Origin of the sequence: Crossiella sp. CA198, assembly GCF_052078295.1 — a bacterium.
Classification (GTDB): domain Bacteria; phylum Actinomycetota; class Actinomycetes; order Mycobacteriales; family Pseudonocardiaceae; genus Crossiella.
On sequence record NZ_JBQJIM010000007.1, the window covers coordinates 110,717 to 226,059 of the forward strand.

Below are 115,343 nucleotides of genomic sequence, written 5' to 3' on the forward strand. Positions count from 1 at the left end.
GAGTTGCTGATCTCCCGGGTGGTAGTGCCCAAGCCGTCCTGGTTCGAGGAATTCTGGTGGCTGTGCGTGCTGCTGGCCGCCGGACTAGTGGCGCTGGTGGCCGGATTCCTGCGGCGGCAACGGAAACAGCGGGCCGGGCGGGATGTGCTCGGAGTGTCGGTGGAGCTGACTCGCCATGGCCAGAGCCTGGACACCCTGCGGGCCCAGATCGCCGGTGAGCGGTTCGGCTTCGTGCTGCGGGACGAACCCGGAATCGGCATGAGCCTGGGCCACAACGGATCCGGCGACCGGTACACCGTGCGCCGCGGCCCGGGTGGACTCACCCTGACCGGCCCGGCCGGTGATCAGCTGGACCTCGGCCCCGGCGGCAGGCACGAGCTGCGGGACGGCCTCGAACTCGTGCTGCACGACCGCTCGGCCGCCCGCACCGAGCCGCTGCCACCGAGCACCACGCAGCACGACTACTACTCCTGAACCCAGTCACGCGAAACCCAGGTGAGGAAAAGGAATGGCTCTCGATCGAGCAATGCTGCTGGTCGGCATCGGCGGCACCGGCCTGAGCACCGGCCAGGAACTGGAACGGGTGCTACGCAACCAGTTCTGCGGTCCGGACGGCACCGATCTGATCAGCCGGATGCGTGGCCACGACTACCGGCCCTACCAGCTGCCGTCCTGCGTGCAGTTCGCCTACATCGACCTCAACATGACCGAGTTGAGCAAGGTGCTGCCCAACGTGGTGCCCAGCGCCGAGCACCACGCCGCGGCCCAGTCCACCACCAACCTCATCGCGAACCTGGTGCCGCCCAACCATCACAACAGCGCGCAGGTGCAACGATCGCTGCGGATCAGCACCGAGCCGGAGGTGATCCACTGGCTGCCCAGCCCGGAATCCGACCCCAGGGTCGCGCCGCTGGACGCCGGCGCCGGTCAGTTGCCGACGGTGGCGCGGGCGGCCTTGTTCGAGACGATGCGCCAGGGCGGCGGCCCGAACACGGTGCTGCACGGGGTGACCACCGCCCTGCAACGGATCGGAGCCTCCGGCCCGGTATTGCGGGAACTCGGTGGGACCCTGGACAACACCCTGGACGTGTTCGTGGTCTTCTCGGTGGCCGGGGGCACCGGCTGCGGACTGTTCCTGGACTACCTCTACCTGATCGGCGATCTGGTGCGGCAGAACGGTGTGCAGCCCAGGATCTACCCGTTGGTGCTGCTGCCGTCCGCGTTCCCGGAGGGCATGGGCGGCGGCAGGCCCGCGGTGCTCAACGCGGCCTCCGCGCTGGTCGACCTGTTCCGGCTGATCGACGACCAGAACGCGCAGGGCGTCGAGGACGCGCTGCGGGACGGGCGGCAGACCGGTGGGCGGAGCACGATCCGGGTGCCCGGTGAGCCGAATCCGATCGGCCTGCAACCGGCCACCGTGCAGACCGCGTTCCTCTTCGGCCGCCCGGACAACGGGATCGGCCGGGCGGACCTGATCCGGTCCATGGTCTCGTTGATCATGGCGCTGGTCAGCGCCGGTTCCGAGGGTGGCGTCCCGTTCGCCGATCGGTTCGTCAACGACAACACCGCGCGCGCGGCGCTGGCCGACAGCGGGGTCGGGCGATGCGGGCTGTCCACCGCCTCGGTCGCCTCGCTGAGCATCCCGCTCGGTGAGCTGGCCGACCTGGTCGGCTCCCGGCTGCTGGCCGAGGCGGTGCGGGACATGCGGGCCACCCCGTCCAGTCCCGGGGTGCAGAACCGTCCGCACATCGAGCGGTTCGACACCGACTGCGGGCTGGACGGTTTCCGGGCCTGCGCGCCGCTGGAGGGTTTCGCCGAGGTGGAGGACGCCCCGGTCGGCTACGACGCCATCCTGCGCGCGCTCAACACCCGGATCCGGAGCATGCAGGACTCGTTGGAGCGCAACGCGAAACTGCTCGACCCACGGATCGGCGGACTGGCCAAGGACTTCACCCCGGTGCGGGCGGCCGAGGAGCTGTTGCGCGCGATCGACCCGTTCCACCTGCGCCGGGTGCTGCAGGGCGATCCCGGCTACACCGAAGGACTGGACAAGGGCGGCTTCGAGCGGATCCTCAAGAGCCGGATGGAATCCGCCAAGGTCCCGCCCGGCTACGACTTCGGGTTGCAGGCGCCCCAGCCGGAGGCACTGCACCGGCGGGCCGTGCTGCGCAGGCCGCGCTGGGGCGATGACACCGTGCAGAACGTGGTCAAGGAGCAGAACGCCTGGTACCACTGGCGATTGCGGCGGCAGTGGCATGAGGCGTGGGCCCGCTGTCACCGGATCTGGGAACCGCGCTGGTTGGACTTCTGCGGGCAGGTGGCCGCGATGACCGGGGAACTGACCGACTACCTCGCCACCGAGGAACGCCAGTTCACCCAGCGCTCGGCCGAGCTGTACGAGCGGCGGCTGGGCGTGTCCTACCTGCTGCCGCCCGACGACGGCCAGATGCAGGCGTTCTACCAGCGGGTGAAGGTCAACCTGATCAACCGCTACCGGGATCGCCTGCCTGCCAACACTTCCGCCGCCGACCTGGTCTCGGTGATCCTGGGCACGGACGGCTGGCGGGAGGCCTACCGGGCCGGGCGGGAACGGCCAGGAGTGGCCGTGCACCGGGTGCGGCAACGGATCCGGCGGGCGGTGTCGGAATGCCTGCGGCCCGGTGGCGGCGAGCGGGCGATCATCCCGGCCATGCGGGAGCTGCTGACCGCGGCGGCGGGCAGGCCCAGCAGCCTGCTCGACGACGCGGACGTGGCGCACTTCCGCAACCAGCTGGCCGGCATGGTGCCCAGCGGCTACGCCCCCTCCGGCGAGGGCACGCTGAAGGTGCTCATCTCCTACCCGGCCGGCGCGCCTGATCTTGAGGTGGAGGCCTGCCTGGGGCGGGAGCTGCTGCGGACGCTGCAGGTGGAACAGCAGGCGGTGGAGTTCCGCCCCAACGACTCCGACTCGCTGGTGGTGGTGCTCTTCCGCAGTTCGATGAGCATCACCCAGGTGCCGGAGGTGCGTGAGGCGATCCGGTTGCGCAGTGCGGCGCAACGGCACGAACGGCCGGGGGACCGGCTGTCCTGGCGGCAGCGGCTGGGCACGGAACAGGGCTACCCGGTCTCCACCCCCGCTGACCGGGCGCTGATCCTGCAGTCCTTCCTCAACGCGATGTGGAACGGCTGGGTGCAGGTCGAGGCGCCGGGGCAGGACCGCAGTCCCACCAGGGTGCGGGTGCGGGCCGGCCGGGCCGAGGCCACGCCGCTGGTGCTGGAGCTGACCCCGTTCGGCGGACTGTCCTCCTGGGCGAGCCTGTTGCAGGCCTATGAGGAGTGGGCGCTCAGCGACGGCAGCGGGGCCCGCAGCAGCCTGGCCGCTCAGCTGATCGCCGCGGTGCCGCTGGACATCGACCGGAACCCGGCCGCGCCCGCGCCGCTGTTCAGCACGCTGTACGAGCTGCCTGCCAAGGAACTCCGGCTGGTGGACGAGTTGCGGGCCCGGCCGGGACTGGACGCCGCCCGGCAGATCGACCTGATCGAGGAGTTCTGGCAGGAGACGCTGCCCGCCGCGCTGGACCTGCCCTTCCGCGGCGTGCAGGCGCCCTTCCCCAACCTGCGCGGCATGACCGAGTACTTCGCCTGCCAGTCCCCGGCGGTGGACCGGTGAGCGCGCCAACCGAACGGTCGGTAGTCGTGCTGGATCTGCGCGCCGGCGAAGCCGAGGTGGACCGGATCGAGGGATCGGTGCTGGTCATCGACGGGGCAGGCACCGCGGCCGAGCACGATGAGCTGTACCAGGAGCTGCTGGGCAGTCCGCTGGTGTCCGGGGTGATCTGCCTGGCCGTCGGAGACGGCGCGGCCAGGGACGAGGTGCGGATCCGGCCCGCGCCCGCACTCGGCCCGGTGGACCGGGCGGCCACGCTGTGGGTCAGCGACGAGCACGGGGTGCACTGGCGGCCCGCCGATCACCTGGTGCGCGGGGTGCGGCCGAGCGCGCCGTCCAATCTGGACCAGCTGATCGCCGCGCTGTCCGAGCCGGTGGTCTTCGACGCGGTGGTGCACGCGGTGAGCACGCTGCCCTACAGCACCGCCAGCGTCGGGCTCGCGCTGGAGCGGACCAGCCTGCACGAGGCCGAGCGGCGGCGGGTGCAGGAGGAGGCGATCAGCCTGTTCACCGACCCGGACGCCGGTGGGGTGAGCGCGCCGGAACCACCCAGGGCCGAGTTCCGGGCGGCCATCGGCCGGTACACCGAGGCCGGGGAGACCGAACCGGTGCTGGTGGCCGGAGGTCCACTGGAGCGGGCTCGCGCCGCCGCCAACCGAGCGGTCGGGGACGCCGCACTCGAACTCAACCGCCTGGATCACCCGCTGTCGATCTTGACGACGCAGCGGCCAGGCTCCGCGGTGGGGGCGGCGGCGCGGCAGGCCGTCGACAGCGCACACGCCTACCACCGGGAGGCCGAGCGACAGCTCAAGCACGTCAACGACAGCCTGCTGGGGCAGCAGATCGGCGACCTGGCCGTGGCCGAACGCGGGTTGCGCGGCCCGGAACAGAGCAGTCGGCGGCAGGCGCGGGATGAGGTGCGCGAGCTGGTGGAGACCTGGTTGCGGCGGTATCGCTCAATCGGCAGGCTGCTGCCCGACCTGAACGCGGTCAAGATCGAACGCGAGCCGCAGGGCTGTCTAGGTGCACTGGACACCCTGGGCGCGCTCACCCCACGTCGGTTCCTGCCCGACTTCGAGACTGAGCCACCACCTGGTGCCGCGGCCGTCCTGGCCATGACGGCCGGTGTGTTCGCCGCGATCGGGTGGCTGCCCTGGCTCTTTGTGCCGCTGCTCGCGATCGCCTGGTTCGGCAGCGGCTTGCTGCTGCACGCCCGGCGACCCACGGAGACCGGCGAACTGGGGGTCCGGCGTGCGTTGCTGCCTGCGGCGTTGTTCTGGGGTGGTCCGGTGCTGGTCAGTTGGGCGGCGATGGCGATCGTGGGTCTGCGGCCGTTGCCCTGGGGCGGCGGCATGACGGCCATGGGCTGGCTCGTGCTGCTCGTGGTGGTGACCACGAGCTGGAAGCTGAGTGTCCGGCAGTGGCGGACCTGCCTGAACCTGGCGGAGCTGTCCGCGCAGGTCGAGCAGATCGACCGGCTGGTGCACCGGGTGGCGCGGGCGGACTGGCGGCCCTCGACCCGGCGGGCGCTGTTCGCCGACGGGCTCGGTCAGGCCGTGCTGGGCCTGACCGCCATCCAGGCCGCGCTCGCAGCCCGCACCGAGGACCTGTTCACCCCGTTGCCCGGCAAGGAGATCGCCCTGGCCACCGACGGCGAACCGGAGCCGCCACCGGACCGGGACGTCTACGAGGAGGTGCGCGAGGTGGTGCTGACCGACCTGGTGGACCTGACCCTGGCCGCGCTGCGCCCGTGCTGGGCCGGGATCGAGGCGGGCAGGCCGGTCGACCCGGCCGAGTACACCACATCCTGCGATCGGCTGCTGGCGAGCTACCACGAGCATGTGCGGCGGCACGGCCTGCTGCCCGCGCCGCCGTTCGCCTTCAACGGCGACCGCGCGCACCGGGACACCCTGGCCACCAAACTGTGGGCGGCCTCCCGGGTCACCGAGGCGCTGTCCCGCACCGCGGGGGACGAGATGACCCAGCTCTGCCACCACCGGCACCTCGGCGTGGTCAGCGCACTGGCCGCGGGCGCCGAACTGGTGCGCTTCGCCTCCACCGCGGTGCGCGAACTGACCAGGGAGAGCGGCGGACCGGGCCGCGAGGTGGCCTGGACCGGCGACTCGGAACTGGCCGGGTCGATGCGTTTCGTCCCGCTGCGGCAAGGGGTTTTCGAATGAACCAGGTTCGCTGCCGGGCCGTGGACGGCACCGTGCACACACTCACCCTGCGCCCGCTCGCGGAGATGGCGAATGGTCAGTCGCCCGCCCGGCCACTCGCGCCCGCGGAGCACGGTCCGTTGCCGTCCAGGCTGGTCGCGGTCAACGGGATCACCTTGCTGCACAAGCAGGTGCCGCGCGATCCCGCGGGCGCGCCTGGGCCCCTGGCAGCCCTGGACCGGGAGATCCGGGCCACCCACCGCTTCGCCCAGCTCTTCCCGGCCGAGGCGTATCCGCCGGAGCTGCCGCGACTGCGGTACTACGACGTGGACAGCGAAGATCCGTTCGTCCTGCTGGAGCCCGCCAGGGGAGTGCCCGCGGCCGAAGCGCTGCCGCGGTTGTCCGCCCAGGACCGGCACCGGTTCCAGGCCGGTCTGCTGCGGGCCCTGCACCTGGCCGAGGTGGCCGGGCTCACCCACGGCGGCGTGGACCTGGACGCGCTGCGCTGGGACCCGACCACCCGGTCGGTTCAGCTGCTCGACTTCCATCGCGCCGCGCCCGGCGACATCCGGGCGGACATCTGGGACGCCGGACTGGTCATCTGGCGCGCCGCCTACCCCGGCCACCTCGGCCGGTCCGCACCGGATCTGCACGCCAACGGCGGCGCGTTGCGGGTGCTGCTCGACGGCGTGTTCACCGACCCGCCCACCGCCCGCCCCGGCCCGGCCGAACTACTGGACAGACTCCGGGAATCGTTGCGGCCCAAGGTGATCGACCTCGGCGCGCGGCTGGCACCCGGTCAGCACGCCTTCGACCTGGCGCTGCGCCGCAAACGCGATCGCGCCGCGGCGGAACAGGACCAGGACGGACAGCTCTGGCCCAGGCTCAGGGAAATATGGCGCCGGATCCGGACCACCGACGACGAACTGCCGCCGCTGGTGCGCTGTCCGGTGTGCCTGGACCGCTATCCACCGCCGGAGAACGGGTTGTGGCGGCGCGATCCGGACGGCGCCTACCACGAGCTGACGGTGCACGGCCGGGATCCGGTGAAGGGCGGGATGAACCTGGTCAACACCTATCGCCGCTGCCCCAACCCCTCCGGCGACACCGGCGAGCACTACCTGCCCGCCACCTACTTCGCGCACGAGCCGCCGTTGGTGGTGGCCATGATCGGCAGGCCGACCGCGGGCAAGTCCCACCTGCTGGCCGCACTGGTCCGCGAATTGGTGGAGCGGGACGGCCTCGCCCCGTACGGGCTGACCGTGGTGCCACTGGACCTGCACCGGCACGACGAGTACCGCAGCGCCGTGCTGGAACCGGCTGGTCGCGGCGCCCGGCTGCCCCGGACACCCAAGCAGGTCACCGGCCCGGCCGAGATCCTGCTGATCCGCGGGCCACACCGGACCCGGCCGCTGGTGCTCTTCGACGTGGCGGGGGAGGACCTGGAAGCGGTGGGGGACAACGAATCCGCCCGGTTCCTGATCGGCGTCGACGCGGTGCTGTTCGTGCACGGCCTGGAGCCGACGCCGGAACGCGGCGGGAATCAGGCCCTCGAAATGTCCCTGGCCCGCTTCCAGGCAGTGCCCGAGCTGGAGCGGTTGCCCGCCGCGATCGTGGCGACAAAAGCAGATCGGCTGCGTTACCAGCCGCCGGTGAGCCACTGGCTGCGCGAGGGCAGCCAGCGACTGACCACAGTGGACCCCGAGCTGATCTGGCGGGAGAGTCGGGACGTGTACGCGTTCCTGCACCAGCGCCAGGAATTCGGCGCGCTGGCCCCGTTCGGCGTGTTCGACCGCTGCACCCTGCACTTCGTCTCGGCCACCGGCACTGAGGCCGCGCCGGAGGAACCCGTGTTCCCACGCGGGTTCGCGCCGTCGCGGGTGTTGCAGCCGCTGGTGTCGATCCTGGCCATGGCCGGTGTGTTCGGCGGAGAGCGGGGTGCGGTCGGGATGTGAGATCAGCGGGCCAACCGGGATCAGCGGGCCAGTGCCGCCGCGAGCCGGTCCAGCCAGGACCGGGCCTCGCCTTCGGCGCCGGGCTGCTCGTCGCGGAAGTTGGCCCAGTCCACCTCCAGGTCGAGCACCGAGTCCGGGGTGAAGGCCGCGGCCTCCCGGCCCAGTTCCGGGCGCAGCAGCTCGCGGATCAGGTCCAGGGGCACGGTGGTGTGCTCGGCGAGCAGCACCGCGTCGTAGAGGTCCTTGCCCTGCGGGTAGCGATCGGTCATCAGCCACTGCACCTTCCAGGCCAGCGACAGGCTCGCGGAGGCGGTGCGCATCGGCGTGCCCAGCGGCGGGATCGCCACCGTGACCGGGGGTTCGGGCAACGGCTCGTTGAAGACCAGGTCGAGCTGGATCGCGCCCTGCGGCAGGCCGTCGACGTCGAATGGGAACACCAGTCGTCGGCCGGGCACCCGTTCGTAGGTCCAGATGTGTTCGGAGCGCACCTGATCCGCACGCAGACCGGGGCCGGGGTCGGTGGCCAGAGCGGCGATCAGACCGTCCAGCATGGCCTTGGCCTGCGGGCCGTCAAAGGCGAAACCGGGCGGAACCACCACGAAGTCCAGGTCCCCTGGTTCGCGCGCGGCCGCGCCGAGCCAGGCCCGCAACACGATACTGCCGCGCAGCACCAGATTCTCCGCCCACGGCGAGGCGGCGACCACGGCGAGCACGTGCGCCATGGCCGCGCGCCGGGCGGCCAGCCAGCGCTGTCCCTCGGCCGGGTCGCCGAACACCGGTTCGCCCGGCCGGTAGGCGTTCTCGAACTGTTTGACGGCCGGGTCGAACGCGGCCCGCTGCCGGATGTCCTGCCCTGGCCGTACCGTGAGGGGCTGGTAGGTGGAGGGGAAGCCCTCGATGCCCGCGGGCGCGGTGCGCAGCCTATTCTCCCGCGGGTTGATCCGTTCCGTTGCCGGATCCGGCTCCAGCCAACCCGTGTCGATCCCGAGCGCGTCGTCGTGCACGACGTACTCTTCCTCGACCTCCAGCACGGTGTGCCCGTTGTCGCGCAACGCGGTCAGCAGCGCGTCCAGCCGGGCGCGGGCGGTGCCGCGGCCGACGCCGTGGCAGCGCTGGGTGACGAAGCGCTCCTCGCCGTCGGTGTGCTCGCGGCGGGCGTTGCGGGAGAGCCGGGCGTCGTGCTCGTGGATCACCTTGTCCACCGCGCTGATCGTGCTGTACTGGTCGTCGGGCAGCAGCAGTTTCACGTGGTGCTCGAAGTACAGGTCAGGGTGAGCGTCCACATCGGACTGTGGCACGCCTTGATTCCATGGCGCGGCCTCGATTTTCACCCGCAGCACGTGCAGCTCGGCCGCGATCAGCTCGGCCCGCCAGTGGTTGGCCAGCTCGTGCAGCCCGGCCAGGGTGCCGCTGCCGGAGACGGTCAGCATCGGCTGCAACGGCGTCGCGCCGCGGTCGAGCTTGATATCGCTGAACTTGACGCCATGCTGCCGCGCGAACGCCGCCAGCCGGTCCGCCTCCCATTCGGAGCCGGTCAGGTGCACCTCGAAGTCGCCGGAGAACATGTCGCCGATCCTGTCACAGCGACGGTCGGCTCAGCGCGCCAATAGTGAATTCATCATCGAAAGCCTTGTCGCCCAGGGTGTTCCGTGTCACGTCGAGAACGTGGTCCAGATCGGCGCGGTCGGCCAGGGGAACGCCGGTGATCGACCGCAGCGCGTGTGCCGCGCCGAGCAGGCGGGCGGATTCCGTTGCGGCGTCAGGGAGCTGGGTTGACGCCAGGCCCTCCAGGGCGGCGGCCTCGGCGTGTGAGTTGCCCAGGCGGCGGGCGAAGGCCAGCGCTTCCCCGTGATGCAGCCGGGCCTGGGCCGGGTTGTCCTGGAGCTGGGCGAGGTGGCCGAGTTCGGTGTGCACGAGCGCGTAGCCGGGGGCGCGGCCGGTGCGGCGGTACCAGTCGGCGGCCTCGGTGAGGCAGGCCGTGGCGGTGGCCAGATCGCCGGTGCGGCGGGCGAGCTGGCCCAGGGTGATGGTGGCGTGTATCTCGCCCGGCTTGAACCCGCGTTCGGCGGCCAGTTCCCGTGCCCGCACAAGGTGATCGTGCGCGGTGGCGTGCTCGCCGCGGAGCAGTGCGATCCGGCCGAGTCCGCACAACCGGTCGGCGGCCTCGGCCCACATGCCCAGTTCCTCGGCCAGTGCGAGGCCGTCCCGGTGTAGCTGTTCGGCCCGGTCGTGGTCGCCGTGCAGTTCGGCCAGGGTCGCGCGCGGGTAGGTGGTGAGCAGTTCGCCGCCTGGGTCGCCGAGGGAGCGGAACAACGTCACGGCGGCTTCGGCGTGGGTGTGCGCGGTGTCCAGGTCGCCGTGGGTGAGCGCGTGGTTGGCCTGCACGCAGGTGGTCACCGCCAGGCCCCACGGGTGGGCCAGCGCGCGGAAGGCCCTGGCCGCGTGCGCGGCGAGTTCCTCGCTGGTGTCCAGATCGCCCGCGTGCAACAGGACGTAGGCCAGGAACCAGTGCGCCATGGCCGCGCCGAGCGGGTCGTCGAGCCCGTCGAAGCCGGTCAACGCCGCGCGGGCGCTGGCGGCCGCGGCCGGATCCGGATCGGCCACGATCGCGATCCCGGCCGCCCAGCAGCGCACCCGGGCAGCCATGATTCCGGGCTCGGCGCTGGCGAGCGCGTGCCTGGCCCAGCGCTGGGCCTGGCGGACCCGGCCGCGCAGCATCCAGTACCAGGCAAGGGAATCCACCAGCCGCACCGCGTCCTCGGGGACCGCGTGCTCCAGGGCGCGCTGGAAGTTGCCGTGTTCCTCGTCCAATTCGGACAGTGCCGCGTGCTGACGAGGGCCGTGCAGGTCGGGTGCGGTGGTCTCGGCCAGGGCCAGGTAGTAGCGGGACTGCCTGGGGCGCAATGCTTCCGTCTCGCCGGACTCGGCCAGCCGGTCGCGGGCGTAGGCGGCCACAGTCTCCAGCAGCCGGTACCGCCGGTGTCCCGGCAGTACGGTCACCATCGACCGGTCCACCAGCCGTGCCAGCACCTCGGCCACCGGAAGCTCCGGGTCACCGCAGATCGCCTCGATCGCCGCGAGACTGCCCCCGTCTAGTACCGCTAGACGGCGCAGCACCACCCGTTCGGGTTCGGTGAGCAGCTCCCAACTCCAGTCCAGCAGTGCGTGCAGGGTGCGCTGCCGGGCGGGCGCGCCCCGGTTGCCCGCGGACAGCAGGCGGAACCGGTCGTCCAGGCGGTTGGCGAGTTCCCGCACGCCCAGCGCGCGCACCCGGGCGGCGGCCAGTTCCAGTGCCAGCGGCAATCCGTCCAGGCCGCGGACCAGCGCGGTCACCGCCGCCGCGTTGTCGGCGGTGAGCGCGAAACCGGGGTCGGCGTCGCGGGCTCGGGCGCAGAACAGCCGGACCGCGCCCGAGCCGTGCGGATCGGCCGGGTCCGCTGGCAGGTCCAGGGGTGGCACCGGGTGCACGGATTCGCCTGGGGTGGACAGCGGTTCGCGGCTGGTGCTCAGGATCCGCAGCCCCGGCACGGCGGAGAGCAGGGCCACGGCCAGGGTGGTCACCTCGGTGACGATGTGCTCGCAGTTGTCCAGCACCAGCAACAGTTGCTTGCCGGAGAGGTAGGCGATCAGCCGGTCGCGGTGGCCGAGCGCGCCACTGGCCGGGATCGGGCCGAGCATCGCGTTCTCCCGGATGCCCAGCACCGTCATCACCGCCTCGGCCAGCGCGTCCGCGGCGTGCGGCCCACCCAGTCCGGCCAGCTCGACCAGCCACGCCCCGTCCGCGAAGCCCTCGGTGAGTTGCGTCGCGGCGGCGATGGCCAGCCGGGTCTTGCCCACCCCGCCCGGCCCGGTCAACGTGACCAGTCGCGCCGCGGCCAGGGCCTTCCCGGTTTCGGCCAGCTCGGTGTCCCGGCCGATCAACTCGGTGACCGGGGCCGGCAGGTTGCCGGGCCGGCGCGCGGGGGTGGCGTCCAGGGCGGGGTCGCGGGTCAGGATCGCCTGGTGCAGGGCAGCGATCCCCGGCCCCGGATCCAGGCCCTGCTCGGCTGCCAGGTGCGCCCGGAACTCGGCGTAGGCGGACAGGGCTTCGGGCTGTCGCCCGGCCTGGTAGAGAGCCTGGAGCTGCGCCGCGCGCAGACGTTCCTGCCCGGGAAAACGGTGTACCCACTCGGCCAGTTCCGCCAGCACGGTGCCGGGTTCGCCCAGGGCCAGCCGGGCCTCGGCCAGTTCGGCCACCGCGGTCAGCCGCAGTTCCTGCCAGCGCCGGATCACCGGCTGGGCAAAGGTTTCCGCGCCGAACTCGGCCAACGCGGGCCCCCGCCACAACCCGAGCGCCTCGGACAGCAGCGAAACCCGTGGCCACGGGTCCACAGTGGACCGAGCCCGCCGCAACAACCCTTGGAAGAGCACGGCATCGGAGTCCCCGCGCAGCCGGTAGGCATTCGCCCGGTACTCCACCAGCTCCCGCTCACCCAGGGCCCGCCGCAACCGGGACACCCGGATCTGCAACGCGTTACCCGGATTCGCGGGCAGCCGCTCCGGCCACAACTCGCCGATCAGCGTCTGCACCGGCACCCAGGCGCCCTCGTGGGTCAGGAGTACGGCCAGCAACGCGCGGACCTCGGGACCGGGCACCGGGATCGGCGCGTCCTCGGCGTTGCACACCACGAGTGGACCCAGCACCCCGAACCGCACCGGGCCCACAGTACCGCCGGACAGCGCACGGACAGCGCTCGGCAAGTGGGCGCGCCGAGGGTGAGCGGGCAAGCACCGCCGGAGAAGGACGTGAGGACTTGAGCACCCAGAGATCCCTGCTGCCGCTGGCCACCGCGATGTTCGCGGTGGGCACCGACGGCTTCATCATCGCCGGCCTGCTGCCCCAGATCGCCACCGATCTGGACGTGGGCCTGGCCGCGGCCGGCCAGCTGGTCACCGCCTTCGCACTGGCCTTCGCCGTCTCCGCCCCCATCCTGGGCGCCCTGACCAGCGCGATGACCCGCCGCGCCGCCCTGCTGCTGGCCCTGGCCGTGTTCATCGCGGGCAACGCGGCCACCGCCCTGGGCCCCGACTACACCACCGTGCTGCTCGCCCGGATCGCCACCGCGGCCGGCGCAGGCCTGATCGGCGCGGCCGCCTTCAGCGCCGCCGCCGCGATCGCCCCACCGCAACGCCGCGGCCGGGCCCTGGCCACCGTGATGGGCGGCCTCACCCTGGCCATCGCCTTCGGCCTGCCCGCGGGCACCCTCATCGGCGGCGCGGACTGGCGGCTCACGCTGTGGGCGGTCGCCGGTCTCGGCGTGCTGGCCGCGATCGGCGTGGCCGTGTCCCTGCCGCCGATCACCCTGCCCGCCGACCCGCTGCGTGCCCGGCTGGCCCCGCTGCGCGAACTCACCGTGCTGGCCATGCTCACCGTCACCACCCTCACCCTGGCCGGCACGCACGTCCTCTACACCTACATCGCCCCCGCGCTGACCGGCGCCACCGGCGGTTCGGCCACCGCGCTGACCGTGGTCCTGCTGGCCTGGGGCGTGGGCAACATGATCGGCAACACCGTCGCAGGCCGCCTCGCCGACCGCCACCCACCCCGCGCCGTCGTCACCGCGGGCCTGGCCGTCGCGGCGGTGCTGCTGGCACTCAGCCCACTGGTCGTCGGCAACCTGGTCGCGGCCGTGGTCTGGGCGGTGCTGTGGGGCGTGTCGGTGTCATTGCCGGTGGTGCCGCAGCAAAGCCGGTTCGTCGAACACGCGCCGAGCGCGTCAGCGGTCTTGCTTGGCCTGAACAACTCAGCCATCTACCTGGGCGTGGCCCTGGGTGGCGCGCTCGGCGGGCTGCTGCAGGACCAGCTCACCCCGGCGCGCCTGGGACCGCTCGCGGCGGGGGTGAGCGTGGCGGGGCTGCTGGTCAACCTGGCGACCAGCAGGCGCAAGCAGGTGCTCGCGTCCTGACCGACCGTTCGGTAGGCGCGGGCGTTGAGTGGGGCGGCGCCGACCTGTCGGCAACCTGTTGACCTGCTGTCCCCGCTTCAATAGTTCTAGAGGTACATGTACGGTCCGAACTATGAGCAACTACCGGAACCTGCGCGTAATCGCCCTCGCGGCGGCCGTCCTCACCGCCGCCGGCTGCGCCGTCCCCGAGGCGGCCCCGGCCGATCTGCCCGCCCTGCCCGCGCCGGCCACCCCCTCCTCGGTCACCACCCTCCCGCCGGGCCAGCGGCCGGAGGGCATGGTGCGGATCCCCGCGGGCTCCTACCCGCTGGGGCGAAACGACGGCCCCGACGAGGAAGGCCCCGCGCACCGGGTCAGCCTCAACGCCTTCCACATCGATGTCTACCCGGTCACCACCCGGCAGTTCGTGGACTGGGCCAACCGATCGGTCGGGAACCTGGTCAACGCGGGCGGCGGCGACCCGCGCCGGTGGAACGGGCCGGTCAGCAGACTCGAACGGGACGCGGTGCGCGACCGGTCCGGCCGGGAGGTCTTCACCACCAACGACACCGACGAGGACTCCCGGGTGCTGCGCCAGGACGGCCGCTTCGCCGTGGAGGGCAACGTGGCCGAGCACCCGGTGAACGAGGTCTACTGGTGGGGTGCGCTGCAGTACTGCCAGGCCCGCGGCGCGCGGCTGCCCACCGAGGCGGAATGGGAGGCCACCGCCAGGGGCGCCGAGGGCCGCACCTACCCGTGGGGCAACGCCGCGCCGGATGCCACCCGCGCCCAGTACGGCAAGGCCTACGACGAGACTAGCCCGGTCACCGCCCACCCCGCAGGCGCCACCCCGGAGGGCGTGCAGGACCTGGCAGGCAACCTCTACGAGTGGACCAGCTCCCTGGACCGCCCCTACCCCTACGTCGCCAACGACGGCCGGGAGGACCTCCAGTCCCAGAAGCCGCGGATCACCAGGGGCAGCTCGCACGACGAGCGCGCCGCGAACCTGCGCGCCACCGACCGCGACGGCTACTCCAGGGACCCCTTCGCCGGTCACCACCACATCGGCTTCCGCTGCGCCGCCGACGCCTGAACCGACCGATCGGTCGGGGCCGGTGCCGGTCGGCGCAGCCCACTGTCCACTGGGCGGACGGCCTGCTCGCCTCCGCCGCTCGCCTGAGAAGATCACCCGGTGAGCGCAGCCGCTGAGATCCCCTACACCACGGGACTGCACGAGATCGCCCCCGGCGTGCGGGCCTGGCTGGCCCCCGACGGCAGCTGGGGCCTGAGCAACGCCGGCCTGATCAGCGGCGACGGCGAGTCGCTGCTGGTGGACACCCTCTATGACCTCAACCTCACCCGGACCATGCTGGCCGCGATGGCCCCGGTCACCGCCGAACACCCGATCACCGTCGCGCTGAACACGCACGCCAACGGGGATCACTGCTACGGCAACGAACTGCTCGCGCCCGAGGTGCGCATCCACGCGGTGACCGAGACCGCGCACGAGATGGCGCACGACGCCCCGCCGGAGGTGATGGCCGCGCTGCTCTCGCCCGCCGCGGCCGAGGGACTGGGACCGGTGCTGGCGGACTGGATCCAGCGGGCCTTCGGCAAGTACGAGTTCGGCGGGATCACCCAGCGCAATCCCGATGTCACCTTCGATGAGGGGCTGACGCTCTCCGTTGGCGGGCGGGAGGTTCGACTGCGCAATCTCGGCCCGGCGCACACCGGTGGCGACGCGGTGGCCTGGGTGCCGGACGCGGGCGTGCTCTTCACCGGGGACCTGCTGTTCATCGGCGGCGCGCCGATCATGTGGGCGGGGCCGATCGACAACTGGCTGCGGGCCTGCGACGAGCTGATCGCTCTCTCGCCGGAGTACATTGTGCCTGGTCACGGGCCGGTCACCGACTGCGACGGGGTGCGCGCGGTACAGGGTTACTGGCGGCACATCCGCGAACTCGCGCGGGAAGGGCACGGCAAGGGGCTGTCCTGGATGGAGGCGGCCCTGGCCGCGGATCTGGGGGAGTACGCGGGACTGGGCGAGTCCGAGCGGGTGGCGCCGAACATGTACCAGGCATACCGCGAACTGGAACCCGGCCTGTCCACTGTGGATCCGCTGGGCATGCTGGCCGCGATGGCCCAGTGGGACGCGGTCCGTGGCAGCAGTGGGAGCAACGCCACTACCCCACCCGCTGCGAACGACTAGGGTTTGCGGACGGAAGACGCCGTGCCCGGTGTGGGCGGCGCCTGGTTGTGGAATTGGATGGACATGACGACGCCGACCTCCGCGGGGGAATCGCGACCTGATCTGCTCGGCGGGCGATACCGCCTGGGCGAGCTGATCGGGCGGGGCGGCATGGGCGCGGTCTGGGCCGCCAACGACGAGGTGCTGCACCGCGCGGTGGCGATCAAGGAGGTGCTCGCGCCGACCTGGGCCAGCGAGGAGGAGAAAGCCTCGCTGTGCGAACGCACCCAGCGGGAGGCGCGCGCCGCGGCCCGGATCAGCCACCCCAACGTGGTCACCGTCTTCGACGTGATCACCGAGGACGGCAGGCCCTGGATCGTCATGGAGAAGGTCGAGAACCGGGCGCTGTCCAAGGTCATCGACGATGACGGCCCGATGTCCCCGCGCCGGGTCGCCGCCATCGGCGAGCAGATCCTGGGCGCGCTGCGGGCCGCGCACGAGCACGGCATCCTGCACCGCGACGTCAAGCCCGGCAACGTGCTGGTCTGCCCGGACGACCGGGCCGTGCTCACCGACTTCGGCATCGCCTCGGTCGACGGCGACTCCTCGCTGACCGTCTCCGGCGTGCTGGTCGGCGCCCCCGGCTACATCGCGCCGGAACGCGCCCGCGGCCTGCCCTTCGGCCCGGCCTCGGACCTGTGGGCGCTGGCCGCCACCCTCTACGCCGCGGTGGAGGGCAAGGCCCCGTTCGACCGCACCGGCGTGCTGCCCACCCTGACCGCGGTGCTCACCGAGGAACCGGACCCGATGGTGCTGGCCGGTGCGCTGGCCCCGGTGCTGGAGGCCATGCTCCGCAAGGAACCCGGCGACCGGCTCAGCGCCGAGGAGTTCGAGCACTCGCTGCGGCTGATCGCGCACACCACCGACACCGATGTGGACGCCACCTCGGCCCTGGTCACCGCGCGGGTCAGCCGGGCCGACCCGACCCGCACCGCGATCACCCGGATCGTGCCTGCGGCCGCGGCGGGCACGCCGTGGTGGCAGCGCAAGCGGGGCAAGGCCGCGATGGCCGCAGGGGCCGCGGTGCTGGCGGGCGGCGCGGTCGCGGCCACGCTGATCCTGATGCCGCGCACCAACGACAACCCCACCGGCCCCACCGGTCCCGGTGGACAGCAGCCGATCAACGCGCCGCAGGACACCACCAGCCCGACCAGCCGCAGCAGCCGCACCCTGCCGCCGCCGGGCTCCACCCTGCCGAGCAGCAGCCCCACCAGCACCACCGGCGAATCCTCGACCACCGCGCCCAGCTCGACCACCGCGCCGAGTTCGTCCACCCCGCCGACCAGCAGCAAGCCGCCGACCAGCACAACGCCGCCACCCGTCACCTCCAGCGTGGCGCCGCCCACCAGCAACGCGGTGACCAACGGGACCTCCGCGGCCCCGCCCGGCGGCGCGGCCTGAGTCCCGGCAAAAGCCCACGGGCGGCGACTACCCCGGGTTATCCTGAGAGGGGTGACAGAATCCAGAAAGTCGCCTGAACTGGCCGGACCCGTCGCGAGCGGGTCCGTTTTCATTTTCGGGGCCACCGTCGTGGACGTGGCCAAGGGCAAGGTCGTGACCGGCCGGAACGTGCTGGTCGACGGCGATCGCATCACCGCGGTCGGACGGTTCGAGGCCCCGGCCGGGGTGACCGTGCTGGACGCGCGCGGCCGATTCCTGATCCCGGGCCTGTGGGATATGCACGTGCACGGCTTCGACGAGGCATACCTGCCCGCCTTCCTCGGCAACGGCGTCACCGGGGTGCGGCAGATGGCCGGGGCGCCGGTGCACGCGGACTGGCGGCGACGGCTGGCGGCAGGCGAGTTCTTCGGGCCGCGGATGGTCTTCGGCAGCCGGATCATCGACGGCCCACGGCCCAGCAGACCGGGCTCGATCGCGGTGACCACACCGGCGCAGGCGCGGGCGGCGGTGGCCACCTGTGTCGCCGAGCGGGCCGAGTTCCTCAAGGCGTACTCGCAGCTGCCGAGGGAGGCCTACTTCGCGCTGCTGGCCGAGGCGGCGCTGGCCGGGATCGACGTCGCCGGGCACGTGCCGTTCGAGGTGCCGGTGCTGGCGGCGGCGCAACGCAGCATCGAGCACCTGGACGGGGTGCTGGTCGGGGCGTCCAGCGAGTGCGAGGAGCTGACCGCCGGATTCGCCGGACTGGACGCGGGTGATCCGGCAGGCATGTTCGGGCGGCTGTCCGAACTCACCCACCGCGCGGCCGAGACCACCGATCCGGCCCGGCTGGCCGAACTGCGGGATTCCTTCCTGGCCAACGGAACCTGGCAGGTGCCGACCCTGGCCGTGCACCAGGCCAAGGCGACCATGGGCACCGAGGAGTTCGCGCTCCAGCCGTACCTGCCGCACATCGAACCCGTGCTGCGGCAGGGCTGGGCGCGGGCCGCGGAGTGGCGGTCACCCGATCCGGCGCGCGAGTCCCGGCTGTTCGAGCGCTACCTGGAGGTGACCGGCGAACTGCACCGGGCCGGAGTGCCGCTGCTGGCCGGCAGCGACACCTTCGTGCCCGGATTCAGCCTGCACGACGAGCTGGCCCTGCTGGTGCGCGCCGGACTCAGCCCCGCGGCGGCCCTGCGCGCGGCCACCCTGGACCCGGCCCGGTTCCTGGGCGTCACCGACCGCTTCGGCGCGGTGGCACCCGGTCGGATCGCGGATCTTGTTGTGCTGGAAGACAATCCGCTCACCGATATCGCCCATACCCGGCGGGTCGCGGCGGTGTTGTTCGGTGGGACCGTGCTCAGCAGTCCAGCAGCTCTGACAGCCGCTCCGGCTGACCGGCCAGCAACGCGCTGAGCACCGCGATCCGGGCCTGGGCTGCGCGCAGGGTGCCGGTGAGCACCGCGCCCGCCCTGGTCAGCTCGGTGGCCGAGGTGTAGATCGGCAGCACCGGACCGGCCGCGGTCCGCGAGGTCACCGCGACCAGCACCCCGGCCGCGGTGGCTGCGCGAACCGCCTCGACCACCTCCGGGTTGACGTTGCCCGCACCCGCGCCGACCAGCACCAGCCCGCGCGCGCCCGCGGCCACCGCGGCCCGCAGCAGCACCGCGTCGCCGCCGGTGTGATGGGTCAGGATGTCCACCCGCGGGGACTCGGTCAGGGTCGGGATCGGCAGAGCGGCCGGGCGCGGCGCGGGGGCCTGGAGCAGCACCTCGCCGCCGATGAGGTGGCCGACCGGGGCGGCGCTGGGGTCCTGGTAGGCGTCCGGGTTGAGGGTGTGGTGCTTGACCGTGCCCCGGGCGGCGTGGATCTTGCCGCCGAAGGCGATCAGCACCCCGTGACCCCGGGCCTGGCGGGCCACCGCGAAGGCGTCGGCCAGGTTGCCGGGGGCGTCCGAGCCCGGGTCGCCGAGCGGGCGCTGCGAGCCGGTGAAGACCACCGGTCGAGGGTCGTCGTGGTGCAGGTCGAGCAGGAACGCGGTCTCCTCCATGGTGTCGGTGCCGTGGGTGACCACGATCCCGCGCACCTGCGGATCGGCCAGCGTCGCCCGCACCTGCCGCAACAGACCGAGCTGCTGGTCAAGGGTGAGCGCGGAGCTGTCCACGGTGCACAGGTCGACGACCTCCACCGGCACCGGCTGCGGCGAGGGCAGCGCGTCCAGCACGGCCCCACCCGGCAACGCGGCGGCCAGCCCCGCCTCGGTCGGCGTGCTGGAGATGGTGCCCCCGGTCGCGATCACCACAAGCCTGCCCATCGCCCACCTCCTGGATCCCGCAACACGAACGTTCGCGCGAACGTTCGTCTCCATGGGAACAGATCCAGAACCCCCAGGTCAATGTGGTGCTTAGTCCACCCACCCGAGTGTTGGCCGTTCTCGTACGGCGTGTTGGCCGAAGTGGACGGCGAGTTGGCCGTTGTGGACGGTGTGTTGGCCGTTCCCGTACGCCGAGTTGGGCCAACTGGTACGCCGGTTTGGCCAAAGTGGGCGTGCCAGTTGGCCCAAGTGGCCCGAGTGGGACGGTGTATCGCCGGGCCGCCCCGAGCCGACCCCAGCCTGCGGCCGCTCGGCCTGGCGTTTCGGTCAGCCCGATGTACCACTTCGGCCAACTACCTGTCCACAACGGCCAACTCGGCGTCCATAACGGCCAACACGCCGTCCATAACGGCCAACACTTGGGGTGGGTGACCGCGTCGGCGGCCTGGTCCGGGAGGCCGAGGGCGCCAAGGGGGACCTGGCGGCGGAAGGCTTCCTCATGGCGGCGCGGCTGACCACTAGGCTGGTCGTGGCGGGCTAGGAGGTGCTTGTGGCGCGGGCGACCCTGCGGGCAGTGGCCGAGGCCACCGGACTGCACATCTCGACCGTGGCGCGGGTGCTCAACGGCACCGCCCAGGTCACCGCGGACACCGAGGCGCGGGTGCGGGCGGCGGCGGACCGGCTTGGCTACATCCGCAACGAGTACGCGGCCAGTCTGCGCACCCAGCGCACCCGGATCCTGGGGGTGCTGGTGCCGACGCTGACCGACTACGTGCTGGCCGCGATCTACGAGGGCATCCAGGAGGCCGCGCTCTCCCGCGGCTACCGGACCTTCGTGACCAACACGCACGACTCCGCCGAGCAGCACGAGTCCGCACTCGCCGCGCTGCTGTCCTCCCGGGTGGACGGGCTGATCGTGGGCGACGCCCGGCTCGACGACGAGGGACTGGACCGGCTGGCACAGGACAACTCGCCGTTCGTGCTGGTCAGCCGCCGCTGCGCGAACCACCCTGCGGTGACCTGCGACGACGAAGCCGGTGGCGCGCTGGCCGCCCGGCATCTCCTGGACGGCGGGCACACCGAGATCGCGGTGCTGGCCGGTCAGCCCTACGCCAGCACCTGCGCCGACCGCACCACCGGCTTCCGCCGCGCCTGCGCCGAGGCGGGCCGCCCGGTGCCAGGGGAGCTGATCGCGCACAGCGGCTACGACTCGGCGGGCGGGTACGTGGCCATGGACCGGGTGCTGCGCACCGGTCGCCCGGTGACCGCGGCGTTCGCGGTCAACGACGAGGCCGCGATCGGCGCGATGGGCGCGCTGCGTGATCACGGCCGCCGGATCGGCGAGGACTTCGCGCTGGTCGGCTTCAACGACATCCCGATGGTCTCCGCGCTGACCGTGCCGCTGACCACGGTGCGCTCGCCGATGCGGGAGATGGGCCGGACCGCGGTGGCCCGGCTGCTGGACCAGCTCGACGGCGGCTCGGCCGAGTCCGCCAGGCTGCGACCCGAGCTGGTGGTGCGCGCCTCCAGCCCGGCCCGCCCTGATCAGGCACTGGCCCACCGGCGAGGGGAACACAGTGAGCACTGACCGCACCGTCGTCGACACCGCCACCGGCACCGTCCGCGGCCTGGACCTCGACGGCGTGCTGGCCTGGCGCGGCCTGCCCTATGCCGAACCGCCGCTGGGCGAACTGCGGCACCGCCCGCCGCGACCCGTGCAGGCCTGGACCGGGGTGCGCGGCGCCCGCCGTTTCGCCGCCCGCGCCATGCAGCCGGTGCTGCCCGCGATGCCGGCCCCGGTGCCGGTGCCGACCCCGGCCGCCATGGACGAGCCCAGCCGGATCAGCGAGAACTGCCTGTACCTCAACGTGTGCGCGCCGGTGACCCCAGGGCCGCACCCGGTGCTGGTGTGGCTGCACGGCGGCGGGTACGTGGTCGGGGCCGGGCCGGAGAACGTCGGCGACGGCGACACCTTCGCCCGCCGGGACAACCTGGTCGTGGTCACCCTCAACTACCGGCTGGGCGCCTTCGGTTTCCTCAACCTCGGCGAGACCCACCCGCACGCGGCCAACGGCGGGCTGCTGGACCAGATCGCCGCGTTGCGCTGGGTGTGGGACAACATCGCCGCGTTCGGCGGCGACCCGGGCCGGGTGACCATCGCGGGCAACTCCGCGGGCGCCAAGAGCGTGGCCAACCTGATGGCCGCCCCGGCCGCGACCGGGCTGTTCCACCGGGTGATCTCGCAGAGCGGCGGCGGGGACCACGTGGCCGCCGAGGAGGTCAGCGCCGCCCTCGCCGCCCGGCTGCTGGGCCTGCTCGGGGTGCCGGCCAACCGGGTCAGCCAGGTGCCCGCCGCCGAACTACTGGCCGCGCAGACCGAGCTGAGCCCGTTCGGCCGCGGCCTGTGGGTGTGGCGGCCGACCGTGGACGGCTCGGTGCTGCCCGAGGTGCCGGTGCGCCGGATCGCGGACGGCTCGGCCGCCGGGGTGCCGCTGCTGGCAGGCAGCAACGCCGAGGAGTCCGCGCTGTACCTGGCGCTGGACCCGTGGGCGGGCGACTGCGCGCCGCGGGTGCTGGCCGCCGCCTTCGGCGAGACCGGCGCGCAGGAGGTGCTTGCGGCCTATCGGGCCAACCGGCCTGCCGCCTCCACCAGGGAGGTCAACGCCGCGGTGATGACCGACGAGCGCTACGGCGTGCCCACCGTGCGGTTGCTGGACGCGCAGAGCAGGCACGCGCCGGTGTGGCGGTTCCGCTTCGACGCGGCCGCGCCCTGGCTCTCCCCGATGCTGGCCGCCGCGCACGGGACCGAGATGCCCTACGTCTGGGCGCACGGCGCCGAACGCCGGGGCAGTCCGCTGAGCGCGGATTCAGCCGCGGCCGGGCTGTCCGCGGAGATGCACGCGCGCTGGGCCGCCTTCGCACGCACCGGCTCGCCCCAGCTGCCGGATCAGCCGGAATGGCCCGGCTACACCGAGACCGAGCGGGCCACCTGGATCTTCGACGAGCAGCGCCGGGCGGTGGCCGATCCGGGCGCGGCCGAGCGCAAGGTGTGGGATGGCCGCACCTGGGCCCCTGGCACCTGGTTCGAATAGCCGGCGGACCCAGGCAAGCGCACGGCGACCCGAGGTGTCGCCGTGCGCTGCGCAGGGAGCAGAACGGTCAGGGTGCACTCACCACGGCCAGGTCCACTTCGGGCACTTCTGCCAGGCGAAGTGATACGTGGTGTTGATGGCCCCATCGGTGGAGTCCATCGCCATGAAGCTGGTCGTGGTCAAGGGATTCGAGGTGCCCTTGTCCACGCGCAGCTCGGTATTGATGTTGAAGTTGCGTTTTTCACCGCAGGGGGCGTAGACCAGGGAGGCGACGTCGACCTTGTCCGTCGACTGCCAGTTGTCGTCGTACGGCCCGTTGTAGTTGTGGTTGATAAAGGCCGTCGGCGACATTCCCTGGAAGTAGTAGTTGGCCCGCTCGATGCCCTTGGCACCGGCCGCGAGGTTGGCGTACCCGCGATAGTCCGCCTGCGCGATGGCGTAGGTGAACCCGGAGGGCACGTTGACTCGCATGTTCAGTTGGCAGTTCTTGCGCATGTCGGTCGGCTTGGAGCCGACACCTACCTGCGCGAGGTACTCGCTGTAGGTGACGGTGAACGCAGTGTTGTCCTGGGAGACGGCCACTGCGGCCGTGCCGAGCGGGCAGCCCGACCCGTTCACCGTGAGCAGATCGATGGTGATTTTCGCGGTGGGCGGAGGCACGGACTCGTCGGCAAATGCCGCAGGGGTAAACGAAGTCATTAACGCAAATGCCGCGCCGACAGCAGCCATCATACGGAACATAGGGGTCCTTCCCAATGCTACGCTATATGTGGGAGAGCGTCTGGGATAGGCTAGCGTAAATGTTTATGGGGATCGGCCGCTAAATGGCTGAACTCCATAGGTGGGATGTTCACCGGTTTTCGGTATAAATTTGGTAAACACTATGCATGTACACGGAAATGCATTTTTCACGCGCAGTGGAGGGTCAAAGGATTACATCGGTGGCGGTGCTGACACGGTAGCCCCGCCCACCGACTTCGGCAAGGTTCTTTACTTGATCAGTTGACTGCCTTGCGCTTGTTCAGGCCCATGAGCAGGCAGGCCACCCCGATCACGCCGATCGCGTAGCGCGACCACATCGGCAGGTCGATCAGGTGCATGAGCCCCAGATTGCCGCCCCAGAGCACCGGCGCCAGCGCGCCGCCAAAACCCTGGAAGATCAGCAGGATACCGAGCACAATCATTGTCATCCCCCAACAAGACGTCGATCCAATGCAGACGCACGATAACGACCGGCCGGACCGCAGGGCAAACTGGGCGCATGCGCGACGGATACGTGCGGTGGCTGACCATCCCCACCCGGTGGGGCGACAACGACGTCTACGGGCACGTGAACAACGTCGTCTACTACGCCTTCATGGACACCGCGATCAACACCTACCTGATCGCCGAGGGCGGCCTGGACATCCACGGCGGCCCGGACATCGGCCTGTGCGTGCAGTCCAGCTGCGAGTTCCGCGCGCCACTGGCCTTCCCGGACCCGGTGGAAGCGGGGTTGCGGGTGGCCCACCTGGGCCGCTCCAGCGTGCGCTACGAGATCGGCCTGTTCGCCCCCGGCGCGGACACCCCGGCCGCCGAGGGCGCCTTCACCCACGTCTTCGTCGACCGCCACACCCGCCGCCCCGCCGAGATCACCGCCCCGCTGCGCCCAGCCCTGGCGAAGCTCTGCCGCCCGTGACCGCCCACTTGGGCCAATTCGGCGTACGACTTGGCCCAACTCGCCGTCCCAGTGTGGCCAAGTGGGACGGTGTGTTCGTCGTTGTGGCCGTTGCCGGGAGGGCAGATGAGTGGAGTCGATCGGGTTCGGGCCGCGGTGTTGCGGGAGATCGGGGCCGCCGGGCCGTACGCGGAATCCCGGCCCCTGGAGGTCGTCGAGCTGGGGCTGGACGGGCCAGGGCCCGGTGAGCTGCTGGTCCGGGTCGGTGCCGCCGGGCTGTGCCACTCCGACCTCTCGGTGATCAACGGCTCCCGGCCGCGACCGGTGCCCATGGTGCTCGGGCACGAGGCGGCCGGTGAGGTCGTCGAGGTCGGGCCGGAGACCGCCGGGTTCTCGCCGGGTGATCACATCGTGCTGTCCTTCGTGCCCGTCTGTGGCTACTGCGAACGCTGCCTGGGCGGCAGGCCCGCGTTGTGCGAACCGGGGGCGGTGGCCAACCGGGGCGGGCACCTGCTCAGCGGGGCCCGGCGGTGGCGGGACCCGAGCGGGGAACAGCCGTTCCACCACCTCGGCGTGTCCGCCTTCGCCGAATACACCGTGGTCTCGGCCCGGTCAGCCGTGCTGGTGCCCAAGGAACTGCCGTTCGAGACGGCCGCGTTGTTCGGCTGCGCGGTGCTCACCGGCGCGGGAGCGGCGATCCACTCGGCGCGGATCGAGCCGGGGGAGCGGGTCGCGGTGTTCGGACTCGGCGGGGTCGGACTGGCCGCGGTACTCGGCGCGCTGGTGGCCGGGGCCGGACAACTGGTCGCGGTCGACCTGGTGGAGAACAAGCGCACCCTCGCCGCCGAACTGGGCGCCAGTGACACCGTGGCCGGTGGGCCGGACGCGGTCGCCGCGGTGCGGGAGCTGACCGGCGGCGGCGCGGACAAGGTCATCGACACCACCGGCAGCGTGCGCGTCCTCGAACAGGCCTACGCGGCCACCCGCCCCGGCGGCACCACGGTCACCGTCGGCCTGCCGCACCCCGACCACCGGCTCACCCTGCCCGCACTCAGCCTGGTCGCCGAGGAACGCACCCTGCGCGGCAGCTACCTCGGCTCCAGCGTGCCGGCCAGGGACATCCCGCGCTTCATCGCCCTGCACGCCGCGGGCCGCCTGCCGGTGCACCGGCTGCTCAGCCACCGGCTCACCCTGGACGAGATCAACACCGGCTTCGACCGGCTGGCCAGTGGCGAGGCCGTGCGCCAGGTGGTGACCTGGTGATCAGGCACCTGCTGGCCATGTGGCGCGACCCGCACCGCGAGCTGACCCGCCTGCACCGGGACAACGGACAGGTGACCAAGGTCGGCGCGCCGCTGCGGCTGACCTATCTGCTGGGGCCGGAAGCCAACCGGTTCGTCTTCGCCAACTCCGCGATGTTCCGCTGGCGGGAAGCGTTCAAGGTGCTGATCCCGGTCAGCGGGGATACCGGCCTGATCGTCAGCGACGGCGAACCGCACCGGCGCAGACGGCGCCTGGTCCAGCCCGCCTTCCACCACCGGCAGGTGCAGGGGCACGCCGAGCTGATGCGGGCCAACGCCGACGCCGAACTCGACACCTGGCGGCCCGGCCAGCTCGTCGACGTCTACCAGGCCTTCCGCACCGTGGTCCGGCGCAGCACCATCCAGGCCCTGTTCGGCCCGCACCTGGCCGCCGACGAACCCGAACTGGGCAGGCTGCTGCAGATCGGCCTGTCCCTGGTGGAACGCCCGCCGATGATCCAGCAACTCGACCTGCCAGCCCGGCGGCGCGCGGCCAGGGCCAGGGCCGAGGTCGCCGACCGGGTCCGCGGCGAGATCGCCCGCCGCGGCCAGGACACCGAGGCCGGGGACGTGCTGGCCATGCTGGTCGCGGCCAGGGACGAGGACGGCTCGACGCTGACCGAGACCGAGATCGTCGACCAGGTGATCAGCCTGATCGCCGCAGGTTACGAGACCACCAGCGCCGCCATGGCCTGGGTGATCCTCGAACTGGCCAGGAACCCCGCGGCCTGGGCCCGGGCCAGGACCGAGGCCGGCTACCGGGAGTGGGCGGTCACCGAGGCGTTGCGGCTGTACCCGCCCGCGGTGATCAGCGCCCGCAAACCGGTGCGCGCCTTCGACTTCGCCGGTCAGCGGATCCCCGCCGACGGCCTGGTCGTGCTCAGCCCCTACGTCACCCACCGGCTGCCCGAGCTGTACCCGGACCCGCTCCGCTTCGACCCGGACCGCTGGGACCCGGACCGCCCCGGCTTCCGCAAGCCGGGGCCGCACGAGTTCCTGCCCTTCGGCGGTGGCGTGCACCGCTGCATCGGCGCCAGCTTCGCCATGCTGGAGCTGACCGTGCTGCTGGACCGGCTGCTGCAACGGGCCGAACTGGACCCGCCCACCAGACCGGTCCGGCCGGTCACCCTGACCGCGATGCGCCCCAAGGGTGGGCTGCGGTTGCGGGTCCGATCACTGGATTAGCGACCCCACGGCTTGTTGCTGAAGCCCAGGGTCAGCAACGCGGTGGCCGAAGCGGCGCCCGCCTCGGTGGCGCAGGCCGCGGTGAGGTGTTCCTGCAGTTGCGAGCGGTTGGCCAGATCGCCGCTGACCCGGTACCCGGCCAGCTCGCCGCCGGAGACCTCCGCCTCCGCGCTCAGCTCGGTGCCGCGCAGGGTCAGCTCGGCGTCCAGTTCGGTGGCCGCGCCAGGGCTGCCGTCGGCGTGGATCCAGGCCAGCCGCGCGGAGACCTTCACGTCCAGCTCGCCGCAGTTGCCCCGGCCGGTGCCCGGGGTGGGCACGGTGATCAGCGCGCCGGTGATCCGGCCGCCAGGGGCGATGTCCTTGCGTTTGTCGGTGCAGCCCGCGGTGGTCGGCGCCACGGTGATCTCGAACTTGGCCGGCCCGGCCATGGTGAGGCCGGTGGACGTGCCGGCCACGGCCGCCGCGGTACAGGTGATGTCGGCGTCGGCCGGGTGCGCCAGGGCCGGTGTGCCCAGGAGCAGCAGGGCGGTGGTGATGACGAGCGGGATGGACGGACGGGAAAGTCCAGCATGATCCATGCCTTCGACCCTTGGGGGACCGCTCCGGCCCGGCAACCCCGCGCCGGAGCGGTTCACCACGACGTGTGAACTGGCCCTGTCCAGGACCTAGGCGGCCAGCGGCCGCGGCGCGGGCAGGTACTCGCGCAGCACCAGCGCGGCCTTGCGCCGGGTGCTGACCCGGGCCCTGGTGTCCAGGACCTCGTGGTCACGACGTTCGATCTCATCCAGGATGCCCGAATACAGCGCGGTGGCCAGCCGGGAGGCCGGTCTGCTGCTCGGCGGCAGGTAGTCCACCCCGGCCGCGCCCAGCGCCCACATCTCCCTGGCGCGGGCGATCTGGAAGCGGACCAGCTCGCGCAGGGCCGGGCTGGTGCTGCGCTCACCCAGGTCCGACCGGGGCACGCCGAAGCGCTCCAGGTCCTCCAGGGGCAGGTAGCAGCGGCCGAGGCGGCGGTGGTCCTTGCCGATGTCCCGGATGAAGTTGGTGAGCTGGGCGGCTTTGCTGGTGGCCACCGTGTGCTGCTCGGCCCTCGGGTCCACCGGCTCCATGATCGGCAGGATCAGCCGGGCCAGCGAACCGTTGACCAGGTCCAGGTAGCGGTCCAGGTCGGCGTAGGTGGGGTATTCGGAGACGATCAGGTCGGTGCGCAGGCCGTCGAGGAAGTTCTCGATATCAGTCAGGGCTATGCCCCAGGTGCGCATGGTGTGCCCCAGCGCTCGGCCGATCGGGTCACCGCCGACCCCGGAACGCAGATCGGCCAGCAGCCGGGCGGCCCAGGTCTCGAACTCCTCGGCCCGATGTCGTGGATCGCCGCTGTCCACGATCTGGTCGGCGTAGCGGGCCAGGCCGTAGACGGCGCACACGTGCGGTCGCTTGTGCGGTGGGAAGAGCAGGTTGGCCGCCCACAGGGACCGGCCGTCCATGGTGATCAGCAACCGGCGGCAGAACTCGTAGGACTCGCGCAGGACCTTGTTCTCGACCCCGGCCGCGTCCAGGGCCCGACTGTCCAGGTACACCGTTCGTCACCACCTTGCGTGAGGAGGGAAACGAAGATCAGCTACCTCCGACAGTAGAACGCCCGCGTGCCCGGGGTACGGGCTCGCGGGCGATGTTCACTGGATTGTGCCTAGGCGTGCGTCCTGGGGTAGCGGCCGTGCCACCGCTTGGGCTGGATCTCCTGCACCGCCTGCTCGATCCGCTTGGGCAGCCGGGTGAACGGCGGGAACGGGAACCGGTACCGAGTGCCCGGCATGCCCGGCATGGGCGGTTCCTCCTCCACCCGCCACCGGTCCAGGGCCGGGTTGCGGGCCGGGAAGGACGGATCGGCCGGGAAGATCTCCAGGGCCTCGCGCTGTTCCGGGTGCACCAGGCTGGCGTGGTTGAACCAGGGCAGGGTGCCCACGCCGATCGCGCCAATCTCCGACCAGGGGATCCGGTGCACCGAGCCGTCGCTGCGCCAGGACAGCGCGTCCCCGGTGGCGATCACGCCCCGGCCGCGCAGGGTGCCGCGGATGCTGAACACGCTCCAGAGGAACAGCGCGGCGAAGATCAGCTGCGCCACCCAGGTGGTGCCCTTGGCGTCGCCGTTGGCGATCACCGCCGCGCAGGCCACCGTGGCCAGTCCGAACAGCGCGCCGGCCAGCAGCAGCCAGCGGGCGCTGGCGGCGCCGAAGTCCAGGTCGTAGGCCAGTGGGTTCGCCACCTTGGGCGCGGCCATCTTCCGGGTGGCTGACCGCTTGGTCGGATCGGTCAGCACGGGATTCACCTGGGTGGGCGGTGCTTCCCGTTCCCACCCGCCACGTCGCCACTGCATGTCGTCAAATTCTACCGATCCCGCTGGCACTGTCCCCACACAGGTGATCTTGGTAAGGTTAGGCTAAGCAACTTAGTGGGGGTTCTGTGAGCACTGAGGCCCTGGGGCGTTCCGCGGTTCGCCCGTACACCATCTTCCAGGTGGTGGTACGCCGTGTCGTCCAGCTCTCGCCCAGTGTCCGGCTGGTCACCTTCGGCGGACCGGAACTCACCGGCTTCGCCAGTGGCGGCAACGACCAGCGGTGCAAGGTCTTCTTCCCCCGCCCCGAGCGCGCCGACTTCCAGCTGCCCGCCGGCGGCGACTGGTACGAGGAGTACCTCGACCTCGACCCCGCGGTCCGCCCGCCCATGCGCTCCTACACGATCCGGCGGCACGACCCCGAGCGCGCCGAGATCGACATCGAGTTCGTGCTGCACGGCGACACCGGCCCCGCCTCGGCCTGGGCACTGCGTGCCACCGTGGGCGACCACGCGGCCGTCTGCGGCCCGGACGCACGGCATTTCCCGGTGCTGGGCAACGAATTCCACCCGCCCGCCGACACCGACTACCGGCTGCTCGCCGGTGATGAGACCGCGCTGCCCGCGCTGATGTCCATTGTGGACTCACTCGGCCCCGGCGAACGCGCGGTGGTCTTCGCCGAGGTGCCCGACCCCGGCGACATGCGCCCGCTGAACACCCTCGGCGACGTCGAGATCACCTGGTTGCCGCGCGAAGCAGGTGCGGAAGTGGGTGCGGCGCTACTGGCCGCGGTGGCCGCCGCGGACCTGCCAGACGGTCAGCCGTATGCCTGGATCGCCGGGGAATCCACGCTGGTCAAGCAGGTGCGGCGGCATCTGGTCAACGCCCGTGGCTTCGACAAGCGGCGGATCTACTTCTCCGGCTACTGGCGGCACGGTGGCGTGCTGGACTGAGCCCCGCCGGCACGTCACGGGGGGTAGTTGTGCCGCCCGGATCCGTCGTCAGGCAGGCTGTCCCCTGTGACCACCTCGATTCATCAGCGGATCGCCGAGGAAATCGGTGTGCGGGAAGGGCAGGTGCGATCGGCGGTCGAGCTGCTCGACGGCGGATCCACCGTGCCGTTCATCGCCCGGTACCGCAAGGAAGCGACCGGCATGCTCGACGACACGCAGCTGCGCACGCTCGAAGAGCGGTTGCGTTACCTGCGTGAACTGGAGGAACGGCGCGCGGCCGTGCTCGAATCCGTGCGCGGTCAGGGCAAGCTGGACGAAGCCCTGGAAGCCCAGATCCTCGCCGCGGACTCCAAGGCCCGGCTGGAGGACATCTACCTCCCGTACAAGCCCAAGCGCCGCACCAAGGCCATGATCGCCCGCGAAGCCGGACTGGAACCCCTGGCCGACGGCCTGCTGGACAACCCGGAGACCGACCCCAAGGCCGCCGCCGCGGTCTTCGTCGACGCCGACAAGGGCGTGGCCGACGTGCAGGCCGCGCTGGACGGCGCCCGCGCCATCCTGGTCGAGCGCTTCGGCGAGGACGCCGACCTGATCGGCTCACTGCGCGAGGACATGTGGGGCCGCGGCCGGGTGCTGGCCAAGGTGCGCGAGGGCAAGGAGACCGACGGCGCCAAGTTCGCCGACTACTTCGACTTCGCCGAGCCGTTCACCAAACTGCCCTCGCACCGCATCCTGGCCATGTTCCGCGGCGAGAAGGAAGAGGTCCTCGACCTCACCCTGGAGCCGGAGGAACTCGCCGAGGACGCCCCCACCGGGCCGAGCCGGTTCGAGATCGCCATCGCCGCCCGCTTCGGCGTGGAGGACAAGGGCCGGGCCGCGGACAAGTGGCTCACCGACACCGTGCGCTGGGCCTGGCGCACCAAGATCCTGGTGCACCTGGGCATCGACCTGCGGATGCGACTGCGCCAGGCCGCCGAGGACGAGGCCGTCCGGGTGTTCGCGGCCAACCTGCGCGACCTGCTGCTCGCCGCGCCCGCAGGCACCCGCGCCACCATGGGCCTGGACCCCGGTTTCCGCACCGGCGTCAAGGTCGCGGTGGTCGACGCCACCGGCAAGGTGGTCGAGCACGCCACCATCTACCCGCACGTGCCGCAGCAGCGCTGGGACGAATCCCTGGCCGTGCTGGCCCGGCTCGCGGACAAGCACAAGGTCGAGCTGATCGCCATCGGCAACGGCACCGCCTCCCGGGAGACCGACAAGCTCGCCGGGGACCTGATCAAGCAGTTCCCGCAGCTCAAGCTCACCAAGACCACCGTGTCCGAGGCGGGCGCGTCGGTGTACTCGGCCTCCGCCTACGCCTCCGCGGAACTGCCCGAGCTGGACGTGTCCATCCGCGGCGCGGTCTCCATCGCCCGCCGCCTGCAGGATCCCCTGGCCGAACTGGTCAAGATCGACCCGAAGTCCATCGGCGTCGGCCAGTACCAGCACGACCTGTCCGAGGTGAAGCTGTCCCGCTCGCTGGACGCGGTGGTCGAGGACTGCGTGAACGCCGTCGGCGTTGACGTCAACACCGCCTCCGCCCCGCTGCTGACCAGGGTCTCCGGCATCGGCGAGGGCCTGGCCGAGAACATCGTGCTGCACCGGGACGAGCACGGGCCGTTCAACTCCCGCGGCCAGCTCAAGAAGGTCGCTCGCCTGGGCCCCAAGGCCTTCGAGCAGTGCGCGGGCTTCCTGCGCATCCCCGACGGCGAGGACCCCCTGGACTCCTCCAGCGTGCACCCCGAGTCCTACCCGGTGGTGCGCAAGATCGCGGGCGCGGCCAAGCTGGAACTGAAGGAACTGCTCGGCAACACCCGGGTGCTGACCTCCTTGCAGCCCAAGGACTTCGTCGACGACACCGTCGGCCTGCCCACCGTCACCGACATTCTCAGGGAGCTGGACAAGCCCGGCCGCGACCCGCGCCCGGCCTTCCAGACCGCGGTGTTCAAGGAGGGCGTGGAGAAGCTCGGCGACCTCCAGCCCGGCATGATCCTGGAAGGCCAGGTCACCAACGTGGCCGCGTTCGGCGCCTTCGTCGACGTCGGCGTGCACCAGGACGGCCTGGTGCACGTCTCGGCCATGTCGCACACCTTCGTCAAGGACCCGCGCGACGTGGTCAAGTCCGGCGACATCGTCCGGGTCAAGGTCCTCGAGGTCGACGCGGCCCGCAAGCGCATCTCGCTCACCCTGCGGCTGGAGGACGAGCCGGAGAAGAGCGGCGGCGGCAACCCGCGCGAGGCCGGTGGCCAGCGCGGCGGCGGCCGTCCCCAGGGCGGCGGCAACCGCGGCGGCGGTGGCGGTCAGCGCGGCGGCTCCGGCGGCGGTCAGCGCCAGGGCGGCGGCGGTGGCAACCGGCGCGACGGCGGCGGTTCAGGCGGCTCCGGCGGCTCCGGCGGCGGCATGGGCGGCGCGATGGCCGACGCCCTGCGCCGCGCGGGCCTGGACAAGAAGCTCGGCCGCTAGCGCCCACCCGCACCACTTGGGCCAACTGGTACGCCCGCTTGGGCAAACTTGGCGTACCAGTTGGCCCAACTCGCCGGTGGCGAGCTTGGGCGGGGCCGGGTCAGATGTCCAGGACGAAGCCCGAGGCGCCGAACTCGGCCTCGATGATCTTGTCCAGGACCGGGAAGGGCGCCCAGTCGTTGTTGGTGTGCACGGCGATCGTGTGCTTGCCGTCCGGCGTGCCCAGCACCAGGGTGCAGGTGCCGAAGCTCTGCCCGCCGCTGCCGCGCAGCTTCAGGCCGTTGGACAGGGTCAGCTCGTACAGGCCGAGGCCGTAGGCGGTGTTGGCGATCCAGTGCGAGCCCGCGGTGGGGATCGTGGTCCACAGCTCCCGGTGCTGCCGCTCGGGCAGCAGGCTGCCGGTGATCATCGCGTTGAAGAACACGATCAGCTCGTCCAGCGTGGACACCACGTTGGCCGCGCCCCAGCCCCACGAGGTGTTGGCCTCGGTGACATCCAGCGGTGGCAGGCTCGGGTCCTCCATCAGGTCCGGCCAGTTGTCCGGCCGTACGTCCTCCGGCCGCACCCCCTCCTTGAGGAAGATCTTCGCGTAGGCGCGCGGGTGCCTGCCTCGGTACCCGGTCTCCTCGCGGTGCCGGGCGAAGGTGTGCCGCAGGCCGAGTGGCGCGATCACAGTCCGGTGCACCTCGGACTCGAAGCTGTTGCCGGTGGCCTTCTCCACGATCGCCGCGGCGAAGGCGAAACCGCCGTTGGAGTACCAGAACCGCTCACCCGGCGCGCCGACCGGCGGCTGGGACAGGGCGACCCTGAGCACCTCCGCCGGCGGCCACACCTCGAAGCGATGCGCGTCGAAGGCGGAGCGGATGGTGACCCGGCGCTGGAACTCCAGGGCCATGCCGGTGGCGAACAGGCCGCTGGAGTTGCTCAGCAGGTGCCGGATGGTGATCTTGGAACCGTCGTACTCGCTGCCGTCCAGCACACCCGGCAGCCAGTCCTGCACGGTGTCCTCGAGGTCCAGCTTGCCCTCGGCCTCCAGGCGCAGCACGGTGGCCGCGGTGAACGCCTTGGAGATGCTGCCGGTGTGCAGCCGCTCCTCCGGCACCCGCGGCGCGCCGGTGACGGTGTCGGCCAGGCCGGCGGAGCCGAACCAGGTGCCGTTCTCGTCCTGGATCCGGACCGCGACGCTGGGCGCCCCCAGGTCCCGCACCGCGGTGTCCATGGCCGCCCGAACGTTGTCCCGGCCGGGGCTCTCGAACTCGGTCATCTCGTTTCCTCTCACCGTTGGCTTGCTGTGGCCAACAGTGCGCGGCGGCGATGACAGGCGGCTTATAGCGTGCTGACAGCGGCTGACCGGCCGGGTAAGGCCAGCTCACGCAGGGCGTCGGGCCGGGGCAGCCCGGCACCCGCGCGGTAGGCCGTGGCGTAGCCGGACTCGCCGAGGCGGTCGGTGAGTGTGGTGACCAGGTCGCGTAGTTCGGGGTCGCCCTGGTCGAAGGCGCCGCGCAGGACCTGGCTCAGCCCCAAGGCGGTGGCCGCGCCGGGAAGATCGCCTTCCCGGCAGCGCAGCCAGGCCAGCTGCTGGGCGGCCGGGGCGGGCTCGTTGTTGGCCAGGGCGACGGTGAGCACGGTCGGCAGCAGCGCGCGGGCGGCGGTGATCTCGCCGGTGCTCAGCAGCAACGCCATCCGGCCAGGGGCAAGGAGGCGTTCCGGCTGCCCGATGCTCAACTGCCCCACCAGTTCCGCCAGCCGGTCCAGGGCCAGCGCCGACTGTGCGTACTCGCCGGTGCGGCGGTGGATCTCGGCGCGGCCGCGCAGCACCTCGATCTCCATGTAGCCGAGTCCGCGCGCCCTGGTCAGGTGCTCGGCCGTGTCCAGTTCCCTGGCCGCGGCGGCCAGGTCGCCGGTGCGGGCGCGCTGGGCGGCCAGGCCGACCCGGTAGGAGACCTCGTCCTGGGAGCCGAGCCCGGCGGTCAGCGCGATGGCCCGCGCCAGCCCGGCCACGGCCGCGGCGTGATCGCCCGCCACGCCGTGCACCTCGGCCAGCGCGGCCAGCGACACCGCGGTCCACAGCCGGTCCCCGGTCCCGGCGAACTGCTCGGCCGCCCGCGTCCTGGCGGCGGCCACCTCGGTCCAGTCCCCGCGATCCCCGGCGATGCTGCCCGCCAGGATGGACACGCAGGCCTTGGCCCAGGGATCGGCTCCGCCGCGCACCACGGCCAGCTCGGCGGCCACCAGCTCGTGCAGACCCAGGTGCTGGGCGACGGGCAGGGTGGCGGTCAGCAGCAGTGGATAGCGCTGGTAGGCGCCGGTGTGCGTGCAGTCGGCGAGCAGCGCGCGCACCCGGTCCGGGTCGGTGGTGGGGGAGTTCTGGCCGATCAGCGCGTCGATGGCGGTGTAGGCGGCTCTGGCGTCGGCGGGCAGTGCGGCGCCCAGGGTGAGTGCTTCGGCGAGGAAGGATTCGGTGCGGGCGTCGTAACGGGCGGCGTACCAGTACCAGTGCAGCAGGCTGAGCAGGCGCGCGGTGGCCGCGCCGTCCCGGCTGTCCAGGGCCGAGCGCAGGGCGAAGACCAGGTTGTCGTACTCGGCGGCGATCCCGGCCAGCACGGCGGGCTGCTGCTGTGAGCGCGCCAGGGGTTCGTATGTGGCTGCCAGGGCGGCGAAGTGGGTGGTGAAGCGGTCCCGGACGGTCTCCCGCTCACCCTCGGCGGCCAGTTCCCCGGCGGCGAAGGCGCGGATGCTGGCCAGCATCCGGTAGCCCTCGGCGTGTTGCTGCAGCAGGGATTTGTCCACCAGGGAGCCGAGCAGGTAGCCGACGTCGCCGGGCGCGAGGCTGTCCCCGTCAGCGCAGATCGCTTCGGCCGCCTCAATCTCGGTGTGCGCTGGGAAGATCGAGAGCCGCCGGAGCAGGACCCGTTCCCGTGCGGTGAGCAGGTCCCAGCTCCACTCGATCACCGCGCGCAGGGTGCGCTGCCGGGGTAGCGCGGCCCGGTTTCCGGTGTCCAGCAAGCGGAATCGGTCGTCGAGGCGGCGGGCGATCTGGCCGATGGTCATCGAGCGCAGCCGGGCCGCGGCCAGTTCCAAGGCCAGCGGCAGGCCGTCCAGACAGCGCACCACCTCCGCGATCGAGTCCATTGTGGACGGATCGAGGGCGAAGCCGGGCCGGACGGCGGTGGCGCGGTCCAGGAACAGGCGCACCGCGGGCGAATCGGCTACGTCGTGGGCGTGTTCCGGCGGCACGGGCAGCGGGTCCAGGCGGCACAGTGCCTCGCCGAGGATGTCCAGGGATTCCCGGCTGGTGGCCAGGATGCGCAGCCGGGGCCGTTGTTCCAGGAGGTGCTGGGCGATCCGGGCGACCTCGGCCACCACGTGCTCGCAGTTGTCCAGCACCAGCACGGCCTCGTCCCCGCCGAGCAGTTCGGCCACCCGCTCCAGGGGTTCGGTGGGCGCGCCGGTGTGCAGCCCCGGTCCGGTGCTGAGCGTGCCGAGGATGGCGCCAGCCACGCCGTCCGGATGCTCCACCCCGGCCAGGGGGACCAGCCACAACCGGCCGCCGCGATAGGCCCGGTGCGCGGCCGCCGCTTCCGTGGCGAGCCTGGTCTTGCCCACGCCGCCGGGTCCGGTGAGGGTGACCAGCCGGGCCGTGTCCAGGAGTTCGGCCAGGAGTGTCAGCTCGCCGGTCCGGCCGAGGAAGGAGGTCAGCCGGGCGGGCAGGCGACCGGGCGTTGCTCCGGTGTGGGACAGGGGCCGGTCGAGTTCGCCGCGCAGCACGGCCAGGTGGGTCTCGCGCAGTTCGGCGCCGGGGTCGACGCCGAGTTCCTCCGCGAGCCGGGCCCGGATCTCCTCGTACCCGGCCAGCGCGTCGGACTGGCGACCGGCCGCGCACAGCGCCCGCATCCGCAGTGCGGCCAGGCGTTCCCGCAGCGGATGTTCGGCCAGGGCCGCCTCCAGATCGGCCAGCACCTCGGCCTGCCGCCCCAGCCGCAGCACCGCGTCGAAGCGATCTTCGCTGGCCGCGGTCCGCAGTTCGGCCAGCCGGGTCGCGGCGCTCTCGGCGTACGGGGCCGCGCGCACGTCGGCCAGGGCCTCGCCGTGCCAGAGCGCGAGCGCGTCGGCCAGGGTGGCCGCGGCCGGTCCGGCCTCGCCAGCCGCGAGTTCGCGCCTGCCACGGGCGGCCAGGGCCTCGAACCGGTGCACGTCGACACTGTCGGTGGGCAGTGCGAGCCGGTAGCCCACCGGCGAGGACTCCACCAGCCCGGCGCTGGGCAGTGCCCGCCGCAGCCGGTGTACCAGCGCGTGCAGGGTGTTCGCCGCCCCGGTCAGCGGTTCCGCGCCCCAGATGTCCTCGATCAGCGCGTCCGCGGCGACCGTTTTGCCCGCGGCGAGCGCGAGCCTGCCCAGCAGCATGCGTGGCCGGGTGCCGCCGAGCGCCACCGGTGCGCCGTCCGCGCCGAAGGCCCGGACCGGGCCCAGCAGCGTGATCTCCACCTAGCCGCCGCCGCCCGAGGTGGCCGCGGAGGTCGCGGCCTTGAGGTCCGAGATCGCCTTGCGCAGCGCGGGACCGGCCGGTCCGCAGCCGTCCAGCAGCTCCTGGATCCGCTGCTTGCTCGCCTTGCGTTCCCGCGCGGTGAGCAGGCCCTTCAGCTCCCCGGTGGCGGCCAGCGCGGCCAGTGCCGCGTCCGCGGGCGGCAGCGCGCCCGTGCCGGTGACCGCCGCGCGCACCCGCTGCACCGCCATCGCCCTGGCGACCGGATCGTGCACCGTGACGACGTGGCTGGGGAACAGGCCCAGGATCCGCCGCTGACGCACCGAGATCGCCCCGGCGCGGGCCAGCGCGGCCTGCACCTCACGCACGATCGAGGTGTGGTTCTTGCGCACCCAGTACCGCCACTTCCGCGGCTTGTCCCGGCTGATCTCGGCGAGCACCTCGTCCAGCAGCTGATCGCGGGTCGGCTTGGCCGAACCGGCGGCCGGCCGGTCGTCGACATCGGCCAGGCAGCCGCGCAGCACCAGCTCGCTCAGCGCGGCCGCGCGCAGCACGTAGCCCAGCTTGTCCCGCTCCGGCACCCGCTGCTTCTCCGGGTCGCAGGCCAGCAGGAACAGCTGTTCCGCCAGGTTCACCTTCGGTCTCCCTTCTCCTCGCGGGCCAGTTCCACCAGCCGGCGAATGACCCGGTCCAGCGCCACCAGGTCCTCGGCGTCGAGCCGGTCCAGCAGGCCGCGGAAGTGGGTGGCTCCCGCGTCCTCCAGCCGGGCGATCAACTCTTGTCCCTCTTTCGTGGGTTCGATGCGCCGGATCCGCCGGTCGTTGGGATCATCCCGACGCAGGACGTACCCGTGTGCCACCAGCCGGTCCACCAGCCCGGTCACGGTGGCGGGGCTGACCTTGAGCGCGTGCGTCAGCTCCTGGCTGGACAGGGGACCCTGGATGGCGATGACGAGCAGTAACCGCAGCTGCTGCATGGTCAGGTTGACCGAGAACAGCGGGTTGTCGTGGTCGGAGGCGGCCAGCGCCCGCAGCTCCCGCTGGGCGTTCATCAGCGACTCGATCATCTCCGACCGATCCGCTGGCAACTCCTCCGGCAACTCTGCTCCTCGGACTCCGCATGCAACGTTCGTATTGCGGGTACCGGACGTTAACAGCCCCACACCTCATAGACCCTTCGGATGAGGCAGACTATTAGCGTCAGGCTGAATAACCAACTCAGGAGACGAGCATGACTTCGCTGGCCAGGCTGAGCCTCGCGAACCGGGCGCTGGTCGCGTTGATCGCGATAGTCGCGGCCGTCTTCGGCGCGTTCGCCATCCCGTCCCTGAAGCAGGAGCTGCTGCCCTCGCTGGAGTTCCCGGCCGCCACCGTGGTCGCCGCCTACCCCGGCTCCTCGCCGGAGCTGGTGGAGGACCAGGTCAGCATCCCGGTGGAGAACGCGGTGCGCGCGATCAAGGGGGTCGACAAGGTCACCTCCACCTCGCGCGAGGGCTCCTCCACCGTGCAGGTGCAGTTCCAGTACGGCACCGTGGTCAGCGACGCGGTCAACGACATCCAGCAGGCGCTGAACCGGATCGCCAAGCAGCTGCCGCAGGACGTCGAGCCGGATGTGATCGTCGGCTCCACCGACAGTCTGCCCGCGGTGGTGCTGGCCGCCTCCGCCGACGGCGAGCTGAAGGACCTGGCACAGAAGCTGGATCGCAGCGTGGTGCCCGAGCTGCAGCGGCTGACCGGGGTGCGGGAGGCCTCGATCACCGGCGCGCCCAAGCAAATCGTCACCATCACCCCGGACAACGCCAAACTGCTCGCCGCCGGACTCGCGCCCACCGCGGTGGCCGAAGCCTTGCGTGCCAACGGCATCTCCATCCCCGCCGGGTCGATCACCAACGGGGACAAGTCGCTGTCGGTGCAGGTCGGCCAGCAGCTCGGCTCGTTGAAGGACCTGCAGAACCTCTACCTCACCCCGAGTGCCACCGGCGGCGGCGCGGCCAGTCGCGCGGCCAAGCCCGCCAAGCTCGGCGAGGTCGCGGTGATCAAGGAGACCGAGTCCCCCGCCACCTCGCTGACCCGCACCAACGGCAAGCAGAGCCTGGGCATCTCGGTCACCCTGGCCCCGGACGGCAACGCGGTGGACGTCTCGCACGCGGTGCGGGACAAGCTCGGCAGCTTGGCCGAGGCGGTCGGCGGCAACGCCAAGCTGGACGTGGTCTTCGACCAGGCGCCGTTCGTGGAGAAATCGGTGGAGGGCCTGACCACCGAGGGCGCGCTCGGCCTCGGCTTCGCCGTCATCATCATCCTGATCTTCCTGCTGTCCATCCGGTCCACCCTGGTCACCGCGGTCTCCATCCCGCTGTCCCTGGTGATCGCGCTGATCGTGCTGTGGACCGGCGACCTGTCGCTGAACATGCTCACCCTTGGCGCGCTCACCATCGCGGTCGGCCGGGTGGTGGACGACTCGATCGTGGTGCTGGAGAACATCAAACGACATCTGGGCTACGGCGAGGAGAAACGCGAGGCGGTGCTCGACGGCGTGCGCGAGGTCGCAGGCGCGGTCACCTCCTCCACGCTGACCACGGTCGCGGTGTTCCTGCCGATCGCGGTGGTCGGCGGCATGGTCGGCGAGCTGTTCGCCCCGTTCGCGCTCACCGTCACGGTCGCCCTGCTGGCCTCGCTGCTGGTCGCGCTGACCATCATCCCGGTGCTGGCCTACTGGTTCCTCAAGCCGGCCGTGCTGCCCGAGGACGAGGAGGAGGCGCGCGAGGTGCTGCGCGCGCAGGTGGAGAAGGAACGCCGCGGCCTGATGCAGCGGATGTACGTGCCGATCCTGCGCTGGGTCACCCGCCGCCGCTGGCTCACCGTGATCGCCGCGCTGCTGGTCTTCGGCGGCACCCTGGCCCTGGTCCCGCAGCTGCAGACCAACTTCCTGGACTCCTCCGGCCAGAACACCATCGCGCTGCAACAGAAACTGCCCATCGGCAGCAGCCTGCAGGCCACCGACGCCGCGGCCAAGAAGGTCGAGGACGTCCTCAAGGACACCCCCGAGGTCAAGACCTACCAGGTCAACGTGGGCTCGGCAGGCGGGTTCGCGGCCTTCGGCGGGGGCGGCGGCAGCAACTCGGCCAGCTACTCGGTCACGCTCAACGACGGCGTGGACACCCCCAAGGTGGAGGCCAGGCTCCGCGAGCGCACCAAGGCCCTGAGCGACGCCGGTGACATCACCGTCGGCGCGGGCGGCGGTGGCGGCGGCCTGGGCGCGAGCAACCTGGAGGTCAACGTCGAGGCCTCCGACCCGGCCGCGCTGCGCACCGCGGCGGACAAGGTCACCGAGACGGTGCAGAGCATCAGCGGCGTCACCGACGTGGCCAGCGACCTGGGCGACAGCGCGCCGCGGGTGCAGATCACCCTCAACCGGGAGGCCGCGGGCAAGCTCGGCCTGAGCGACCAGGCCGTCGGCCAGCTGCTGGCGCAGGCCTTCCGCGGCGCCACCGTCGGCCAGATCTCGGTGGAGGGCAAGCGCCAGGACGTGCTGCTCTCCGGCGGCCTGGCCCCGGAGAACCTCAACCAGATCAAGGCATACCCGCTGATCACCGCGGGCGGCCCGGTGCGGCTGGACTCGGTCGCCGAGGTCAAGCAGGTCGACGCCCCGGTGCAGATCAAGCGGATCAACGGCTCCCGCAGCGCCACGGTCAAGGCCACCCCGGTCGGCCAGAACCTGGGCGAGGTCACCACCCAGCTCCGCCAGAAGCTGGACGCGCTCAAGCTGCCCGGCGGCGCCGCCTACAGCATCGGCGGCGTCAGCGCCGAACAGCAGAAGGCCTTCAGCGACCTGGGCATGGCCCTGCTGGTGGCCATCGCCATCGTGTTCGTGATCATGGTGGCCACCTTCCAGAGCCTGATCCAGCCACTGATCCTGCTGGTCTCCATCCCGTTCGCGGCCACCGGCGCGATCGGCCTGCTGCTCATCACCGGCAAGGCCCTCGGCGTCCCGGCGCTGATCGGCATGCTGATGCTGGTCGGCATCGTGGTGACCAACGCGATCGTGCTGATCGACCTGATGAACCAGTACCGGCGCGACGGGCTGAGCGTGCGGGAAGCGGTCATCGAGGGCGGGCGACATCGCCTGCGCCCCATCGTGATGACCGCCGCGGCCACCATCTTCGCCCTGATCCCGATGGCCCTGGGCCTCACGGGTGGCGGTGGCTTCATCTCGCAGCCACTGGCCATCGTGGTGATCGGCGGCCTGGTCTCCTCCACGGTGCTGACCCTGCTGCTGGTCCCCACGCTGTACACGGTGGTGGAGAACATCAAGCAGCGCAGGCAAGACCGCCGCACCACAGACGAAAAGTTCGCCCACATGCAATAACCACAACGCCCAACCCGCCGTACAAGAACGGCCAACACACCGTCCACAACGGCCAACACACCGTACGAAAACGGCCAACACGCGCGGGTGGGTTTGACCCTCCGCGCGTGTTGGCCGTTGTCGTACCGGGTGTTGGCCGTTGTTGTACGGCACGTTGGCTGTTGTGGGGCGGGGATCAGGGGGGTGTGAGGCCGGCGAAGACGATGGTCAGCATGCGGGTTCTGACCTCTTCGTCGAGGTGGGCGTGGGCGGCGGCGCGGGAGGTGCCGACCAGCAGGGCGTAGACCTCGGGCAGTTCGACGTCCGCGCGGATCGCGCCGGCCCGCTGGGCGCGCTGGAGCAGCACGCCGATGGTGCGGCGCAGGCCGTTCGAGGCCTGGGCGGCTGGGCCGTCGCCGTCGCCACCGGCGTCGAGCAGGGCTTCGGCGATGGCGATCTTGGTGGCCGCGTCGGCGACCAGGTGCGCGAACAAGTCCAGGAACGCCTGGCCGGGGTCGGGGGCGTCGAGCCGGGCCTCGGCCTGTTCGCGCAGGTGGTCGAATCGCCGGACCAGCACGGCCTCCAGCAGGGCCGCCTTGGTGGGGAAGTGCCGGAAGACGGTGGCGATGCCGACCCCGGCCCGCCGGGCCACCTCCTCGGTCGCCGCGGACTCGCCGCCCTTGCCGAAGACCTCGTCGGCGATCTCCAGGATCCGGGCGCGGTTGGTCCGGGCGTCGGCGCGCTGCGGGCGCCCGCCGCCCTCGGTCTGTTGCCTGCCCACCGGTGTGCTCATCGCTCCTTCGCCCGCACGTTGACATCCGAAGTCTGCACTCCATATATTCGGAGTCGAGACTTCGTTTAGTGTCCGGTCCAGCGCCGGGTCCGCGCCGATGACAGGAGAATCCCATGGTCGAGCCCCGTGGCCCGCGAGAGGTCTTCCTCGCCCTGGTGCACGGCGTCGCCGAGGAGCGGTGGGCCGAACTGCCCGGCCTGTACGCGGAGCAGACCCACGTCGTGCACCCGTTCGACCCGCGCCGGGCCCCCGCGCTGCGTACCCGCGACGAGCTGCGCGAACACTTCAAGCCCACCGGCACCGGCCTGGCACTGCAGCGGCGACCGGCCAACATCACGATCCACCAGACGACCGACCCCGAGGTCATCGTGGCCGAGTTCGAGTACCAGGGCACCGTCGCCGACACCGGCGAGCCCTTCGCGCTGCCTGGCATCTTCGTGCTCCGGGTCCGCGACGGTGAGATCGTCAGCTCCCGCGACTACTTCGACCACCTCACCGCGGCCCGGATCCGCGGCAGGCTGGACGCCCTGCTCGCCGCCGTCAACGCCAGGAACTAGCTACCCCTTGGCTTTCGCGGCCAGGCGGGCCTGGACCTCCGGCCTGCGCAGCGGCGGCACCGTGGGCGGTGGCACCTTGCGGTCCGGGAGTTCGGCCAGCAGCCGGGTGGTGGTCTCGGTGACCTCGGCCACCGCGCGCTCGAACGCCTCGCGGGTGGCGTCGGAGAGCGACTGCACGCCGCTGATCTTGCGCACGTACTGGCGGGCGGCGGCCTCGATCTCCTCCGGCGTCGCGGAGGGTTCCAGGCCACGGAGCGTGGTGATGTTGCGGCACATGCCAAGCACAGTACGACCGGGCACCGACAACGGCCGGGTCACGGGCCGTGCAGCAGGGCCCGGGTGGTGGCGAGGTCGGTGACCGCGGCCGCGGCCTGGTCCAGGGCGTCGTCCACCGCGGCGGCGAAGGCGGCGGGCCCACCCAGCAGCGCGATGGTCTCCGGCGGCAGGAACTTGATCAGCAGCGCGTCGGTGCCGGGCGGCATCCCGGCGAAGTGCACGGTGAGCAGGCCGTGGTCGCGCAGCAGGGTCATGGCCAGCGCCGCGGTGGCCTCGATGGGGGCAATGGGGGCGATGGGTTCGCGGCGGGCGAGTTCGGCCTGGACGGCCGCGCCGGGCAGGCGGGTGATGAAGGGGGTTTGCTCCACCCAGTCGCCCAAGCGGTCGCGCAGCGCGGCGCTCACCTCGTGGGTCTGCGCGACCAGGTCGCGGACGCGTTGCGGGCGGTAGTCCTGGAGGGTCTGGGCGACCGCGGGGTAGAGTGCGGGGCGGCATTCGGTGCCGAGTTCGAACGCGCGGGCGCGGGCCAGCGCGACCAGGTCGGTGCGGCCGCCGAGCAGACCGACCCGGGGACCGCCGACGCCGTACTTGTCCAGGCCGGTCGCGCCCAGGTCCGCGCCGAACTCCAGGGTGCGGGGCTGGTCCAGCACGGCGGGGCCGACCCGGGCGCCGCCCGCGTCGTCGACCACGACCAGGGCGCCGTGCGCGTGCGCCAGTTCGACCACCCGGCGCAGGTCCCCGGTGGCCAGGGCGTCGTAGGTGACGGCCAGCCGGGTGAGCGCCACCACGGAGACGTTCTGTTGCGCGGCAAGGGTTTCCGCCAGTCCGGCCACGGTGGTCTCGACCAGCAGGCCGCCCGCGTCGCGGACCGCTCTGGTCACCGCGGGGTGGCTATAGGTGGGGGAGACGCCCACCACCGTGTCCCCTGGCCGCACGGTGACCTGCATGGCCGCGTACAGCGCCGCGGTGAGCCGGTTGGTGACCAGGATGTCGTCCCGGCCGGACTGTCCGCCGAGGTGTTCCAGGCCCAGCTCGTGCAGTGGCTCGGCGTAGAGCGCGCCGGACCACTCGTCGTCCAGGATCCACGGATCCACCTCGGGCAGGTCGATCCGGCGTTCCAGCCCGCTGAGGTTGTGCAGCGGCAGGCCCGCGGCGTGGCGGTGGCGGATGTGGCGGCGGGCCTCGTCCAGCTTGCGCAGGTGCGCGCGGGTGTCGCTGAGGATCGTGCCGGACGGGTAGGGGAGGGTCACCTGCTCAGCAGACCCGGTGCCACCGTGGCACACAAGCTCAACATTTGACCGGACATCGTTCGATACAGTGCACCAATGCTGTCCCTGTCGGCCCTGCGCCTGCTGCACGAACTGCGCAACCGGGGCACGCTGACCGCCGCGGCCGAGGCGCTGCACCTGAGCCGGTCCGCGGCCAGCCACCAGCTCGCCGCGCTGCAACGCGCCGCCGGGGTCGCGCTCACCGAGAAGGTCGGCCGCACGCTGCGGTTCACCGAGGCCGGGCTGATGCTGGCCGGGCACGCCGAGCGGGTGCTGCGCGAACTGGAGGAGGCGGGCACCGTGGCCGAGCGGGCGCACGGCTCGCCCTCGGGGGTGATCCGGCTCGGCGCGGTGCAGACCATCGCGAGCAGCGTGCTGCCCAGCGTGCTCACCGACCTGCACGCCGAACACCCCCGGCTGCGGGTGGAGGCATGGCACGTCAGCACCGAGCACGCGCTGGCCGCGGTGCCCGCGGGTGAGCTGGATCTGGCGGTGATCTCCTCCTACGACAGCGCGCCGGTGCTGGTGCCGCCGGGCACGCACGCCGAGATCCTCTTCCACGACCCGGTCCGCCTGGTGCTGCCGGTCACCCACCGGCTGGCCCGGCGCGCCGGCGTGGTGCCGATCGCCGAACTGGCAGGCGAGCAGTGGATCTCCGGCGAACCGGGCAGCTACTTCGGCCGCCTGGTGCCCGCGCTGTGCCGCCGGGCCGGGTTCACCCCGGACATCCGGCACCGCACCGGCGACTACGCGGTGCTGGCCGCCTTCGTCACCGCCGGGCACGGGGTGGCCTGCGTGCCCGCGATCGCCGACCTGAGCCACTGGTCCGAGGTGGTCACGGTGGCCATCGACGCCGAGGACGCGGGCCGGGACATCGTGGCGCTGAACCGGGAGAGCAGCCGCGGCAGGCCCGCGGTGCAGGCGGTGCTCACCGCGCTGCGCCGCTACCGGGTGCCCGCCTGATCAGCTCACCTGCTCCGCGCGGGTCAGCAGCACCCGGTCGGCGGCGGAGAGCGTCGTGCCCTCCAGTTCCTTGGTGTAGACCTCGCCGGTGCTCTCGTCCACCTCCATGGCGCCCTTGCTGGTCACCGAGTAGATCGTGCCCAGCCCGGTGCGCGGATCGAACCCGGTGAACCACGGCCCGCCACTGGACCCGCCCGCCATATCGCACGGGGTGTTCCACCGGCCGGCCGGCTTCGCGGTGACCGCACAGCGGAACAACCGCTCGCCCAGCCCCGCCTTCGAGCCCGGGTAACCCAGGATCGTGGTCTGCAGGGACGCGGGCGGGGTGAAGCTCAGCCGCTGAGTGCCAGCGAGGTCGCCCACGTGCCGCCCGTCGCGCGGGGCCAGCACGACCATGGCCACGTCCGGGCTGGACTCCTTGGGGTAGGTCTGCTGGATGAGGAAAGCCTTGGCCGCGAACACACCCAGCGGTGTGCGCCCCTGGTCGTACCCGGGCGCGAACACGATGTCGCGGGCCTCGATCGGCTCCTCCCAGCGGGTGAAGCCCGGCCACACGCAGTGCGCCGCGGTCAGCACCACGTCCTTGGCCACCGCGGTGGCCGTGCACCAGGTCTCCGGCCCCGGCCGCTCGGTGATGAACAACCGCCCCACCCCCCTGGGCACCGGCCCGGCCCACGGCGTGGCCACCCGCTCGGCCCGGTCCGCGGACTCCTGCCCGGCCGCGCGCATGCGCTCCGGGGTCCAGTGCGCGAGCGCGGCGGCCTGGTCGGCGGGGGTGAACTGGGTGAGCTTGACCGGGTCGGCGACCGGTGCGGCGGCGGGGGCCAGCGCGGTGGCCGCGGCGAGCAGGAGGCTGATCATGGTGGGCATGCTGGAAGGACGCGCGACCTGGCGTCCGGGTTGGCTCGCCACGGTGATCAGCGCCTTCTGAGAGCGCTCTCTAGGGCTGGATACCGAGAGTTCTGCCCGGGGAGCGGTAATGGGAGGACTGGATTTATTGTGCGGAATTCAGTGCCACGGCCAACCTGCCGATGCCGTCGGCGTCCAGAGTAGGCCGGTCTGCGCGTCCGCCGCCGCTCCAGAACACGGAATTGGCGTTGGTCACCAGCTGGGCGACTCTGATCCGGATCGGCTGAGTCGAGTCCGGTCGATAGAACTCGGCCAGAATGAGGCCGTTGTCGGCGGTGTTGTCGGTGATGACGACGGTCCCGCCGTCGACCCGCCGGGTTTCGCAGCGGGTCGCCGCCCGCGGACAGGCGCTCTCGCCGCTGGTGATTGACGGATCGTCGACCTCAACGCTCACCGAGCCGTACCGGTCCTCGCTGGTCCTGATCAACGCCCCGGCGCTGTACCTGGTGGAGGACAGCACCTGCCGCGCCGTCTCCGCCGTCTCCCGCACCTCTGCCGCAGGTGTCGCGGTGTGCAGGAACGATCGGAGAAGCGTTTCGAGATGGCGAGATCGTGGGCTACTCGTGCCCCGGTTCTGCTCAACCCGATTTGGCACGGCAGGTTGTACGACAGGTTTACCGCCAGCGGAAGCGAGCGGAGATGCCAGGCTGCCGCGGGATATGTTTTCGGTCGGGGCGGCCGTGCATGATGTCAGCAGTGCAACGGTGCTGACGGTGTATATAAATTGTTTTCCTCTTTTGCGAAAAGCTGAGATCATGAGCCCTCCCCTGCTCAAGAATTCCCGAACGTACTCTGGTGCTGATTCCGTGGGCAAGGGGCCGTTCGGGCTAACCGGAGCAGCCTTGATCTACGGCGTCTGGGGCTCGCACCCACGCTTCGGGTTGGTCGCCTCGTTACGGGCGATTGACAGCGAGGTAAATCGTTCTAGAGTGAACCCCGAGAGAGCGCTCTCACGCCGCCAGCTGACAGCCCTCCCTGAAGTTGCGAGGTGGCGCCATGCGCGCACAACACCGTTCCCTGTCGCGACGACTGCTCATCGCACCGCTGGTCGCCGCCCTGTTCGGCACCATCCTGGCCGGAGCCGGGTTCAGCCCCGCGGCGCGGGCCGCGCCGGAACCCGGCTGGGACAAAGACTGGGCCGCGGCGGCCCTGGCGGTCAACCCGGCCGCGGCCACCGCCTCCGGGTCGGAGAACCCGGACTTCGGTCCGGCAAAGGCCATCGACAACAACCCCGGCACCCGCTGGTCCAGCAACGCCGCCGAGGACGCCTGGCTGCGCATCGACCTGGGCGCCAGCATCCGGATCAGCCAGGTCCACCTGGTTTGGGAGGCCGCCTACGGTCGCCGCTACGCCCTGGAGGTCTCCGGCAACGGCAGCGACTGGCGCCCGTTCTACACCGAGAACGCGGGCACCGGCGGCACCACGACCGTGCACACCTACCCGCAGGACGTGGTCGGCAGGCACCTCCGGCTGCGCGGCATCGAACGCGCGACCCCTTACGGCTACTCGCTGTTCTCGGTGATCGTCCGCGGTGGCGTGCCCGCCCCGGCCAGCGCCACCGAACGCAACCTCGCCTACCAGCACCCGGTTTTCGGCGACTACTACCAGCACGCCGGCAACTCACCGGCCTTCGCGGTGGACGGCGGCTACCCGGAGAACCTGCGCGATGACGCCACCCGCTGGTCCAGCGACTGGAACGCCAACCGCTGGCTCGGGGTCGACCTGGGCGCGTCCGCGCGGATCAACCGGGTCGAGCTGTACTGGCAGGCCGCCTACGCGGTGGACTACGCCCTGGAAGTCTCGGCGGACAACCGGAACTGGCGGCAGGTCTACCGGCCATCCGCGAGCGAAGTGGCGGCCCGGCGGGCCGATGTGAAGCCACCCGGCGAGGCGGTCGGCCGGATCGACCGGGTCACCATCGGCACCGACGCGCGCTACATCCGGATGCGTGGCATCGAACGCCGATCCTTCCACAACCCGGCGCCGCACCTGGCCCAGTTCGGGTACTCCCTCTACGAGTTCCAGGTGTGGGGCACCGGCGGCAGTGGCGCGGCCCGCTACCCGGACGCGCCGCCGAATCCCGGTGGCAGCTACCAGACCACCTTCTTCGACGACTTCACCGGTGGCGCGCTGGACCGGAACAAGTGGCGGGTGCAGCGCACCGGTGCGACCTTCAACCCGGTCAACGGCGAGGCACAGGCCTATGTGGACGCACCGGAGAACATCTCGGTCCGCAACGGGCTGCTGGAGCTGACCGCCAAGTGGAAGCCCGGGTTCACCACGCCCAACGGCGGCAAGTTCGACTTCACCTCGGGCCGGATCGACACCAACACCAAGCACGACTTCACCTACGGCCGGGTCAGTGCCAGGGTGCGGATGCCGGTGGGTGACGGCTACTGGCCCGCGTTCTGGCTGCTCGGGTCCACTGTGGACGATCCGAACGTGGGCTGGCCGGCCAGTGGTGAGACCGACATCCTGGAGAACATCGGCTACCGCGACTGGGTCAGCGCCGCGCTGCACGGTCCGGGTTACTCCGCCGACGGCAACATCGGCAAGACCGAGTACTTCCCAGGCGGCGGCAGCGCGGACCAGTGGCACGTCTACTCGGCCGAGTGGACCCCGCAGTACATCGCGTTCTTCCTGGACGGCCGGGAGTACCACCGCACCACCCGCAACTTCGTGGAGTCCGTGCGCGGGCAGTGGGTCTTCGACCAGAACCAGTACGTGATCCTGAACTTCGCGCTCGGCGGCGCCTACCCGGCCGGGCACAACAAGGTCACCCAGCCGTACTGGGGGCTGCCACAGTCCAGTGTGGACAGAGTGCGGGACGGCGTGATCCGCACCGAGGTGGACTGGGTCCGGGTCGAACAACGACGTTGACCCGGACTGAAGGCGGGCGGGCGGCGCCCCTGCGCGTCGCCCGCCCGCCGCCGGTCACCGGGCCGGGGGGACCGGGACCGGGCGCCAGTCCGCGTCGCGGAGCTGGAGCACTTCGCCGGCCAGGCCGTGGCTGATCCGTCCGGCCGGGTCGGCGGTCCCGGTGGCCTGCTGGACCTCCAGCACCCCGGTCACCTCCACGGTCAGCCCGGTGGCCAGGCCCCAGTCGGCCAGTCCGGCCACATACACCGGGGGCTCTCCGTCGCGGAGGAGAACTGCGCCGGCGTGCGCGTTACCGGCGGTACCGCGGAGGCGGACGGGTTTCCCGGCCTGGTCGGCGAGGTTCATCAGACCTTCTTCGCGAATGCCACGGTGAACACCTGGCGGTCGAAATCGAGCAGATCGCGTGAATAGTAGTCGAAAGTGCTCTGAAAGACCTTCATGCCCGGTTCGGCGTGGTTCGCGTGCCACCAGTTCTTGGTGTTCTCGTCGTACCAGCCGTAGTCGAAGTTGACATATCCGGAGCGGGCGACATAACGGTAGCTGTTCATGTCGACCTGACCGCGGGCATTCGGCCGGTACATCTTCTCGGCGAACTCATCGGTCCAGTTCGGGTTCTGCTTCGAGTAGAACCGCTTGGAGAAGATGGCCGCGGTCAGCTCGCCGGTGTCCAGGTCGGCCGGCAGTGCGCGCTGCACGTTCTCCAGCTTGCTCAGCAGCGGGTGGCTACGCACCGCGGCGGCGTACTGGGCGGCACTCGGCCGGGATTTGATGATCTCGTTGAGCGCGGCCTGGACCTCGCGGGCCTTGCCAAAAGCGCCGAAGGACAGGCCGAGCGGCGGGTTGCCGACATCGCCGCGTTCCAGGTTGACCACGGTGACGCCAATGCAGCCGCGGGCGAGGTTCTCTCGTTCGTCGGCGGTCATCGGGCGGCCGTGGTAGGTCTCCCAGGCCTTGATGTAGTCGGCGACCTTCCAGGTCTTGGATTCGACGCCCGGCCGCAGTGCGGGGGCGATAGGCAGGCCGACAATGGAAACCGCGGTGGCGGCGGGGGCGGGCGCCGCGGTGGCGGCGGCCGCGCCGGGGATGAGCAGACCCAGACCAAGAGCGGCGGCGGTCAGGGTGCGGACGAGTACGGAATTTCTCACGGCTCGAAAGCTAGGAATCCGCAACGATTGCGGTCAAACGGTTGTGACGGCGCTCATGCGTTTTTTCCCAAATGGAGCAGGGAACAACGTTTGCGCTCATTTCGGACAGCGTGCGTTACAGCGCGAATAGCGATTCAGCTCACTCGCCGGAAAGAGCACCGGGGCTGGTGATGGCAGCCAGTGCCATTCGGCGCAGCAACCCGGCCATCGCGGCCCGGTCCAGGTGCGCGCTGTGCGGGGTGGAGTTGAGCAGGCCGAAGACCGCGTGCGCGGCGGCGCGGGCGGCCGGTTCGTTGTCGAGGCCGGGCACCGCCTGCATGATCACCCGCACCCAGACCTCGACGTAGCGGCGTTGCAGGGCGCGGACCTGGCGGCGGTCGGCGTCGGCCAGGTTGCCCAGGTTGCGCTCGTGCACGGTGATCAGCGCGCGGTTGTCCAGGGCGAAGTCCAGCTGCCAGCCGATCAGGGCGTTGAGCGCGGACTCCGGGTCCGGCGCGGCGGCGACCCTGGCCCCGCCGCCGTCGAGGAGCTTCTGGCTGATGTCCAGCAGCATCTCGCCGAGCATGGCGTCCTTGCTGCGGAAATGCCGGTACACGCCTGGGCCGCTGATGCCGACCGCCGAGCCGATGTCGTCGATGCCGACGCCGTGGAAGCCGTGCCGGGCGAAGAGTTCGGCGGCCGCGGCCAGCAGTTGTTCGCGACGGGTCGGCCCACTCTGCCGGGTGGCTGCGCTCGACGTCATGGGGGTCATACTAGCGCCGGAGGTTAGCGAGCGTTAACATCATGGGAGACCGTGTTAACGGCCGTTAACTTTCAACGAGGAGAGTCCGGGCGCCATGGATGTCCTGCGCAGCGCTGCCGACCCGACGGCGGAGAGCTTCAAGCGCGCCGTCGAGGAGCACACCGCGCTGTCCGCCGACCTGCGCGACCAGCTGTCCCAGGCCCGCCAGGGCGGTCCGGAGCGGGCCCGGCAGCGGCACGTCGAACGCGGCAAACTGCTGCCGAGGGACCGGGTGGACGCGCTGGTCGACCCCGGTTCGCCGTTCCTGGAGCTGTCCCCGCTGGCCGCGCACGGCATGTACGACGGCGAGGCCCCCGCGGCCGGGATCATCACCGGCGTCGGCCGGGTCTCCGGGCGCGAATGCGTGATCGTGGCCAATGACGCCACCGTCAAGGGCGGCACCTACTACCCGATGACGGTCAAGAAGCACCTGCGCGCCCAGGAAGTGGCGCTGCACAACAACCTGCCCTGCGTGTACCTGGTCGACTCCGGCGGCGCGTTCCTGCCCCGCCAGGACGAGGTCTTCCCGGACCGCGAGCACTTCGGCCGGATCTTCTACAACCAGGCCACCATGTCCGCCCGCGGCATCCCGCAGCTCGCCGCCGTGCTCGGCTCTTGCACCGCTGGTGGCGCCTACGTGCCCGCGATGAGCGATGAAGCGGTGATCGTGCGCAACCAGGGCACGATCTTCCTCGGCGGCCCGCCGCTGGTGAAGGCGGCCACCGGCGAGGTGGTCACCGCCGAGGAACTGGGCGGCGGCGACCTGCACTCGCGTACCTCCGGGGTCACCGACCACCTGGCCGAGGACGACGCGCACGCGCTGCAGATCGTCCGGTCCATTGTGGACACTCTCGGCCCGCGTCAGCCCAAGCCGTGGCGGATCGAGCCGAGCGAGGAGCCACTGGCCGATCCCGCCGAGCTGTACGGCGTGGTGCCGGTGGACAGCCGCACCCCGTACGACGTCCGCGAGGTGATCTCCCGGATCGTCGACGGCAGCAGGTTCCACGAGTTCAAGCGGGAGTACGGGCAGACCCTGGTCACCGGGTTCGCCCGGATCCATGGCCACCCGGTGGGCATCGTGGCCAACAACGGCATCCTCTTCGGCGAGTCCGCGGTCAAGGGCGCGCACTTCATCCAGCTCTGCGACCAGCGGCAGACGCCCTTGGTGTTCCTGCAGAACATCTCCGGGTTCATGGTCGGCCGCGAGTACGAGGCGGGCGGCATCGCCAAGCACGGCGCCAAAATGGTCACCGCGGTGGCCTGTGCGCGGGTGCCCAAGTTCACCATGATCATCGGCGGTTCGTTCGGCGCCGGCAACTACTCGATGTGCGGCCGGGCCTACTCGCCCCGGTTCCTGTGGATGTGGCCGAACGCGCGGATCTCGGTGATGGGCGGCGAACAGGCCGCCTCGGTGCTGGCTACCGTGCGCCGGGACCAGTTCGAGGCCAAGGGCCAGGACTGGCCTGCCGCGGACGAGCAGGCGTTCAAGGACCCGATCCGCGCCCAGTACGAGGATCAGGGCCACCCCTACTACTCGACCGCCCGGCTCTGGGACGACGGCGTGATCGACCCCGCCGACACCCGCACCGTGCTCGGACTCGCCCTCTCCGCCGCCGCCAACGCGCCGATCGAGCCTGTGGGCTACGGCGTTTTCCGAATGTGAGGCAGTTGACCATGTTCGACACCGTCCTGGTCGCCAACCGCGGCGAGATCGCGGTCCGGGTGATCGACACGTTGCGGCGCATGGGCATTCGCTCGGTCGCGGTCTACAGCGACGCCGACGCCCAGGCCCGGCACGTGCGCGAGGCCGACGTGGCCGTGCGTATCGGCCCGGCCGCCGCGCGGGACAGCTACCTGTCCATCGAGCGGATCATCAACGCCGCCAGGGAAACCGGCGCCCAAGCCGTGCACCCCGGTTATGGCTTCCTGGCCGAGAACACCGCCTTCGCCACCGCCTGCGCGCAGGCCGGACTGGTCTTCGTCGGCCCGCCGCCCGCCGCGATCGAGGCGATGGGCGACAAGATCCGGGCCAAGCAGACCGTGTCCGCCGCCGGGGTCCCGGTGGTGCCCGGCCGCAGCGAACCAGGGCTGACGGATGAGGACCTGATCGAGGCCGCCGGTGAGGTCGGTTTTCCGGTGCTGCTCAAGCCGTCCGCCGGTGGCGGCGGCAAGGGCATGCGCCTGGTGACCGAGCACGCCGGACTGGCCGAGGCGATCGCGGGCGCGCGGCGTGAGGCCAGCGGCTCCTTCGGCGATGACACGCTGCTGCTGGAACGGTTCGTGCAGCGGCCCCGGCACATCGAGATCCAGGTGCTGGCCGACACCCACGGCACCGTGCTGCACCTGGGCGAACGCGAGTGCAGCCTGCAACGGCGGCACCAGAAGATCGTCGAAGAGGCCCCATCTCCGTTGCTGGACGAGGAAACCCGGCAGAAGATGGGCGCGGCGGCGGCCGATGCCGCGCGGTCGGTGGGCTACACCGGCGCGGGCACCGTGGAGTTCATCCTCTCCGCGGACGCCCCTGACGAGTTCTTCTTCATGGAGATGAACACCCGCCTCCAGGTGGAGCACCCGGTCACCGAACTGGTCACCGGCCTGGACCTGGTCGAGTGGCAGCTGCGGGTGGCCGCGGGGGAGAAGCTGGAGTTCGCCCAGTCCGATATCGCGCTGACCGGGCACGCCGTGGAGGCCCGGATCTACGCCGAGGACCCGGCTCGGGGCTTCCTGCCCACCGGCGGCACCGTGCTGGTGCTGCGCGAACCCGGCGACCGGGTGCGGGTGGATTCCGCGCTGCTGCCCGGCAGCGCGGTCGGCAGCGACTACGACCCCATGCTGGCCAAGTACATCGCGCACGGCCGGGACCGCGCCGAAGCCATCCGGCGGCTGCGCGACGCCCTGGCCAACTCGGTGCTGCTGGGCGTCACCACCAACATCCCGTTCCTGCTCGCCCTACTGGCCGATGAGGACGTCGCCGCCGGACGCCTCGACACCGGTCTGGTGGAACGGAAACTGGACAAGCTCACCGCCACCGAGGTGCCGGACAAGGTGTACGCGGCGGTGGCCCTGGAACGGCTGCTGGCCCTGGAACCCCAGGGCTCGGCCGATCCGTGGGATGTGCCCGGCGGCTGGCGGATCGGCGAACCCGCCTGGGTGAGCTGGCAGGTCGAGACCGGCGGCCGCGAGGCGGTCGAGGTCAAAATCCGTGGCCGGGCAAGGGATGCCGAGATCGTCATCGGCGACGGCGAACCCGAGCGGGCCAGCGCCTCGGCGCGTACCGGGTCCGACGGCGCGATCGAACTGACCCTGTCCCACCGGGGTCGCACCACCCGGTTCACCGCTGTCCGAAGTGGACACACCTGCTGGCTCACCGCTGACGGTGAGACCTACCAGGTCACCGAGACCGAACGACTGGCCGCGGCCCGGCACGAGGCGCCCGGCGCCGCGGGTGGCCCGGTCACCAGCCCGATGCCCGGCACCGTGCTGGTGGTGAAGGTGTCCCAGGACGACGCCGTCACCGCCGGCCAGCCACTGATCATCGTCGAGGCCATGAAGATGGAGCACACCATCACCGCCCCGGTGGACGGCCTCGTCAGCGAACTACGGGTGCGGCCCGGCCAACAGGTCGGTCTGGACCAGGTCCTTGCCGTCGTGACTCCCCAGGAGGGATGAGATGTTCGAGCAGCTCAGCGAGGAGTACGAGGCGCTGCGCAAGACCGTGGCCGAGTTCGCCCGCGACGAGGTGGCTCCGGTCATCGGGGAGTTCTACGAGAACTGCGAGTTCCCGTACGAGATCGTGCGCAAGATGGGGCAGATGGGCCTGTTCGGCCTGCCCTTCCCCGAGGAGCACGGCGGCATGGGCGGCGACTACTTCGCGCTCTGCCTGGCCCTGGAGGAACTCGCCAGGGTCGACTCCTCGGTCGCGATCACCCTGGAGGCCGGGGTTTCCCTTGGCGCCATGCCGATCCACCGCTTCGGCAGTCCGGAGCAGAAGGCGGAATGGCTGCCCAGGCTGTGCGCGGCCGAGCAGCTGGGCGCCTTCGGGCTGACCGAACCCGGCAGCGGCTCGGACGCCTCCGGCATGCGCACCACCGCCAAGCTGGACGGCGACGAGTGGGTGATCAACGGCAGCAAGGCGTTCATCACCAACTCCGGCACCACCATCACCGGCTTCGTCACCGTGGCCGCGGTCACCGGCAAGAAACCCGATGGCCGCAAGGAGATCTCCACCATCATCGTGCCCTCGGGCACCCCCGGCTTCACCGTGTCCAAGAAGTACTCCAAGGTCGGCTGGAACGCCAGCGACACCCACGAGCTGTCCTTTGCAGACGTCCGGGTGCCCGCGGCGAACCTGCTCGGCGAACGCGGCCGCGGCTACGCCCAGTTCCTGCAGACCCTGGACGAGGGCCGGATCGCCATCGCCGCGCTGTCGGTGGGCCTGGCCCAGGGCTGCGTGGACGAGTCGGTGCGCTACGCCGGTGAGCGGGAGGCCTTCGGCCAGAAGATCGGTGAGTACCAGGCCATCCAGTTCAAGATCGCCGACATGGAGGCCCGCGCGCACACCTCCCGGCTGGCCTACCACCACGCCGCGGCCAAAATGCTGCGCGGCGAACCCTTCAAGAAGGAAGCGGCCATCGCCAAACTGGTCGCCTCCAACGCCGCGATGGACAATGCCCGCGACGCCACCCAGGTCTTCGGCGGCTACGGCTTCATGAACGAGTACCCGGTCGGCCGCTTCTATCGCGACGCCAAGATCCTGGAGATCGGCGAGGGCACCAGCGAGGTCCAGCGCATGCTCATCGCCCGCCAGCTCGGCCTGTAACCCCGGCGGTCAGGTCGCGACCGGCCCGACCGCGTCGGCCACACCCAGGCAGGCGCCGTCCCGGAAGACACCGAGTTCGTAGTGCGCGGACTCGGTGTCGGCGGCGCTGACGGCGAGGCCGATCTCGTAGTCGCCCGGGTAGGTCACCTCGCCGAGGTACTGGATCCGGTACGACCACGGCGGCAGATCCGGCGGCACCGCGGCGCCGGTCCCTGCGGTGTGCGTGGTGAACGCGGCGACGGCCTCCTCGTACCAGGTGGCCAGGGCGTTGAAGTTGACGTGCTGGTTGGAGTCGACGTCACCGATCCGGGAGCGCAGCGGGGCCCAGTACGAGTAGTGCTCGCGTCGCAGTCGCTCCGGTCCGGGGCGGGCGGGTGCGGGTGATCCCGTGTCGGGCAGTCGCAGTTCGGTGAGATCGGCGATCAGCTCCGCGGGCAGCTGGAGCGGCCCCGACTTGTCCGCCAGCACCACCGAGGCGCCGCCACCGCCGACCCGCTCGCCACCGGCCACGATCACCTGCTCGAAGGTGAAGGAGGACCGCCCGACCCGGCGAATACCGGTGTGCACCTGCACGCGGGCGCCGGTCGGTCCGGCAGGCCCGAGCCGTTCGACCTGCTGGCCGACGAGCAGGATGGCGAACGGGCCGAACCCGCCGCTGGCCACGAGCCGTTCGAAGCCGGGCAGGCGCAGCCGGATCCGGGCGTCCTCCAGCCAGCGGGCCATCCCGATCGTGCTCGCCGAGCCGTCCCGGCCCAGATCGCCCTGCCGTACCCGGACGTCGACCTGGGCGCGGAAATCACCGTCATCGAGAGAAGTCATCCAGACCGACCATAGGCCGATGTCTGCGCCGGTGCCAGGTCGGCGAAGGCCGTTGGCAGATTGAAGACACCGAGCACCGAGGCGTTCGGGAACGCGGTGATCGCCGCGATCCGCCCATCCCGCACCGTGAGCACATCCACCGCCATCAGGCGATGCCCCTCGCCCCGGTCCAGGTACGCCGCGAACGCGAGTTGCCCGTTGCAGCGCACCGGAATCCGCCGCCAGGACTCCTTGAGCACCACCCCGGTGAGGAACCCGAGCACATCCGCCCGCCCGTCGAACCAGAACGGCATCGGCGGCATGGTGAACCGCACGTCCTCGGCCAGCAACGCGACCATGGCGTCCACATCGGAGCGTTGCAACGCCTCGATGAACGCCGCCAGCAACTCCCGTTGCCCCGCGTCCCCCAATTCGGCCAGCTCGGCCCGCTGGGACTTGGGCTGCTCGCGCATGGTGGCCCTGGCGCGCTGCAGCGCGGAGTTCACCGAGGCCACCGAGGTGTCCAGGGTCGCGGCGACTTCGGCCGCGCTGAAGGCGAGCACCTCACGCAGGATCAGCACCGCTCGCTGGTTGGCCGGAAGATGTTGCAGCGCAACGAGAAAAGCCAGCTCGACGCTCTCCCGCAACTCGTAGCCCGCGGCCGGGTCCAGGGCCAGGAGGTCGTCCGGGCAGGGTTCCAGCCAGATCGGCTCGGTGACCGGGCCGGTGCTCTCCACGTCGGGTGCGGCCGGGGGGCCGTAGTCGTCGGTGAGGATGCGGCGCGGGCGCCGCCGGATCTGGTCCAGGCAGACGTTGGTGGCGATCCGGTACAGCCAGCCCTTGAAGGACGCCCGCCCCTCGAACCCGGCGATTCCCTTCCACGCCTTGACGAACGCGTCCTGCACGGCGTCCTCGGCGTCGTGGGTGGAGCCGAGCATGCGGTAACAGTAGGCGTAGAGCTGGGCGCGGTAGGGGGTGATGAGGTGCCCGAAAGCGTCCTGATCGTCCCGTTGCGCCGCGGCCAGCAGTTCGGGTTCGGCGGCGCTGGGTTCCGGCATGCGCGTGAAGCTACCGCCCTGGGCCGACAAAGAGGGCTAGGCTGCCCGCGTCACAGCGGTTTCACGCAGGAAGTCAGAGGCGAATGAGTCCAACCGCGCAGGAGACGTTGGCCGGTCTACGCGATGTGCTCGGGCACGCCGACGGGGAGAACCGGCTGGTGCCGCGGATCGCCGCGGGCGAGGCGCCCGTGGCGGTGTTCGCGGCGCTGGCGGGGGAGCAGTACCGGGTGATCAGCAGTGACTGGCGCAGTCTGCTGCACCTGGCGGCGCGGGCGGAGACACCCGCGGCCAAGCAGTACTTCGCCACCATGGCCGCGGGCGAGGGCATCGCGCTGGAGCGGGTGCTCGACTTCGCGGCGGCCGCGGGGCTGGATGAGGACGGGCTGCGGAACTACCAGCCGTTGCCGGGGTGTCAGGCGTATCCGTCGTATCTGGCGTGGCTGGCGTTGAACGGGGACATCACCTCGGTGATCCTGGCGCTCAACGTCAACTTCGGGGCCTGGGGCGAGTACTGCGGGACCGTGTCGCGGGCCCTGGAAACCCACTACGGGTTCAGCGAGGCGGGGCGCGGGTTCTTCGACTTCTTCGCCGCGCCCGCGCCGCAACTCCTGGAGCTGGCCATGGACGCGGTCCAGGCGGGGCTGGCGGCCGGGGACTCGGTGCACGCGGCGCATGGGTACGGGCGGCTGTTGCAGGCCTACGAGTTGTCCTTCTGGAACAGCCTGGACGATCACGTCCGGTAGCTGCGGTCCTGGGCTTCCTCGGTGGCGGGGCGGATCGGGCGCAGGGTGCCCACCGCTCCGCGCCGCTGGAGCTTCAGGAACGCCGTCACCACGTCCGGGTCGAACTGGGTGCCGCTGCCCAGCCGTAGTTCCTGGATCGCCTGCCGCGCGACCAAAGCCCGCTGGTACGGGCGGTCCGAGCACATCGCGGCCCAGGCGTCGCAGACCGCGATGATCCGGGCCTCGATCCGGATGTCGGCGCCGGCGAGTCCCTGTGGGTAGCCGCTGCCGTCGAAGCGTTCGTGGTGCTGGCGGATGATGTCGGCGATCACCTCGAAGTCGGGCACCATCGCGGCCAGCCGGTAACCATGGTCGGGGTGCTGGCGCATCAGCTCCCACTCGGCCTCGTCCAGCCTGCCCGGTTTGGTCAGCACCTCCGGCGGCACCACGATCTTGCCGATGTCGTGCAGCCGCCCGCCCAGCCCGGCCTGGTGCGCGGCCTCCGGCCCCAGCCGCATCGCCTCGGCGACCTCGCGGGCCCACCGGCTGATCGCCCGGCTGTGCTCCTGACCGGCCAGCTTGCCGTCCACCTCATCGGCCACGTGCCGCAGGTAGTCCACCATCGCCGCGTGATCGGCCATCCGGCCCGCCGGGGGTTCGGGGGCGCGGCCGACCACGATCCGGTCCCGGCCCTGGGCCTTGGCCGCGTACAGCGCGCGGTCGGCCACCGCGACCAGTTCGCTGGGCTGCTCGCCGTGCAGCGGGAAACAGGCCGTGCCAACGGAGACGGTGACCGCGATCCAGGTGTCGGCGGAGACGGTGATCGGGCTGCTGGCCACGCAGTGCCGCAGTCGTTCGGCGATGCCGGGCAGTTCGGTGGGGCTGGTGTCGGGGAACAGCAGCGCGAACTCCTCGCCGCCGTAGCGGGCCACGATGTCCCCGGCGCGGGCGCAGGCCCGCAGCCGGTCGGCGATCTCCACCAGCACCTGGTCACCGGCCGGGTGCCCGTACCGGTCGTTGATCGACTTGAAGTGGTCCACGTCCACGATGAACACCGCGAGATGCCCGTCCGCCCGTTTCGCCCTGGCGATCTCGATCGGCAGGTGCGCCTCGAAGAAGCGCCGGGTGTACAGGCCGGTGAGCACGTCGGTGATGGCCAGCCGCCGCTGCGCCGAGACCAGGCCGGCCAGCCGGGCGATGGTCAGCCCGAACAGCAGCGCGCAGGCCACCGCGATCACCGGCACCCCGGTCATGTCCCCCTGCGCGCTCTGCACCAGCAGCAACACCGGCGCGAGCAGCGCGGCCGCGGACAGCACCGCCATCCGGGCCAGGCTCGGACCGGTGTCGGTGTCCGAGGTCGAACGCTCGCCGAGCTGACGCATGGTCGGGTGCAGCGCCGCGGCGCCCAGGGCCAGGTTGGAGGTCAGCCAGATCGCGTCCAGGTAGTTGCCCGCGGCGTAACTGCCGTCGAGCTGTTGCAGCACATAGAGCGAGTCGGCCGCGAACAACGCCAGCAGGTTGGTGCTGAGCAGGGTGAACGCCGCCGGGCGCCGGCCGCCGCCCATGATCAGCCGGATGGCCACCGCGAGCATCGCCAGGTCCATCATCGGATAGGCCAGCGAGGCGGCCTTGACCAGCAGCGGCGAGTCCAGCCGGGCTCGCGGTCCGATCAGGTACAGCCAGGACATCATGCCCGCGCTGACCGACAACACGGCCGCGTCCAGCACGCCCGGCATGTCCCGGCCGGGGCTGCGCATCCGGATCAGCAGCAGCAGACCGGCCACGACCAGGGGGTAGTGCCCGAGGTAGAAGATGTCGGCCACGTTCGGATAGCTGTGATCGCGCAGCACGTAGTGCGCGACGTAGAAGCAGATGTCGGCCACCGCGTAGACGACCTGACCCAGCGCGATCAGCGTCCAGGGCCGCAGCGGCCGCGGCCGGTTCCGCCGCACCCCGTACAACGCGGCCACCGCCGCCGAGGAGGTGATCAGGCAATACACCACGAACCGGGCGATGCGACCGGTGTCGTCGGTGGGAATCAGGTAGTAGACCCCGACAAAGGCGAGTCCCACGAGCAGGTAGACCAGCCACCGGCGATCACCGGCCGGACGACTGCTTACGTCCATGCACGTCCCCTTGCTCGAAACACACCCGCGCGCGCATCATGCCCCACCCAAGGCGTGTGCAAAACCATTGAACCCCTGGATACCGCCGGACGCACCCGGTCGATGGTGTGAGATCCGCTCCGCTTGGCCGCGCTCGACCTGCCCGAGCTTGTTTCCGCAGGCCCTGGGCACGTGCTGGGGCGGATTAGGGACGCTGGCGGTTGAAAGTAGAACTGATGTCGCTGGGTAAGCGCACTAATGGGGGACAACGGTGTGTTACCGGGCTATCCGATTGCGGTCACTGCTCCCGATCGGCGAGTAGATCCCACGGGTCACCATCCGTGTCGCTTGTTACCAGCACGACCAATCGGCCTGAGATATCCAAGGCCGTGCCCGAGTTCCCGTCTGTCCGCCGACTGACGCGGTCCACCATCTCGGATTGCTCCTCCGGCGACAAATCCTGGTGGAGGAGACCGAAGGCGAGTCGCCGATCCCCGCGACCGAACAGGTTGAGCGGAGCCCACGCGCCGTGGAGGCGTCGTCCTGACACGAGGCGACCCACCGGAGGGGCGGTGGTGAACAGAGTCTCTTGGACACTGGCCACGTGGGTCTGTGCACGTTCAGCAAGCCATCGGACTGGAGTCCGATCATCATTGGCGTTGCCACCGGAAAGGTCCCGCAGCCAGAAATCTGGCAGGCCCCGCAACTCGTCGGCTAGCACTCCCACCTTCTGCGATGTGCCGTCCGCGTCCCGTGAGGTGTCGTCAGCCTGGACGGCTGGCTGACGTGGCTTGCCGCGAGGAACGAACAGATCCACGGTGATCTCCTGTTCGTTCGCATATGCCCAGCTCATGACGAACGGATGATCTCGGTGGTACTGGGACCACCTCAGAAGCTCATCGAGACGTCGCAGATTGTCAGCCAACGCCCTCGACGGCGCCTTCCGGTAACGTCCCCGGGCCTCGCCGGCGAGCCGACGCTTGGGCCAGCCGAACAGCAGATCTGGCTTGATTCCTCGCTTCCGGTAGGACCTGTCCGGCCCGATCGACAACGCGTCGAGATGGTGCAGAGAGCCACGGCGATGCCAGCGCCCGCTGGCCTCCACCGCGGCGGTGAGCATGGCCAGTCCCAGCGACTCCACCACGAAGTGTCGAATGTGATGAGAGCTAGTTCGTGCCACATCTGGACGAAGCCGCAGCGGTCCGTCCAGTGGAGTGTCCAAATAGGACAGAAGAATCCGGGCTTCAGGGAAGTAGCTGTCGAACCGGGCTGGGCATGGAGTGGCCAGCGTGTTGATCCTGACCAGGCGAGCGATGTTGATGTCGAGCTTACGGGTTCGCGGCTTCAGCTCGGCCGAAATTCCTTCTACCCCAACCAGCTTGGGATCGACAGTCCAGACGAAGTCACGCAAGGTAACCGAGGCCATGGCATCAGGTTAGCTGCGTGTGGGGTCGCCGCGACCGTAGCCGTGGCGACCCCACACGATCAGGTCAGTCCCAGTCGAGCGCGCCACCGGTCTGGTACTCGATGACCCTGGTCTCGAAGAAGTTCTTCTCCTTCTTCAGATCCATCATCTCCGACATCCACGGGAACGGGTTCTCCGCCTCCGGGAACACCGGAGTCAGGCCGATCTGGGCGCAGCGCCGGTTGGTGATGAAGTGCATGTACTGCTCGCACAGCTCGGAGTTGAGGCCGAGCAGGCCGTTGGGCATGGTGTCGCGGCCGTAGGCCACTTCCAGCTCGCAGGCCTCGCGGAGCATGGTGCGGATCTCGGCCTGGAACGCCTCGGTCCACAGGTGCGGGTTCTCGATCTTGATCTGGTTGATCGCGTCGATGCCGAAGTTCAGGTGGATCGACTCATCGCGCAGGATGTACTGGTACTGCTCGGCGATGCCGACCATCTTGTTCCGCCTGCCCAGGGACAGGATCTGGGCGAAGCCGGTGTAGAACCACATGCCCTCGAAGACCACGTAGAAGGCGACCAGATCGCGCAGGAAAGCCTGGTCCTTCTCCGGGGTGCCGGTGCTGAACTCCGGGTCCTCCAGGTTCTGCGTGTACCGCAGCGCCCAGGCGGCCTTGTCCGTGATGGAGGGGACCTCGCGGTACATGTTGAACAGCTCGCCCTCGTCCAGGCCCAGCGATTCGCAGATGTACTGGAAGGTGTGCGTGTGCACGGCCTCCTCGAAGGCCTGGCGCAGCAGGTACTGGCGGCACTCCGGGTTGGTCAGGTGGCGGTACACCGCGAGCACGATGTTGTTGGCCACCAACGATTCCGAGGTGGCGAAGAAGCCAAGGTTGCGCTTGATCGCCCGGCGCTCATCGTCGGTCAGGCCGGTCGGGGACTTCCACAGGGCGATGTCGGCCTGCATGGAGACCTCGGTGGGCATCCAGTGGTTGTTGCAGCCCGCCAGGTACTTGTCCCAGGCCCAGTTGTACTTCAGCGGCAGCAGCTGGTTGACGTCGGCGCGACAGTTGATCATCGCCTTGTCGTCCACGCTGACCCGGCCGCCGCTGCGGTCGATCTGGCCGAGGCCGGTGGCGTCGACAGAGGGTTCAAGGGCGGTCACTGGCAGGCCTCGCAGTCCGGGTCGGTGATGGAGCAGGCCAGCGCCTCGGCGGCCTGGGCGGCGGCGGGGGAGACCGCGGCCGGGGCGGGTTCGGGCGCCACCAGCACGGGGGAGACGGCGTTGAGCTTGCCGTCGGTGCCGCGCAGGGTGGACTTCTCCACGTGCGTGGCGCTCTGCGCGCGCAGGTAGTACGTGGTCTTCAGGCCGCGCAGCCAGGCCAGCTGGTAGAGCGAGTCCAGCTTCTTGCCGCTGGGCTTGGCCATGTAGAGGTTGAGCGACTGGGCCTGGTCGATCCACTTCTGCCGCCGCGCCGCCGCCTCGATCAGCCACTCGCTGTCCAGCTCGAACGCGGTGGCGTACAAGGACTTCAGCTCGGCCGGGATGCGCTCGATGGCGCCGAGGCTGCCGTCGAAGTACTTCAGGTCGCCGATCATGACCTCATCCCACAGCCCGCGCTCCTTCAGCTCGCGCACCAGTTGCGGGTTGACCACGGTGAAGTCGCCGGACATGTTCGACTTCACGTACAGGTTGCGGTACAGCGGTTCGATCGACTGGTTGACCCCGGTGATGTTGGCGATGGTCGCGGTCGGCGCGATCGCCATCACGTTGGAGTTGCGCATGCCGACCTCGACCACGCGCGCCCGCAGCGTGTCCCAGTCCAAAGTGGACGAACGGTCCACCGCGAGGTCGCCCGCGCGGTTGTCGGCCAGGATCTGTACCGAGTCGATCGGCAGGATCCCCTTGCTCCACAACGAACCCGGGAAGGACTCGTACGCGCCACGCTCGGCGGCCAGCTCGGCCGAGGCCGAGATCGCGTAGTAGGAGATCTCCTCCATGCTGCGGTCGGCGAACTCCACCGCGCCCGGCGAGGCCATCGGCAGCCGCAGCGCGTAGAGCGCGTCCTGGAAGCCCATCAGGCCCAGGCCCACCGGACGGTGCCGCATGTTGGACCGGCGCGCCTCGGGGATGGTGTAGAAGTTGACGTCGATCACGTTGTCCAGCATGCGGACCGCGGTGCGCACGGTCTTCTCCAGCCGGGCGTGGTCGATGCCCTCCGGCGTGATGTGCTGGGCCAGGTTGACCGAGCCGAGGTTGCACACGGCGACCTCGTCTAGCGAAGATCCGCTTGCGGGATCGAGAATCCCAACCTGGGTGTTGAGCGTGATCTCGGTGCACAGGTTGGAGGAGTGCACCACACCCGAGTGCTGCTGCGGGGAACGCAGGTTGCACGGGTCCTTGAAGGTGATCCACGGGTGACCGGTCTCGAACAGCATGGTCAGCATCCGCCGCCATAGGTCCTTGGCCTGCACCCGGCGGAAGACCCGGATCTCGCCGCGGTCGGCCGCCGCCTCGTACTCGGCGTACTTGCGGGAGAACTCCAGGCCGTAGGCGTCGTGCAGGTCCGGGACCTCATCCGGGGAGAACAGCGTCCACTGGCCGTCCGCGCGCACCCGGCGCAGGAACTCATCCGGCACCCAGTTCGCGGTGTTCATGTCGTGCGTGCGCCGCCGGTCGTCGCCGGTGTTCTTGCGCAGGTCGAGGAATTCCTCGACGTCGATGTGCCAGGTTTCCAGGTAGGCGCAGACCGCGCCCTTGCGCTTGCCGCCCTGGTTGACCGCGACCGCGGTGTCGTTGGCGATCTTCAGGAACGGCACCACGCCCTGGGACTTGCCGTTGGTGCCCTTGATGTGCGCGCCGATACCGCGCACCGGGGTCCAGTCGTTGCCCAGCCCGCCCGCGTACTTGGACAGCAGCGCGTTGTTGCTGATGCCGTGGAAGATCCCCTCCAGGTCATCGCCCACCGTGGTGAGGAAGCAGGAGGACAGCTGCGAGCGGGTGGTGCCCGCGTTGAACAGCGTCGGCGTGGAGCACATGAAGTCGAAGCTGGAGATCAGGTCGTAGAACTCGATCGCCCGCGCCTCGCGGTCGTCCTCACGCAGCGCCAGGCCCATGGCCACCCGCATGAAGAAGGCCTGCGGCAGCTCGTAGCGGACCTCGTCGCTGTGCAACAGGTACCGGTCGTAGAGGGTCTGCATGCCCAGGAACTGGAACTGCAGGTCGCGGTCGGCCACCAGGGCCGCGCCCAGGCGTTCCAGGTCGAACTTGGCCAGTTCGGTGTCGAGCTGGTCCAGCTCCACGCCACGCCGGATGAACTCGGCGAAGTAGACCGGGTACTGCTCGGTCATCTGCGCGTGGCTGGCCACCCGCTCCTCGCCGGCCAGGAAGCCGAGGGCCTCACCGCGCAGCTTGTCCAGCAGCAGCCGGGCGCTGACGTAGGAGTAGTTCGGGTCGTTCTCGACCATGGTGCGCGCGGCCATCACCGGCGCCACGCTCAGCTCGGCCGGGCTGATCCCGTTGTAGAGGTTGCGCATGGTCTCGGCGAGCACGGTCTCCGCGGCGACCGCGGTCAGCCCGGCGCAGGACTCCTGGATCACCAGCGCGAGCCGCGCGGCATCCAGCGGGACCAGCGTGCCGTCGGCCTGGCGCACCGAGAACCGCGGCGCGGCCGTGGGCGCGGACACCGCGCGGGCCTTGGTGTGCTCCTCGCGGTAGAGCACGTAGGCGCGGGCGACCTTCTGGTGCCCGGCCCGCATGAGGGTCAGTTCGACCTGGTCCTGGATCTGCTCGATGTGCAACGGCCGGTCCGGTCCGGCGTGCCGCAACAGAGCCTGTTCCACCGACTGGGTCAGCTCGGCGATCTGTTCCCGCACGCGCGGCGAGGCGCCGGCGTCGGTGCCCTCCACGGCCAGCCAGGCCTTGGTCATCGCGACCGAGATCTTGCTCGCTTCGAACGGGGACACCGCGCCGTTGCGGCGGATCACCGTGATCGCCCCCGAGGCGATCTCTGGCGAATGCACTGACACGAAAGCTGCTCCAAAATGTGTGCTGGGCGGACGAAGGCAGCGCCGGGCGACCGGGCACCCGGGTGCGGGTTCGGTTGCCGTCGCTGGGGAAGCTTGGGTGAGGCGTTAGCTCTGAGGCTCGCTAGCACTCGCGGGCGATGCGGTCATACAGGTCGTCTCTCCTCGCGAGCGCCGGCGCCGATGGGCCGCGGAGTCAGAGGCAGGCGAGGGCCGACCGGGGCGCGCGGAGGCGCCGTCTGGTCGTCCGCTCGGCCTTCCCACGAGACCGCGAACCGGGCACACCGTCGGTGCGCCCGCTGACGGCAGGTCTTCGGACTCGTGGGCGTGCCGGCCGGGGCCGGTCTCCTACTGGCCGTCGCTTCCCGGACCGTGGCGTCCAGTGCTGTACCGGCGCGATCGCTCGGCCGGTGACGGCGGTCGTTCCCACTCACCGCTGCGGGGCAGTCCCGGAGTCGCACCGGGTTCCCTGTTGCCTCACCGGGGGTTTGCGTGCCCGGTGAACCATCAGCGGAACGGATACTACATGTAGGGGTCGCCTGTGCAAGCGCACCCAATATGGCCGTGTGTCGCGTGTCGGTGGGACATGACACGATGGGGGCTGACCGATCACGGTGCGTGGAGGTGTGTAGTGCGGGCATGGCGGGTGCACGAGCTGGGCGAGCCGCGGGATGTGCTCAAGCTGGACGAGGTTCCGGACCCGGTGGCAGGCCCCGGCCAGCTGCTGGTGAAGGTCCGGGCGACCGCGCTGAACTTCCCGGACGTGCTGATCTGCCGTGGTCAGTACCAGGTCCGCCCGCCACTGCCGTTCACCCCGGGGGTCGAGCTTTGCGGTGACGTGGTCGCGCTCGGTGAGGGCGCGTCCGGCTGGTCGGTCGGCGATCGCGTCATCGCCACCCCCGCGCCGCCGCATGGCGGACTTGCCGATTACGTCACAGTCAACGCGAACGAGGTCATCCCGGCGCCGGAGTCCCTGGACGACGCGCAGGCCGCCAGCTTCCACATCGCCTACCAGACCGGCTGGTTCGGCCTGCACCGCCGGGCCGGGCTGGCCGAGGGCGAGACGCTGCTCGTGCACGCCGCCGCGGGCGGGGTCGGCAGCGCGGCCGTCCAGCTCGGCAAGGCCGCGGGCGCCACGGTGATCGGCGTGGTCGGCGGCGCGCGCAAGGCCGAGGTGGCCAAGCAGCTGGGCGCGGACCTGGTGATCGACCGAAAGCAGGAGGACGTGATCGCCACGGTGAAGGAGTTCACCGGCGGCCGCGGCGTGGACGTGGTCTACGACCCGGTCGGCGGCGAGTCCTTCCGCGCCTCCACCAAGGTCATCGCCTTCGAGGGCCGGATCGTCATCGTCGGCTTCGCCAGCGGCGAGATCCCCAGCGCCGCGATGAACCACGCCCTGGTCAAGAACTACTCGCTGCTGGGCCTGCACTGGGGCCTGTACACGCACAAGGATCCGGCCTCGGTCCGCCAGGCGAGCCTGGAACTGGCCGCACTGGCCGAGGAGGGCCTGGTCGATCCGCTGGTCGGCGAGCGGCTGCCGCTGGCCGAGGCGCCCGCGGGCCTGCAACGACTCGCCGACGGCGACTCCGTCGGCCGGGTCGTGGTGACCTTTGACTAGGAACTGATGGAGTTACGCGAGATCGAGGCATTCCTGGTGCTGGCCGAGGAACTCCACTTCGGCCGCACCGCGGCTCGCCTGCACCTGACCCAGGGCCGGGTGAGCCAGACGATCCGGACCCTGGAACGGGAGATCGGCGGCGCGCTGTTCGAGCGGACCAGCCGTTCGGTCCGGCTCACCGGGCTGGGCAAGGAGTTCCTGGCCGGGGCGCGCACCGGGCACGAGCAACTGCTGACCACCCTGCGCGCGTGCCAGGTGCTCGCGCGCGGGGTCAACGGCACGCTGCGGGTGGGCTACCACCCGTCGATGGGCCTGGACTTCGTCACCGGGCTGGTGCGGGCCTTCGAGGCCAGGCACCCGCGGTGCGCGATCCAGCTCAACGCCACCGAGATCGGCCCGGACCTGCTGCCGGTCTTCGCCGGCGCGCAGGTGGTGCTCACCTGGTCCCCTGGCGACCCGGAACTGTTGCGGGACACCGGACTCGGCGTCGGACCGGTGCTCGCCAGACATCCACGGGCACTGGTCACCCCGGCCGATCACCCACTGGCCCGCGGCGAGTCGATCTGTGTGGAGGACCTGGCCGGTCACCTGCTGTGCAACCCCACCAACTCCGCGCCGCCCGCGCACCGCGCCGCCTGGACCCCGGTGGTCACCCCGTCCGGCCGGCCGATCCCACAGACCTCCGATGACCTGTGCGCGCTGACCGGCAAGACCAGCATGCTGGTCGACGACGCGCTGATCCTGGTCGCCCGCGGGGTCGGCCTGCACTGCTCGGTGGCCGGGGTGCTGGACCGGATGCCGTTCCCCGGTCTGGTCGCGGTGCCGATCCGGGACCTGCCGCCGATGCTGGCCGTGCCGGTGTGGCACCAGGATTCGGCCGCGGTACGGGCTTTCGTGGACCTCGCCGCCGAACTGGCGCCGATTGATTAGCCCGGCTAATCGGAACCATTGATGATCGACTGTTGTTCCGGCCGGCCGCCGATCCCAGACTTCCCCCGTGCTGACAAGACTTCTCGCGACCACAGTCGCACTGACCCTGACCCTGCTCGCCTCCTGCGCCGCCGCCCCCGCCAGCCCCGAGGTACCGACCCTGGTGCGCAACGGCCAACCCGGCCCCGCACACCAGCGCCTGCAACCGCTCATCGGTGAGTGGGAGGTGGAGATGCGCACCTTCATCGCCGGTGGCACCGCGGAGAAACCGTTGGTGGCCAAGGACGTCAAGGGCACCCGCCGCTGGGTGGAGGGCACCGGCGGCCGCCACCTCCAGGAAGAGCTGACCGGCACCTTCAACGGCGGCCCGTACTACCGGCTCGGCTGGCTGGCGCACGCGAACATGGCCAAGCAGTACGAGTTCGTCACCATCGACGCGCTCAACGCGGCCATGATGAGCTACCACGGCGCCTCCGACAACGGCTCCGCCGAGCTGAACATGACTGGCGAGTTCGTGGACCAGGGCGTGCTGGGGGACGCCTACATCGGCAAGACCATCCGGATGCGTACGGTCATCCGGTTCGAGACCCCGGACCGGCAGGTGATCGACCTGCTCTTCACCCCGCCCGGCGAGCCGGAACGACTGGCCGACCGCAAGACCTACACCCGCCGCTAAGCGCGAGCGTGTCGCCAGAGGTCCGGCCCGTCACGCGCCGGCGTGTTGGCCGTTGTCGTACCCGGTGTTGGCCGAACTGGTACGCCCCTTCGGCCAACACACCGTCCACAACGGCCAACACACCGTCCACAACGGCCAACACGGGGGCGGGTGGGGCTAGCTGAGGCGGGTCAGGTAGGTCGTGGTCTTGCCGGGCAGTTCCACCGTGCGGCTCGCGCCGGTGTCCGGGTTGATCAGGACCGCCGTGCGCCCGCCCACCACCACGAGGGTGCCGTCGGCGGCCAGGTCGATCGTGTTCACCTGGGAACCGATGGGCACGGGCATCTCGTGCCGGACCCGGCCGCCGGGCAGTTCGATCAGCCGGATCGCCCGGCCGCCGTCCTTGGCGACGTCCACCGCGGCCAGTCCGGCGCTGATCAGCCGCACCGCGCGCGGGTCGGGTCCGGTCTCGATGGGCTGGGGCGCACCGGATCCGCGCACCAGCACGGTCTTTCCGGGTGCTCCGCTCTCGCCGTCGCGGACCAGGCTCAGCAGGGCCAGGTCCGCCACACAGGAGACCGACACCGGTACGGCGCCCTGGCCGAGTGGGACCGGAACTCCCGCACCGCGGCGCAGTGTGCCGGCGCGGCGCGGGGTGGTTCCGGTGGTGCCCGCGAGGCAGCGGCCGTCGCCCGCGGTGATCACTTCGGGCCAGCTGTCCTCGGCGATCGTGCCGAGGTCGGTCGCGCGGTAGGTGTGCACGGTGCGGCCGATCCCGAGCAGCCCCTGGTCCAGGCCGGTCGGGTACTGGGCTGCCGGGACCGTCCGCAGTGGACGGACGCTTCGGCCGGCGCGATCCAGTTCCAGCACGTCCGCGCCGAGCCCGTCATCGATGCCGGAGAAGACCAGGGTGCGGTCGGCGACCGTGATCAGCGCGGTGTCCAGTGGCTGGTCCTGGTTGGCCGCACCGGGCAGCGTGGCCAGCGGCAGCGCGCGGGCCGTGGCGGTGTCCAGGCCGACGAGCAGTTTCCGGCCGCCGTCCCGGACCACGACGAACGAGCCCGCCGCGGCCCATTCGGCGCTCAACGGCCGGGCGCAACCGGCCAGCAGCAGCACGGCCAGCCCCAGCGCGGCGGTCCGGCGCATGGTCACCACTCCCGCAGCGCGCGTTCGGGCGGCAGGGCCGCGGCCCGGATCGCCGGGCGTAGTGCGCCGAGCAGCATGGCCAGCGCGGGCCCGAACAGCAGCCCGAGTGTCCACAGTGGACTTGGCAGGCCGGTGCCCGGCGGCAGGGTGACGCCGAACAGGGTCCGGCCGCCGAGCCCGGCGGCGGCGGCGACCGCGAGGTTGCCCAGCAGCACGCCCACCGTCCCGGCCAGCAGCCCGGCGATGGCCAGTTCGGTCAGCAGCAGGGCCAGGATCCGGCGTCGGGCGAAGCCGATCGCCTTGAGCACCCCGATCTCCCTGGTCCGGCCGCGCACGAACGAGCCTGCCAGGGTCAGGCCGGAGAGCAGGCTGAACACCAGCAGCAGGGCCAGCACGACGTAGGCGAAGACGGACAACAGTTCCAGCGCGGCTGGCAGTTCGCTCAGCCTGCTGGCCAGGCTGGTGGCGCTGAACCCGAGCGCCCTGATCCGGGTCAGCGCGGCCGGCACCTGATCGGCCTGCCGTGCCAGCACGGTCGCCGAGGAATATCCTTGCCGTGAAAGGAAGTCCGCCGCGGGCACCCCGGCCTTGGCCGCGGCGAGGCGGACCACCAGCGCGGGATCGGCGTAGGCCGCGGACGGCCCGTCCTCGGCGTAGCCGGGATCGTAGAGCCCGGCCACCTGAACCTCTTCGGTGAGCGGCACGCCCTGGCCCGCGGCGACCTGCCGGGTCGCGGTGACCTCGACCCGGCTGCCCAGCAACGCGGTCAGGTCGGCGCCCTGAACCCGGGCCGGTAGGACAACCTCGTTGTCCCGCAATGGGAAAAGCTCGGGCCGGGTACCCGCGACGATCGGTGGCCGCCGCGAATCCTGGGGCACGGTGGCATACAGCAGCACTCCGGGCACGCTGTCGGTCTTGATGCCGAAGGCGGCCTGGAGACTGGGCTCGATCGCGCCGAGATTCTCGACGCCGCCAAGCTTGTCCAGGTTTCCGCTGGTCAGTGCCAGGGTGTCGGCCCGCTCCGGCGCGGCCCGCAGTTCGATGGTGCGCAGCGCCTGTCCTTCGGCGATCCCGGTCCTGGTCCGTTCCGCCGCCCGGCCGACCAGCCCGGCCGCGAGCAGCGCGAGCAGACAGCCCAGCACGGTCACCAGGACCAGCGGGGTGAGCCTGCCGCGGTACTGCCGCAGATTCCGCCAGGCGATCGGCAACGTGCGGGTCATCGATCTCCCTCGGTCAGCCGGCCCTCGGCCAGGTGCAGACGGCGGTCGGCCGCGGCGGCGACAGTGCCGGAATGGGTGACCACCAGCACCGCGCAGCCACGTTCCGCCGCCGCGCGCAGGTGGTCCAGCACGACCTGACCGGTGGCCGGGTCGAGGTTGCCGGTGGGTTCGTCGGCCAGCAGCAGCCGCGGCCGGTTGACCAGCGCCCTGGCCAGGGCCACCCGTTGCGCCTCACCACCGGAGAGCAGGCCGGGCAGGTGGTCCCGCCGCGGGTGCAGACCCAGCCCGGCCAGCGCCGCTCCGGCCAGCGCGGTCGCCGCGGCGGCCGGACCGGGCACGGCCAGCGCGACGTTGCGCACCGCGCTCAGGTGCGGCAGCAGGTGGCCGGACTGGAACACGAAGCCCAGTTCTTCGCGCCGTACCCTGGCCAGCCGAGCCTCGCTCAGTTCCCGGGTGTCCCGCCCGGCCAGCCACACTGTGCCGGCATCCGGGCGGGCCAGCAGCCCGGCCACCGCGAGCAGGGTGGTCTTGCCAGCGCCGGACGCCCCGCGCAGCGCGACCAGCTCCCCGGCGGCCACGTGCAGGGACACCTCGTCGAGCACCGTGGTGCGGATGCCTTGGCGCACATGGGCGCGCACGATCCGGTCGAGTCTGAGCACAGTTCGCTCCCGATCAGGGGTTGGCGGTCAGCCACAGGGCGTCGGCGGTGGCGGACAGATCGCAGTCGGTGGCCGTGGGCTCCGGCCGGTACAGTTCGGGCTGGGCCGGACAGCCTTTGGTCGCGGCCACGGCTCGCTGAACCGCGGTTGCGGGCACCGAGATGTTGTTGCGGCGCAACGCCTGCACGCCGGCGCGCAGCTCGCGCAGGCTGAGCGCGCCCGCGTCCCGGTCCAGCAGGCCGGGCAGGGTGGCCAGTTCGGCGCGCAGGCCCGGCGGCGCCGCGTCACCGGTGAGACCGAGCACCTGCCAGGCGGTGAGCCGCTCCTCCCGGCCCGTCGGCCGCCAGTCGGTCAGCCGCGGCAACGGGAGATCCGGGGCGAGCCTGAGCTGGAGCCGGCGCAGGTTCACCCAGCGCGCGGCGGCGTCCCCGCTGATCTCCGGCGGCACCGCGCCGGACAGCGCGATCAGCGCTCGCCGGTCCAGGTCGCTGTCCGCCTGGCCGGTGGCACGCCGGGTCAGCGCGGCCTTGGCCAGCGTCGCCGGATCCAGCTCGGCCTGGCCCGCCAGTTCGTCGACCCCGGTCACCAGTAGCCGGTCGTCCCCGTCGAGGCCGGCCAGCGCGCGGATCTCGGTGACCGCCAGCGCGCTGTCGATGGTGCCGATCCGGCGGTCCTTGGCCGCGACCATCCCGTTCGGCAGCCTGCGCCCGGCCAGCAGGCGGGTCAGTGGGGCCAGCGCGGCCGCGTCGCCACCGAGTTCACGCCAGGTGGCGGCGAGGTGGAAGGCGCGGAAGGCGTCCATGTCCTGGCCCAGTTCCGCACGCAGGACGCCCAGCAGCCGGGGAGCCTGCGGCGAACGACCGGTCAGGCAGGCGAAGCCGTAGACGTCCAGCACCGCCTCGTCGCCGGGCAGCCCGTCCAGCGATCGCCCGATCCGCTGCCACCAGGACTCCGCCTGTGCCCGCACCGTGGCCGGTTCGGTCAGGCCGAGCGCCCTGCTCGCGGTGCGCAGCGTGCATGCCTGGTAGGGATTGGTCAGCTCGGCGGCGCGGGCGGCGAGCCAGCCGGAGATCCGCGCCCGAGCGGGTTCATCGACCGGGATGTTGTTGTCAGCCAGTACTTCCAGTCCGGCGGCGGTGGTGGCCAGCCTGCTCCAGTCCGCCGCCGCGCCGTCTTCGAGGTAGCCACCGGGCTGGAGCGCGGCGCGGATCCGCTCCGGGGCCAGTGCTGTGCTGGGCACCCCGGTGGCGCGCGCGATCCGGTTGAGGTACCAGCGGTTCCACACCGCCGCGCCGGTCAGCTCCGTGGGCGGCAGCGCGCCGGGAGCGAGTGCGGGCGGTCGTTGCCCGGTCAGCGCCAGCACCTGGTCGGCATAGGCCGTCTCGGCCAGGCTGGGCGCGGCCGAGGCGGCCAGGGCGGGGCGGTAGAAGAGCCCGTTGTCCGCGCGCAGCCCTTCGAGTTGGAGGGCGAGCGGGGACAACGGGGTCGGCCTGCCGGTGGGCCAGTACAGCGTGGTCAGGACCACCGCCAGGACGACCGCCACCGGCAGCCACGTCCGCACCACCGGCCGGCCTGGCATCGGCTCAGACCCGCGCGATCGCGCTGCGGGGCGTGCCGTACTGAGGCACGTGCGCCACCGCCTCGGAGTTGGCCCCGATGTAGAGGGTCAGTCCGTTGCCGCAGACGTTGCCGGACAGGTCAGCGATCCAGTTGTTGGTGTTGGTCCACTCCCGGCCGAACTCGGCCCCACCGTTGGAGGTGCTGACGCCGCCGCCGGACCCGCTGACGCTGGCGCCGATACCGGTCGCGCTGAAGCTGGCCTTGTTCTTGATCCAGGCCGCGTTCTTCGGATTGTTGCCGAATTTGCTGTTCGCCATTGCGGCAGGGGCGAACGCCGCGACGCCGGCCAGGGTGATGACGGCGACCGCCATCGCTTTCTTGAGGTTCATGAATTCAGCATGCGCGGGCGTGCCGGAATCAGCTAGGACCGGCATGAGTTTCCGCCGGAGTCCGGACAGGAACAGTGGCCGGCAAGCTGCCGCAGCCGCAGGCGCAGCACCTCGCCGATCACCGCGTGCACGACCCGATGACTCAGCAGCTCTGGACCGGCCCCAGGCGACCCGCGGCGCAGGCCGGTCAGCGCGGTGGCGACCGAGTCCGGCTGGAAGTCCCGCTGCCGCAACAGCTCTGCCAGGAAGAGCAGCCCCGCTCGGGGCGGCACGCCGATCTTGTCCAGCCGGGCCACCGCGGTGAGCAGGGCGGATGATCCCGGCTTGGCGCCGCCTTCGGTGATCAGCACGACACCGTGGTCGACCAGCAGGCGCGCCGCCGCCTCGCCCGCGCTGTGCAACCGATGGAATTCCCGGAGCAGGCCGGTCAGCGGGGTGTGTGCCTCCTCGGCCATGACTCGTCGGATCGCGGCCAGGTTGAGGCCCTCGCGCTGGTATTCGGAGATGCGCTGGATGGCGGTGAGGTGTTCGTCACCGAAGTGGAGTCGGCCGCTGATTCTGGCCACCGGTGGCAGCAATCCCTTGGCCCGGTACTCCCGAATAGTGCGTTCTGCCACGTTTGCCTGAGTGCTCAGCTCGGCAACCGTGAAAAATCGCATGCCCCGCATATGACAATCTCCTTGAAAGCAGCCGCCTCCCCGTCGGGCGGCTCGGGCAGGGAAACATCGCGTTTCGGCGATGTCAAATGGTCGCGAGCCGTTGACCAGGCTGTTCACATCCATGATCAACGGACTTCGGCAAGGTTCTTGACTAGAGATCGGATGTGTCCCTAGCTTGTGGTCACCGCCGCGCCGTCTCACTGGAGAGCTGGCACATGAAACGACACACCGCCGTGCTGCTGCCCGTTCTGGCCGCCGCGATCGTCCTCACCCTGCCGTCCGCCGCGACGGCCGGGTCCACCGCTGCCGAAGTGGTGCGGGTGAGCAGCCTGCCCGCGCTGCAGAACGCGCTCAACGCGGCCAAACCGGGTGACCGGATCGAACTGGCCGACGGCAGCTACAACGCCACCAGCGCGATCACCGTCCGCCGTTCCGGCACCGCGTCCGCGCCGATCACGGTCAGCGCGGCCAACGTGGGCAAGGCGGTCATCACCGGATCCACCGGGTTCGCCTTCGACAACGTCAGCTACGTGGAGCTGTCCGGATTCTCGCTGCGGCACGGCGGTTCGCTGTCCGTGCCGACCGCGGCGCACCACATCCGGTTGAGCCGCAACACGATCCAGTTCTCCGGTGACGGGAACTGGGTCAACATCAACGGCAATGACGTGGAGGTCGACCGCAACACCTTCCAGAACCGCAGCACCGCCGGGGTCTTCCTGCAGATCGCCGGGCCCAGCGACAACGTCGCCAAGCGCACCAAGGTGCACCACAACTACTTCTACAACCACAGCTTCGCCGGCGCCAACGGCGGTGAGTCGATCCGCCTGGGCTTCAGCCACAAGCAGAGCTACTCGGCCGGGGCGGTCATCGAGCACAACCTGTTCGAGAAGGCCAACGGCGACCCCGAGGCGATCTCGGTGAAGGCATCGGACAACACCATCCGGTACAACACCATCCGGGACAGCAAGGGCTACATCGTGCTGCGGCACGGCCACCGCAACCTGGTGGAGGGCAACCTGCTCTTCGGCAACACCGGCATCCGCTTCCACGGCAACGACCACAAGATCATCAACAACTACGTGGCGGCCACCGGCGGACGGGCGCTGGTCTTCGGCAAGGGCTCGGAGGCGGACAGCTCGCCGACCAGCACCGGGCACGACCGGCCGGACCGGGTCACCGTCGCCTACAACACCCTGCTGGGCACCAGCTCGGTGGTGGACAGCGACGGCGGCGCCTTCCTGCCCAAGGACTGCGTGCTGGCCAACAACATCATCGTGGGCAGCTCCGGCTCGCTGGTGGCGATGCGCGCCGGGTCCACGGTGAAGTACGAGGGCAACATCGCCTACGGCGCGAGCGCGGGCATGCCCTCGGGCGGCTACCGCAACGTCGACCCGAAGCTGGTCACCGATGCCAACGGGCTCAAGCGGTTGAGCGCGGGCAGCCCGGCCATCGACGCCGGTGCGGGCAGCTATTCCTTTGTCGCCAACGACTTCGACCCGCACGCGCGCAGCGGCAAGCTGGACGTGGGCGCGGACGAGTTCGGCGGTTCGGTGAGCCGCAAGCCGCTGCAGAAGGCCGACGTCGGCCCGTCGGCGCCGTGAGTCACCCGGTGGAGGTGGGGCTAGCCCTACCTCCACCGGAGGTGGTGACCCGATCGTGCGCGCGGCCCGCGATCACTACGGTTGCCGCATGAGGATGCTCAAGGTGGGGGCGGCGCTGGTCACCGGCGCCGTGCTGTTGTCGGGGTGCTCGCTGATCGCGCGCAACCGGGAGACCCAGCAACAGGATTTCGAGCAGAAGATCGCCAAGCTGGAGGTGACCCTGGACAGCGGCGACGTCGAGGTCCGGGCCGGTGGGGACGGCAAGGTCAGCGTCACCAGGAAACTGGAGTGGGCGAACAACAAGCCGGTCGCGCACGAGGAATGGTCCGGCGAGACGCTCCGGATCACCCCGCCCACCTGCTCGAACAACTGCGGGATCAACTACGTGATCACCGTGCCCGCCGCGATCGCGGTGCAGCTGCGCACCGATTCGGGTGCGGTCTCGGTCTATGACGTCAAGGGCGACCTGCGACTGGAGACCGATTCCGGGGACGTGCGCGCGGACAACCCGGTCGCCGCGCTGTGGGCGCGCACCGGCTCGGGCACGGTCACCACCTCCGGCGCGCGCTCGCCCAAGGCCGAGCTGCACACCGATTCCGGTGACATCACCGCCGGGTTCGCCGCCGCGCCGGGCAGTGTGGTGGCCGAGGCCGGGAGTGGCGCGGTCACCGTCACGGTGCCCAAGGAGCCCGCCGGGTACCAGGTGACCGCCAAGACCGATTCGGGCAAGAAGGACATCGCCGTCACCCAGGAGGCGAGCAGTCCGCGCACGATCTCCGCGACCGCCGACTCCGGCGACGTCACCGTCAAGTACGGCTGAGGGGGAGCAGGCCCGGCGGAGGCGGTGAGGGACGCCTCCGCCGGGCGCCGCCGGGACTACCAGCTCGGGCTGAGCCGGACGTCCGCGGCCTTCACGAAGAACGCCCGGTGCCCGAAGAACACCTGGTAGTACTTGTCCTTGCCTCGCACGACAGTGCGCGGGCCCGCCCAGTTCTGCGCGAAGTAGTAGTCGGTGGACACCTCGTGCTCGGCGAGCACGTACTTCTCCCCGGCGCGCATCGTGTACTGCAACGGCGCGATCGCCTGATACGGCACGCCGGTGCCCGCGTAGGCGGCTTCCTCCGGGTAGGCCCGGCCGAACACCGGGACCTCGGTCAGGCCGGGCCGCGGGGTGACGGTGTACCCGGTGCTGTTCACCGCGGTCGGCTTGGATCGCGGGTTGTGGAACCAGGCTTTCTGGCCCAGGTACCAGATCGCGGTCCATTCGCCGCGGCGTTCGGCCACCGCGAAACGCTGTCCGGTGTCCACCCGGCCGCCGTAGTCGCTGACCTGCCGGGTGCTGTTGCTGCCGTCCGGCCGCAGCCCGGGATCCTTGACCAGTGGGGCCTCCGCGCTGGGTTCGGTGTGCAGGAACACCGAGGTGGTGCCGCGAACCGGGCAGGGGTCGGCGGGTTTGGTGCTGTCACAGCCGTACATCGCCGGGTGGTGGGTGGCATAGTCCGGTTTGATGGTGACGATCCCGGCCCACGGTCCGGTGCTGGTGTGGAAGGGCGCGCCGAGCAGGTCGAAGTAGTGCGCCCAGTCCCAGTAGGGGCCCGGGTCCCAGTGCATGCCGCGCACGGTGGCCGGGGTGGTGCCGGGGACGTTGTCGTGACCCAGGATGTGCCCGCGGTCCAGGGGGATGTCGTACTTGTGCGCCAGGTAGCGGACCAGCCGGGCCGAGGAGCGGTACATCGCCTCGGTGTACCAGGTGCCCTTGGCCGCGAAACCCTCGTGCTCCAGGCCGATGGAGTGCGAGTTGATGTACCAGTTCCCGGCCTGCCAGGCCACGTCCTCGGCCTGGACGTGTTGCGCCACATGGCCATCCACCGAACGCAGGGTGTACTGCCAGCTCACGTACTTCGGGTTCTGCACCAGCCGCAGCGTGGTGTCGTAGTAGCCCTCGGTGTCGTGCACGATGATGTACTTGATCTTCAGATCGCGCGGCCGGTCCGCCTGGTCGTGGTTGCCGTAGCTGCCCGGCTTGCTCGGGTCGAAGTGCTCGTACGGCGCCGGAATCCATTCACAGCCCAGGTTTCTCGGACACTCGGTGGCATCCGGCTTCGGCGCGCGCAGTCCAAGACCGTCCACTTGGGACACTCGCGGGCTGAGCCCGGGATCGGCGGTCAGTCGGACCCGGTGCCCGTCGTCGGTGACCCGGTCCGCGCCGGTGCGCAGCAACTCGAACACGTCGTCGGCGAACCGGCGGGCGGTCGCGGTGTCGGTGGCCCCGCTGTACCTGGCCACCGCCCCGTACCAGTCCCCGGTTGCGGTGCCGCCCCGTAGTTCGCGCTGGTACTGGGCCAGTACGGCAGCGCCGCCACGGATGTTGACCGCCGGATCCGAGCGCAACTTCGCCGGCTCGGCCCCGGTCAGCCGCGCGGCCAGGTCCAGGGTCTGCAACCCGGCGGGGGCGGCGCCGGCGGGCGCGGGTTCGGGCAGCCGCAGCGGCCGGGCAGTGTCCCCGCGCGGGTCCTCGGCGCCGTCCCCGTGGTGGGTGTCCGGGGCGACGCCGAGGCCCCGCGCATCAGTGAGGTGCATGGGCCCGAAGCCCGCACCGCGGCTCGGTTCCCCCGCGTTGGCATCCCAGCGCGACTGGAGGTACGAGACGCCGAGCAACACACTCGGCGGCACGCCGAACTCGGTGGCGGCGGCCGTGAACGCGTCCTGCCGGTCCGCCGGAGCGGCGGTCGCGGACACCGGGGTGACAAGCGCGCCGAGCACCGCGAACGCGGCTCCCAGCACGAGGTGACGCCGGACAACGGGCATGTGGACATCTTTCACACAACGCCGCTTGTGTGGCAATAGTCCACAAGGAGTCCGCGACCGCGAGTACCTCGCCGGCGTGTTGGCCGTTGTCGTACCCGGTGTTGGCCGAACTGGTACGCCCATTCGGCCAACACACCGTCCAGAACGGCCAACACACCGTACGACAACGGCCAACACGGTGCGCGAAATATCCCGCGCGCGGAGCGCGCCAATCACTACCGCCATTTTCAGCTGAAACGCATGCGCAGCAACGTGCCGCCGCCCTCGGGACACTCCGCGGACACGGTCGCCCCGTGTGCCCGCGCCACCTGTCCCACGATCGCCAGCCCCAGCCCCGAGCCCGGCAACGACCGGGCCGCGGCCGAGCGGTAGAAGCGCTCGAACACCAGATCCAGGTCCGCCGCCGGGATCCCCGGCCCCTGGTCTCGCACGCACAACTCCTTGTCGCGCAAGGAAACTCGCACGATCCCGCCGGGTGGGCTGAACTTGCCCGCGTTGTCCAGCAGGTTGCGTACCGCGCGGGCCAGGCGGCCGGGCTGGCCGGTGATCGCGGTGGGGTCCAGGTCCAGGCAGAAGGCGGTGCGGGGCCAGTGGGCGCCCACTTCGGCGGCGACGTGTTCGACCAGCAGGTCCAGGCGTAGTTCCTCGGCCGGGTCGGCGGCTTCCTCGCCGCGGGCCAGTTCGATCAGGTCGGTGACCAGGCCGGTCAGCCGGGTGGCCTGGGTGTGCAGGGCGGTGAGCACGTCGCCGCGCTGGGTCTGGGTGAGCTGGTCGGCGCGGCGCAGCAGGTCGATGTTGGCGCGCAGGCCGGTCAGCGGGGTGCGTAGTTCGTGTGAGGCGTCGGCGACCAGTTGTCGTTGTGCGGCAAGGGCGGCGTCCAGTTCGGCGAGCATGGTGTTGAACCCGGTGGACAGCCTGGCCAGTTCGTCCGCGCCGTCGACCTCGATGCGGGCCCGTGGATCCCGGTTCGCGGCCACCCGCTCGGTCGCCTCGGTGAGCGCGGCCACCGGGCGCAAACCGCTGCGCGCCACCAGGTATCCGGCCGCGGCGGCCACCGCGACGCCGACCAGGCCGGCGCCGATGAGCGCCCAGCCGATCCGGTGGAGGCTCTCCTCGGTGCGGTCCGAGCGCACCGCCACCTGCACCGCGACCCCCTCGGCCAGCGGCGAGGTGAGCATGCGTACCGGGTGGCCGCCGATGGTGGCCGCGCTGAAGAAGGCGGTGCGGCGGCCTGCGGCGACCGCGCGGGTCTCCTCGGTGACCGGCAGACCGGCGTCGTCGGTGATCCGCCCGTCCGCGGTCACCTTCTGCGCGCACGCCGGCGCGGTGATGAACTCGCAGGGGCCAGCGGGGATCCAGGCGTCGGGGGCCACGCGTTTCAGCCGAGTCACCTCCCGCTGTAAGCCCAGGTCGGTCGACCGGTGCAGCTCACCCGCGATCAGCAGGTAGGCGGCCACCGCCATCGCCGTGGACGTCAGCGCGACCGCCAGCGCGCCGGTGACAGCGATTCTGGCGCGCAATGGCCAGCGGCGCCTCACGGGTCACCCAGTCGATAACCAAGTCCGCGAACCGTGTGCAGCAACGGGGGCTCGCCAGGCGTCTCCAGCTTGCCGCGCAGATACCGGATATACACCGCCAGTGAGTTCGCTGTGGACAGTCCGGGACCCCACACCAGCTCGATGATCGACTCCCGCGGCAGCGCCCGGCCGGCGTTGCGCGCCAGCACCTCCAGCAGGGCGAACTCGGTGCGGCTCAACTCGATCCGCCGGTCGCCTCGGCGCACCAGCCGGGCGGCGGTGTCCACGATGAGATCCCCGTGTCGCAGGATCGCCGGATCGGCCGGGTAGGCCCGGCGCAGCAGCGCCCGCACCCTGGCCAGCAGCTCGTCCAGGTCGAACGGCTTGACCAGGTAGTCATCGGCCCCGGCGTCCAGCCCGGCGATCCGGTCGCCCACCGCGTCCCTGGCGGTCAGCACCAGGATCGGCGTCCGGTCACCGCTCGCGCGCAACCGGCGGCACACGGTGAGGCCGTCGGTGAAGGGCATCAGCAGGTCGAGGACCACCGCGTCCGGCCGCCAATCCGCGATCTCGGCCAGCGCCAGCCCGCCGTCGCCTACCCCGCGCACCTGGTGGCCCGCGGTGCTCAGCGCCAGCTCGACCGCCGTGCGCACGGCATCGTCGTCCTCGGCCACCAGTACCCGCATGATGCCCCGATGGTAGCCAAGGGATTCTCACCGGACTCTCATCCGTACCCGACATGGTGATCCGGTGCGAACATCACGTGAACGAGTCGTGTCCGGCGGCCTCGCCCTTGCCCTGCTGCTCACCGGAACACCCGCCACCGCCGAGCCCGCGGCCGGTGAGGTGTTGTTCCCGGTGAGCGGCGGGGTGCTGCGGCTGCGTCCGTCCACAATGGAGATCACCGGCCCGGCCCTGGTGTCAGCGGGTGTTGACGGGTTGGGCCCGGTGGCCGGGTTGCGGCGCAACAAGGACGGCGTGACCTGGCGGTACCCCGAGCGCGGCTACCGGGTCTGGGCCGGGGTGCGCGAGGGCAGGCTGCGGGTCACCGTCCACGGTGGGGCGGGCAGTCTGCGCTGGCCGGTCAGTGGCGCCGATCCGGCCTCCACCCGGCTGGCCGTGCCGCGGGGCGAGGGCCTGTCCGTGCCGGTCACCGACACCTGGTGGGCCGAGCGCCTGGGCACGGTGCCGGTCTCTGGCGGTCTGACATTGCCGTTCTGGGGGCAGACCCTGGGTGGGCGCGGGGTGAGCTACCTGGTGTCCACCGAGATCGGCACCGACCTCGCTGTGTCCACTGTGGACAATCGGTTGCGCGTCACCGCGGAACACCGGTTCGAGGCGCGCACGCCGGAATATACCGTCGACTTCGGACTCACCGATGGCTCCCCGGTGGCCGCCGCCGCGGACTACCGCCGGTTCCTGGCCGCCCGTGGCGGACTCGGCAACCTGCGGGCGAAGATCAAGGCCAACCCCGCGGCTGGCAAGCTGCTCGGCGCGTTGCACGCCTACGGCTGGGGTCAGGCCCGGCAGGCCGAGGGCGTGCGCCGGTTGCGCGAGCTGGGCATCGACCGGCTGTGGCTGGGTTACGACGGCACCCCGATGAGCAAGGAGGCGGTGGCCGAGGCCCGGCAGGCCGGGTACCTGGTCGGCCCGTACGACTCCTGGGACAACGCCCAGGATCCGGCCACCGCGGACAATCCCGGCTCGGTCTGGCCGGGGAAACTCTGGCCGGAAGGCTGTGTCCGCAAGGCCGACGGCACCCCGCAAACCGGGTTCGGCGGCCGCGGCTGTTACCTCAGCACCGCCGCCCTGCCCGACTCGGTCTACCGGGACCGGGTGCGCGAGTGGACGGCCAACGGCGCGGACAGCTACTTCCTCGACGTGGACGCCGCCAGCGAACTCTTCGACGACCACGCACCGGCTCATCCGATGACCCAGGAACAGGATCGCGCCAACCGGCTCAAGCGGATGGCCTGGCTCTCCGGCGAACGCGGTCTGGTGCTCGGTTCGGAAACCGCCGCGGGCTGGGCGAATCAGGTCCTCGCCTTCAACCACGGCTCGGCCACCCCGATCACCGACGCGCTGTGGACGGCCCAGCGGGACAAGCCGAACTGGGGCGCCTGGTATCCGGAAGCGGCCCCGGCGTTCTTCTTCAAGCCGGTCGAGCTGTCCGCCGAGCTGACCAGGTTCCTGTTCGACCCGGCGGTGCGCGTCCCGCTGTATCAGACCGTGCTGCACGATTCGCTGATCTCCACCGACCGCTGGGAGCTGCCGCTGTCCAAACTCCCGGCCCTGGCCACCGACCGCATCCTGCTCGCGCTGCTCTACAACACCCCGCCGAACCTGGTGCTGGACCAGGGCGAGCTGGACCGGCACGGCGAGCGGATCGCTGAGCTGCACCAGGTGTTCTCGCCGCTGCACAAGCTGGCCGGGACCGAACCGCTGACCGCATTCCGCTGGGTGGACGGTGATCCCAGGGTGCAGGAGACGGAGTTCGGCAACGGCGTGCTGCGGGTGCGCGCCGACTTCAGCACGGGCTGCGTGGAAACCTCGCGGAGCGCGCGGAAGTACTGCCCGACGGCCTGGTGATCACGGCGATCCTGGACTCCTGGTGGAGCTGCCGCGCGGGATGAGCCGGGCGTCCAGGGTCACCGTGCTGGGTAGTCGCCCCGGATCGGCGATCCGGGCCAGCAGCAGCCGGGTGGCCTGCACCCCGATCTGGTAGGCGGGCTGGGCCACCACGCTGAGCTGCGGCTCCAGCAACGTCGTCCACGGTGCGTCGTCGAAGGAGACCAGCCCCAGATCGAGCCCGGCCCGCAACCCGTGCGCGCGCATCGCGGCCAGCACCCCGACCGCCATCGCGCTGTTGCCCACCAGCATCGCGTCCGGCCGCTCCGGCCCGCCGAGCAGCTCCGAGGCCGCCACCTGCGCGCCCGGCGCCCGGTACTCGGCCCGGCGCAGCAGCTCCCGGCGCCCGGTGCCGACCAGGGCGTCCCGGTAGCCCGCGGCGCGGTCATCGGCCGTGGGCACCCCCTCCGGGCCGGTCAGGCAGGCGATCCGCTGGTAGCCCTGCTCGATGAGGTGCTCGGTGGCCTGGCGGGCGGCCAGGCGGCTGTGCACCAGCACCATGTCGCAGGAGCGGTCCGGCATCCGGCGGTCCACCGCCACCACCGGGGTGCCGCTGTCGAAGAGCGGGTCCAGGCTGCCGGGCAGCCCCGAGGGCGAGACGATCACGCCCGCCGCCCGCTCGCTCAGCGCCACCTCGACGTAACGCCGTTCCTTGTCCGCGTTCTCATCCGAATTGCACAGGACCACCTGGTAGCCACCGGCCTGCGCGGTGTCCTCCACCCCGCGGGCGATGGCCGTGAAGAACGGGTTCTCCACGTCTGAGATGATCAAGGCGAGCACCGCGGTCTCCTGCCTGCGCAGGTTGCGGGCCAGGCCGTTGGGCCGGTACCCGAGTTCCTTCGCCGCCGCCCGCACCCGGCTCGCCAGCTCCGGGTCCACGGTGGACTTGCCGTTCAACGCCCGCGAGACCGTCGCGGTGGACACCCCTGCCCGTGCGGCTACATCACTGATCGTCGCCAACTTGCTGACCCCTTGCTGCGCGCTGTCCCCGCGGACACCTTATTGACCCGACCGCAAATTAAGAAAGAATCTTGGCGAAATCGATTGCGTGCACGTTGCGCTTTTCGCCCGGTCGGGCATTGATCCACTCGGTTGACGCGCACGCTCCAGGCGTGGCGAATCATGCGCATGTCTGCAACCGTGCACTCAGGCACCGAAGGGAGAGCAACGTGGCTCAAGAGGTCCGTGGCGTGATCGCCAGGAGCAAGCAGGCGCCCGTCGAACTGGTGACGATCGTGGTACCGGACCCCGGGCCGGGCGAGGCCGTGGTGAAAGTGCGGGCGTGCGGGGTCTGCCACACCGACCTGCACTACCGCGAGGGCGGCATCAACGACGAGTTCCCGTTCCTGCTCGGCCACGAGGCCGCCGGGATCGTCGAGGCGGTCGGCCCCGGCGTCACCGAGGTCGAACCGGGTGACTTCGTGGTGCTGAACTGGCGCGCGGTCTGCGGTCAGTGCCGGGCGTGTCGCCGCGGGCGGCCCTGGTACTGCTTCAACACCCACAACGCGACCCAGCCGATGACCCTGACCGACGGCACCCCGCTGAGCCCCGCGCTGGGCATCGGCGCGTTCGCGGACAAGACCCTGGTCGCCGCCGGTCAGTGCACCAAGGTCGACCCGGAGGCCAGAGCGGCCGCGGTCGGCCTGCTCGGCTGCGGTGTGATGGCCGGCATCGGCGCGGCCATCAACACCGGCGGCGTCGGGCGCGGCGACTCGGTGGCGGTGATCGGCTGCGGCGGGGTCGGCGACGGCGCGATCGCCGGATCCGCGCTGGCCGGGGCGCACACCATCATCGCGGTGGATATGGACCCGGCCAAGCTGGAGCTGGCCAAGGGCTTCGGCGCCACCCACCTGGTCAACGCCAGGGAGACCGATCCGGTCGCCGCGATCCAGGAGCTGACCGGCGGCAACGGCGCGGACGTGGTGATCGACGCGGTCGGCCGCCCGGAGACCTGGAAGCAGGCCTTCTACGCCCGCGACCTGGCAGGCACCGTGGTGCTGGTCGGCGTGCCCACCCCGGACATGACCATCGAGATGCCGCTGATCGACTTCTTCTCCCGCGGCGGCGCGCTCAAGTCCTCCTGGTACGGCGACTGCCTGCCCAGCCGCGACTTCCCGACCCTGGTCGAGCTGTACCGGCAGGGCCGCCTGGACCTGGACGCCTTCGTCAGCGAGGAAATCCCACTCGATGGGGTGGAGGGCGCGTTCGAGAAGATGCACACCGGCGGCGTGCTGCGCTCGGTGGTGGTCTTCTGATGGCCGTCCGGATCGACCACACGGTCACCTCCGGCACGTTCAGCCTGGACGGGCAGACCTACGAGGTCGACAACAACGTCTGGGTGCTCGGCGACGAGGCCGAATGCGTGGTCTTCGACGCCCCGCACGACGTCGAGGCGATCCGCAAGCTCATCGGTGACCGGCGGGTGGCCGCGATCCTGGCCACGCACGCCCACGACGACCACATCCGCTACGCCCCCGAACTGGCCGAGGCCACCGGCGCGCCGATCCTGCTGCACCCCGAGGACCTGCCGGTGTGGGAACTGACCCACCCAGACCGGGAGCCGGACGACCTGCTGCGGGACGGCCAGGTGATCGAGGTCGCCGGGACCGCGGTGCACGTGCTGCACACCCCCGGCCACGCGCCGGGCGCCTGCTGCTTCCACGTGCCCGAGCTGAATGTGGTCTTCACCGGCGACACCCTGTTCCAGGGCGGACCCGGTGCCACCGGGCGTTCGTTCAGCAGCTTCGACACCATCATCGGCTCGATCAAGGACCGGCTGCTGACCCTGCCGCTGGACACCACCGTGCACACCGGGCACGGCGGCAGCACCACCATCCGGGCCGAGGCGCCGCACCTGCAGGAGTGGATCACCCGCGGGCACTGATCCACCCGCGGGCACTGACGCACCTGCGGCGAGGGCTCCGGGCGGAGTTCGGAGCCCTCGCCGAGGTGATCACCCGGCCGACGTCACCTGGTGATCGTCAGGGCGTAGTCGCCGCTACCGGACTTGTCACCGCTGGTCGCGGTGATCTTGATCGGGTAGCTGCCGGGCGCGCTGCCGAACCCGGTCCAGATGAAGGCGGTCGAGGTGCCGCCGTCGGAGACCTGGGCGGGGGAGAAGAACACGCTGGTCCCCGCCGGTGCGCCGGAAGCGGACAAGGTCGCGTCGCCACCGGTCACGGTGATCTTGGTTTGCAGGAAGCCGCCCGGTCGCGCGCTGCCCGAGGCGGGGGACAGCGAGACGGACAGCGGCGAACTGCCCGGCTTGCCCACGGTCAGCGCCACGGTGGCGGTGCGGGTGGCCGACTTCGACTTGCCCGACACGGTCACCTGGTAGCTGCCCTTGGGCGTGCTCGCCGAGGTCGAGATGGTCAGCTTCGCGTTCTCCCCGGCGGTCACCGAGGACGGGGCGAAGGCGGCGGTGGCGCCCGAGGGCAGACCGCTCGCGGTGAGTTCGACGGCCTCGGCCTGGCCCTTGACCACCTTGGTCGTCACGGCCGACTCGGCCGAGCCGCCCGGCTCCTCGACGGTCACCGCGGCCGGGTCCACCGCGACCGAGAAGTCGTTGGTGACCGGCACGCCGCCGATGAAACCGCTGTAGAGCAACCGGTTCGGCGAACCGGTGCGGATGTCGCTGAGCTTGTCCTTGGTCGCGTCGTTCACCAGCGCGTCGCGGACCTGCTGGTTGGTCGCGCCCGGGTGCTCGTTGAGGTAGAGCGCGGCGACCCCGGCCACGTGCGGGGAGGCCATCGAGGTGCCGCTCATCGTCTTGGTGCCGCTGTCATCGGTGTGCGAGGCGGACACGGTGTTCGTGCCCGGCGCCCAGATGTCCAGGCAGGAGCCGTGGTTGGAGGAGACGGACTGGCCGTTCCACACCGCGCGGGCGTCGTTCTGCTGGGTCGCGCCCACCGTCACCGCCTCGGCCACCTTGGCCGGGGTGAAGCCGCAGGCGTCCTGGCCGGAGTTGCCCGCGGCCAGCACGAAGGTCACGCCGGTGCCGATCGCCTTGCGGACCGCGTCCTCCAGGGCCTGGTTGGACCCGGTGCCGCCCAGGCTCATGTTGGCCACCGCGGGCTTCTTCGCGTTCTTGGCCACCCAGTCGATGCCGCCGATGATCTGCGACCACTGCCCGCTGCCCTGGCAGTTGAGCACCCGCACGCCGACCAGGTTGACCTTCTTGGCCAGGCCGTACCTGGTGCCGCCGACGGTGCCCGCGACGTGCGTGCCGTGCCCGTGGCAGTCGCTGGCGTCGGCGTCGTTGTCGATGAAGTCGTAGCCGCTCTTGGCCCGGCCGCCGAAGTCCTGGTGCGAGTTGCGGATACCGGTGTCCAGCACGTACGCGGTGACCGCGCTGCCGTCGTTGGCGTAGCTGTACTTCTTGTCCAGCGGCAGGTCCCGCTGATCGGTGCGGTCCAGGCCCCATTCCGGGTCGTTCTGGGTGTCGGTGGCGTGCGCGAGCCCGTCCTGGGCCACGTAGTCCACCCGGGGGTCCGCGGCCAGTCGTTTGGCCTGGGACTCGGTCATCGCGGCGGCGAAGCCGTGCAGGGCGGCGCCGTAGTTGTGCGTGACCCGGCCGCCGTAGCGGTCGGTGAGCGTGCTCGCCACCGCAGGACCGTCCTTGAGCACCACGAGGTAGCTGCCGGCCACCGCCTCCGGCGTGCTGCGGATCGTGCCCTCCGCGGGTGCGGCCGCGGCAGGCGCGGCGGCCGCGCCCAGCGCGAGTAACGCGCCTAACGCGGTCAGGACCGCCGCCCGATTTCCTTGTCGCATCGTGACTCCTTCGCAGGGGGAGTTGCCCGAGTCACGATCAGCCAGCGCTGTACGGCGGACAATCAGGGCGGGGATCCGTAGGGGTACCTATCTATTGCCGTCGGCCGGGTGTCCCCGGATGTGGTGAAGGCCGGGCCGGGCGCGGAGTTCCGGGCCACCGCTTCGGTTACCGTGCGGCGCACCGATCCGGTGCCCCGCGGCGGAGGTGAGTGCGATCCAGTTGCTCCTGGTGGTCGTCGGCGCGATCGCGGTCACCGCGTTCGCCAGCCGCAAGGGCAGGCAGCCCGCGCTGGTCGTGGTGGTGCTCGCCTCGGCGATCTCGTTCATCCCGGGGCTGCCCCGCTTCGAGCTGGCGCCGGAGCTGATCCTGAGCGTGGTGCTGCCACCGCTGCTGTACTCCGCGGCACTGGACTTCTCCTTCGTCAGCTTCGCCCGCAACCTGCGGCCGATCCTGTCCCTGGGCATCGGTCTGGTGGTGGCCTCCACCGCGGTCACCGGAGTGATCGCGGCCTGGGCGGTGCCGGGTCTGGCGCTGGTGCCCGCGTTGCTGCTGGGCGCGGTGGTGGCCCCGCCGGACGCGGTGGCCGCGCTGGCGGTGGGCCGGAAACTGGGGCTGCCCAAGAAAGTCATGGCCATCCTGACCGGGGAGAGCCTGGTCAACGACGCGGCCGCGCTGACCCTGTTCACCCTCGCGGTGGCCGCCGCCACCGGCAAGGACACCCTGTTCGGCAACCCGTTCCTGCTCTTCGGCTACGGCGTGCTGGCCGGGGTGCTGATCGGCCTGGCGCTGGCGCTGGTGGTGCACTGGACCCGCTCCAGGCTGCGGGACAGCGGACTGGAGACCGCGCTCGGCCTGATCGTCCCCTTCGCCGCGTACTTGCTGGCCGAGGAGGTGCACGCCTCCGGGGTGCTCGCGGTGGTCGCGGCCGGGATCGCGCTGGGGCACAACGACGCCAAGGCCTCCTTCGCCACCCGGTTGCAGGGCAGGCAGGTCTGGCGCAGCCTGGACGTGCTGCTGGAGGCGTTCGTCTTCGCCTACATGGGTTTGCAGTGCAAGTTCGTCTTCGCCGCGCTGCCGGCCACCGGGATCTCGTTGTCCGGCTTCATCCTCGGCGCGGCCGCGGTGCTCGCGGTGGTGCTGCTGGTGCGTCCGGTGTGGGTGTTCCTGACCTACGGCCACGGCGTGCTGCGCGGCCGGATGACCGGCCGGAACTGGCGGCGTGGCAGGCGAACCCGGCTGGTCCCGCACCAGCTTCCGTGGCAGTACATGATGGTGATCTCCTGGACCGGCATGCGCGGCGTGGTCACCATGGCCGCCGCGGCCGGCGTGCCCGCGGGCGTGCCCGGCCGCGACCTCATCCAGGCACTGGCCTTCGTCGTCGCGGTCGGCACCCTGCTCATCCAGGGCCCCACCCTGCCGTTGCTGATCCGCCGCCTGCACCTGGCCGCCCCCGAGGAGGAGCGCCGGGCCGAATGGGGCGCGGCCAAGGCCAGGGACATCGTCCGGGAAGCCGCCCGCGACGCCCTGGGCACCGCCCCGGCCGGCGCCGATCCGGCGGTGTTCGGCCGGTTGCGGGACCGGTACACCACCGCCCTGGCCGCCAGCCGCGAGTCCGACGAGACCCGGATGACCCCGGCCGAACGCGAACTCCTGCTCACCGTGCGCCAGCAGCTGCTCGCCGCCCAGCGCACGGCGCTGGTGCGGGCCCGCAAGGCGGGAGAGCTGCCCGACGACATCGTCCGCACCGAACTGGAACGCCTGGACCTGGAGGAGGCCGCGGCCGACGCGGCGCGCTGAGCCCGGATCAGCCCGGCCACGCCCGCGCCCCGTCAGGACCGCAGCAACCCGTCCCGTCCCGCCACGCCGAGCTTGCGGTACACCTGCGACAGGTGCAGCTCCACGGTCCTGGTCACCACACCCAGTCGGGCCGCGATCTCCTTGTTACTCAACCCGGCCCGCGCCAGCGCCGCGATCCGCCCCTCCTGCCCGGTCAACCGCGGCCCCGAAACGCGGTGCGCCCACCGGGAGTTCCCGATCAGCCGGGCCGCCTCGCGGGCCGCGGCGAAGGCGTCCTCGGCGGCGGTCCGCTGCCCCCGTGCCGACAGCAACACCCCGAGGTCGTGCCGCACCTGCGCCAGTTCCGCGCCGCGCACCAGTTCCGCGGCCTCGGCGAGCTGGGCGGCGGAGTCCCACCCCGCCGCGTGCAGCGCCAGCCCGATCGCCCGCGGACTGCCCCAGCGCCGGGCGGCGACGAGTTCCGCCCTGGCCAGCGAGGTCGCCAAGGGCGCGCGCTGCAACGCGTGCGCGCACAACGCGGCCCGCGAGCGCCAGGGCAGCACCGCCGGATTGACCACCGCCCACCCGTCCAGTGCCCGTCCGCAGGCGAGGAAGTCCTGATAAGCCAACGAGAACTGCCCCAGCGCCCGGTGCAGTCCGCCGCGGGCGAAGAGCAGCTCGGCCCGGTCCGCCGCACTCGCCAGCCCACCGTCCAGGCCGTGCTCCCGGAACAACTCCCGCGCCCGGTCCAGCTCGCCGAGATCCACCAGCGCCGCCGCCAGCCAGGCCACGGCCAACTCGGCGAACTGCGGGTAAATCCCGTTGCCCAGCAAGGTTTCCAGTGCCCGCACGGCCTGCCCCGGCGCCCCCACCCAGGTGTCCAGCCGCGCGGTGAGCACTGTCAGCGCGTCCCGCTGCCGAACTGACCGCGCCCAGTCCGCGGTCCGCGCCGCCCGCGCGCAGTGCTCCCGCGCGGCGGTCAGTTCCCCGGCGTAGGCCAGCGCCAGCACCGCGTACCAGAAACACCCGGCCTCAGACCACGCCGCGGAGTTGAGCACCCGGCCGGCCAGCTGCACGCTGCCCGCCCGGTCCACCCCGCGATTGGCCAGCAGGATCGCCCGCATCGCCAGTTCCCGTTGCGGCGGCAGCGGATCCGCCCGGTCCGGGCAGCGCGCCGACCCCGGTCGCGGCCCACCGGCCACATAGGACAGTCCGGCCAGCATCGGCCCGGTCACGGCCTCCTCGGCCAGTGCCCGGCCCAGCACCTCGGTGACCACCCGGTCCGCCTCGGCCCACCGGCCACCCTCGACCAGCCGCAACCGCAACGCCCGCGCGGACTCGACCCATTCCTCCAGCATGGCCGGCCGATCCTCACACGCCCGAAGCCGCACCTCAACCCCCCTCCGTGACCGAAACCGGCGCGCCCAGCCGGGCGTGCAGGGTGAACCCGCCCGCCACCGGCCCGGCCCACCCGGACACCCCGAGGAACCCGCCGTCGTCCCGCAGGAACAGATGTCCGCAGGCGGCGCCGGGCCGCTCCAGAACCGAGGCCAGCCAGTCCAGCGCGGCGCTGACCCGGCCGAAGGTGGTCAACGCGAAGCACACCGGCCGCACCGAGGCCCGCCCGACCTGGTCGAGCCGGTGATACCGCCGAGGTCCGGCCGAGTAACCCGGCGCGCCGTCCAGCCCCCACAGCGACCGCGGTTCCGCGGGTTCGGCCCACTGGCTGCACGCCAGCACCGAGGCACCGTCCACACTGGTCAGACAGGACACCCCGAGCAGTTGTCCCGGCCACCGCAACCGCCGCCACCGGCTCACACAGGCGCCGGCCGCGGCCTGCTGCCCAGCCGCACCGGTATGCGCCAACTCGAACTGCACCGACCGCACCCCAGGGTCACTGATGATCATCCCGGCCCCTATCCTCCCAGGTAAGGCCGCATCGCCCGGGCCTCACGCAACGCCAACGCCCACCACACCAACTCATCGAGCAACGTCCCCAACGCCGCCACCCCACCCCCTTGCTCGCGCGGCAGGCCGTGCTCGTCAAAGGCCAGCGCCCCACCGGGAAAACTCACCGTGTCCCGCAACGCCACCGCCCGCAGCTCGGCGAAGACCGACCGCAACTGCTCCACCGCCCGCACCCCACCGCCCAGCCCACCGCCATGCGAGACAAACCCGACCGGCTTCGCCTGCCAGGGCAGCACGTGCCAGTCCAGGAAGTTCTTCAGCACGGCGGGAAAGCTGTGGTTGTACTCCGGCGTGACCACCACGAACGCGTCCGCCTCCGCCAGCCGAGGCGTGGTCTCGGCCAGCGTCGCCGCGTCACTGGGCCCCGGATCCCAGGTAGGCCCGGCCAGACTCAACGGAATGGTCGCCAAGTCGATCAGATCCACACTCAACTCGGCCCGATACCCGGCCTGACCACACACCCACTCGGCGACGCTCCGGCTACGACAACCGGCCCGAGCGCTGCCCACCAGCACGGCCACCCGAACGAGATCAGGGATCATGCCCCCAGTCACCCAGACCCAGCCCACCCCGACCCCCGCCGATGTGACCTGGACCACACGGACCCTTCGGTCCAACCACAACCAGCAGCACGCGGAAGATCAGAACAACGCGGACCGCAACCCGTCGCGCCCGGAAATCCCCAGCTTGCGATAAGCCCGCGACAGGTGAACCTCCACCGTCCGCACCGCCAGCCCCAACCGCGCCGCGATCTCCCGATTCGCCCACCCATCCCGGGCCAGCCGAGCCGCCCGTTCCTCCTGCCCGGTCAGCACAACCGGCGCCGCCAGCTCCCGCAACGCCAACTCCGCCGCCCGAACCCGCCGCCCATCCCCAACCAACTCGGCCAGCCCCCGAGCCTGGGTAAGCCGCTCCCGCGCCCCCGGCAGGTCATTGCGAGCGGCCAACCGAACCCCCAGCTCGTACTGCACCACGCTCAACTCGTTGCGAGCCCGCGCCACCTCAAGCAAGTCGGCGGCCTCACACAACAACTCCACGTCATCCAGCCCTGCCTGCCCCACACCCCGCCCGCCAGCCCCCATACCCCCGCCCCGCCCCGCCGCCGCACCCATCCCCGCCGCGCCGCCACCCGCGCGCGAGCCGCCGCCCCTCCCCGAGCCGCCACCTGGTCCCACGATGCCGCCACCCGACCCCGCGAGGCCGCCACCCAGTCCGGCGCTGCCACTGCCTCGCCTCACCTCGCCGCCACCTAGTCCGGCCCCGCCACCACCTCCCACCATCGCGACCGTGGCCAGTGCCGACCCCAGCACCCGCGGCTCACCCCACCGCAACGCCGCCGCCCACTCCTGCCCCGCCAGCTCCACCGCCAGGCCCTCCCGCCGAGCCGCCAGCGCGGCCAGCGCCGCCCGGTTGCGCCACGGCACGATCGCCGGATTCGCCACCCCCTGCGCCAGGAACTCCCGCCCACTGGCCAGGTAGTCCCGCAACCCCGCCTGCGCTCGCCCCGCCGCCACGTGCACCGCCGCCCGTGCCGCCAGCAACATCGGCCGGCACGGCGAACGCCACTGCACCGCCGAGTCGAACCCGTGCTGGGCGAGCAACGCCTCGGCCCGGTCCACCGCCCCCACCCCGACCAGCACCTCAGCCAGCCAGCCCACCGACACCAACCGCATCGGCCGCGGCACCATCTCGACCGCGATCAGCTCCTCCAGCTCCGCCCGCGCCCCGACGAAGTCCCCGCGCTGCACCGCGATCCGCGCCCGGACCCGCAACATCATCGCCCGCCGCTGAGCGGCCCCCGCCAGCCGAGGATCAACGTCGTCGACCAGGCGCGCGCAGTGCGTGTCGGCCGCGGTCAGCTCCCCGGCGGAGGTCAGCGTCACCAGGGCACGCCACACGCACAGCGGATCGTCCCGGCAGGGTGCCTGGGTCAGCGCGGCCTCGGCGAAACGCACCGAGTCGGCCCAGTTCCGCCCCTGCACCATCAACCCGGTCGCGCGCAAGGCCAGGCAGTCCTGATCGGTGACCGCTCCCGGCCACGGCGCGCCACTGGCCAGCTCCCGTGACCGGTCCCCGGAGTACGCGCGCATTCCGCATGATATTCACACCGCAAGATCATCATGGTCGAATGGCACGATCGTGGACGCGCAACCGGAGAGGTCGGGATGACGAACGTCGAGCGGGCGCAGGCCAGGTTCCAGGAGTTGCGGGACCGTAAGGACAAGGTCACCGCGGCGGAGTTGGACGAGCTGTGGGCGGAGCTGCCGACGGTGTCCGCCACCGAGATCATGGGGCGCTGGCGGGGCGATGAGTTCGTCACCGGCCACCCGCTCAACGGCCAACTGGCGGCGGCAGGCTGGTACGGCAAGGAGTTCCACTCCCTGACCGACGCCAAGCCGCTGCTCTGCCGCGACGAACACGGCGAGCTGTACTCGAACATCGAGGCGGGCAAGGGCGAGGCGAGCCTGTGGAACGTGGAGTTCCGCGGCGAGGTCACCGCCACCATGGTCTACGACGGCCAACCCATCTTCGACCACTTCAAACGAGTAGACCAGCACACCCTGCTCGGCATCATGAACGGCAAACAGGTCCTGGCCCCCACCGGCGACCACTTTTATTTCTTCCTGGAACGCGCCTGATGCCCCGCCGCTCAGCCCTCGCCACAGCCCTGTTGCTCGCTGTTGCCGCAACCTCCGCCCCCGCGACGCCTGCCACTGCGGCTCCCGCCGTACCTGCCGCCGCAACCGCCGCCGCCCTCGCTGCCAGCAACGACTTCGCGACCGTCGCCGCCACCCCTGGCCGCGCCGCCGCGCCGCCGGTCGCCCCGCGCTGGCTGACCTCCTGGGCCCAGTCCCAGCACGCGCTGGCCCCGCAAACCCTGGACAACCAGTCCATCCGCATGATCGCCCACCTCAGCCAGGGCGGCCGGGCCCTGCGCATCCGGGTGCAGAACGAGTTCGGCACCACCCCGCTGACCGTCAACGCCGCCGCGGCCGGAATCAGCGCTGGCCAGGGCGCGGTAGCCGCTGGCACCACCCGTCCCGTCCGCTTCAACACCCGCCCCGCCATCACCATCCCGCCGCACGGCGAGGCATGGAGCGACCCGGTCCCACTGCCGACCCGCCCCCAGGACGACGTCGCGGTAAGCCTGTTCGTCAGCGGTCAAGCCCGCCCCGGCGGCCACCAAGCCGCCCTGCGCGACAACTATCTGACCCCCGCGGGCACCGGAAACCGAGTCGCCGACCCCGCCGCGTACCCCCTGAAAACCGGCTCGACCTACCTGCTCAGCGCGGTGGACGTGCTCACCGCCGAGGCTGTCGGCACGGTCGTCGCCTACGGCAGTTCGGTCGTTGACGGTCACGGCAGCACGGTCTGCGGCCCCGGCTGCACCGCCAACGGCAACAACCGCCGCTGGACCGACGACCTGGCCCGCCGCACCCAGAGCCTGCCACCCACCGAACGCCTGGCCGTGGCCAACGCGGGTGTCGGCGGCACCACCAGCGCCGCCACCTGCCCGCTGACTCCACCTCAGCTGGCCGGCCTGGACGCCCAGACTCGGCTGGACCGCGACATCCGGTCGCTGCACGGCGTCACCGCGGTGATCTACTACTACGGCACCAACGACCTGGCCTTCGGCTGCCAGGCAGGCCAGATCCTGGACAGCTACCGGGCGGTCTTCACCCGCCTCCGCGCCGCCGGCCTCAAGATCCACGTAGTCCCGATCACCCCACGTCCCGGTTACTCACCCCAGCAGAACCAGTACCGCGCCGAGGTCAACAACTTCATCCGCGCCGGTGGCAACTGCGCGGGCGCCTGTGACAGTGTGATCGACTTCGACCAGGTCCTGCGCGACCCGGCCAACCCCAACACCATCCGCGCCGACTACGACAGCGGCGACGGCATCCACGCCAACCAAAAGGGTCACGAAGCCTTGGCTCGTTCAGTCCCCCTTCCGCTCATCGTGGACTGACCAGCCCGGTCTCGTACGCCACGATCACCAACTGAGCCCGGTCCCGCGCATGCAACTTGCTCAGCAACCGCCCAATGTGCGTCTTCACCGTGGCCACACTCAACCGCAGGCTCTGGCTGAGTTCCACATTGGACAGACCGCGGGCGATCAACGCCAACACCTCCCGCTCCCGTTCCGTCAACCCGTCCAGTTCCCGCGCTGGTGACTGCGCGGGCTCCGGCCGCCGAGCAAATTCACCGATCAACCGCCGAGTCACAGTGGGCGCCAGCAATGCCTCTCCGCTCGCCACCACCTGGATGGCGTTGAGCAGTTCGGCGGGTGGAGTGTCCTTGAGCAGGAACCCACTGGCCCCGGCCCGCAATGCCGCGTAGACGTAGGAATCCAGATCGAAGGTGGTCAGGATCAGCACCCGCGGCACCGGCTCCGGCCCCGAGCACAGCACCCGGGTCGCCTCGATCCCGTCCATCTCCGGCATCCGCACGTCCATCAGCACCAGATCCGGTTTCTCCCGCCGCGCCACCTCAACCGCCGCGACCCCGTCTCCAGCCTCGCCAACCACCTCCAATCCCGGCGCCGAGTCCACGAGCATCGCGAAACTCCCGCGCACCAACGCCTGATCATCCGCGATCACAACCCGAACACTCACCGCCAACTCCCAGCCCCGCCCAGGAACCCGCCCAACCGCCACCTGCGAGCCGCCGCGAGCGAGACCACCAGCAGCGCCGCGCCCACAGCCGCAGACCGATCAGCCGGGATCCGGTGCGCCGCAGCCGATCCGCCGTTCGTCTCCGGCCCAGCCGAATCGACCCCGTTCGCCGACACCAGGCACACCGCCGCAGAACCAGCACGCCTCGATCGCCGGACCACGACTCGCGGGTCGCCACTCGCCCGACGGTCCGCCGCCCGGCTGTCGCCCAGCACCCGACGACGCGCCGGTTGTCTGCCAGCCGTCGCGAGTCCAGTGACCGCCCGTCCGCCAACCTGTCCACGCGCAGTCCTGCCGTGCCCACCGGCCGTCACCCGACCGCCAGTCCCACGCTCCGCGCGTAGCAGCCGACCGGCCGCCGCCGACCCAGAATCCGTTGCCCAGCAACCAATCACCTGTCCAACCCTGGTCGCCTGCCTGCCATCGCCCACGTGCCTGGTCGCCGACCTGCCGTCGCCCACTCGGCTGGTCCTAGCGCCGCCTGTGCCCCTTGCCCGGTCAACGTTCGACCCCGGCCCAAACCCCGGCCCACTCATCCCGTCGCACCCACCGGCAACCGTGCGCACACCCCAAACCCTCCGCCCGGCAACCGCCCCGTGCTCAAGATCCCTCCATACGCCGCAACCCGTTCCCGCATCCCGATCAACCCGTGCCCGCCGCCCGGTCCGCCCGGCGTCCGCCTGCCACCCGGATCGGTCACCTCCACCACGACCTCGGTGTCATTCCCGTGTAGCCGGACCTGGCAGTGCCCGGCTCCGGAATGCCGCACCACATTGGTCAGCGCCTCCTGCACGATCCGGTACACCGCCTGCTGCACTCCCTCCGGCAACTCCAGTTCCGCGACATCCAGTTCCACCGTCACGCCGGCCGTCTCGGCCCAGCGTGCCAGCCCATTCAGCTCGCCAAGCCCGTGCACCGGACGGAGTTCGGTCTCCGTGCCATCCGTCGCCCGCAGCACACCCAGCATCCGGCGCAGATCCTCCAGCGCCTCGCGGCTGGTCGCCTCGATCACCGCCAGTGCCGCTCTGGTCTCGCCTGGGCGGGTCTCGGCGAGGTGGTTGGCCACGCCTGCCTTGACCGCGATCAGGCTCATGCTGTGCGCGACGATGTCGTGCAGGTCCCGCGCGATGCGTAATCGCTCGCCCAGCACCACTCGCTGCTCGCGCTGCTCGGCCAGCCGGGCCTCGTCCCGCTGCCGGTACCGGCTCGAAAGGCCAAGCACCCACAGCATGCTGCTCAGCAGCAGCGCGATCAGGAGCGGCCCACCGCGGTACGCGAACGCTCCGCAGGTGATCGCCAGGGCCACGATCAACCCGGTCCACGACCAGCGGTTCGGTGCGACCGCGGCGACTGTGTACAGGACCAGTCCCACGGACACCATTCCCAGAGAGGAGATGTCCAGCAGGGCGGCGGCGACCGAGAACGGGATCAGTGCCGCCAGCGCGCCCAGCGGCCAGCGCCGCCGCACCGCCACCGGCAGGCCCAGCCCGGCGGCTATAACACAGGCCAGCCACGCCGGACCGGTGTAGTGCGGCAGCGAGTTGCGGTTGAGCGCGAGGCTTGCGGACAGCACGATGATGAACGCCGCCACCACGGCGTCCAACAACGGTAGGTGTATGCGCCTGGCGCCACTGTCCACACTGGCCATTCCCTCACCCTGCCACAGGTCCGCGGCCTTGCAATCGGCCCGAGGTCCGTCATACCCAGGTCTGACGGAGCAGCCTTCACGGCCCTGTTCCCAGACCACGGTCGGACCCCGAAGTCCAGGCCACGCTCCGATGTCCCCAGCCCTCGATTCCGGAACCGTGGTCGCCATGACACACCACCCCACCGCGGTACGAGCCAGCGGCCTGACCAAGACCTATGGAGCGGGCGTGCGGGCGCTCGACGGCGTCGATGTAGACCTGCACCGCGGCCGGTTCACCGCGATCATGGGGCCGTCCGGCTCCGGCAAATCCACCCTCATGCACTGTGTTGCCGGACTGGACCGGCCCAGCGCCGGCCGGGTGTGGATTGGCGAGACCGAGCTGACCGAACTCTCCGACGACGAACTGACCGTGCTGCGCCGGGACCGGATCGGCTTCGTCTTCCAGGCGTACAACCTGTTACCCACGTTGACCGCGCTGGAGAACATCACCCTGCCCTTCGCGCTGGCCGGTCGCCGCCCCGACACCGGGGTGGTGCAGGCAGTGGTAGACGCGGTGGGCCTGGCCGACCGGCTGGATCACCGGCCACACCAGCTCTCCGGCGGGCAGCAGCAGCGGGTGGCCTGCGCCCGTGCCCTGGTGACCCACCCCGATGTGGTCTTCGCCGATGAGCCAACCGGAGCGCTGGACTCGGCCAGTTCGGCGGAGCTGCTCGCCTTCCTGCGTCGCGGCGTCGACGAACTGGGCCGCACCGTCGTCATGGTGACCCACGACCCCACCGCCGCGGCCTACGCCGACCGCGTGCTGTTCCTGGCCGATGGGCGCCTGGTCGGCGAACTGCTCAACCCGACCGCCGACCGGGTGCTGGACCGGATGAAATCCCTCGAAGGAGTGAACGCCTGATGTGGCGGACAATGCTGCGCGACCTGCTGGCGCACAAGGCGCGCGTGGCGATGACCCTGGTCGCGATCACCCTCGGCGTCACCGCGGTGGTGGGCGCCTGGGTGGTCAGCGAATCGATCGCGACCACGCTCAGCGGCCAGGCGGGTCGCACCGGCGTCGGACTGACCGTGCAGGCGGACCGCGCGGACACCCGGTTGCCCGAGACCGAACTGGCCCGGCTGGCCGCGCACCCCGGAGTCACCGCCACCGGGGTGCGCACCGGTCAGGCCGGACTGCCCGGCCCGGACGGCAAACTCGTCCGGACCCGCGCGCCCCTGGCACAGACCGGCACCGGCTGGGACAACACGGGCCGCTTCGCCCTGGCCGCCGGACGTCCGCCCGTTGCGCCGGGCGAGGTCGCGCTCAACCGGACCGAGGCCGCACTGGCCGGGCTCGACGTGGACGCCCGCAGCCGGGTGCTGCTCACCGGTGGCCGGTGGATCCCCGTCACCGTGGTCGGACTGTACGACTACCGCACCCTCGGCGAGGGCGACCAGCCGACCGTCGCCTTCGGATCGACGGAGGCGGAACGGCTGCTGGACAAGGGTTTCCAGCGCGTCGAGCTGACCGGCGCCACCCCGGCCGTGGCCGCCGGACCCGGCCGCCAGGCGCGCACCGGGGCGGAACTGGCCGAGGCCGTCGAGGCCGAACGCGCCGAATCGCTCACCGATCTGCGGATCACGTTGCTGCCCTTCGCCTTCGTGGCGCTGATGGTCGGCATGTTCGTCATCACCAACACCTTCGGCATGTTGCTCACTCAGCGCACCCGCCAGCTCGCCCTGCTGCGTGCGGTCGGCGCCCGCCGCGGTCAGGTCCGGCGGACGGTCGTGCTGGAGGCCGCACTGCTCGGCCTGGTCGGCGGAACCCTCGGCGCCGTCAGCGGAATCGCCATCGGTCCATTGATCATCCGTCTGCTTCGCCCGGACGAGCGGATCGAGTTCACCGTGGGCCCGCTGGCCATCCTGCTCGGTTACGCGGTCGCCGTCGGCACCACCGTGGTCGCCGCCTACGGCCCGGCCCGGCGTGCCGCCAAGGTGTCCCCGATGGCCGCGCTGCGCACCGATCCGATCCCGCCCAGGGCCACCCGCCGTGCCCGCACCCTGGCTGGCCTGACGGTGCTGGCCATCGCGGTGGCGGCCGTTATCGCCACCGCGGACCCCAGCGCGGACACCCTGCCCAGGATCATCGCCCTGAGCGCCACCGTGCTCGCGGCGGTGGGCATGTTGTTGCTGGCGCCGGCCCTGGCCACGCTGGTGCTGCGCCCACTGAGCCGGTTCGGCGGCCCAGCGCTACGGCTGGGCATCCGCAACGCCGCCGGCGACCCGCGGCGTACCTCGGCCACGGCCACCGCGATCGCCATCGGGGTGGCCCTGGTGTGCGCCTTCGCCACGCTCAGCGCCAGCTTCGCCGACCTGATCGCCTCCACCACCCGGGCCACCCTGCCCAGCAGCACCACGGTGATCCGCCCGGCCCAGCGCGGCGACGCTGTCCTGGCGCCTGCCGATCTGTCCACGGTGGACAAGGTTGCCGGGGTGTCCAGGGTGTCCACGGTTCGCGAGGTGACCGCGGACATCGCCTATCCGGGCGGTGCCACCCAGCGCCGGGTCTCCGCCATCGACCCGGCCGCCTTCGGCACCGTGCTCACCCCGGAGGTCACCGCCGGTGTCGCTGATCTGCGCCGGGGCGCGCTGGTCTCCCGCAATCAGGCCGACATGCTCGGCCTGCGACTGGGCCAGCCGTTCACCATGACCGTGGACGGGGCGACCATCGCCAGCACCGTCGCCGGCGTGTACGAGGCCACCGAACTCCAGGCCAGCATCTACTTCGACCAAGCCCAGGCGCCGCCGGGCTTGCGGGAGAAGATCACCACGATCTACGCCACCGGCTCCGATCCGGCCGCGGTCCGCACCGCCGTGCACGCCGCGTTCGCGGACCGCCCGGACGTCACCGTCAGCGACCAGGCTGGTCTGGTGGCCGAGGGGCAGGAGAGCCAGCGGCTGGCGTTCGTGATCATGTACGCCATGTTCGCCCTGGCCGTGCTGATCTCGCTCTTCGGTGTGGTCAACACCCTGGCACTGGCGGTGCTGGCCAGGGTGCGGGAACTCGGCGTACTGCGCGCCGTCGGCGCCACCCAGCGATTACTCCGGGCCGCCGTCCGGTGGGAGAGCGTGGTGATCTGTCTGTTCGGCGCGGTCCTGGGCGTCCTGCTGGGTGTCGGCTCCGGAGCGGTGATGCAGCACGCCATGCTCGGGCAGGCGCTGACCGATGTCACGGTCCCGTTCACCGTGGTCGTGCTGACTCTGGCCGGTCTGGTGACCGCGGGCGTCCTGGCCGCGATCTGGCCGGCCCGGCGCGCCGCCAGGGTGGATCTGCTGACCGCCGTAGCCGCCTGACCAGGTGGAAGGCTCCCGATTCCGGCCCGGGAGCCTTCCCAAGGCCGCCGTGCCAAGCTCGCGGGGCACGACGCGACAACCGGCCAGGAGGCGAACATGACGGAGCGGCTTGCGGTGGCGGGGGGCCAGGATCTCCCGGCCGGGCACCACAGCCTGGCCTGGGGAGTACACGCGGGCGAGGCCCCCGGCACGCTGCACGTGCTGGCCGTGACCGGCGGGATCACCGTGGGCCCCCGAGAGGGCAGGGAGATCCTGTTCGGCCGCAACCGACCGGACGTGCACGTCTGCGTTGGCGAGCACGACCGGCGGATCAGCCGCCACCAGGGCGCGCTGACCCACCATGGCGACAAGTGGTGGATCAGCACCCTGGGCCGGTTGCCGCTGCGGTTGCCCGGCGCCCGGCTGCTGTTCAACCAGGACGAGCCGATTCCGCTGGCGGCCGGGTACACCCCGCTGTTCATCCGTGGCTCCAGCGGCCGCGAACACCTGCTGGAGGTGCATGTCCGCGCCACGGACGGCGAGGAACTCCTGACCCAGCACGGCGCCTCGACCCGTCCGCCGCACACCTGGCCCCTCTCACCCGCCGAGAAGCTGGCCCTGGTCGTCCTCGGCCAGCGCTACCTGCTGCACGAGCTGTACCCGAACCCGCTGTCCTGGCGGCAGGCCGCTGAGCACCTCAACGAGATCCGGCCCGGGGAGAAGTGGACGCACAAGAAGGTCGAACACCTGATCGTGGGTGTTCGTGATCGGCTCAGCCGCGGTGGCGTGGCGGGCCTGACCAGAGAGGAGGTCGGCGAACCCATCGGCAACACGCTCAACCACAACCTCATCCGCGAACTGATGGAGAACACCACCCTGGTGCCCCCAGACCTCGGCCTTCTGCACGACTGAGCACCCCGCAGCGGCAGTCGAGATGACGCGGAACCCCGCCGGGTTGAGCTGGTGGCAACGGTGTCCAGCGGCGACGATGTCTGCCATGAGTTTCACCCTGGCGCTGGTTCCGCCGCACAACGACGAGACCCTCGGCTGGCCCGCGCGGCTGACCGAGGCCGTGCCCGGTATCCGGGTTCTGCGGCCGGAGACGGCCGAGGACACCGTGGCCGCGTTGCGGGTGGCGGATGCGGTGTACGGGGCGTTGCCGCCCGAGTTGTTGCGGCACGCTCGGCGGTTGAGCTGGTTGCAGGCGCCGCAGGCTGGGCCGCCGGTGGGGTTCTATCACCCGGAGTTGATCGCGCATCCGGTGCAGGTGACCAATATGCGGGACACCTATACCGATCATGTGGCGGCGCACGCGTTGGCGTTGGTGCTGGCGCTGGCACGTGGGTTGCCCAGGTATGTGCGTGATCAGAGCGCGGGTCGGTGGGCGCCGGACTGGGCGCCGACCGCGGTGTTGCCGTTGGCCGAGGCGAGTGCGCTGGTGGTCGGGGTTGGCGCGCTGGGCAGTGAGATCGGGCGGTTGCTGGCTGCTTTCGGCACCCGGGTGATCGGGGTTGACCGGCGGCGGATTGACCTGCCTGGCGGTTTTGCCGAGGTGCGGCCAGTGGGGGAGTTGGATTCCTCGTTGGCAGAGGCGGATGTGGTGGTGCTGACCGTGCCGCACACGCCGGAGACCGAGGGCCTGGTTGACGCTCGGCGGCTGGCGTTGTTCCGGGCTTCGGCGTACCTGGTCAACATCGGCCGGGGCGCCACCGTGCGGCTGGATGACCTGGTGGCGGCGTTGGAGGCGGGACGGTTGGCCGGGGCGGCGCTGGATGTGTTCGAGCAGGAGCCGTTGCCCGCGGGACATCCGTTGTGGCATCGGAGGGATGTGCTGCTGACCCCGCATGTGGCCGGGGTCGGGCCGCACGCGGACAGCCGGCGGTTCGCGGTGTTGCTGGAGAACGCGAAGCGCTTCGCGGCAGGGGCGGAGCTGGTAAACCTGGTCGACAAGGCGCAGTGGTCCTAGACCCGTGGGTGTGGCGGGCTGGAGGGGATTGTGAACGGCGGCTTCGCGGAGGTGGTGGCACAGCACACCGGGGCGGGGTTTGTGGACCGTCGCTGGTTGCGGGACGCGGTGGAGCGGGCCGTTGACCGCGGGCATGTGCTGGTGACGGGAGAGCCCGGCGCGGGTAAGACGAGCCTGCTGGCGGGGCTGGCGGTGGCGCATCCGGAGTGGGCGCGGTACTTCGTGCGGCGGGACAGCCAGACCGCGGTGGAGGGGACCGACATTCAGTCGTTCCTGCTGGCTGTGGGGCATCAGCTGGCGCGGTGGCGGCCGGAGATCTTCCAGCCGGAGCGGCTCGCGGTGGTGGTGCGGCAGCGGGTGGAGAACGTGGCCGAGGGCGGGCGGGTGGTGGGCGTCCGGGTTGAGGACCTCACCGCCTCGCCGTTTCACCGGACCGCCGTGTTGCGGGTGGAACAGCAGCTCGGCGGGGTCGCCGGAGTGGTCAGCGGGGTGGAGATCGGGCGGGCGAATCTGGAGCCCCGGTTGCTGGAGCCGGACAACCTGGCGCACCTGGCGTTGCTGGACCCGGCGGCGGCGTTTCTGGCACTGGATCCGGCGGCGCGGATCGTGATCCTGGTTGACGCGCTGGATGAACTCGCCGGGGCGAGTGTGCTGGACTGGCTCGCGCGTGGACCGGAATTGCCGTCGAACGTGCGGCTGGTGCTGAGTTCGCGTCCGCATGCCGCGTTGGCGCCGTTGCGCGCCGGTCGTCAGCTCATCGAGGTGCCAATCGAGCCGGGGTCGCGGGAGGTGGCCGCCGATCTGCTCGCCTACGCGGCGAATGTGCTGAGCACCGAGCCGATCGTCACGGCGGTGGCGGGGCGGGGCGAGTTGCTGGATCAGTTTCACCGGCGAGTGGTCGGCCGGGCGGCTGGGAACTTTCTCTACCTCGCCGCGTATGCCCGCGCGCTGGTCGAGGCCGAACCGCCGCTGGCCGAGCGTTTGGTGGGGTTCGCGGGTGTTCCGGCTGGGTTGAGCGGGTTGTACGGGTTCTTCATCGAGACCGCGCGGGCTGATCTGCAGCGGCTGGGCATGGTGGAGATCCGGGAGCCGACCGGGCCCGGTGACCGGTTCACCGATGCCTGGGTGGGGGTTGGGCAGCCGATTCTGGGGGTGCTCGCCGTGGCGCGGGAACCGCTCACGGTGGCTGAACTCGTTGCGCTGGGCGGGATTCGGGTGTGGCCGCGGGTGGTGCGGGCCGTGCTGGGCAGGTTGCGCTGGTTGCTGGCGGAGGGCGCGGAGGGCGCGGCGGGGCAAGCGGGGCAAGCGGGGCAAGCGGGGCAAGCGGGGCAAGCGGGGCAAGCGGGGCGGATCAGTCTCTACCACGGCTCGGTGGGGGAGTTCCTGTTGAGCGTGCGGGCGCATCGGGATTATCCGGATTGCGCCGTCGATGAGACCGAATGGCATGAGCGGATTTCCCGGCACTACTGCCAGAGCGGGTCCGATTGGGGTTCGCTGGACTGGTCCGCGGTGGACCGATATGGCCTCTTGCACCTGGTTGAGCACGTCACGCGGGCGGGGGAGGCGGTTGCGGGGCGGGCTGTTGAGTTGATTTGTCCTGGGTCGCGGCTGGCCATTGTCGCGGCTTTTGGTGGGGATCGGCATTTCGGCCGGTGGGTGGACGTGGTTGCTGAGCGGGTGATCGCTGGGGCGGAGCCGGGCAATGCGTTGCCGACCACGTTGTACCTGGGGGTGTTGCGGCGGCAGCTTCGCCGTACCGGGCGGGGGCTGACGCCGGCGGTGCTGGGGTTGCTCGCCCGGCTTGGGCGGGTTGGGCAGGCGCTGGATCAGTTGTGGGCGTTGCCGCCCTCGTTGCAACAGTTCCAGAGTGCTCGGGAGATTCATCGGCAGGGGGAGGTGGATCTGCGGGAAGTGTTGGTGGAGACGGCTTTGACCATTCCGGCGGAACAGGTCGGCCGGGGGTATCCGGCTCAGCTGTTGCCGTTGGAGGAGGTCGCGTTGGAGTTCGCGGCCGATGATTTGCCGCGGGCGTTGCGGTTGTGGGCGCATGCGCAGCGCGGTCAGTCGGGGGACGGGGTTTGGGCGCCGGATGCGGTGTACCGGGCGGCTGCTGCGGCCGCTGAACCGGCGGTCGCGCGTGGACTGGTTGAGCAGTTGCGCAGTGGTCGGGTTGGGGCTTGGCTTGATCTGGCGGGGCGACTGGATCCTGTTGCGGCGCGGGAGGTTCTGGCCGTGGCGGCGGCTGAACTGGCGGGGGCTTTGCCTGGGGAACGGCTGGTGGGGCTGGCTCGGTTGTCGGTGCTGCAGCCGGAGCGGGCGCGGGAGCATCTCGGGCGGTTGGTGGCTGAGGCTGAGTCGGCGGCGGAGGGTAAGTACCAGCCGCAGCGGGAGCTGGCCGAGGGGTTGGCCGCCGCGGCGATGGTTCCCGGGCTGGATCGGGGGGTTGGGTATCGGTTGCTGGATCGGTTGGGGTCGTTGGAGATCGGGGGGTTTGTGGACAGCGCTGTGTTGCGGGGCGCTGGTGTGCTGGGGGCCTGGGGCGAGGTGGACCGGGCTCGGGGGTGGGTGGAGCGGGTGGTCGCGTGGAACAGCACGGTGTGGACCATGCGCAAGGCCAGTGCGGTGCTCGCCGAGTTCGATCCGGTTGCCGCGCGCCGGTTGCTGGAGCGGGCTCGGGGCGCGGTGACGCCGGCGGGCGAGCCTGGCTCGATGCGGGAGTCGCGGCGTGAGGGGGATCTGGGGTCGCTGGCCATCGCGCTGGCCCCGCACGACCTGGCCGCGGCGTTGGACGTGGCCAGGGACATGACCGACGTGCGCTGGTCGTTCCCGGACCAGGATCGGTGGACGGTGCTGGCCCGGATTGCGCGGGACCAGCCCGAGCGCGAGGCCGAGGCGATCCTGGCCGAGATCCTGCGTGGCACCGGGCAGTCCCCGGCACTGGTCGACCTGCGGTCGCACGGTCCGTGCCGTCGGGTCACTGGCGCCCCGGCCGATCCACTGGACAGAGCGAGCAACATCGCCTACCAGTTCAACCACAGTCGGGACTGGCAGTGGCTGCGGGAGCGGCGGTTCCACCGTGACCCGGCCGAGGTGGTCAGGGCGATGGCCCCCGGCTCCTGGTCGGTCGGCAGTCCGCACAGCTGGGGCCGCACGGTCCGGGTGCTGGCCGAGACCATCGCGGACACCAACCTGCCTCGGGCCACCGCGCTGGTCGGCTCGCTCACCGATCCCGGCGAACGCGCGATCGGCCTGGCCGCGCTGTTCCGCTCGGCCGTGATGTACCAGCCGATCGAGGTGGCGCGGCGGGCCTGGGCGGCCGTGGGTGAGGCGCTGGGCCGGATCGAGCCGTACGAGTGGCTGATCCAGGATCAGGACCGTTACGGGTTCGCCTACCTGCGGCCGGATCACCGCGCCCGGTTCGAGGTGGCGATGCGGCTGATGCCGTACGAGGCGGATCCGGCCCTGCACCTGCTTGACCAGAGCGGTGCGCGGTACCTGGCCTACGCCTTCCACCTGTCCTTCGCCGCGCTGGCCTCCGCCGAGCACGCCACGGCCAGCCGGCCGTTCCCGCTTTTCCAGCAGGTGCACGAGTCGACCGTGGCCATGGTCGCACCGCCCGAGGGCGGGGATCCGCTGCTCACCGACATCCTGCGGGCCACCGCGGCCGGGCACGAGCGGCACCTCGCCGCCCGGACCGGCCGCGGGCCCGCGCCGCCGCCACGGATCGAGGACCCGCTCTACGCCGCGCTGGTCGAGCTGACTACCGGCGACCCGGGCTTCGCGGTGCGGATCCGGGCGCTGTTCGGCACGCCCCGGCTGCCCGCCGCCGCTGGACTGCTCGCGCACGCGGCCACCAGCGCGTACCTCTGGCCGGAGCGGCTCGGCACACCGGGCCCCATCCCCGCGTTGCTCGCCCAGCTCCGCGGCCTGGCCGTGGAAGCTCTCGCCGCGACCCGGGACTGCTCGCCAGCCACCCGGGCCGTCACGCGGCTCCAATTCGCGCTGTGTCCGCCGCTGGCCGACCTGGTCGATCCCGCCGACCTGCACGCCGAAGCCCTCCGCCTGGACGAGCGGGATCCCTTCACCAGGGGTGAACGCGACGAGGTGCTCACCCGCCTGTTCCCGCTGCTGCTGAACACCCATCCGGCACTCGCGCTGCCGCAGCTCTACCTCAGCCTCACCGACAACTGGCAGCACGCCATGGCCCTGCTGGAGCACGCCGCCGGAACCATCACCGACACCCTGGGCCCGGACGCGGCACCCATCCTGCATGCCGCGATCCGGCGTGGGGTGGCCGGTGTGTCCGGCGACGGGCACGTGCGGGCTGAGCTGGACGGGGTCGCCTAGAGCAGGTTGTGGCCGATCCACTCCAGCACCGCGTACAGCCTCTCCGCCAGCTCGCGGCCCGGCGGGGTCAGCTGGTAACTCACCTTGGGCGGGGTGTCCGGTTCCACCGTGCGGGTGAGCAAACCGTCGGCGACCAGGTCGCGCAGGTGGCGACCGGCGCGCAGTCCGATCCGGCCGCGCTGAGGGACGCGCTGGACGGGGTGGACACGGTCTTCCTGGTCTGGCCGGTGGGTTCGACCGCCGAGGCGGCCCGGGTGGTGGAGGTGATCGCGGCGCGGGCGCGCCGGGTCGTGCTGCTGTCCTCGGCCGCGGTGGAGGACACCCTGGACGAACAGTCCGATCCGATCGGCGCGCACCACGCCGGGGTGGAACGGCTGATCGCCGGGACCGGTCTGGAGTGGACGTTCCTGCGGCCGTTCTCCTTCGCCGCCAACACCCGGCAGTGGGCGGGGCAGGTGCGGGCCGGGGACGTGGTGCGCGGCGCGCACGGCGAGGCCGGGTTCACCCTGATCCACGAGGCCGATATCGCCGCGGTGGCCGTGCGCGCGCTGACCGAGGACGGCCACCAGGGGGCCAGGCACCTGCTGAGCGGCCCGGAGATCCACACTCAGCGCGAGCAGGTGCGGATCATCGGCGAAACACTCGGACGGCCCTTGCGCTGGCAGGAGATCCCGGTCAGCCAGGCCAGGGCTGACGCGCTCAGCTGGCTGGATGAGTCCATTGTGGACACTGTGCTGGACGCCTACGCGACCCTGGTGACCAGGCCGTTGGGGCCCACCGGCGTGGTCGAGCAGGTGCTGGGCAGGCCCGGCCGGAGCTTCCGCGAATGGGTCGCCGGGCACGCCGCGGACTTCGGCGGGGGATCTCACGAGAACACGTGATGTCCGCGTCCGGCCCCGGCGGCCAGGCTCGTGGTGCCCGTATCGGCCACAGTCGTTACCCAGGAGGCACTCATGGCTGGCAGCTCGGTCCGCATCGGTGCGGGGAGGCGTGCGCATGGCTGAGCACAGGCGGGAACTGGATGTCGCGGTGATCGGCGCCGGGGTGCTCGGGCTGGCCACCACCGACGCGCTGGTCCGGCGCGGGGTGTCGGTGACCTGCTTCGATGGCAGGCCACCCGGACACGGGCTCTCCGGCGGGCTGACCCGCACCTTCCGGCACCGGCACGACAACGAACGCCTGGTCGCGCTGGCGGTGGAAGGGCGGGCCGGGTTCGGCCGGTGGGAGGAACGCCTGGGGCGCAAGCTGATCGGGCCCGAGGGTGCGGTCTACGCGGGGATGGGGCCCGCCGATGTGGCCGGGATGGTGCGGCATGGGGTGGAGCACCGCTTCGCCGATCCGGTGGAGGGCAAGGAGGTGTTCCCGGCACTGGCCACTGTGGACGGACCGTTGCTGGTCGACCCTGGCGCGGGCGCGATCCGGGCCAGGCGGACCATTGACGCGCTGGTGAGCTGGGTCGGGGACCGGATCGTCAACGCCGACATCCACAGCGTCACCGTGCCTGGCGACGGGCATGGCGTGGAGATCCAGACCACCGAGGCCATCTACCGGGCCCGGCACGTGGTGATCTGCGCGGGCACCGCGGTGCCGAAGCTGGCCGCGGGCGTCGGCCTGGACGTGCCGCTGGAGTCCGCCTTGCACGCCCGACCGCACTACCGGGTGCGGGAACCCTTCCGTGGCAAGGCTTTGCCCTGCTGGGTGGACCGCTCCGGGGCCTTCGGCGAGACCGTCTACGGCTCGCCCATCGGCAACCTGGACACCTACGTGCTCGGCCTGATCGGCCTGGACGTGGACATCCCGTTCGGCCCCAACGGCGCGCTCGCCCCCGGCTCCGGCATGGAGGAGCACGTCCGCCGGGTCACCGAGTACGTCCGCCGCGCCATGCCCGGCCTGGAACCGGACCCGGTCGGCATCCGGGTGTGCGTGATGACCAAGCTGCCCGCGGGCTCGGACGCCGTGCACGCCTGGCACACCGACGGCGTCACCGCCATCGCCGGGCACAACCTGTTCAAGATGGCCCCGGTGCTCGGCGAACTGCTCGCCGACGCCGCGATCAAGAACCAGCTGCCGGAGATCCTGGAGCGGGCCGGTGAACACGCCCTCCGCGCCGCCTGAGCTGGCGGTCACCGGCGCCGCCGGGAACATCGGCCGGGCCCTGGTGCGGGAGCTGACCCTGGCCGGGCACCGGGTGCGGGCGTTGGTGCGCAAGGGATCCGAGCTGCCGGGGCATCCGCTGGTGCAGCGGGTCGAGGTGGACCTGGAACGCGAGCGGACCGTGGCCGGGGCACTGGCCGGGATCCGCTCGCTGTTCCTGCTCACCCCGTTCCACCCACGCCAGGACCTGGTGCAGGCCGGGCTGGTCGAGGTCGCGGTCCGGGCCGGGGTCGGGCACGTGGTGAAACTGTCCGCGCTGGGCGCCGATCCGGCCGCGCCCGCGCTGGTGCACCGCCAGCACGGACTGGCCGAACAGGCCGTCATCGAGTCCGGGCTGGTTTACACCCTGTTGCGCCCCAACGCTTTCATGCAGAACGCGGTGCAGTGGCTGCCCACCGTGGCGGCCAAGGACGCCATCATCCTGCCCGCCGGGAACTCCCAGGTCAGCATGGTGGACACCCGCGATATCGCCGCGGTGGCCGCCAGGGCCCTGACCGACCCGGTCCGGCACGCCGGCGCGCATGACCTGACCGGGCCGAAGGCGTTGAGCTACGCCGAAGTCGCCGCCGCACTGTCCACAGTGGCCGGTCGCCCGATCCGGCACCTGGACGTCACCCCGGAACAGGCCAGCGCGGCCATGCTGGGCAACGGCGTGCCGGAGTGGGCGGTCCGGGCGCGACTGGAGCTGTACGCCACCTACCGCGCGGGCGAGGCCGAGCTGATCAGCCCGGCGGTCCGCGAGATCACCGGCCGGGAACCCCGCGACTTCGTTGCCTTCGCGACCGAACTCGCCGGCGAGTTGCGCCGGGATCACGCGAAGACGTGATGTCCCGGGCCGCCTCCGATGGCCACGCTGTCCACGTCGTCCCGTCCCGAGAGTGAGGATTCGCATGACCAGCCAGGTGGAGAAGGAGACGCCGCGAGCGCTGTACGTGCCGCCCGGCGAGGGTCCGAGCGTGTGGGCGTTCAGCGGCGACCGGTACACCGTCAAGGCAGGCATCGCCGACACCGGCGGCGCGCTCGGCCTGCTGGAAGCGGTGATCCCGCCGCAGAGCGGACCGCCGCTGCACCTGCACCGCAACGAGGACGAGGCCTTCTACCTGATCGAGGGGCGGCTTGAGGTGGTGGCCAACGGCCGCCCGATCATCATCGAGCCCGGCTCCTTCATCTACATCCCGCGCGGCTCGCCGCACCGGTTCAAGAACGTCGGCGAGACGCACGCCAAGCTGCTGATCTTCTTCGTGCCCAGCGGGTTCGAGGAGTTCTTCCTGGAGGTGGGTATCCCGGTCATCGACGGCGAGGAAGCGCCGCCGGAGGAACAGCACGCCGATGACGTGGCCCGCTCGATGCGGATCGCCGCGGACAAGTACGGCATCGAGGCGGTCTGAAGCCAGTCCGCTCAGCCGTCATCGCCGGAGGGCGAACCGGGATCACCGGTTCGCCCTCCTCGGCGTCACACCGGAACTCCGGACGCGGCCAGCACATCCCAGGCGCGCATCGCGGCATCCACGATCGCGGACAGCTCCGCGCGGTCGGCGCCGCTGCGGGCCTGGATGGACAAGCCCTGCAGCAGGGTGTTGTAGTACCCGGCCAGCGCGTCGACGTCGGCCTCGGGCGGCACGTCACCCTCGGCCTGGCCGCGCGCCAGGCGCTGGCGCAACGACTCCTGGGTCTCCCGGCGCAACTGCGCCAGGAAGTCGCGCACGCTCTCGCTCTTGGGCGTGTACGTGGTCGCGGCCAGCACGATCATGCAGCCACTGGGCTTGGCCGGATCGGTGTAGGCGTGCACGTTGACCCGCAGCACCGCCTCGAAGGCCGCCCTGGCACTGGGCTCCTCGCGCAGCGCGCGGGCGGCGGCCTCGCCCTCGGTCTCGTCGTAGTAGGTGACCGCCTCCCGGAACAGCTCCTCCTTGGAGCCGAAGGCGGTGTACAGGCTGGAGGAGTTGATGCCCATGGCCGCGCTGAGGTCGTTCAGCGAGGTCCCCTCGTAGCCGTGCTCCCAGAACACCTCCATCGCGCAACGCAGGGCCGCGGTGCGGTCGAAAGCACGTGGACGGCCTCGTGTGGCCATGCCCCACCCCTTTCTGTAGCGATCGACCCAAAAATCCTTGACAGGTCGATCTCCTGCACGATACCAATTATGTAGTGATCGACCCAGAAATGAGGGGACATGTCGGAACTCGCAGGTAAGGTGGCCCTGGTCACCGGGGGCAGCCGCGGCATCGGCGCGGCCATCGCCAAGAAGCTCGCGGCCAACGGAGCCGATGTGGCGCTGACCTACGCCAGCGCCGCCGACCGCGCCCAGGGCGTGGTCGAGGACATCAAGGCCGCGGGCCGCCGCGGTCTGGCCATCGCCGCGGACAGCGCGGACGCCGCGGCCGTGGTGGCCGCCGTCGAGCAGACCGTCGCGGAGTTCGGCCGGATCGACATCCTGGTCAACAACGCCGGAATCTTCCCCTACGGCACCATCGACGAGGTCACCCTCGACGAGGTCGACCGCACCCTGGCCATCCACGCCCGCGCGGCCTATGTGGCCAGTCAGGCCGCGGCCAAGCACATGGAGGCAGGCAGCCGGATCGTCAGCATCGGCAGCACGCTCGCCGAGCGGGTGCCCTACCCGGGCGTGGCGCTGTACGCGATGAGCAAGGCCGCGCTGATCGGCTTCACCAAGGGCCTGGCCCGCGACCTGGGCGAGCGGGATATCACCGTCAACCTGGTGCACCCGGGGTCCACCGACACCGAGATGAACCCGGCCGACGGTCCGCAGGCCGATGACGAGCGCGGCCTGACCGCGCTGGGCCGCTACGGGCAGCCCGAGGACATCGCCGCCTCGGTCGCGCACCTGGTCGGCCCCGGCGGTCGCAACATCACCGGTTCCGCGATCGTCGTGGACGCCGGTTCGAACGCCTGAAACCAGTCCTGCGGTGGCGTGTCGCTCCTGGCGGCACGCCACCGCAGGATTTTCGGTGGTTACCGGTTGGAGGGGTGGGTTTTATGTCGAGCGCAACCGCGGTGGAAACGGGGAGTAAGCAGATGGCCTGGACGCTTCTGATCGTCGCTGGTCTGTTCGAGATTATTTTCGCGACCGCGTTGAAGCAGGCCGATGGCTTCTCGAAGCTGTGGCCGAGCGTAATTGGTATCAGCTGTGCCGCGATCAGCTTTTTCTTGCTCTCGGTCTCGCTGAAAACCTTGCCTGTCGGTACTGGTTACGCCGTATGGGTGGGAATTGGCGCGGTCGGCGTTGCCCTTGCCGGTATTTTTACCCAGGGCGACTCGGCGTCCCCGTTGCGCTTCGTGTTCCTGGCGCTGATCGTGGGTGGAATCATCGGGCTGCGGTTCGTGGAGGCCTAGCATCCATTCGGGTCAACAGTTGCCCGATGGGGCAGTTCGGACCCTTGCTGGCCTGCGAATACTGCTCCAAAGGGACTAATCTTCACACACTTTACGACGATGATGTTCAGAGATAGTCGAATGACTACGGCTCCGGCTCATTAGCACACGGTGACCCTCATCGGGCTTAGGAAGTTCTACCTGTAGTTGTCTATCAAACCGTGATTGAATGGAGGTGAAAGCGCGGGATCGCCCAGGGTGGGGTGAGACCGGGCGCCCTGTCCGGAGGGCGAGATGAGCTGGGGGAATGTGAATATGCAGGCGACCATGAAACCGTTAGTGGGCCGAGAATCCGCGCTGGCCGACCTCCGCCGAGCGCTGTCGAACACAGTGGCGGGCAGCGGTCGCTGCGTTGTCATCGAAGGCTCGGCCGGTATCGGCAAGAGCCGTTTACTCGAAGTCGTCTCCTCCGATGCGGCCGGTCAGGGCATCTCGGTGGCATTCGGCCGGGCGACCGAGTTGGACAAGGGCGCCCCGCTGACCACGCTGCGCGCCCTGCTCACCGGCCTGCCCGGGCTGGAACGCATAGCCATGCACGATCTGGAGCGCAACGCCCTCGGCCTGGTGGACCGGGTGGGCGAGCTGATCGAGAAACACGTGCGCGACCGGCCGCTGCTGATCGGCCTGGACGACGCGCACCGCTCCGACGAGCTGACCGCCTTCGCCCTGCGCATCCTGGTGCCCGCGCTGAGCACCTCGCCGGTGCTGTGGCTGCTGGCGCGCAGGCCGGCCCCGGTGCGCGGCTACGCCCAGGACGCGCTGGACTGGCTGATCAGCGAGGGCGCGCTGCGGCACCACCTGGGACCGTTGTGCTGCAACGCGGTGGCCGACCTGTGCGCCAACGTGCTCGGCGCGCACCCCGACGCCAAGGTGCTCGCGCTGGCCGCCAGGGCCGAGGGCAACCCGTTCCTGCTGGAGGAACTGCTCACCACCCTGCGCGACACCGGTCAGCTGCTCGCCGCCGAGGGCACCGCGACCGTGGTGGGCAACGAACTGACCCCGCCGTTCCTGTCCGCGGTGGACCACCGGCTGCGTGATCTCTCCAGCGAGGCCCGCAGGCTGCTGGACGCCGGCGCGGTGCTGGGCAGGCCGTTCACCGTGCACGAGGTGGCCGCGCTGCTGGGCCGCTCGGCCACCGAGCTGCTGCCGGTGATCAGCGAGGCGGTGGACGCCAGCATCCTGGTGGGCAACGGATCCGAGCTGACCTTCCGGCACGATCTGATCCGGGAGGCGCTCTACAATCGCTTGCCCGGCCCGGTCCGGATGGCCCTGCACCGCGAGGCCGCCTTCATCGTGCTCGGCGAGGGCCGCTCGCCCGCCGACGCGGTCGAGCACCTGGTGCGCAGCGGGCACAAGGGCGACGCGCAGGCGGTGCTGATCCTGCGGCAGGCCGTCCGCGAGGTCGCGCCGACCTCGCCGAACACTGCGGCCGACCTGATCCTGCGGATGCTGGACCTCATCGACGAGCAGCACGCCAGCAGGCCGGCGCTGGTCGGCGACGCGGTGCGGCTGCTCGCGCTGGCCGGGCGGGCCGCCGAGGCGATCCGGCTGGGCGAGTCCTCGCTGCGCACGGTGGAGCGCACCGAGGACAAGGTCTCGCTGCTGCTCGGGCTCTCCGAGGCGCTGTACGCCACCGGGCGCAACTCCAGCGTGCTGGAGTACACCAGCCGCGCGCTGGCCAGGGCGCGCACGCCCAGCCGGGCCAGGGCCGAACTGCTGGCCATGCAGGCCTACCTGCTCATCGACAGCGGGGACCCGCGCAGCGCGGACGCGGTGGCCGCCGAGGCGGTGGCTATCGGCGTGCAGGCGGGGGAGTACGCGGCGGTGGTGTGCGGCAACAACGCGCGCAGCGTGGTGGCCAGGGTGCACGGGCAGCTGGACGTGGCGCTGACCTACGCCAAGGAGGCGGTGCGGGTCGCGGACAAGGTCGGCGGCAGCTCGCGCAGCAGGCATCCGCGGTTGTGGCTGGCG

At 71.2% G+C, this 115,343-nt stretch carries 92 protein-coding genes and 1 riboswitch (2 of these 93 running past the window's edge); of the genes, 47 read left to right on the forward strand and 45 right to left on the reverse strand.

The features are described 5' to 3' along the window. The 4 genes in view from ACTOWY_RS13555 to ACTOWY_RS13570 are tightly spaced (at most 34 nt apart) and all read left to right on the forward strand, a layout consistent with a single transcriptional unit that may run on beyond the window. Nucleotides 1–474, forward strand: the 3' portion of a protein-coding gene (locus tag ACTOWY_RS13555; protein WP_441309963.1) for a VWA domain-containing protein. It extends 1,710 nt beyond the left edge of the window; the window shows 474 of its 2,184 coding nt (coding positions 1,711–2,184); its start codon lies off the left edge, out of view; its stop codon occupies nucleotides 472–474. 34 nt (nucleotides 475–508) lie between these two features. Further along, nucleotides 509–3,649: a tubulin-like doman-containing protein gene (locus tag ACTOWY_RS13560; RefSeq protein ID WP_441309964.1), complete on the forward strand. Its 3,141-nt coding sequence runs from the start codon at nucleotides 509–511 to the stop codon at nucleotides 3,647–3,649. Further along, complete coding sequence (locus tag ACTOWY_RS13565) at nucleotides 3,646–5,826, forward strand: hypothetical protein (protein ID WP_441309965.1); 2,181 nt, start codon at nucleotides 3,646–3,648, stop codon at nucleotides 5,824–5,826. Before ACTOWY_RS13560 ends, ACTOWY_RS13565 begins: the two co-directional genes overlap by 4 nt. After that, nucleotides 5,823–7,760, forward strand: a complete 1,938-nt coding sequence (locus tag ACTOWY_RS13570; RefSeq protein ID WP_441309966.1) for a hypothetical protein — start codon at nucleotides 5,823–5,825, stop codon at nucleotides 7,758–7,760. The genes ACTOWY_RS13565 and ACTOWY_RS13570 overlap by 4 nt, the downstream gene beginning before the upstream one ends. A 20-nt stretch (nucleotides 7,761–7,780) precedes the next feature. On the opposite strand, the gene ACTOWY_RS13575 is transcribed toward ACTOWY_RS13570, so the two are convergent. Then, nucleotides 7,781–9,325 carry a nucleotidyl transferase AbiEii/AbiGii toxin family protein gene (locus ACTOWY_RS13575; protein ID WP_441309967.1) on the reverse strand — a complete coding sequence of 515 codons (1,545 nt, stop codon included), beginning with the start codon at nucleotides 9,323–9,325 and terminating at the stop codon, nucleotides 7,781–7,783. Nucleotides 9,326–9,338: 13 nt separating this feature from the next. After that, nucleotides 9,339–12,455: a BTAD domain-containing putative transcriptional regulator gene (locus ACTOWY_RS13580; RefSeq protein ID WP_441309968.1), complete on the reverse strand. Its 3,117-nt coding sequence runs from the start codon at nucleotides 12,453–12,455 to the stop codon at nucleotides 9,339–9,341. A gap of 98 nt (nucleotides 12,456–12,553) precedes the next feature. Between ACTOWY_RS13580 and ACTOWY_RS13585 the strand changes: the two genes are divergently transcribed. From ACTOWY_RS13585 to ACTOWY_RS13605, 5 genes are all read left to right on the forward strand, one after another. Then, complete coding sequence (locus tag ACTOWY_RS13585; protein ID WP_441309969.1) at nucleotides 12,554–13,705, forward strand: MFS transporter; 1,152 nt, start codon at nucleotides 12,554–12,556, stop codon at nucleotides 13,703–13,705. A 112-nt stretch (nucleotides 13,706–13,817) separates the two neighbouring features. Next, the gene (locus tag ACTOWY_RS13590; protein WP_441309970.1) at nucleotides 13,818–14,777 is read left to right on the forward strand and encodes a formylglycine-generating enzyme family protein; all 960 of its coding nucleotides are present in this window, start codon (nucleotides 13,818–13,820) and stop codon (nucleotides 14,775–14,777) included. A gap of 99 nt (nucleotides 14,778–14,876) precedes the next feature. Then, a complete protein-coding gene (locus ACTOWY_RS13595) occupies nucleotides 14,877–15,893 on the forward strand; it encodes an MBL fold metallo-hydrolase (protein ID WP_441309971.1) in 1,017 nt (338 codons plus the stop codon). 63 nt (nucleotides 15,894–15,956) lie between these two features. Next, nucleotides 15,957–17,333, forward strand: a complete 1,377-nt coding sequence (locus ACTOWY_RS13600) for a serine/threonine-protein kinase (RefSeq protein WP_441309972.1) — start codon at nucleotides 15,957–15,959, stop codon at nucleotides 17,331–17,333. A gap of 51 nt (nucleotides 17,334–17,384) precedes the next feature. Beyond that, nucleotides 17,385–18,725: an amidohydrolase family protein gene (locus ACTOWY_RS13605; RefSeq protein WP_441309973.1), complete on the forward strand. Its 1,341-nt coding sequence runs from the start codon at nucleotides 17,385–17,387 to the stop codon at nucleotides 18,723–18,725. Here the strand turns inward: ACTOWY_RS13605 and ACTOWY_RS13610 are convergent. Further along, complete coding sequence (locus ACTOWY_RS13610; protein ID WP_441309974.1) at nucleotides 18,670–19,623, reverse strand: asparaginase; 954 nt, start codon at nucleotides 19,621–19,623, stop codon at nucleotides 18,670–18,672. The two genes, ACTOWY_RS13605 and ACTOWY_RS13610, sit on opposite strands and share 56 nt — an antisense overlap. 550 nt (nucleotides 19,624–20,173) lie before the next feature. Between ACTOWY_RS13610 and ACTOWY_RS13615 the strand changes: the two genes are divergently transcribed. Both ACTOWY_RS13615 and ACTOWY_RS13620 read left to right on the forward strand, forming a co-directional pair. Next, a complete protein-coding gene (locus tag ACTOWY_RS13615; protein ID WP_441309975.1) occupies nucleotides 20,174–21,211 on the forward strand; it encodes a LacI family DNA-binding transcriptional regulator in 1,038 nt (345 codons plus the stop codon). Continuing rightward, nucleotides 21,201–22,715 (forward strand): carboxylesterase/lipase family protein, encoded by a 1,515-nt coding sequence (locus ACTOWY_RS13620; RefSeq protein ID WP_441309976.1) that lies wholly within the window; start codon nucleotides 21,201–21,203, stop codon nucleotides 22,713–22,715. Before ACTOWY_RS13615 ends, ACTOWY_RS13620 begins: the two co-directional genes overlap by 11 nt. A gap of 78 nt (nucleotides 22,716–22,793) precedes the next feature. Here the strand turns inward: ACTOWY_RS13620 and ACTOWY_RS13625 are convergent, their stop codons facing one another. Both ACTOWY_RS13625 and ACTOWY_RS13630 read right to left on the reverse strand, forming a co-directional pair. Continuing rightward, the gene (locus ACTOWY_RS13625; RefSeq protein ID WP_441310175.1) at nucleotides 22,794–23,447 is read right to left on the reverse strand and encodes a DUF4360 domain-containing protein; all 654 of its coding nucleotides are present in this window, start codon (nucleotides 23,445–23,447) and stop codon (nucleotides 22,794–22,796) included. A 266-nt stretch (nucleotides 23,448–23,713) separates the two neighbouring features. Next, the gene (locus ACTOWY_RS13630; protein ID WP_441309977.1) at nucleotides 23,714–23,899 is read right to left on the reverse strand and encodes a hypothetical protein; all 186 of its coding nucleotides are present in this window, start codon (nucleotides 23,897–23,899) and stop codon (nucleotides 23,714–23,716) included. Nucleotides 23,900–23,976: 77 nt separating this feature from the next. On the opposite strand from ACTOWY_RS13630, the gene ACTOWY_RS13635 reads away from it, so the two are divergent. The 3 genes from ACTOWY_RS13635 (at nucleotide 23,977) to ACTOWY_RS13645 (ending at nucleotide 26,858) form a co-directional block, all read left to right on the forward strand. Further along, nucleotides 23,977–24,393 (forward strand): acyl-CoA thioesterase, encoded by a 417-nt coding sequence (locus ACTOWY_RS13635; RefSeq protein WP_441309978.1) that lies wholly within the window; start codon nucleotides 23,977–23,979, stop codon nucleotides 24,391–24,393. Nucleotides 24,394–24,498: 105 nt separating this feature from the next. Then, nucleotides 24,499–25,635, forward strand: a complete 1,137-nt coding sequence (locus ACTOWY_RS13640; protein WP_441309979.1) for a zinc-dependent alcohol dehydrogenase family protein — start codon at nucleotides 24,499–24,501, stop codon at nucleotides 25,633–25,635. After that, the gene (locus ACTOWY_RS13645; protein WP_441309980.1) at nucleotides 25,632–26,858 is read left to right on the forward strand and encodes a cytochrome P450; all 1,227 of its coding nucleotides are present in this window, start codon (nucleotides 25,632–25,634) and stop codon (nucleotides 26,856–26,858) included. The genes ACTOWY_RS13640 and ACTOWY_RS13645 overlap by 4 nt, the downstream gene beginning before the upstream one ends. Here ACTOWY_RS13645 and ACTOWY_RS13650 read toward each other — a convergent pair. The 3 genes from ACTOWY_RS13650 to ACTOWY_RS13660 all read right to left on the reverse strand — a co-directional run bounded on the left by ACTOWY_RS13650 (nucleotide 26,855) and on the right by ACTOWY_RS13660 (nucleotide 29,232). Next, on the reverse strand, nucleotides 26,855–27,436 hold the full coding sequence (locus ACTOWY_RS13650; RefSeq protein WP_441309981.1) for a hypothetical protein: 582 nt from the start codon (nucleotides 27,434–27,436) through the stop codon (nucleotides 26,855–26,857). The genes ACTOWY_RS13645 and ACTOWY_RS13650 overlap by 4 nt on opposite strands. Nucleotides 27,437–27,523: 87 nt before the next feature. Further along, a complete protein-coding gene (locus ACTOWY_RS13655; RefSeq protein ID WP_441309982.1) occupies nucleotides 27,524–28,435 on the reverse strand; it encodes a phytoene/squalene synthase family protein in 912 nt (303 codons plus the stop codon). Nucleotides 28,436–28,545: 110 nt separating this feature from the next. Continuing rightward, nucleotides 28,546–29,232 carry a hypothetical protein gene (locus tag ACTOWY_RS13660; protein WP_441309983.1) on the reverse strand — a complete coding sequence of 229 codons (687 nt, stop codon included), beginning with the start codon at nucleotides 29,230–29,232 and terminating at the stop codon, nucleotides 28,546–28,548. A gap of 140 nt (nucleotides 29,233–29,372) precedes the next feature. On the opposite strand from ACTOWY_RS13660, the gene ACTOWY_RS13665 reads away from it, so the two are divergent. Beyond that, a complete protein-coding gene (locus ACTOWY_RS13665; RefSeq protein ID WP_441309984.1) occupies nucleotides 29,373–30,143 on the forward strand; it encodes a siderophore-interacting protein in 771 nt (256 codons plus the stop codon). A gap of 66 nt (nucleotides 30,144–30,209) precedes the next feature. Further along, nucleotides 30,210–32,645, forward strand: coding sequence for a Tex family protein (locus ACTOWY_RS13670; RefSeq protein ID WP_441309985.1), 2,436 nt, complete (start codon nucleotides 30,210–30,212; stop codon nucleotides 32,643–32,645). Nucleotides 32,646–32,745: 100 nt separating this feature from the next. Here ACTOWY_RS13670 and ACTOWY_RS13675 read toward each other — a convergent pair whose 3' ends face one another. From ACTOWY_RS13675 to ACTOWY_RS13690, 4 genes are all read right to left on the reverse strand, one after another. After that, nucleotides 32,746–33,909 carry a serine hydrolase domain-containing protein gene (locus ACTOWY_RS13675; RefSeq protein WP_441309986.1) on the reverse strand — a complete coding sequence of 388 codons (1,164 nt, stop codon included), beginning with the start codon at nucleotides 33,907–33,909 and terminating at the stop codon, nucleotides 32,746–32,748. Between the two features lie 62 nt (nucleotides 33,910–33,971). Further along, nucleotides 33,972–37,130 carry a BTAD domain-containing putative transcriptional regulator gene (locus tag ACTOWY_RS13680; protein WP_441309987.1) on the reverse strand — a complete coding sequence of 1,053 codons (3,159 nt, stop codon included), beginning with the start codon at nucleotides 37,128–37,130 and terminating at the stop codon, nucleotides 33,972–33,974. Further along, nucleotides 37,131–37,763, reverse strand: a complete 633-nt coding sequence (locus ACTOWY_RS13685) for a GOLPH3/VPS74 family protein (RefSeq protein ID WP_441309988.1) — start codon at nucleotides 37,761–37,763, stop codon at nucleotides 37,131–37,133. Continuing rightward, complete coding sequence (locus tag ACTOWY_RS13690) at nucleotides 37,760–38,227, reverse strand: MarR family winged helix-turn-helix transcriptional regulator (RefSeq protein WP_441309989.1); 468 nt, start codon at nucleotides 38,225–38,227, stop codon at nucleotides 37,760–37,762. The genes ACTOWY_RS13685 and ACTOWY_RS13690 overlap by 4 nt, the downstream gene beginning before the upstream one ends. Nucleotides 38,228–38,358: 131 nt before the next feature. Here ACTOWY_RS13690 and ACTOWY_RS13695 point away from each other — a divergent pair, with 131 nt between their 5' ends. Further along, on the forward strand, nucleotides 38,359–41,493 hold the full coding sequence (locus tag ACTOWY_RS13695; RefSeq protein ID WP_441309990.1) for an efflux RND transporter permease subunit: 3,135 nt from the start codon (nucleotides 38,359–38,361) through the stop codon (nucleotides 41,491–41,493). Between the two features lie 175 nt (nucleotides 41,494–41,668). Here the strand turns inward: ACTOWY_RS13695 and ACTOWY_RS13700 are convergent, their stop codons facing one another. Then, nucleotides 41,669–42,265 carry a TetR/AcrR family transcriptional regulator gene (locus ACTOWY_RS13700; RefSeq protein WP_441309991.1) on the reverse strand — a complete coding sequence of 199 codons (597 nt, stop codon included), beginning with the start codon at nucleotides 42,263–42,265 and terminating at the stop codon, nucleotides 41,669–41,671. Nucleotides 42,266–42,378: 113 nt separating this feature from the next. On the opposite strand from ACTOWY_RS13700, the gene ACTOWY_RS13705 reads away from it, so the two are divergent. Then, on the forward strand, nucleotides 42,379–42,822 hold the full coding sequence (locus ACTOWY_RS13705) for a nuclear transport factor 2 family protein (RefSeq protein WP_441309992.1): 444 nt from the start codon (nucleotides 42,379–42,381) through the stop codon (nucleotides 42,820–42,822). On the opposite strand, the gene ACTOWY_RS13710 is transcribed toward ACTOWY_RS13705, so the two are convergent. After that, nucleotides 42,823–43,098, reverse strand: coding sequence for a DUF2277 domain-containing protein (locus tag ACTOWY_RS13710; RefSeq protein WP_441309993.1), 276 nt, complete (start codon nucleotides 43,096–43,098; stop codon nucleotides 42,823–42,825). Between the two features lie 38 nt (nucleotides 43,099–43,136). Beyond that, on the reverse strand, nucleotides 43,137–44,348 hold the full coding sequence (locus ACTOWY_RS13715) for an aminotransferase class I/II-fold pyridoxal phosphate-dependent enzyme (RefSeq protein WP_441309994.1): 1,212 nt from the start codon (nucleotides 44,346–44,348) through the stop codon (nucleotides 43,137–43,139). 75 nt (nucleotides 44,349–44,423) lie between these two features. On the opposite strand from ACTOWY_RS13715, the gene ACTOWY_RS13720 reads away from it, so the two are divergent. Then, nucleotides 44,424–45,329: a LysR substrate-binding domain-containing protein gene (locus ACTOWY_RS13720; protein WP_441309995.1), complete on the forward strand. Its 906-nt coding sequence runs from the start codon at nucleotides 44,424–44,426 to the stop codon at nucleotides 45,327–45,329. On the opposite strand, the gene ACTOWY_RS13725 is transcribed toward ACTOWY_RS13720, so the two are convergent. Next, nucleotides 45,330–46,190 (reverse strand): trypsin-like serine peptidase, encoded by an 861-nt coding sequence (locus tag ACTOWY_RS13725; RefSeq protein WP_441309996.1) that lies wholly within the window; start codon nucleotides 46,188–46,190, stop codon nucleotides 45,330–45,332. It lies immediately after the preceding gene. Nucleotides 46,191–46,323: 133 nt separating this feature from the next. Next, nucleotides 46,324–46,728, reverse strand: a complete 405-nt coding sequence (locus ACTOWY_RS13730) for a hypothetical protein (protein ID WP_441309997.1) — start codon at nucleotides 46,726–46,728, stop codon at nucleotides 46,324–46,326. A gap of 506 nt (nucleotides 46,729–47,234) precedes the next feature. Between ACTOWY_RS13730 and ACTOWY_RS13735 the strand changes: the two genes are divergently transcribed. Further along, nucleotides 47,235–49,118 (forward strand): discoidin domain-containing protein, encoded by a 1,884-nt coding sequence (locus ACTOWY_RS13735; RefSeq protein WP_441309998.1) that lies wholly within the window; start codon nucleotides 47,235–47,237, stop codon nucleotides 49,116–49,118. A 54-nt stretch (nucleotides 49,119–49,172) separates the two neighbouring features. Here ACTOWY_RS13735 and ACTOWY_RS13740 read toward each other — a convergent pair whose 3' ends face one another. The 3 genes from ACTOWY_RS13740 to ACTOWY_RS13750 all read right to left on the reverse strand — a co-directional run bounded on the left by ACTOWY_RS13740 (nucleotide 49,173) and on the right by ACTOWY_RS13750 (nucleotide 51,005). Then, nucleotides 49,173–49,463 (reverse strand): hypothetical protein, encoded by a 291-nt coding sequence (locus tag ACTOWY_RS13740; protein ID WP_441309999.1) that lies wholly within the window; start codon nucleotides 49,461–49,463, stop codon nucleotides 49,173–49,175. After that, on the reverse strand, nucleotides 49,463–50,263 hold the full coding sequence (locus ACTOWY_RS13745; protein ID WP_441310000.1) for a hypothetical protein: 801 nt from the start codon (nucleotides 50,261–50,263) through the stop codon (nucleotides 49,463–49,465). Before ACTOWY_RS13745 ends, ACTOWY_RS13740 begins: the two co-directional genes overlap by 1 nt. Nucleotides 50,264–50,402: 139 nt before the next feature. Further along, entirely contained in the window at nucleotides 50,403–51,005 is a 603-nt protein-coding gene (locus ACTOWY_RS13750) for an SACE_7040 family transcriptional regulator (protein ID WP_441310001.1), read from the reverse strand. A 94-nt stretch (nucleotides 51,006–51,099) separates the two neighbouring features. Here ACTOWY_RS13750 and ACTOWY_RS13755 point away from each other — a divergent pair, with 94 nt between their 5' ends. Genes ACTOWY_RS13755 through ACTOWY_RS13765 form a run of 3 tightly spaced genes read left to right on the forward strand, consistent with a single transcriptional unit; the run spans nucleotide 51,100 to nucleotide 55,863 of the window. After that, nucleotides 51,100–52,707 carry a carboxyl transferase domain-containing protein gene (locus ACTOWY_RS13755; RefSeq protein ID WP_441310002.1) on the forward strand — a complete coding sequence of 536 codons (1,608 nt, stop codon included), beginning with the start codon at nucleotides 51,100–51,102 and terminating at the stop codon, nucleotides 52,705–52,707. A gap of 11 nt (nucleotides 52,708–52,718) precedes the next feature. Then, a complete protein-coding gene (locus ACTOWY_RS13760; RefSeq protein WP_441310003.1) occupies nucleotides 52,719–54,713 on the forward strand; it encodes an acetyl/propionyl/methylcrotonyl-CoA carboxylase subunit alpha in 1,995 nt (664 codons plus the stop codon). A 1-nt stretch (nucleotide 54,714) separates the two neighbouring features. After that, the gene (locus ACTOWY_RS13765; protein WP_441310004.1) at nucleotides 54,715–55,863 is read left to right on the forward strand and encodes an acyl-CoA dehydrogenase family protein; all 1,149 of its coding nucleotides are present in this window, start codon (nucleotides 54,715–54,717) and stop codon (nucleotides 55,861–55,863) included. Nucleotides 55,864–55,872: 9 nt separating this feature from the next. Here ACTOWY_RS13765 and ACTOWY_RS13770 read toward each other — a convergent pair whose 3' ends face one another. Further along, complete coding sequence (locus ACTOWY_RS13770) at nucleotides 55,873–56,682, reverse strand: acyl-CoA thioesterase (RefSeq protein ID WP_441310005.1); 810 nt, start codon at nucleotides 56,680–56,682, stop codon at nucleotides 55,873–55,875. Next, nucleotides 56,679–57,719 (reverse strand): sigma-70 family RNA polymerase sigma factor, encoded by a 1,041-nt coding sequence (locus tag ACTOWY_RS13775; RefSeq protein ID WP_441310006.1) that lies wholly within the window; start codon nucleotides 57,717–57,719, stop codon nucleotides 56,679–56,681. The genes ACTOWY_RS13770 and ACTOWY_RS13775 overlap by 4 nt, the downstream gene beginning before the upstream one ends. Before the next feature lie 83 nt (nucleotides 57,720–57,802). Here ACTOWY_RS13775 and ACTOWY_RS13780 point away from each other — a divergent pair, with 83 nt between their 5' ends. After that, nucleotides 57,803–58,462 carry a transcriptional regulator gene (locus ACTOWY_RS13780; protein WP_441310007.1) on the forward strand — a complete coding sequence of 220 codons (660 nt, stop codon included), beginning with the start codon at nucleotides 57,803–57,805 and terminating at the stop codon, nucleotides 58,460–58,462. Here the strand turns inward: ACTOWY_RS13780 and ACTOWY_RS13785 are convergent. From ACTOWY_RS13785 to ACTOWY_RS13800, 4 genes are all read right to left on the reverse strand, one after another. Beyond that, nucleotides 58,450–60,567 carry a diguanylate cyclase gene (locus ACTOWY_RS13785; protein ID WP_441310008.1) on the reverse strand — a complete coding sequence of 706 codons (2,118 nt, stop codon included), beginning with the start codon at nucleotides 60,565–60,567 and terminating at the stop codon, nucleotides 58,450–58,452. The two genes, ACTOWY_RS13780 and ACTOWY_RS13785, sit on opposite strands and share 13 nt — an antisense overlap. A gap of 277 nt (nucleotides 60,568–60,844) precedes the next feature. Continuing rightward, a complete protein-coding gene (locus ACTOWY_RS13790; protein ID WP_441310009.1) occupies nucleotides 60,845–61,972 on the reverse strand; it encodes a hypothetical protein in 1,128 nt (375 codons plus the stop codon). Nucleotides 61,973–62,036: 64 nt separating this feature from the next. Beyond that, entirely contained in the window at nucleotides 62,037–63,113 is a 1,077-nt protein-coding gene (locus tag ACTOWY_RS13795; protein WP_441310010.1) for a ribonucleotide-diphosphate reductase subunit beta, read from the reverse strand. Next, nucleotides 63,110–65,971: a ribonucleoside-diphosphate reductase subunit alpha gene (locus ACTOWY_RS13800; RefSeq protein ID WP_441310176.1), complete on the reverse strand. Its 2,862-nt coding sequence runs from the start codon at nucleotides 65,969–65,971 to the stop codon at nucleotides 63,110–63,112. Before ACTOWY_RS13800 ends, ACTOWY_RS13795 begins: the two co-directional genes overlap by 4 nt. A gap of 290 nt (nucleotides 65,972–66,261) precedes the next feature. After that, nucleotides 66,262–66,498, reverse strand: a riboswitch (cobalamin riboswitch). A 107-nt stretch (nucleotides 66,499–66,605) separates the two neighbouring features. On the opposite strand from ACTOWY_RS13800, the gene ACTOWY_RS13805 reads away from it, so the two are divergent. The 3 genes from ACTOWY_RS13805 (at nucleotide 66,606) to ACTOWY_RS13815 (ending at nucleotide 69,198) form a co-directional block, all read left to right on the forward strand. Further along, nucleotides 66,606–67,592, forward strand: a complete 987-nt coding sequence (locus tag ACTOWY_RS13805; RefSeq protein WP_441310011.1) for an NADPH:quinone oxidoreductase family protein — start codon at nucleotides 66,606–66,608, stop codon at nucleotides 67,590–67,592. A gap of 6 nt (nucleotides 67,593–67,598) precedes the next feature. Continuing rightward, a complete protein-coding gene (locus ACTOWY_RS13810) occupies nucleotides 67,599–68,522 on the forward strand; it encodes a LysR family transcriptional regulator (protein WP_441310012.1) in 924 nt (307 codons plus the stop codon). 67 nt (nucleotides 68,523–68,589) lie between these two features. Then, nucleotides 68,590–69,198, forward strand: a complete 609-nt coding sequence (locus ACTOWY_RS13815; RefSeq protein ID WP_441310013.1) for a DUF1579 family protein — start codon at nucleotides 68,590–68,592, stop codon at nucleotides 69,196–69,198. 156 nt (nucleotides 69,199–69,354) lie between these two features. On the opposite strand, the gene ACTOWY_RS13820 is transcribed toward ACTOWY_RS13815, so the two are convergent. Genes ACTOWY_RS13820 through ACTOWY_RS13845 form a run of 6 tightly spaced genes read right to left on the reverse strand, consistent with a single transcriptional unit; the run spans nucleotide 69,355 to nucleotide 74,933 of the window. Next, nucleotides 69,355–70,323 carry a hypothetical protein gene (locus tag ACTOWY_RS13820; protein ID WP_441310014.1) on the reverse strand — a complete coding sequence of 323 codons (969 nt, stop codon included), beginning with the start codon at nucleotides 70,321–70,323 and terminating at the stop codon, nucleotides 69,355–69,357. Between the two features lie 2 nt (nucleotides 70,324–70,325). After that, nucleotides 70,326–71,543 (reverse strand): ABC transporter permease, encoded by a 1,218-nt coding sequence (locus ACTOWY_RS13825; RefSeq protein ID WP_441310015.1) that lies wholly within the window; start codon nucleotides 71,541–71,543, stop codon nucleotides 70,326–70,328. Then, complete coding sequence (locus ACTOWY_RS13830) at nucleotides 71,540–72,202, reverse strand: ABC transporter ATP-binding protein (RefSeq protein WP_441310016.1); 663 nt, start codon at nucleotides 72,200–72,202, stop codon at nucleotides 71,540–71,542. Before ACTOWY_RS13830 ends, ACTOWY_RS13825 begins: the two co-directional genes overlap by 4 nt. A gap of 13 nt (nucleotides 72,203–72,215) precedes the next feature. Next, a complete protein-coding gene (locus ACTOWY_RS13835; protein WP_441310017.1) occupies nucleotides 72,216–73,745 on the reverse strand; it encodes a hypothetical protein in 1,530 nt (509 codons plus the stop codon). 40 nt (nucleotides 73,746–73,785) lie between these two features. Beyond that, nucleotides 73,786–74,151: a hypothetical protein gene (locus ACTOWY_RS13840; RefSeq protein ID WP_441310018.1), complete on the reverse strand. Its 366-nt coding sequence runs from the start codon at nucleotides 74,149–74,151 to the stop codon at nucleotides 73,786–73,788. A 32-nt stretch (nucleotides 74,152–74,183) separates the two neighbouring features. Beyond that, entirely contained in the window at nucleotides 74,184–74,933 is a 750-nt protein-coding gene (locus ACTOWY_RS13845; protein WP_441310019.1) for a MerR family transcriptional regulator, read from the reverse strand. 92 nt (nucleotides 74,934–75,025) lie between these two features. Between ACTOWY_RS13845 and ACTOWY_RS13850 the strand changes: the two genes are divergently transcribed. Then, nucleotides 75,026–76,411: a polysaccharide lyase 6 family protein gene (locus ACTOWY_RS13850; protein WP_441310020.1), complete on the forward strand. Its 1,386-nt coding sequence runs from the start codon at nucleotides 75,026–75,028 to the stop codon at nucleotides 76,409–76,411. 88 nt (nucleotides 76,412–76,499) lie between these two features. Then, nucleotides 76,500–77,231 carry a DUF4097 family beta strand repeat-containing protein gene (locus ACTOWY_RS13855; RefSeq protein ID WP_441310021.1) on the forward strand — a complete coding sequence of 244 codons (732 nt, stop codon included), beginning with the start codon at nucleotides 76,500–76,502 and terminating at the stop codon, nucleotides 77,229–77,231. 56 nt (nucleotides 77,232–77,287) lie between these two features. On the opposite strand, the gene ACTOWY_RS13860 is transcribed toward ACTOWY_RS13855, so the two are convergent. The 3 genes from ACTOWY_RS13860 to ACTOWY_RS13870 form a co-directional block, all read right to left on the reverse strand. Next, a complete protein-coding gene (locus tag ACTOWY_RS13860) occupies nucleotides 77,288–79,219 on the reverse strand; it encodes an N-acetylmuramoyl-L-alanine amidase (protein WP_441310022.1) in 1,932 nt (643 codons plus the stop codon). Nucleotides 79,220–79,446: 227 nt separating this feature from the next. Beyond that, the gene (locus tag ACTOWY_RS13865; protein ID WP_441310023.1) at nucleotides 79,447–80,739 is read right to left on the reverse strand and encodes an ATP-binding protein; all 1,293 of its coding nucleotides are present in this window, start codon (nucleotides 80,737–80,739) and stop codon (nucleotides 79,447–79,449) included. Between the two features lie 14 nt (nucleotides 80,740–80,753). Continuing rightward, entirely contained in the window at nucleotides 80,754–81,422 is a 669-nt protein-coding gene (locus ACTOWY_RS13870; RefSeq protein ID WP_441310024.1) for a response regulator transcription factor, read from the reverse strand. Nucleotides 81,423–81,486: 64 nt separating this feature from the next. Here ACTOWY_RS13870 and ACTOWY_RS13875 point away from each other — a divergent pair, with 64 nt between their 5' ends. Further along, nucleotides 81,487–83,325 carry a glycoside hydrolase gene (locus ACTOWY_RS13875; protein ID WP_441310025.1) on the forward strand — a complete coding sequence of 613 codons (1,839 nt, stop codon included), beginning with the start codon at nucleotides 81,487–81,489 and terminating at the stop codon, nucleotides 83,323–83,325. Here the strand turns inward: ACTOWY_RS13875 and ACTOWY_RS13880 are convergent, their stop codons facing one another. Continuing rightward, the gene (locus ACTOWY_RS13880) at nucleotides 83,326–84,324 is read right to left on the reverse strand and encodes a LacI family DNA-binding transcriptional regulator (protein ID WP_441310026.1); all 999 of its coding nucleotides are present in this window, start codon (nucleotides 84,322–84,324) and stop codon (nucleotides 83,326–83,328) included. Between the two features lie 209 nt (nucleotides 84,325–84,533). On the opposite strand from ACTOWY_RS13880, the gene ACTOWY_RS13885 reads away from it, so the two are divergent. Together ACTOWY_RS13885 and ACTOWY_RS13890 are read left to right on the forward strand one after the other, a co-directional pair. Beyond that, nucleotides 84,534–85,619 (forward strand): S-(hydroxymethyl)mycothiol dehydrogenase, encoded by a 1,086-nt coding sequence (locus ACTOWY_RS13885; protein WP_441310027.1) that lies wholly within the window; start codon nucleotides 84,534–84,536, stop codon nucleotides 85,617–85,619. Next, entirely contained in the window at nucleotides 85,619–86,248 is a 630-nt protein-coding gene (locus tag ACTOWY_RS13890; protein WP_441310028.1) for an MBL fold metallo-hydrolase, read from the forward strand. The genes ACTOWY_RS13885 and ACTOWY_RS13890 overlap by 1 nt, the downstream gene beginning before the upstream one ends. A gap of 83 nt (nucleotides 86,249–86,331) precedes the next feature. On the opposite strand, the gene ACTOWY_RS13895 is transcribed toward ACTOWY_RS13890, so the two are convergent. Beyond that, entirely contained in the window at nucleotides 86,332–88,134 is a 1,803-nt protein-coding gene (locus ACTOWY_RS13895) for a S8 family serine peptidase (protein WP_441310029.1), read from the reverse strand. A gap of 205 nt (nucleotides 88,135–88,339) precedes the next feature. On the opposite strand from ACTOWY_RS13895, the gene ACTOWY_RS13900 reads away from it, so the two are divergent. Beyond that, nucleotides 88,340–89,932 carry a cation:proton antiporter gene (locus ACTOWY_RS13900; protein WP_441310030.1) on the forward strand — a complete coding sequence of 531 codons (1,593 nt, stop codon included), beginning with the start codon at nucleotides 88,340–88,342 and terminating at the stop codon, nucleotides 89,930–89,932. Nucleotides 89,933–89,964: 32 nt separating this feature from the next. On the opposite strand, the gene ACTOWY_RS13905 is transcribed toward ACTOWY_RS13900, so the two are convergent. From ACTOWY_RS13905 to ACTOWY_RS13920, 4 genes are all read right to left on the reverse strand, one after another. Beyond that, complete coding sequence (locus ACTOWY_RS13905) at nucleotides 89,965–91,269, reverse strand: helix-turn-helix transcriptional regulator (RefSeq protein WP_441310031.1); 1,305 nt, start codon at nucleotides 91,267–91,269, stop codon at nucleotides 89,965–89,967. A gap of 34 nt (nucleotides 91,270–91,303) precedes the next feature. Next, nucleotides 91,304–91,789 (reverse strand): hypothetical protein, encoded by a 486-nt coding sequence (locus ACTOWY_RS13910; protein ID WP_441310032.1) that lies wholly within the window; start codon nucleotides 91,787–91,789, stop codon nucleotides 91,304–91,306. Nucleotides 91,790–91,827: 38 nt separating this feature from the next. Further along, nucleotides 91,828–92,421: an NADPH-dependent FMN reductase gene (locus tag ACTOWY_RS13915; RefSeq protein WP_441310033.1), complete on the reverse strand. Its 594-nt coding sequence runs from the start codon at nucleotides 92,419–92,421 to the stop codon at nucleotides 91,828–91,830. Nucleotides 92,422–92,520: 99 nt separating this feature from the next. Further along, nucleotides 92,521–93,969: a helix-turn-helix transcriptional regulator gene (locus ACTOWY_RS13920; protein ID WP_441310034.1), complete on the reverse strand. Its 1,449-nt coding sequence runs from the start codon at nucleotides 93,967–93,969 to the stop codon at nucleotides 92,521–92,523. 75 nt (nucleotides 93,970–94,044) lie between these two features. Here ACTOWY_RS13920 and ACTOWY_RS13925 point away from each other — a divergent pair, with 75 nt between their 5' ends. Both ACTOWY_RS13925 and ACTOWY_RS13930 read left to right on the forward strand, forming a co-directional pair. Beyond that, nucleotides 94,045–94,518, forward strand: a complete 474-nt coding sequence (locus tag ACTOWY_RS13925) for a DUF4334 domain-containing protein (protein WP_441310035.1) — start codon at nucleotides 94,045–94,047, stop codon at nucleotides 94,516–94,518. Beyond that, nucleotides 94,518–95,849: a GDSL-type esterase/lipase family protein gene (locus ACTOWY_RS13930; protein ID WP_441310036.1), complete on the forward strand. Its 1,332-nt coding sequence runs from the start codon at nucleotides 94,518–94,520 to the stop codon at nucleotides 95,847–95,849. The genes ACTOWY_RS13925 and ACTOWY_RS13930 overlap by 1 nt, the downstream gene beginning before the upstream one ends. Here the strand turns inward: ACTOWY_RS13930 and ACTOWY_RS13935 are convergent. Next, nucleotides 95,836–96,495 (reverse strand): response regulator, encoded by a 660-nt coding sequence (locus tag ACTOWY_RS13935; RefSeq protein ID WP_374205839.1) that lies wholly within the window; start codon nucleotides 96,493–96,495, stop codon nucleotides 95,836–95,838. The genes ACTOWY_RS13930 and ACTOWY_RS13935 overlap by 14 nt on opposite strands. A 592-nt stretch (nucleotides 96,496–97,087) precedes the next feature. Then, on the reverse strand, nucleotides 97,088–98,371 hold the full coding sequence (locus ACTOWY_RS13940) for a sensor histidine kinase (RefSeq protein WP_441310037.1): 1,284 nt from the start codon (nucleotides 98,369–98,371) through the stop codon (nucleotides 97,088–97,090). On the opposite strand from ACTOWY_RS13940, the gene ACTOWY_RS13945 reads away from it, so the two are divergent. The 5 genes from ACTOWY_RS13945 to ACTOWY_RS13965 all read left to right on the forward strand — a co-directional run bounded on the left by ACTOWY_RS13945 (nucleotide 98,370) and on the right by ACTOWY_RS13965 (nucleotide 107,828). Continuing rightward, entirely contained in the window at nucleotides 98,370–99,104 is a 735-nt protein-coding gene (locus ACTOWY_RS13945) for an ABC transporter ATP-binding protein (protein ID WP_441310038.1), read from the forward strand. The two genes, ACTOWY_RS13940 and ACTOWY_RS13945, sit on opposite strands and share 2 nt — an antisense overlap. Continuing rightward, nucleotides 99,104–101,536, forward strand: a complete 2,433-nt coding sequence (locus tag ACTOWY_RS13950; protein WP_441310039.1) for an ABC transporter permease — start codon at nucleotides 99,104–99,106, stop codon at nucleotides 101,534–101,536. The genes ACTOWY_RS13945 and ACTOWY_RS13950 overlap by 1 nt, the downstream gene beginning before the upstream one ends. A gap of 96 nt (nucleotides 101,537–101,632) precedes the next feature. Next, the gene (locus tag ACTOWY_RS13955) at nucleotides 101,633–102,427 is read left to right on the forward strand and encodes an FHA domain-containing protein (RefSeq protein WP_441310040.1); all 795 of its coding nucleotides are present in this window, start codon (nucleotides 101,633–101,635) and stop codon (nucleotides 102,425–102,427) included. Between the two features lie 85 nt (nucleotides 102,428–102,512). Continuing rightward, the gene (locus ACTOWY_RS13960; RefSeq protein WP_441310041.1) at nucleotides 102,513–103,481 is read left to right on the forward strand and encodes a D-2-hydroxyacid dehydrogenase; all 969 of its coding nucleotides are present in this window, start codon (nucleotides 102,513–102,515) and stop codon (nucleotides 103,479–103,481) included. 30 nt (nucleotides 103,482–103,511) lie between these two features. After that, entirely contained in the window at nucleotides 103,512–107,828 is a 4,317-nt protein-coding gene (locus ACTOWY_RS13965) for a hypothetical protein (protein WP_441310042.1), read from the forward strand. Here the strand turns inward: ACTOWY_RS13965 and ACTOWY_RS13970 are convergent. Further along, nucleotides 107,825–107,950: a winged helix-turn-helix transcriptional regulator gene (locus ACTOWY_RS13970; protein WP_441310043.1), complete on the reverse strand. Its 126-nt coding sequence runs from the start codon at nucleotides 107,948–107,950 to the stop codon at nucleotides 107,825–107,827. The genes ACTOWY_RS13965 and ACTOWY_RS13970 overlap by 4 nt on opposite strands. 24 nt (nucleotides 107,951–107,974) lie before the next feature. Between ACTOWY_RS13970 and ACTOWY_RS13975 the strand changes: the two genes are divergently transcribed. The 4 genes from ACTOWY_RS13975 (at nucleotide 107,975) to ACTOWY_RS13990 (ending at nucleotide 111,370) form a co-directional block, all read left to right on the forward strand. Then, nucleotides 107,975–108,709, forward strand: coding sequence for an NAD(P)H-binding protein (locus ACTOWY_RS13975; RefSeq protein ID WP_441310044.1), 735 nt, complete (start codon nucleotides 107,975–107,977; stop codon nucleotides 108,707–108,709). Nucleotides 108,710–108,824: 115 nt separating this feature from the next. Further along, nucleotides 108,825–109,943, forward strand: coding sequence for an NAD(P)/FAD-dependent oxidoreductase (locus ACTOWY_RS13980; protein WP_441310045.1), 1,119 nt, complete (start codon nucleotides 108,825–108,827; stop codon nucleotides 109,941–109,943). Continuing rightward, complete coding sequence (locus tag ACTOWY_RS13985) at nucleotides 109,918–110,808, forward strand: SDR family oxidoreductase (RefSeq protein WP_441310046.1); 891 nt, start codon at nucleotides 109,918–109,920, stop codon at nucleotides 110,806–110,808. The genes ACTOWY_RS13980 and ACTOWY_RS13985 overlap by 26 nt, the downstream gene beginning before the upstream one ends. 64 nt (nucleotides 110,809–110,872) lie before the next feature. Then, on the forward strand, nucleotides 110,873–111,370 hold the full coding sequence (locus ACTOWY_RS13990; RefSeq protein WP_247764386.1) for a cupin domain-containing protein: 498 nt from the start codon (nucleotides 110,873–110,875) through the stop codon (nucleotides 111,368–111,370). Nucleotides 111,371–111,435: 65 nt separating this feature from the next. On the opposite strand, the gene ACTOWY_RS13995 is transcribed toward ACTOWY_RS13990, so the two are convergent. Continuing rightward, complete coding sequence (locus ACTOWY_RS13995; RefSeq protein WP_441310047.1) at nucleotides 111,436–112,053, reverse strand: TetR/AcrR family transcriptional regulator; 618 nt, start codon at nucleotides 112,051–112,053, stop codon at nucleotides 111,436–111,438. A 99-nt stretch (nucleotides 112,054–112,152) separates the two neighbouring features. Here ACTOWY_RS13995 and ACTOWY_RS14000 point away from each other — a divergent pair, with 99 nt between their 5' ends. From ACTOWY_RS14000 to ACTOWY_RS14010, 3 genes are all read left to right on the forward strand, one after another. Then, complete coding sequence (locus ACTOWY_RS14000) at nucleotides 112,153–112,893, forward strand: SDR family NAD(P)-dependent oxidoreductase (protein ID WP_441310048.1); 741 nt, start codon at nucleotides 112,153–112,155, stop codon at nucleotides 112,891–112,893. Nucleotides 112,894–112,976: 83 nt separating this feature from the next. Beyond that, complete coding sequence (locus ACTOWY_RS14005) at nucleotides 112,977–113,333, forward strand: DMT family transporter (protein WP_282106498.1); 357 nt, start codon at nucleotides 112,977–112,979, stop codon at nucleotides 113,331–113,333. Between the two features lie 306 nt (nucleotides 113,334–113,639). After that, a protein-coding gene (locus tag ACTOWY_RS14010; RefSeq protein ID WP_441310049.1) for a helix-turn-helix transcriptional regulator crosses the window boundary here: on the forward strand, nucleotides 113,640–115,343 show its 5' portion. Its footprint extends 1,074 nt past the window's final position; 1,704 of the gene's 2,778 nt are visible here — the first part of the coding sequence; it begins with the start codon at nucleotides 113,640–113,642; its stop codon lies beyond the right edge, outside the window.

Coding starts and splice junctions, on each gene's coding strand:
- ACTOWY_RS13560 (WP_441309964.1), top strand. CDS start 509: ATGGCTCTCGATCGAGCAATGCTGCTGGTCGGCATCGGCGGCACCGGC.
- ACTOWY_RS13570 (WP_441309966.1), top strand. CDS start 5,823: ATGAACCAGGTTCGCTGCCGGGCCGTGGACGGCACCGTGCACACACTC.
- ACTOWY_RS13575 (WP_441309967.1), bottom strand. CDS start 9,325: ATGTTCTCCGGCGACTTCGAGGTGCACCTGACCGGCTCCGAATGGGAG.
- ACTOWY_RS13590 (WP_441309970.1), top strand. CDS start 13,818: ATGAGCAACTACCGGAACCTGCGCGTAATCGCCCTCGCGGCGGCCGTC.
- ACTOWY_RS13600 (WP_441309972.1), top strand. CDS start 15,957: ATGACGACGCCGACCTCCGCGGGGGAATCGCGACCTGATCTGCTCGGC.
- ACTOWY_RS13610 (WP_441309974.1), bottom strand. CDS start 19,623: ATGGGCAGGCTTGTGGTGATCGCGACCGGGGGCACCATCTCCAGCACG.
- ACTOWY_RS13625 (WP_441310175.1), bottom strand. CDS start 23,447: ATGATGGCTGCTGTCGGCGCGGCATTTGCGTTAATGACTTCGTTTACC.
- ACTOWY_RS13630 (WP_441309977.1), bottom strand. CDS start 23,899: ATGATTGTGCTCGGTATCCTGCTGATCTTCCAGGGTTTTGGCGGCGCG.
- ACTOWY_RS13635 (WP_441309978.1), top strand. CDS start 23,977: ATGCGCGACGGATACGTGCGGTGGCTGACCATCCCCACCCGGTGGGGC.
- ACTOWY_RS13640 (WP_441309979.1), top strand. CDS start 24,499: ATGAGTGGAGTCGATCGGGTTCGGGCCGCGGTGTTGCGGGAGATCGGG.
- ACTOWY_RS13650 (WP_441309981.1), bottom strand. CDS start 27,436: ATGGATCATGCTGGACTTTCCCGTCCGTCCATCCCGCTCGTCATCACC.
- ACTOWY_RS13660 (WP_441309983.1), bottom strand. CDS start 29,232: ATGCAGTGGCGACGTGGCGGGTGGGAACGGGAAGCACCGCCCACCCAG.
- ACTOWY_RS13675 (WP_441309986.1), bottom strand. CDS start 33,909: ATGACCGAGTTCGAGAGCCCCGGCCGGGACAACGTTCGGGCGGCCATG.
- ACTOWY_RS13695 (WP_441309990.1), top strand. CDS start 38,359: ATGACTTCGCTGGCCAGGCTGAGCCTCGCGAACCGGGCGCTGGTCGCG.
- ACTOWY_RS13700 (WP_441309991.1), bottom strand. CDS start 42,265: ATGAGCACACCGGTGGGCAGGCAACAGACCGAGGGCGGCGGGCGCCCG.
- ACTOWY_RS13705 (WP_441309992.1), top strand. CDS start 42,379: ATGGTCGAGCCCCGTGGCCCGCGAGAGGTCTTCCTCGCCCTGGTGCAC.
- ACTOWY_RS13710 (WP_441309993.1), bottom strand. CDS start 43,098: ATGTGCCGCAACATCACCACGCTCCGTGGCCTGGAACCCTCCGCGACG.
- ACTOWY_RS13720 (WP_441309995.1), top strand. CDS start 44,424: ATGCTGTCCCTGTCGGCCCTGCGCCTGCTGCACGAACTGCGCAACCGG.
- ACTOWY_RS13725 (WP_441309996.1), bottom strand. CDS start 46,190: ATGATCAGCCTCCTGCTCGCCGCGGCCACCGCGCTGGCCCCCGCCGCC.
- ACTOWY_RS13735 (WP_441309998.1), top strand. CDS start 47,235: ATGCGCGCACAACACCGTTCCCTGTCGCGACGACTGCTCATCGCACCG.
- ACTOWY_RS13740 (WP_441309999.1), bottom strand. CDS start 49,463: ATGAACCTCGCCGACCAGGCCGGGAAACCCGTCCGCCTCCGCGGTACC.
- ACTOWY_RS13750 (WP_441310001.1), bottom strand. CDS start 51,005: ATGACGTCGAGCGCAGCCACCCGGCAGAGTGGGCCGACCCGTCGCGAA.
- ACTOWY_RS13755 (WP_441310002.1), top strand. CDS start 51,100: ATGGATGTCCTGCGCAGCGCTGCCGACCCGACGGCGGAGAGCTTCAAG.
- ACTOWY_RS13760 (WP_441310003.1), top strand. CDS start 52,719: ATGTTCGACACCGTCCTGGTCGCCAACCGCGGCGAGATCGCGGTCCGG.
- ACTOWY_RS13765 (WP_441310004.1), top strand. CDS start 54,715: ATGTTCGAGCAGCTCAGCGAGGAGTACGAGGCGCTGCGCAAGACCGTG.
- ACTOWY_RS13770 (WP_441310005.1), bottom strand. CDS start 56,682: ATGACTTCTCTCGATGACGGTGATTTCCGCGCCCAGGTCGACGTCCGG.
- ACTOWY_RS13775 (WP_441310006.1), bottom strand. CDS start 57,719: ATGCCGGAACCCAGCGCCGCCGAACCCGAACTGCTGGCCGCGGCGCAA.
- ACTOWY_RS13780 (WP_441310007.1), top strand. CDS start 57,803: ATGAGTCCAACCGCGCAGGAGACGTTGGCCGGTCTACGCGATGTGCTC.
- ACTOWY_RS13785 (WP_441310008.1), bottom strand. CDS start 60,567: ATGGACGTAAGCAGTCGTCCGGCCGGTGATCGCCGGTGGCTGGTCTAC.
- ACTOWY_RS13790 (WP_441310009.1), bottom strand. CDS start 61,972: ATGGCCTCGGTTACCTTGCGTGACTTCGTCTGGACTGTCGATCCCAAG.
- ACTOWY_RS13810 (WP_441310012.1), top strand. CDS start 67,599: ATGGAGTTACGCGAGATCGAGGCATTCCTGGTGCTGGCCGAGGAACTC.
- ACTOWY_RS13820 (WP_441310014.1), bottom strand. CDS start 70,323: ATGCGCCGGACCGCCGCGCTGGGGCTGGCCGTGCTGCTGCTGGCCGGT.
- ACTOWY_RS13825 (WP_441310015.1), bottom strand. CDS start 71,543: ATGACCCGCACGTTGCCGATCGCCTGGCGGAATCTGCGGCAGTACCGC.
- ACTOWY_RS13840 (WP_441310018.1), bottom strand. CDS start 74,151: ATGAACCTCAAGAAAGCGATGGCGGTCGCCGTCATCACCCTGGCCGGC.
- ACTOWY_RS13845 (WP_441310019.1), bottom strand. CDS start 74,933: ATGGATGTGAACAGCCTGGTCAACGGCTCGCGACCATTTGACATCGCC.
- ACTOWY_RS13850 (WP_441310020.1), top strand. CDS start 75,026: ATGAAACGACACACCGCCGTGCTGCTGCCCGTTCTGGCCGCCGCGATC.
- ACTOWY_RS13855 (WP_441310021.1), top strand. CDS start 76,500: ATGAGGATGCTCAAGGTGGGGGCGGCGCTGGTCACCGGCGCCGTGCTG.
- ACTOWY_RS13860 (WP_441310022.1), bottom strand. CDS start 79,219: ATGCCCGTTGTCCGGCGTCACCTCGTGCTGGGAGCCGCGTTCGCGGTG.
- ACTOWY_RS13870 (WP_441310024.1), bottom strand. CDS start 81,422: ATGCGGGTACTGGTGGCCGAGGACGACGATGCCGTGCGCACGGCGGTC.
- ACTOWY_RS13890 (WP_441310028.1), top strand. CDS start 85,619: ATGGCCGTCCGGATCGACCACACGGTCACCTCCGGCACGTTCAGCCTG.
- ACTOWY_RS13895 (WP_441310029.1), bottom strand. CDS start 88,134: ATGCGACAAGGAAATCGGGCGGCGGTCCTGACCGCGTTAGGCGCGTTA.
- ACTOWY_RS13905 (WP_441310031.1), bottom strand. CDS start 91,269: ATGCTGGAGGAATGGGTCGAGTCCGCGCGGGCGTTGCGGTTGCGGCTG.
- ACTOWY_RS13915 (WP_441310033.1), bottom strand. CDS start 92,421: ATGATCCCTGATCTCGTTCGGGTGGCCGTGCTGGTGGGCAGCGCTCGG.
- ACTOWY_RS13920 (WP_441310034.1), bottom strand. CDS start 93,969: ATGCGCGCGTACTCCGGGGACCGGTCACGGGAGCTGGCCAGTGGCGCG.
- ACTOWY_RS13925 (WP_441310035.1), top strand. CDS start 94,045: ATGACGAACGTCGAGCGGGCGCAGGCCAGGTTCCAGGAGTTGCGGGAC.
- ACTOWY_RS13930 (WP_441310036.1), top strand. CDS start 94,518: ATGCCCCGCCGCTCAGCCCTCGCCACAGCCCTGTTGCTCGCTGTTGCC.
- ACTOWY_RS13945 (WP_441310038.1), top strand. CDS start 98,370: ATGACACACCACCCCACCGCGGTACGAGCCAGCGGCCTGACCAAGACC.
- ACTOWY_RS13940 (WP_441310037.1), bottom strand. CDS start 98,371: ATGGCGACCACGGTTCCGGAATCGAGGGCTGGGGACATCGGAGCGTGG.
- ACTOWY_RS13950 (WP_441310039.1), top strand. CDS start 99,104: ATGTGGCGGACAATGCTGCGCGACCTGCTGGCGCACAAGGCGCGCGTG.
- ACTOWY_RS13955 (WP_441310040.1), top strand. CDS start 101,633: ATGACGGAGCGGCTTGCGGTGGCGGGGGGCCAGGATCTCCCGGCCGGG.
- ACTOWY_RS13960 (WP_441310041.1), top strand. CDS start 102,513: ATGAGTTTCACCCTGGCGCTGGTTCCGCCGCACAACGACGAGACCCTC.
- ACTOWY_RS13980 (WP_441310045.1), top strand. CDS start 108,825: ATGGCTGAGCACAGGCGGGAACTGGATGTCGCGGTGATCGGCGCCGGG.
- ACTOWY_RS13990 (WP_247764386.1), top strand. CDS start 110,873: ATGACCAGCCAGGTGGAGAAGGAGACGCCGCGAGCGCTGTACGTGCCG.
- ACTOWY_RS13995 (WP_441310047.1), bottom strand. CDS start 112,053: ATGGCCACACGAGGCCGTCCACGTGCTTTCGACCGCACCGCGGCCCTG.
- ACTOWY_RS14000 (WP_441310048.1), top strand. CDS start 112,153: ATGTCGGAACTCGCAGGTAAGGTGGCCCTGGTCACCGGGGGCAGCCGC.
- ACTOWY_RS14005 (WP_282106498.1), top strand. CDS start 112,977: ATGTCGAGCGCAACCGCGGTGGAAACGGGGAGTAAGCAGATGGCCTGG.